General features: G+C 69.4%; 114 protein-coding genes, 1 tRNA gene and 27 pseudogenes (2 of these 142 cut by a window edge). 63 read left to right on the top strand and 79 right to left on the bottom strand.

All coding sequences use genetic code 11. The annotated features are described in order from the left end of the window. From KAE78_RS03130 to KAE78_RS19265, 4 genes are all read left to right on the top strand, one after another. On the top strand, positions 1-173 hold the 3' portion of the coding sequence (locus KAE78_RS03130; RefSeq protein ID WP_223171751.1) for an alpha/beta fold hydrolase. 148 nt of this gene lie to the left of the window's left edge; only the last 173 of its 321 coding nucleotides appear in the window; the start codon falls outside the window, past its left edge; its stop codon occupies positions 171-173. Then, positions 170-703, top strand: a complete 534-nt coding sequence (locus KAE78_RS03135) for an alpha/beta hydrolase (RefSeq protein WP_223171752.1) — start codon at positions 170-172, stop codon at positions 701-703. The genes KAE78_RS03130 and KAE78_RS03135 overlap by 4 nt, the downstream gene beginning before the upstream one ends. Before the next feature lie 61 nt (positions 704-764). Then, a complete protein-coding gene (locus tag KAE78_RS03140; RefSeq protein WP_223171755.1) occupies positions 765-1,901 on the top strand; it encodes a GAF domain-containing protein in 1,137 nt (378 codons plus the stop codon). Between the two features lie 153 nt (positions 1,902-2,054). Next, positions 2,055-2,189 (top strand): hypothetical protein, encoded by a 135-nt coding sequence (locus tag KAE78_RS19265; RefSeq protein ID WP_411155975.1) that lies wholly within the window; start codon positions 2,055-2,057, stop codon positions 2,187-2,189. A 31-nt stretch (positions 2,190-2,220) separates the two neighbouring features. On the opposite strand, the gene KAE78_RS19270 is transcribed toward KAE78_RS19265, so the two are convergent. Continuing rightward, positions 2,221-2,355 carry a hypothetical protein gene (locus tag KAE78_RS19270; protein WP_411155976.1) on the bottom strand — a complete coding sequence of 45 codons (135 nt, stop codon included), beginning with the start codon at positions 2,353-2,355 and terminating at the stop codon, positions 2,221-2,223. A 192-nt stretch (positions 2,356-2,547) separates the two neighbouring features. On the opposite strand from KAE78_RS19270, the gene KAE78_RS19275 reads away from it, so the two are divergent. Next, entirely contained in the window at positions 2,548-2,742 is a 195-nt protein-coding gene (locus KAE78_RS19275; RefSeq protein ID WP_411156011.1) for a helix-turn-helix domain-containing protein, read from the top strand. Here KAE78_RS19275 and KAE78_RS19280 read toward each other — a convergent pair. The 4 genes from KAE78_RS19280 to KAE78_RS19290 all read right to left on the bottom strand — a co-directional run bounded on the left by KAE78_RS19280 (position 2,720) and on the right by KAE78_RS19290 (position 4,441). Continuing rightward, positions 2,720-2,950, bottom strand: a complete 231-nt coding sequence (locus tag KAE78_RS19280) for a cupin domain-containing protein (protein ID WP_223171761.1) — start codon at positions 2,948-2,950, stop codon at positions 2,720-2,722. The genes KAE78_RS19275 and KAE78_RS19280 overlap by 23 nt on opposite strands. After that, a complete protein-coding gene (locus tag KAE78_RS19285) occupies positions 2,920-3,156 on the bottom strand; it encodes a hypothetical protein (protein ID WP_223171762.1) in 237 nt (78 codons plus the stop codon). Before KAE78_RS19285 ends, KAE78_RS19280 begins: the two co-directional genes overlap by 31 nt. Positions 3,157-3,305: 149 nt before the next feature. Then, a complete protein-coding gene (locus tag KAE78_RS03160) occupies positions 3,306-4,262 on the bottom strand; it encodes an FAD-dependent oxidoreductase (protein WP_262927733.1) in 957 nt (318 codons plus the stop codon). Then, positions 4,175-4,441, bottom strand: coding sequence for an FAD-dependent oxidoreductase (locus KAE78_RS19290; protein WP_411155977.1), 267 nt, complete (start codon positions 4,439-4,441; stop codon positions 4,175-4,177). The genes KAE78_RS03160 and KAE78_RS19290 overlap by 88 nt, the downstream gene beginning before the upstream one ends. A gap of 300 nt (positions 4,442-4,741) precedes the next feature. Here KAE78_RS19290 and KAE78_RS03165 point away from each other — a divergent pair, with 300 nt between their 5' ends. Continuing rightward, positions 4,742-4,981: a PepSY domain-containing protein gene (locus KAE78_RS03165; protein ID WP_223171764.1), complete on the top strand. Its 240-nt coding sequence runs from the start codon at positions 4,742-4,744 to the stop codon at positions 4,979-4,981. Positions 4,982-5,018: 37 nt separating this feature from the next. Here the strand turns inward: KAE78_RS03165 and KAE78_RS03170 are convergent, their stop codons facing one another. From KAE78_RS03170 to KAE78_RS03185, 5 genes and pseudogenes are all read right to left on the bottom strand, one after another. Continuing rightward, a complete protein-coding gene (locus KAE78_RS03170) occupies positions 5,019-6,254 on the bottom strand; it encodes a DUF2252 domain-containing protein (protein WP_223171766.1) in 1,236 nt (411 codons plus the stop codon). A 186-nt stretch (positions 6,255-6,440) separates the two neighbouring features. After that, the gene (locus KAE78_RS03175; RefSeq protein WP_223172533.1) at positions 6,441-6,572 is read right to left on the bottom strand and encodes an LPXTG cell wall anchor domain-containing protein; all 132 of its coding nucleotides are present in this window, start codon (positions 6,570-6,572) and stop codon (positions 6,441-6,443) included. A gap of 83 nt (positions 6,573-6,655) precedes the next feature. Continuing rightward, positions 6,656-6,760, bottom strand: a pseudogene (locus KAE78_RS19295) (hypothetical protein); the annotation flags it as partial. Beyond that, positions 6,757-7,317 carry a VaFE repeat-containing surface-anchored protein gene (locus KAE78_RS03180; RefSeq protein WP_262927734.1) on the bottom strand — a complete coding sequence of 187 codons (561 nt, stop codon included), beginning with the start codon at positions 7,315-7,317 and terminating at the stop codon, positions 6,757-6,759. The gene KAE78_RS03180 and the pseudogene KAE78_RS19295, both read right to left, overlap by 4 nt. After that, positions 7,314-8,309: a thioester domain-containing protein gene (locus tag KAE78_RS03185; protein ID WP_223171768.1), complete on the bottom strand. Its 996-nt coding sequence runs from the start codon at positions 8,307-8,309 to the stop codon at positions 7,314-7,316. The genes KAE78_RS03180 and KAE78_RS03185 overlap by 4 nt, the downstream gene beginning before the upstream one ends. Before the next feature lie 472 nt (positions 8,310-8,781). Here KAE78_RS03185 and KAE78_RS03190 point away from each other — a divergent pair, with 472 nt between their 5' ends. Together KAE78_RS03190 and KAE78_RS03195 are read left to right on the top strand one after the other, a co-directional pair. Continuing rightward, positions 8,782-10,023, top strand: coding sequence for an efflux RND transporter periplasmic adaptor subunit (locus tag KAE78_RS03190; protein WP_223171770.1), 1,242 nt, complete (start codon positions 8,782-8,784; stop codon positions 10,021-10,023). A 36-nt stretch (positions 10,024-10,059) separates the two neighbouring features. Next, positions 10,060-10,524, top strand: coding sequence for a hypothetical protein (locus KAE78_RS03195; RefSeq protein ID WP_223171771.1), 465 nt, complete (start codon positions 10,060-10,062; stop codon positions 10,522-10,524). Positions 10,525-10,864: 340 nt separating this feature from the next. Here the strand turns inward: KAE78_RS03195 and KAE78_RS03200 are convergent. Beyond that, positions 10,865-10,946: transfer RNA gene (locus KAE78_RS03200), tRNA-Tyr, on the bottom strand. 239 nt (positions 10,947-11,185) lie between these two features. Next, positions 11,186-12,118: a carbohydrate kinase family protein gene (locus KAE78_RS03205; protein WP_223171772.1), complete on the bottom strand. Its 933-nt coding sequence runs from the start codon at positions 12,116-12,118 to the stop codon at positions 11,186-11,188. A gap of 73 nt (positions 12,119-12,191) precedes the next feature. Between KAE78_RS03205 and KAE78_RS03210 the strand changes: the two genes are divergently transcribed. Then, on the top strand, positions 12,192-12,794 hold the full coding sequence (locus KAE78_RS03210) for a hypothetical protein (protein WP_223171773.1): 603 nt from the start codon (positions 12,192-12,194) through the stop codon (positions 12,792-12,794). Positions 12,795-12,955: 161 nt separating this feature from the next. Here KAE78_RS03210 and rpoC read toward each other — a convergent pair. The 10 genes and pseudogenes from rpoC to KAE78_RS03255 all read right to left on the bottom strand — a co-directional run bounded on the left by rpoC (position 12,956) and on the right by KAE78_RS03255 (position 28,576). Then, positions 12,956-16,830: pseudogene (rpoC, locus tag KAE78_RS03215) on the bottom strand (DNA-directed RNA polymerase subunit beta'). 57 nt (positions 16,831-16,887) lie between these two features. Further along, positions 16,888-20,382, bottom strand: a complete 3,495-nt coding sequence (locus KAE78_RS03220) for a DNA-directed RNA polymerase subunit beta (RefSeq protein ID WP_223171774.1) — start codon at positions 20,380-20,382, stop codon at positions 16,888-16,890. Between the two features lie 241 nt (positions 20,383-20,623). Next, positions 20,624-22,279: pseudogene (locus KAE78_RS03225) on the bottom strand (ABC transporter ATP-binding protein). Between the two features lie 23 nt (positions 22,280-22,302). Continuing rightward, positions 22,303-23,183 (bottom strand): annotated as a pseudogene (locus KAE78_RS03230) (ABC transporter permease). A 111-nt stretch (positions 23,184-23,294) separates the two neighbouring features. Beyond that, positions 23,295-24,299: an ABC transporter permease gene (locus KAE78_RS03235; protein WP_223171776.1), complete on the bottom strand. Its 1,005-nt coding sequence runs from the start codon at positions 24,297-24,299 to the stop codon at positions 23,295-23,297. Positions 24,300-24,371: 72 nt separating this feature from the next. Next, the gene (locus KAE78_RS03240) at positions 24,372-26,045 is read right to left on the bottom strand and encodes an ABC transporter substrate-binding protein (RefSeq protein WP_223171778.1); all 1,674 of its coding nucleotides are present in this window, start codon (positions 26,043-26,045) and stop codon (positions 24,372-24,374) included. 151 nt (positions 26,046-26,196) lie between these two features. Continuing rightward, positions 26,197-26,570 (bottom strand): annotated as a pseudogene (locus KAE78_RS19300) (hypothetical protein). A gap of 59 nt (positions 26,571-26,629) precedes the next feature. Next, a pseudogene (locus KAE78_RS19305) lies at positions 26,630-26,992 on the bottom strand (hypothetical protein); the annotation flags it as partial. Then, positions 26,896-27,824 (bottom strand): annotated as a pseudogene (locus KAE78_RS19310) (5-oxoprolinase subunit B family protein). The pseudogenes KAE78_RS19305 and KAE78_RS19310, both read right to left, overlap by 97 nt. Next, on the bottom strand, positions 27,818-28,576 hold the full coding sequence (locus KAE78_RS03255) for a 5-oxoprolinase subunit PxpA (protein WP_223171781.1): 759 nt from the start codon (positions 28,574-28,576) through the stop codon (positions 27,818-27,820). Before KAE78_RS03255 ends, KAE78_RS19310 begins: the two are co-directional and overlap by 7 nt. Before the next feature lie 23 nt (positions 28,577-28,599). On the opposite strand from KAE78_RS03255, the gene KAE78_RS03260 reads away from it, so the two are divergent. The 3 genes from KAE78_RS03260 (at position 28,600) to KAE78_RS03270 (ending at position 30,589) form a co-directional block, all read left to right on the top strand. Continuing rightward, positions 28,600-29,466 (top strand): spermidine synthase, encoded by an 867-nt coding sequence (locus KAE78_RS03260; RefSeq protein ID WP_223171783.1) that lies wholly within the window; start codon positions 28,600-28,602, stop codon positions 29,464-29,466. A 73-nt stretch (positions 29,467-29,539) separates the two neighbouring features. Next, a complete protein-coding gene (locus KAE78_RS03265) occupies positions 29,540-30,091 on the top strand; it encodes a hypothetical protein (protein ID WP_223171784.1) in 552 nt (183 codons plus the stop codon). A gap of 9 nt (positions 30,092-30,100) precedes the next feature. Next, positions 30,101-30,589, top strand: coding sequence for a SprT-like domain-containing protein (locus tag KAE78_RS03270; RefSeq protein ID WP_223171785.1), 489 nt, complete (start codon positions 30,101-30,103; stop codon positions 30,587-30,589). Between the two features lie 13 nt (positions 30,590-30,602). Here KAE78_RS03270 and KAE78_RS03275 read toward each other — a convergent pair whose 3' ends face one another. From KAE78_RS03275 to KAE78_RS03290, 4 genes are read right to left on the bottom strand one after another with little or no spacing between them, the layout of a single operon-like run. Beyond that, on the bottom strand, positions 30,603-31,265 hold the full coding sequence (locus tag KAE78_RS03275; protein ID WP_223171786.1) for a 2-phosphosulfolactate phosphatase: 663 nt from the start codon (positions 31,263-31,265) through the stop codon (positions 30,603-30,605). Positions 31,266-31,314: 49 nt separating this feature from the next. Next, the gene (locus KAE78_RS03280) at positions 31,315-31,467 is read right to left on the bottom strand and encodes a hypothetical protein (RefSeq protein WP_223171787.1); all 153 of its coding nucleotides are present in this window, start codon (positions 31,465-31,467) and stop codon (positions 31,315-31,317) included. A gap of 47 nt (positions 31,468-31,514) precedes the next feature. Further along, positions 31,515-32,987: an FtsX-like permease family protein gene (locus KAE78_RS03285; protein ID WP_411155978.1), complete on the bottom strand. Its 1,473-nt coding sequence runs from the start codon at positions 32,985-32,987 to the stop codon at positions 31,515-31,517. Beyond that, positions 32,984-33,745, bottom strand: a complete 762-nt coding sequence (locus KAE78_RS03290) for an ABC transporter ATP-binding protein (RefSeq protein ID WP_223171788.1) — start codon at positions 33,743-33,745, stop codon at positions 32,984-32,986. Before KAE78_RS03290 ends, KAE78_RS03285 begins: the two co-directional genes overlap by 4 nt. A gap of 135 nt (positions 33,746-33,880) precedes the next feature. Between KAE78_RS03290 and KAE78_RS03295 the strand changes: the two genes are divergently transcribed. Beyond that, positions 33,881-34,123: a type II toxin-antitoxin system Phd/YefM family antitoxin gene (locus tag KAE78_RS03295; protein WP_223171789.1), complete on the top strand. Its 243-nt coding sequence runs from the start codon at positions 33,881-33,883 to the stop codon at positions 34,121-34,123. Beyond that, positions 34,124-34,387 (top strand): annotated as a pseudogene (locus tag KAE78_RS19315) (type II toxin-antitoxin system VapC family toxin); the annotation flags it as partial. It abuts the gene before it with no gap. Positions 34,388-34,524: 137 nt separating this feature from the next. Here KAE78_RS19315 and KAE78_RS03305 read toward each other — a convergent pair. The 14 genes and pseudogenes from KAE78_RS03305 to KAE78_RS18295 all read right to left on the bottom strand — a co-directional run bounded on the left by KAE78_RS03305 (position 34,525) and on the right by KAE78_RS18295 (position 48,755). Beyond that, positions 34,525-35,159: pseudogene (locus KAE78_RS03305) on the bottom strand (response regulator). Next, positions 35,156-36,016, bottom strand: coding sequence for a sensor histidine kinase (locus KAE78_RS03310; protein ID WP_223171790.1), 861 nt, complete (start codon positions 36,014-36,016; stop codon positions 35,156-35,158). The pseudogene KAE78_RS03305 and the gene KAE78_RS03310 overlap by 4 nt, the downstream one beginning before the upstream one ends. 37 nt (positions 36,017-36,053) lie before the next feature. Next, positions 36,054-36,329: a hypothetical protein gene (locus KAE78_RS03315; RefSeq protein WP_223171791.1), complete on the bottom strand. Its 276-nt coding sequence runs from the start codon at positions 36,327-36,329 to the stop codon at positions 36,054-36,056. An 82-nt stretch (positions 36,330-36,411) separates the two neighbouring features. Then, positions 36,412-37,202 (bottom strand): annotated as a pseudogene (locus KAE78_RS03320) (class I SAM-dependent methyltransferase). Between the two features lie 109 nt (positions 37,203-37,311). After that, the gene (locus KAE78_RS03325) at positions 37,312-38,382 is read right to left on the bottom strand and encodes an AMP-binding protein (protein ID WP_223171792.1); all 1,071 of its coding nucleotides are present in this window, start codon (positions 38,380-38,382) and stop codon (positions 37,312-37,314) included. Between the two features lie 91 nt (positions 38,383-38,473). Beyond that, a pseudogene (locus KAE78_RS03330) lies at positions 38,474-39,370 on the bottom strand (1,4-dihydroxy-2-naphthoyl-CoA synthase). A 207-nt stretch (positions 39,371-39,577) separates the two neighbouring features. Next, the gene (locus KAE78_RS18280; protein WP_317451840.1) at positions 39,578-39,808 is read right to left on the bottom strand and encodes a hypothetical protein; all 231 of its coding nucleotides are present in this window, start codon (positions 39,806-39,808) and stop codon (positions 39,578-39,580) included. A gap of 14 nt (positions 39,809-39,822) precedes the next feature. Then, complete coding sequence (locus tag KAE78_RS03335; protein WP_317451841.1) at positions 39,823-40,593, bottom strand: permease prefix domain 1-containing protein; 771 nt, start codon at positions 40,591-40,593, stop codon at positions 39,823-39,825. Position 40,594: 1 nt separating this feature from the next. Continuing rightward, entirely contained in the window at positions 40,595-40,933 is a 339-nt protein-coding gene (locus KAE78_RS03340) for a PadR family transcriptional regulator (protein WP_223171793.1), read from the bottom strand. Between the two features lie 207 nt (positions 40,934-41,140). After that, positions 41,141-42,040 carry a hypothetical protein gene (locus tag KAE78_RS03345; protein WP_223171794.1) on the bottom strand — a complete coding sequence of 300 codons (900 nt, stop codon included), beginning with the start codon at positions 42,038-42,040 and terminating at the stop codon, positions 41,141-41,143. Positions 42,041-42,375: 335 nt separating this feature from the next. Next, a complete protein-coding gene (locus KAE78_RS03350) occupies positions 42,376-42,939 on the bottom strand; it encodes a hypothetical protein (RefSeq protein ID WP_223171795.1) in 564 nt (187 codons plus the stop codon). Next, positions 42,936-43,262: an alpha-1,6-glucosidase domain-containing protein gene (locus KAE78_RS18285; protein WP_317451842.1), complete on the bottom strand. Its 327-nt coding sequence runs from the start codon at positions 43,260-43,262 to the stop codon at positions 42,936-42,938. The genes KAE78_RS03350 and KAE78_RS18285 overlap by 4 nt, the downstream gene beginning before the upstream one ends. Next, positions 43,249-45,117 carry a pullulanase-type alpha-1,6-glucosidase gene (gene pulA / locus KAE78_RS18290; protein WP_317451843.1) on the bottom strand — a complete coding sequence of 623 codons (1,869 nt, stop codon included), beginning with the start codon at positions 45,115-45,117 and terminating at the stop codon, positions 43,249-43,251. Before pulA ends, KAE78_RS18285 begins: the two co-directional genes overlap by 14 nt. After that, positions 45,066-48,755 carry an alpha-amylase family glycosyl hydrolase gene (locus KAE78_RS18295; RefSeq protein WP_317451844.1) on the bottom strand — a complete coding sequence of 1,230 codons (3,690 nt, stop codon included), beginning with the start codon at positions 48,753-48,755 and terminating at the stop codon, positions 45,066-45,068. The genes pulA and KAE78_RS18295 overlap by 52 nt, the downstream gene beginning before the upstream one ends. A gap of 213 nt (positions 48,756-48,968) precedes the next feature. On the opposite strand from KAE78_RS18295, the gene KAE78_RS03360 reads away from it, so the two are divergent. Continuing rightward, entirely contained in the window at positions 48,969-49,988 is a 1,020-nt protein-coding gene (locus KAE78_RS03360; protein ID WP_411155979.1) for an o-succinylbenzoate synthase, read from the top strand. 23 nt (positions 49,989-50,011) lie between these two features. Here the strand turns inward: KAE78_RS03360 and KAE78_RS03365 are convergent, their stop codons facing one another. Further along, positions 50,012-50,638 (bottom strand): TetR/AcrR family transcriptional regulator, encoded by a 627-nt coding sequence (locus KAE78_RS03365; protein WP_223171796.1) that lies wholly within the window; start codon positions 50,636-50,638, stop codon positions 50,012-50,014. A gap of 164 nt (positions 50,639-50,802) precedes the next feature. Here KAE78_RS03365 and KAE78_RS03370 point away from each other — a divergent pair, with 164 nt between their 5' ends. From KAE78_RS03370 to KAE78_RS03380, 3 genes are all read left to right on the top strand, one after another. Next, the gene (locus KAE78_RS03370; protein WP_223171798.1) at positions 50,803-53,637 is read left to right on the top strand and encodes an MMPL family transporter; all 2,835 of its coding nucleotides are present in this window, start codon (positions 50,803-50,805) and stop codon (positions 53,635-53,637) included. Beyond that, complete coding sequence (locus tag KAE78_RS03375) at positions 53,634-55,595, top strand: YhgE/Pip domain-containing protein (RefSeq protein ID WP_223171800.1); 1,962 nt, start codon at positions 53,634-53,636, stop codon at positions 55,593-55,595. Before KAE78_RS03370 ends, KAE78_RS03375 begins: the two co-directional genes overlap by 4 nt. Before the next feature lie 103 nt (positions 55,596-55,698). Further along, complete coding sequence (locus tag KAE78_RS03380) at positions 55,699-56,226, top strand: 2'-5' RNA ligase family protein (protein ID WP_223171802.1); 528 nt, start codon at positions 55,699-55,701, stop codon at positions 56,224-56,226. A 112-nt stretch (positions 56,227-56,338) separates the two neighbouring features. Here KAE78_RS03380 and ccsB read toward each other — a convergent pair whose 3' ends face one another. From ccsB to KAE78_RS03410, 6 genes are all read right to left on the bottom strand, one after another. After that, on the bottom strand, positions 56,339-57,310 hold the full coding sequence (ccsB, locus tag KAE78_RS03385; RefSeq protein ID WP_223171804.1) for a c-type cytochrome biogenesis protein CcsB: 972 nt from the start codon (positions 57,308-57,310) through the stop codon (positions 56,339-56,341). A gap of 4 nt (positions 57,311-57,314) precedes the next feature. Continuing rightward, a complete protein-coding gene (locus KAE78_RS03390) occupies positions 57,315-59,045 on the bottom strand; it encodes a cytochrome c biogenesis protein ResB (RefSeq protein WP_223171805.1) in 1,731 nt (576 codons plus the stop codon). Beyond that, positions 59,026-59,814: a cytochrome c biogenesis CcdA family protein gene (locus KAE78_RS03395; protein WP_317451909.1), complete on the bottom strand. Its 789-nt coding sequence runs from the start codon at positions 59,812-59,814 to the stop codon at positions 59,026-59,028. Before KAE78_RS03395 ends, KAE78_RS03390 begins: the two co-directional genes overlap by 20 nt. Positions 59,815-59,964: 150 nt before the next feature. Continuing rightward, positions 59,965-60,507 carry a TlpA disulfide reductase family protein gene (locus tag KAE78_RS03400; RefSeq protein WP_317451845.1) on the bottom strand — a complete coding sequence of 181 codons (543 nt, stop codon included), beginning with the start codon at positions 60,505-60,507 and terminating at the stop codon, positions 59,965-59,967. Positions 60,508-60,560: 53 nt separating this feature from the next. Beyond that, complete coding sequence (locus KAE78_RS03405) at positions 60,561-61,190, bottom strand: histidine phosphatase family protein (protein ID WP_223171807.1); 630 nt, start codon at positions 61,188-61,190, stop codon at positions 60,561-60,563. Positions 61,191-61,231: 41 nt separating this feature from the next. Continuing rightward, positions 61,232-61,627 (bottom strand): DUF5684 domain-containing protein, encoded by a 396-nt coding sequence (locus KAE78_RS03410; RefSeq protein WP_223171809.1) that lies wholly within the window; start codon positions 61,625-61,627, stop codon positions 61,232-61,234. 134 nt (positions 61,628-61,761) lie between these two features. On the opposite strand from KAE78_RS03410, the pseudogene aspS reads away from it, so the two are divergent. Continuing rightward, positions 61,762-63,540 (top strand): annotated as a pseudogene (gene aspS / locus KAE78_RS03415) (aspartate--tRNA ligase). 87 nt (positions 63,541-63,627) lie between these two features. On the opposite strand, the gene KAE78_RS03420 reads toward aspS, so the two are convergent. Together KAE78_RS03420 and KAE78_RS03425 are read right to left on the bottom strand one after the other, a co-directional pair. Next, on the bottom strand, positions 63,628-64,437 hold the full coding sequence (locus tag KAE78_RS03420) for an endonuclease domain-containing protein (protein ID WP_223171810.1): 810 nt from the start codon (positions 64,435-64,437) through the stop codon (positions 63,628-63,630). A 207-nt stretch (positions 64,438-64,644) separates the two neighbouring features. After that, positions 64,645-65,377, bottom strand: a pseudogene (locus KAE78_RS03425) (sulfite exporter TauE/SafE family protein). A gap of 263 nt (positions 65,378-65,640) precedes the next feature. Between KAE78_RS03425 and KAE78_RS03430 the strand changes: the two are divergent. Then, positions 65,641-65,817: a YegP family protein gene (locus tag KAE78_RS03430; protein ID WP_223171811.1), complete on the top strand. Its 177-nt coding sequence runs from the start codon at positions 65,641-65,643 to the stop codon at positions 65,815-65,817. Positions 65,818-65,840: 23 nt separating this feature from the next. On the opposite strand, the gene KAE78_RS03435 is transcribed toward KAE78_RS03430, so the two are convergent. From KAE78_RS03435 to KAE78_RS03445, 3 genes and pseudogenes are all read right to left on the bottom strand, one after another. Beyond that, a complete protein-coding gene (locus KAE78_RS03435) occupies positions 65,841-66,593 on the bottom strand; it encodes a transporter substrate-binding domain-containing protein (protein ID WP_223171812.1) in 753 nt (250 codons plus the stop codon). A gap of 165 nt (positions 66,594-66,758) precedes the next feature. Next, positions 66,759-67,754: pseudogene (locus KAE78_RS03440) on the bottom strand (IS481 family transposase). Between the two features lie 97 nt (positions 67,755-67,851). Next, positions 67,852-68,154, bottom strand: a complete 303-nt coding sequence (locus KAE78_RS03445; RefSeq protein ID WP_223171813.1) for a Dabb family protein — start codon at positions 68,152-68,154, stop codon at positions 67,852-67,854. Positions 68,155-68,204: 50 nt separating this feature from the next. Between KAE78_RS03445 and KAE78_RS18300 the strand changes: the two genes are divergently transcribed. After that, on the top strand, positions 68,205-68,390 hold the full coding sequence (locus tag KAE78_RS18300; protein ID WP_317451846.1) for a hypothetical protein: 186 nt from the start codon (positions 68,205-68,207) through the stop codon (positions 68,388-68,390). 23 nt (positions 68,391-68,413) lie between these two features. On the opposite strand, the pseudogene KAE78_RS03455 reads toward KAE78_RS18300, so the two are convergent. From KAE78_RS03455 to KAE78_RS03475, 5 genes and pseudogenes are all read right to left on the bottom strand, one after another. Next, a pseudogene (locus KAE78_RS03455) lies at positions 68,414-68,704 on the bottom strand (rhodanese-like domain-containing protein); the annotation flags it as partial. A gap of 101 nt (positions 68,705-68,805) precedes the next feature. Continuing rightward, a complete protein-coding gene (locus KAE78_RS03460) occupies positions 68,806-68,904 on the bottom strand; it encodes a 30S ribosomal protein bS22 (protein ID WP_003792170.1) in 99 nt (32 codons plus the stop codon). Positions 68,905-69,043: 139 nt separating this feature from the next. Further along, entirely contained in the window at positions 69,044-69,235 is a 192-nt protein-coding gene (locus KAE78_RS03465; RefSeq protein WP_223171815.1) for a helix-turn-helix domain-containing protein, read from the bottom strand. A gap of 21 nt (positions 69,236-69,256) precedes the next feature. After that, on the bottom strand, positions 69,257-69,904 hold the full coding sequence (locus tag KAE78_RS03470; protein WP_262927738.1) for a TetR/AcrR family transcriptional regulator C-terminal domain-containing protein: 648 nt from the start codon (positions 69,902-69,904) through the stop codon (positions 69,257-69,259). Beyond that, positions 69,880-70,269: a TetR/AcrR family transcriptional regulator gene (locus tag KAE78_RS03475; protein WP_223171817.1), complete on the bottom strand. Its 390-nt coding sequence runs from the start codon at positions 70,267-70,269 to the stop codon at positions 69,880-69,882. The genes KAE78_RS03470 and KAE78_RS03475 overlap by 25 nt, the downstream gene beginning before the upstream one ends. An 81-nt stretch (positions 70,270-70,350) precedes the next feature. Here KAE78_RS03475 and KAE78_RS03480 point away from each other — a divergent pair, with 81 nt between their 5' ends. The 3 genes from KAE78_RS03480 to KAE78_RS18310 are packed head-to-tail and all read left to right on the top strand — an operon-like array spanning position 70,351 to position 72,016. Next, positions 70,351-71,292 carry an ATP-binding cassette domain-containing protein gene (locus tag KAE78_RS03480; protein ID WP_223171818.1) on the top strand — a complete coding sequence of 314 codons (942 nt, stop codon included), beginning with the start codon at positions 70,351-70,353 and terminating at the stop codon, positions 71,290-71,292. Next, positions 71,289-71,660 carry a hypothetical protein gene (locus tag KAE78_RS18305; RefSeq protein WP_317451847.1) on the top strand — a complete coding sequence of 124 codons (372 nt, stop codon included), beginning with the start codon at positions 71,289-71,291 and terminating at the stop codon, positions 71,658-71,660. Before KAE78_RS03480 ends, KAE78_RS18305 begins: the two co-directional genes overlap by 4 nt. After that, positions 71,582-72,016 carry an ABC transporter permease gene (locus tag KAE78_RS18310; RefSeq protein WP_317451848.1) on the top strand — a complete coding sequence of 145 codons (435 nt, stop codon included), beginning with the start codon at positions 71,582-71,584 and terminating at the stop codon, positions 72,014-72,016. The genes KAE78_RS18305 and KAE78_RS18310 overlap by 79 nt, the downstream gene beginning before the upstream one ends. A 104-nt stretch (positions 72,017-72,120) precedes the next feature. Here the strand turns inward: KAE78_RS18310 and KAE78_RS03490 are convergent, their stop codons facing one another. Then, complete coding sequence (locus KAE78_RS03490) at positions 72,121-72,537, bottom strand: ArsR/SmtB family transcription factor (RefSeq protein WP_223171819.1); 417 nt, start codon at positions 72,535-72,537, stop codon at positions 72,121-72,123. Between the two features lie 130 nt (positions 72,538-72,667). Between KAE78_RS03490 and KAE78_RS03495 the strand changes: the two are divergent. The 4 genes and pseudogenes from KAE78_RS03495 (at position 72,668) to KAE78_RS19325 (ending at position 75,883) form a co-directional block, all read left to right on the top strand. After that, positions 72,668-74,040, top strand: a pseudogene (locus KAE78_RS03495) (TrkH family potassium uptake protein). Further along, complete coding sequence (locus KAE78_RS03500; protein WP_223171820.1) at positions 74,033-74,704, top strand: potassium channel family protein; 672 nt, start codon at positions 74,033-74,035, stop codon at positions 74,702-74,704. The pseudogene KAE78_RS03495 and the gene KAE78_RS03500 overlap by 8 nt, the downstream one beginning before the upstream one ends. 123 nt (positions 74,705-74,827) lie before the next feature. Next, positions 74,828-75,181, top strand: coding sequence for an alpha/beta fold hydrolase (locus tag KAE78_RS19320; protein WP_411155980.1), 354 nt, complete (start codon positions 74,828-74,830; stop codon positions 75,179-75,181). Between the two features lie 267 nt (positions 75,182-75,448). Then, positions 75,449-75,883: an alpha/beta fold hydrolase gene (locus KAE78_RS19325; RefSeq protein ID WP_411155981.1), complete on the top strand. Its 435-nt coding sequence runs from the start codon at positions 75,449-75,451 to the stop codon at positions 75,881-75,883. On the opposite strand, the pseudogene proC reads toward KAE78_RS19325, so the two are convergent. Beyond that, positions 75,884-76,718 (bottom strand): annotated as a pseudogene (gene proC, locus KAE78_RS03510) (pyrroline-5-carboxylate reductase). A gap of 80 nt (positions 76,719-76,798) precedes the next feature. On the opposite strand from proC, the gene KAE78_RS03515 reads away from it, so the two are divergent. Further along, entirely contained in the window at positions 76,799-77,764 is a 966-nt protein-coding gene (locus KAE78_RS03515; protein WP_223171822.1) for a cation diffusion facilitator family transporter, read from the top strand. Between the two features lie 43 nt (positions 77,765-77,807). Here KAE78_RS03515 and tadA read toward each other — a convergent pair whose 3' ends face one another. After that, on the bottom strand, positions 77,808-78,260 hold the full coding sequence (tadA, locus tag KAE78_RS03520; protein WP_223171824.1) for a tRNA adenosine(34) deaminase TadA: 453 nt from the start codon (positions 78,258-78,260) through the stop codon (positions 77,808-77,810). A gap of 84 nt (positions 78,261-78,344) precedes the next feature. Between tadA and upp the strand changes: the two are divergent. Then, a pseudogene (gene upp / locus KAE78_RS03525) lies at positions 78,345-78,976 on the top strand (uracil phosphoribosyltransferase). 222 nt (positions 78,977-79,198) lie between these two features. Here upp and KAE78_RS19330 read toward each other — a convergent pair. From KAE78_RS19330 to KAE78_RS19345, 4 genes are all read right to left on the bottom strand, one after another. Beyond that, positions 79,199-80,143 (bottom strand): DEAD/DEAH box helicase, encoded by a 945-nt coding sequence (locus KAE78_RS19330; RefSeq protein WP_411155982.1) that lies wholly within the window; start codon positions 80,141-80,143, stop codon positions 79,199-79,201. Then, complete coding sequence (locus KAE78_RS19335) at positions 80,140-80,382, bottom strand: AAA domain-containing protein (protein WP_411156012.1); 243 nt, start codon at positions 80,380-80,382, stop codon at positions 80,140-80,142. The genes KAE78_RS19330 and KAE78_RS19335 overlap by 4 nt, the downstream gene beginning before the upstream one ends. Then, positions 80,304-80,720, bottom strand: coding sequence for a hypothetical protein (locus KAE78_RS19340; RefSeq protein ID WP_411156029.1), 417 nt, complete (start codon positions 80,718-80,720; stop codon positions 80,304-80,306). Before KAE78_RS19340 ends, KAE78_RS19335 begins: the two co-directional genes overlap by 79 nt. 86 nt (positions 80,721-80,806) lie before the next feature. Then, positions 80,807-82,696, bottom strand: coding sequence for a TM0106 family RecB-like putative nuclease (locus tag KAE78_RS19345; RefSeq protein WP_411155983.1), 1,890 nt, complete (start codon positions 82,694-82,696; stop codon positions 80,807-80,809). 149 nt (positions 82,697-82,845) lie between these two features. Here KAE78_RS19345 and KAE78_RS03535 point away from each other — a divergent pair, with 149 nt between their 5' ends. Next, positions 82,846-83,529 (top strand): DedA family protein, encoded by a 684-nt coding sequence (locus tag KAE78_RS03535; protein ID WP_223171825.1) that lies wholly within the window; start codon positions 82,846-82,848, stop codon positions 83,527-83,529. Positions 83,530-83,566: 37 nt separating this feature from the next. On the opposite strand, the pseudogene nadE reads toward KAE78_RS03535, so the two are convergent. From nadE to KAE78_RS03555, 5 genes and pseudogenes are all read right to left on the bottom strand, one after another. Further along, a pseudogene (gene nadE / locus KAE78_RS03540) lies at positions 83,567-84,383 on the bottom strand (ammonia-dependent NAD(+) synthetase). Positions 84,384-84,454: 71 nt separating this feature from the next. Then, complete coding sequence (gene rmuC, locus KAE78_RS03545; protein WP_223171826.1) at positions 84,455-85,873, bottom strand: DNA recombination protein RmuC; 1,419 nt, start codon at positions 85,871-85,873, stop codon at positions 84,455-84,457. Positions 85,874-86,039: 166 nt separating this feature from the next. Beyond that, positions 86,040-86,504, bottom strand: coding sequence for a DUF1345 domain-containing protein (locus KAE78_RS03550; protein WP_223171827.1), 465 nt, complete (start codon positions 86,502-86,504; stop codon positions 86,040-86,042). A 39-nt stretch (positions 86,505-86,543) separates the two neighbouring features. Then, a complete protein-coding gene (locus KAE78_RS17260) occupies positions 86,544-86,675 on the bottom strand; it encodes a hypothetical protein (protein ID WP_262927739.1) in 132 nt (43 codons plus the stop codon). A 38-nt stretch (positions 86,676-86,713) separates the two neighbouring features. Continuing rightward, a complete protein-coding gene (locus KAE78_RS03555) occupies positions 86,714-87,019 on the bottom strand; it encodes a GNAT family N-acetyltransferase (RefSeq protein WP_223171829.1) in 306 nt (101 codons plus the stop codon). Positions 87,020-87,379: 360 nt separating this feature from the next. Here KAE78_RS03555 and KAE78_RS03560 point away from each other — a divergent pair, with 360 nt between their 5' ends. The 4 genes from KAE78_RS03560 to KAE78_RS18320 all read left to right on the top strand — a co-directional run bounded on the left by KAE78_RS03560 (position 87,380) and on the right by KAE78_RS18320 (position 89,156). Next, entirely contained in the window at positions 87,380-87,574 is a 195-nt protein-coding gene (locus KAE78_RS03560) for a hypothetical protein (protein WP_223171831.1), read from the top strand. Positions 87,575-87,800: 226 nt separating this feature from the next. After that, a complete protein-coding gene (locus KAE78_RS03565) occupies positions 87,801-88,103 on the top strand; it encodes a winged helix-turn-helix domain-containing protein (RefSeq protein ID WP_223171832.1) in 303 nt (100 codons plus the stop codon). Between the two features lie 112 nt (positions 88,104-88,215). Then, positions 88,216-88,635: a hypothetical protein gene (locus KAE78_RS18315; protein ID WP_317451849.1), complete on the top strand. Its 420-nt coding sequence runs from the start codon at positions 88,216-88,218 to the stop codon at positions 88,633-88,635. Beyond that, positions 88,560-89,156, top strand: coding sequence for a hypothetical protein (locus tag KAE78_RS18320; RefSeq protein ID WP_317451850.1), 597 nt, complete (start codon positions 88,560-88,562; stop codon positions 89,154-89,156). Before KAE78_RS18315 ends, KAE78_RS18320 begins: the two co-directional genes overlap by 76 nt. 13 nt (positions 89,157-89,169) lie before the next feature. Here the strand turns inward: KAE78_RS18320 and KAE78_RS03575 are convergent, their stop codons facing one another. Continuing rightward, the gene (locus tag KAE78_RS03575; protein ID WP_223171833.1) at positions 89,170-89,826 is read right to left on the bottom strand and encodes a lipoyl protein ligase domain-containing protein; all 657 of its coding nucleotides are present in this window, start codon (positions 89,824-89,826) and stop codon (positions 89,170-89,172) included. Between the two features lie 49 nt (positions 89,827-89,875). On the opposite strand from KAE78_RS03575, the gene KAE78_RS03580 reads away from it, so the two are divergent. Further along, the gene (locus tag KAE78_RS03580; RefSeq protein WP_223171834.1) at positions 89,876-90,085 is read left to right on the top strand and encodes a hypothetical protein; all 210 of its coding nucleotides are present in this window, start codon (positions 89,876-89,878) and stop codon (positions 90,083-90,085) included. Positions 90,086-90,104: 19 nt separating this feature from the next. On the opposite strand, the gene KAE78_RS03585 is transcribed toward KAE78_RS03580, so the two are convergent. Both KAE78_RS03585 and KAE78_RS03590 read right to left on the bottom strand, forming a co-directional pair. After that, positions 90,105-90,758, bottom strand: coding sequence for a hypothetical protein (locus KAE78_RS03585; RefSeq protein ID WP_223171835.1), 654 nt, complete (start codon positions 90,756-90,758; stop codon positions 90,105-90,107). Further along, positions 90,751-91,704, bottom strand: a complete 954-nt coding sequence (locus KAE78_RS03590) for a sugar-binding transcriptional regulator (RefSeq protein WP_223171836.1) — start codon at positions 91,702-91,704, stop codon at positions 90,751-90,753. Before KAE78_RS03590 ends, KAE78_RS03585 begins: the two co-directional genes overlap by 8 nt. 148 nt (positions 91,705-91,852) lie before the next feature. On the opposite strand from KAE78_RS03590, the gene KAE78_RS03595 reads away from it, so the two are divergent. From KAE78_RS03595 to KAE78_RS03680, 23 genes and pseudogenes are all read left to right on the top strand, one after another. After that, positions 91,853-92,173 carry a hypothetical protein gene (locus tag KAE78_RS03595; protein WP_223172534.1) on the top strand — a complete coding sequence of 107 codons (321 nt, stop codon included), beginning with the start codon at positions 91,853-91,855 and terminating at the stop codon, positions 92,171-92,173. Beyond that, a pseudogene (locus tag KAE78_RS19350) lies at positions 92,170-92,235 on the top strand (hypothetical protein); the annotation flags it as partial. The gene KAE78_RS03595 and the pseudogene KAE78_RS19350, both read left to right, overlap by 4 nt. Before the next feature lie 74 nt (positions 92,236-92,309). Continuing rightward, positions 92,310-92,501: a hypothetical protein gene (locus KAE78_RS03605; protein ID WP_223172535.1), complete on the top strand. Its 192-nt coding sequence runs from the start codon at positions 92,310-92,312 to the stop codon at positions 92,499-92,501. Beyond that, positions 92,498-92,917, top strand: a pseudogene (locus KAE78_RS03610) (FGGY family carbohydrate kinase); the annotation flags it as partial. The gene KAE78_RS03605 and the pseudogene KAE78_RS03610, both read left to right, overlap by 4 nt. A 76-nt stretch (positions 92,918-92,993) precedes the next feature. Next, a pseudogene (locus KAE78_RS19355) lies at positions 92,994-93,113 on the top strand (hypothetical protein); the annotation flags it as partial. 68 nt (positions 93,114-93,181) lie between these two features. Next, positions 93,182-93,952, top strand: coding sequence for an FGGY-family carbohydrate kinase (locus KAE78_RS03615; protein ID WP_223171837.1), 771 nt, complete (start codon positions 93,182-93,184; stop codon positions 93,950-93,952). Continuing rightward, complete coding sequence (locus KAE78_RS03620; protein ID WP_223171839.1) at positions 93,952-94,380, top strand: transaldolase family protein; 429 nt, start codon at positions 93,952-93,954, stop codon at positions 94,378-94,380. Before KAE78_RS03615 ends, KAE78_RS03620 begins: the two co-directional genes overlap by 1 nt. A 74-nt stretch (positions 94,381-94,454) precedes the next feature. After that, entirely contained in the window at positions 94,455-94,607 is a 153-nt protein-coding gene (locus tag KAE78_RS03625) for a hypothetical protein (RefSeq protein ID WP_223171841.1), read from the top strand. A gap of 28 nt (positions 94,608-94,635) precedes the next feature. Next, entirely contained in the window at positions 94,636-95,157 is a 522-nt protein-coding gene (locus KAE78_RS18325) for an alcohol dehydrogenase catalytic domain-containing protein (protein WP_317451851.1), read from the top strand. 38 nt (positions 95,158-95,195) lie between these two features. After that, positions 95,196-95,330 (top strand): annotated as a pseudogene (locus tag KAE78_RS18330) (NAD(P)-dependent alcohol dehydrogenase); the annotation flags it as partial. 64 nt (positions 95,331-95,394) lie between these two features. Next, on the top strand, positions 95,395-95,655 hold the full coding sequence (locus KAE78_RS18335) for a hypothetical protein (RefSeq protein WP_317451934.1): 261 nt from the start codon (positions 95,395-95,397) through the stop codon (positions 95,653-95,655). A gap of 77 nt (positions 95,656-95,732) precedes the next feature. Further along, positions 95,733-96,077 (top strand): ATP-binding cassette domain-containing protein, encoded by a 345-nt coding sequence (locus KAE78_RS03635; RefSeq protein ID WP_262927741.1) that lies wholly within the window; start codon positions 95,733-95,735, stop codon positions 96,075-96,077. A 65-nt stretch (positions 96,078-96,142) separates the two neighbouring features. Continuing rightward, a complete protein-coding gene (locus KAE78_RS03640; protein WP_223171846.1) occupies positions 96,143-96,349 on the top strand; it encodes a hypothetical protein in 207 nt (68 codons plus the stop codon). Continuing rightward, on the top strand, positions 96,346-97,128 hold the full coding sequence (locus tag KAE78_RS03645; RefSeq protein WP_223171847.1) for an ATP-binding cassette domain-containing protein: 783 nt from the start codon (positions 96,346-96,348) through the stop codon (positions 97,126-97,128). The genes KAE78_RS03640 and KAE78_RS03645 overlap by 4 nt, the downstream gene beginning before the upstream one ends. Before the next feature lie 16 nt (positions 97,129-97,144). Beyond that, positions 97,145-97,393 (top strand): hypothetical protein, encoded by a 249-nt coding sequence (locus tag KAE78_RS03650; RefSeq protein ID WP_223171848.1) that lies wholly within the window; start codon positions 97,145-97,147, stop codon positions 97,391-97,393. After that, positions 97,366-98,442, top strand: coding sequence for an ABC transporter permease (locus tag KAE78_RS03655; protein ID WP_223171849.1), 1,077 nt, complete (start codon positions 97,366-97,368; stop codon positions 98,440-98,442). Before KAE78_RS03650 ends, KAE78_RS03655 begins: the two co-directional genes overlap by 28 nt. After that, entirely contained in the window at positions 98,439-98,732 is a 294-nt protein-coding gene (locus KAE78_RS17265) for a substrate-binding domain-containing protein (RefSeq protein ID WP_262927742.1), read from the top strand. The genes KAE78_RS03655 and KAE78_RS17265 overlap by 4 nt, the downstream gene beginning before the upstream one ends. A gap of 64 nt (positions 98,733-98,796) precedes the next feature. Beyond that, positions 98,797-99,249: pseudogene (locus KAE78_RS17270) on the top strand (sugar ABC transporter substrate-binding protein); the annotation flags it as partial. 63 nt (positions 99,250-99,312) lie between these two features. Continuing rightward, positions 99,313-99,840, top strand: a complete 528-nt coding sequence (locus KAE78_RS03665; RefSeq protein WP_223171850.1) for a hypothetical protein — start codon at positions 99,313-99,315, stop codon at positions 99,838-99,840. A gap of 92 nt (positions 99,841-99,932) precedes the next feature. Further along, complete coding sequence (locus tag KAE78_RS17275) at positions 99,933-100,385, top strand: SDR family NAD(P)-dependent oxidoreductase (protein WP_411156013.1); 453 nt, start codon at positions 99,933-99,935, stop codon at positions 100,383-100,385. Further along, a pseudogene (locus KAE78_RS17280) lies at positions 100,379-100,698 on the top strand (SDR family oxidoreductase); the annotation flags it as partial. The gene KAE78_RS17275 and the pseudogene KAE78_RS17280, both read left to right, overlap by 7 nt. A 39-nt stretch (positions 100,699-100,737) precedes the next feature. After that, the gene (locus KAE78_RS03675; RefSeq protein WP_223171851.1) at positions 100,738-101,349 is read left to right on the top strand and encodes an FGGY family carbohydrate kinase; all 612 of its coding nucleotides are present in this window, start codon (positions 100,738-100,740) and stop codon (positions 101,347-101,349) included. A gap of 64 nt (positions 101,350-101,413) precedes the next feature. After that, entirely contained in the window at positions 101,414-102,106 is a 693-nt protein-coding gene (locus KAE78_RS03680) for an FGGY-family carbohydrate kinase (protein ID WP_223171853.1), read from the top strand. Here KAE78_RS03680 and KAE78_RS03685 read toward each other — a convergent pair. From KAE78_RS03685 to KAE78_RS17290, 5 genes and pseudogenes are all read right to left on the bottom strand, one after another. After that, positions 102,094-102,850, bottom strand: a pseudogene (locus KAE78_RS03685) (ABC transporter ATP-binding protein). The gene KAE78_RS03680 and the pseudogene KAE78_RS03685 sit on opposite strands and share 13 nt — an antisense overlap. A 207-nt stretch (positions 102,851-103,057) precedes the next feature. Beyond that, positions 103,058-103,795: pseudogene (locus KAE78_RS03690) on the bottom strand (iron chelate uptake ABC transporter family permease subunit); the annotation flags it as partial. A 70-nt stretch (positions 103,796-103,865) separates the two neighbouring features. Beyond that, positions 103,866-104,885: an iron chelate uptake ABC transporter family permease subunit gene (locus KAE78_RS03695; RefSeq protein WP_223171855.1), complete on the bottom strand. Its 1,020-nt coding sequence runs from the start codon at positions 104,883-104,885 to the stop codon at positions 103,866-103,868. Positions 104,886-104,980: 95 nt separating this feature from the next. Continuing rightward, complete coding sequence (locus tag KAE78_RS17285) at positions 104,981-105,466, bottom strand: ABC transporter substrate-binding protein (protein ID WP_317451910.1); 486 nt, start codon at positions 105,464-105,466, stop codon at positions 104,981-104,983. Further along, positions 105,376-105,975: an ABC transporter substrate-binding protein gene (locus KAE78_RS17290; RefSeq protein WP_262927744.1), complete on the bottom strand. Its 600-nt coding sequence runs from the start codon at positions 105,973-105,975 to the stop codon at positions 105,376-105,378. The genes KAE78_RS17285 and KAE78_RS17290 overlap by 91 nt, the downstream gene beginning before the upstream one ends. Before the next feature lie 498 nt (positions 105,976-106,473). Between KAE78_RS17290 and KAE78_RS19360 the strand changes: the two genes are divergently transcribed. Beyond that, positions 106,474-106,647, top strand: coding sequence for a hypothetical protein (locus KAE78_RS19360; RefSeq protein WP_411155984.1), 174 nt, complete (start codon positions 106,474-106,476; stop codon positions 106,645-106,647). A gap of 41 nt (positions 106,648-106,688) precedes the next feature. Here the strand turns inward: KAE78_RS19360 and KAE78_RS03710 are convergent, their stop codons facing one another. Continuing rightward, a complete protein-coding gene (locus tag KAE78_RS03710; protein WP_223171856.1) occupies positions 106,689-107,531 on the bottom strand; it encodes a hemerythrin domain-containing protein in 843 nt (280 codons plus the stop codon). A 278-nt stretch (positions 107,532-107,809) separates the two neighbouring features. On the opposite strand from KAE78_RS03710, the gene KAE78_RS03715 reads away from it, so the two are divergent. Further along, entirely contained in the window at positions 107,810-108,097 is a 288-nt protein-coding gene (locus KAE78_RS03715) for a hypothetical protein (protein ID WP_223171857.1), read from the top strand. An 18-nt stretch (positions 108,098-108,115) separates the two neighbouring features. Here KAE78_RS03715 and KAE78_RS03720 read toward each other — a convergent pair whose 3' ends face one another. Then, a complete protein-coding gene (locus tag KAE78_RS03720) occupies positions 108,116-109,027 on the bottom strand; it encodes an alpha/beta hydrolase (RefSeq protein ID WP_223171858.1) in 912 nt (303 codons plus the stop codon). A gap of 72 nt (positions 109,028-109,099) precedes the next feature. On the opposite strand from KAE78_RS03720, the gene KAE78_RS03725 reads away from it, so the two are divergent. Continuing rightward, complete coding sequence (locus KAE78_RS03725) at positions 109,100-109,744, top strand: TetR/AcrR family transcriptional regulator (RefSeq protein WP_223171859.1); 645 nt, start codon at positions 109,100-109,102, stop codon at positions 109,742-109,744. Next, positions 109,713-109,754, top strand: the start of a protein-coding gene (locus KAE78_RS03730) for a DUF1905 domain-containing protein (protein ID WP_223171861.1). It continues 408 nt past the right edge of the window; only the first 42 of its 450 coding nucleotides appear in the window; it begins with the start codon at positions 109,713-109,715; its stop codon lies beyond the right edge, outside the window. Before KAE78_RS03725 ends, KAE78_RS03730 begins: the two co-directional genes overlap by 32 nt.

Here is a 109,754-nt window from a genome sequence, read left to right on the forward strand (position 1 = left end):
TGCGCGTCGTACGATTCGACAATCGTGACACCGGCCTCTCCCAGCGATTCGGTGGCGAGGACGACGTCGACGGCGGCTACGAGCTCCTGGATCTCGCGAGCGACGTGCTGCGCATCCTCGACGATCTCGGTGTGGAGTCGGCCCACGTGGCGGGCCACTCCATGGCGGGATGATGGCGCAGATGCTCGCGATCCACCATCCCGAGCGGGTACGCAGCATCGGGCTGCTCTCGACGATCCCCGGCCGGACGGCGGCTACGTGCTCCACGGCCCGCGCGACGAGCTCAGCGAGCCCCCGGTCCGCGTCACGCGTGAGCAGGCCGTCGCCTGGGCGGCGGCCGCCGTCGCCGCCGCCCGCCGCGCCGCTACGACCCCAGGTGGAGTGGCACACGCAGAAGGCCGGCGAGGCCTATGATCGCGGCTACGCGCCCGAGGGCTTCGCCCGGCAGTGGGCTGCGCTGCGGCGCGCCCCCGAGCGACTCGAGCAGCTGCGCTCGGTCACCGTTCCCGCGCTCATCTTCCACGGGCGCGACGACGAGCTCCTGCACTGGCGGGCCGCCGTGGACATGGCCGACGCGCTCCGGCACGCCGAGCTGCAGGTGCATCCCGAAGTCGGACACCTCATCCCCCATGAGCTGTGGCCGGAGCTGGTCTCTGCCCTCGCACGGACCGCGCAGCGCGGCGAGGAAGCACGCGGGCGCTGAGTCGAAGACCTCCTCTGTGGCCGTCCTGTGCTGGAGGCACGGCGATCGCAGGACTTGATATGTGAAGCACACATGCTCGACACTGAGACCTCCGGCATCCGACACCGCCAAGGAGGTCACGGTCATGGCCGAACCTCGCATCTCCGCCGTCGCCGCTCTCATCGACGCGACGGTCAATGCCGAGGATCTGCATCCGACCGCAGTCGGCGACGCACTGGGCGCGCTCGGCATCACCGGCACCGCAGCCGTGGAGGTCTCCGAGCGGATGCATCGCGTCCAGCGGGAACACGCGCGTCTGCGGCGGCGCGAGCACGAGCTCTCGGCGCTCTTCTCCAGCGCCCGCGAGCTGGCCGAGCTCCGTGACATCGACGCGGTTCTGCGCCGGCTCGTGCAGCGCGCGCACGAGATGATGGGCGTGGACGTCGCCTACCTGTCGGAGTTCGACCCGATCACCCGAGAGCTCCGCGTCCGAGAGACGAGCGGCTCGGTCAGCGAGTCCTTCCAGTCCCTGCGCGTGCCACCGGGACGCGGGCTGGCCAGCGTCGTCGTGGAGTCTCGGGCTCCGCAATGGGTCGCGCAGTACTCCGATTATGCGCGCGATCGGCACGACGAGGGCATCGACGACGCCGTGGCGGCCGAGGGGCTCGTCGCCCTGCTGGGCGTGCCGATGCTGACCAGCGACGACGTGCTCGGCGTGCTCTTCGTCGCCAACCGGGAGGAGAAGAGCTTCACGCCCGAGGAGATCTCGCTGCTGTCCGCGCTCGCCGACCATGCCTCGGTGATCCTTCAGACCACACAGATCTTGGACGAGCTCCAGGCATCCGAGAACAAGACGCGCGGCGCGCTCGAGCGTCTGACGGCGCATCTCGCCGAGCGCGACCGAGCGAACACCGTCCACCAGGAACTCGTCCAGGCGGTGCTCGCCGGCGGCGGCTTCTCCCCCGTGGCAGAGACGCTGGCGTCCGCCCTCGACCGCGCCGTGGCCATCATCGATGAGCACGAGCAGGTGCTCGCCGCCGCGGCATGCCGCTGTCGCCGGGGATGCTCGAGCCCACCGATGCCCTGCGCGAGGCGATCGAGACGAGCAGCCGCTCCGGGCACTGCGTCCTGGTGGAGAGTGACGGCGTCTCGGCCGTCGCCGCGGTCACCGCGGGCGCACAGCGCTTCGGCGCCATCCTCCTCGGCGCAGGGGATCTGACGCTCGGCTCCGTCGACGTGCGCACGATCGAGCGTGCGGCGCAGGTCGTCTCGCTCATCCAGCTCCAGCAGGAGGCCGCCTCCGGAGCCGACCATCGCCTGCGCAGCGAGTTGATCGGCGACATCCTCGACGACGTGCCCGAACGCCGGTCGGATGTCGAGCGGCGCGCCCGGCGGCTCGGTGTCGACCTTCCCGCGCTCGACGCCCTCCTGCTGCTGGCCGTGCCCGGAGAGCAGCACGGCGCGGCCGCCCGTGCCCTGGCGCTGCATGTCGGCGAGCGCGCACTGATCGGCCAGTACCGCGGCTTCGTCGTGGCCGCCTATCCTTCGGAGCGCACCGCCGTCGATGCCGCCGCTCTGCGCAGCAGCGTCGCCCGCGCCATCGGAGACTCGGTCACCGCCGTCTCCCCGCCTCCCGCGACCGGCTCCCTGCCGCGGGCCTTCTCCGCCGCCATGCGCACCGCCCGCCTGCTGGCGGCGCTGGGGTCACCGATGTCGCGACCTCCACAGACGAGTACCTGCCCTACTCCTCGATCCTCGATGCCGACGCGCGCGGACTCGCCGCCTTCCTGGAAGCCACGATCGGCGCCGTGCGCAGATACGACGCCGAGCGCCACACCGACCTGCTGGGCACGCTCCGCGCCTTCGTGCGCAACAACGCCAGCCCGACGCGCACCGCCCGGACGCTCAGCTTTCACACGAACACGATCCTCCAGCGGCTGGAGCGTCTGGATCAGATCCTCGGCGAAGGCTGGCGCGACGACGAGCGGATGTTCCGCATCGGCGTCGCCGTGCGCCTGGACGAGCTCCGCGAAACGCTCACGCCTCCGCGCGTGGACTGAGATCCGCCTCGAAGGGCTCCACGCCGGTCTGCGTGAAGGGGTTCTGCCCAGCGGGGCCGAACACGAGGATGAGTTCGGCGGCGGCATCCGATTCGTTCCGCACGCCATGCCGCATGCCCTGCGGAGCATAGAAAGCGTCGCCGGCGCGGAGGGTCGAGCTCTCGGTGCCGGCGGTGATCACGACCTCGCCGCGCGTGACGATGTACATCTCGTCCGAGCTGCCCTCGGAGCAGCTGCCCTCGTCGCCTTCGAGGTGATAGTGCTGCCCCTCTTCCGCCCGGGTTCGAGGGTGTACAGCATGACCGAGATCGGCAGGTTCGAAGTCTCCTTGAAGTACCACTCGATGCCGATCGTGCCGTTGCCGCGGTACAGCGCCCACTCGTGGGCGTTGCCTCCCCTGCGTTGGATGCGCATGGTCCCGCTCACCTTCCTTCGCTCACTCGCCGCCGCCGGTCCGCACCACCGAACCCGGCGGCGGCGAGAGCTCTCGAGATCGGCCTCACCGCGAGAACGGGGCCGAGGGTGTCCTCTTCCATGAATCGCTTCGTCATCGGTGCCACCGATCAAACGGCCGTGGGCTGGGTGAGCCGTGAGACGTGGAACTCGGAGACGTCGTCGGTGCTCTCGCCGTCGATCGCCAGCTCGGCGAGCACGCGGCCGATGGCCGGTGTGAACTTGAAGGCGTGACCGGCGCCCAGCCCGACGATGATGTTCGGGTGCTCCTCGAGCGGGCTGAGGACGAATCGGCGCTCAGGCGTGAGCGCGTACTGGCAGGTCACGGTGCGCACGTCGCGGCCGCTGCCCGGGATGAGCCGGTGCACGAAGTCGGCGAGCTCCGCCCTGATCTCATCGGAGGCGAGGTAGGTGCGCTCCTCGGGCGTCATGCGGTTGTTCGCGACGTCGTGCGCGGCCTTGATCGTCGGCTCTCCGTAGGAGGGGAAGCCGTAGTAGCACTGCACGTCCTCCCAGATCCAGACCGGGAACCGGGTCGGGTCGTAGTCGGCGGCGTCCTCCGGGTGGAAGTAGGTCACCTGCTCCTGCATGACGTCGAGCGGGATCGCCGCGCCGAGGGGCTCGAGGAGGGTGTTGCTCCAGGCGTCCGTCGCCAGGATCACCTTCCCGGCGCGCACGGGGCCGTGAGCCGTGTGCACGATGACGCCGTCGCCGTCGGGTGTCAGGCGCTCGACGGGAGTGTTCGATCGGATGTCGGCGCCATGCGCACGCGCCTGCATCTGCAGCGTGGCGACCGTGCGGGCGGCGTGGGCGATGCCGGAGTCCGGCGTGTACACGGTCTCGACGCCGTCCGGCACGGAGAACTGCGGCCAGCGGGCGGTGACCTCGGCGGGGCTGAGGAGCTCGTAGGGGACGTCGCAGGCGTCAAGGCTCGTCGTGAAGCTCTCCGCCGAGTAGGGGCCGTCCACGGGAAGGAAGATCACCCCGCCGGTGATCGTCGTGAGCTTCTCGCCCGAGACCTCTTCGAGCTCGGCCCAGTCTCGGTACGCCGACTGCGCGAACCGCACGTACTCGGGGCGCCGTAGGAGGTGCGGATGATCCGCGATGTGTCGTGGGATGCCCCGCGCACGTGCCCGAGCTCGAACTGCTCGAACGCGACCACCGTCGCACCCTTGCGTGCGGCGTGGTACGCGGCGGCGCTGCCGAGCGCCCCCATTCCGACAACGGCTACCTCGAAGGACTCCATCTTGCCTCGCTGCTCTCTGTGCTGTGCGCGCTGCGTCCTGCGAGGAGTCGACACCTTGCCTCGGAGACGTCCGCGTTCTCGTTCTCAGTCAGTGTGCGGGCGCACCGAGCGCACGACTATGGACGGATCACCCACGGCTGCGAGCATCGACTGTGGGATCACTCCGCAGGAGGCGGCGACGAATCTCCCCGCCGACGCCGCGGAATCAGGAGTACGATCTGCACAGGCAGACCTGACGCTTGAGATCGACGGAACGGCAGCGGTACGACGCTCTACCTGGACCGCCAGACCGGCGAGGTCGTGCGGCAGCGGTCGACGACGCTGTCACCGCCGCAGACGACCGCGCCGGCGATCCCCGCCGACGAGGCCATCGACGTCGCCCTCGACGCCGTGCCGGGAGGGATCGTCGAGCTCGATCTGGACACCGATCGCGGCCGCGTCGTCTGGGAGGCGCTCATCGCCGCGGATGCGGGCGGTCTCTGGGAGGTCTACGTGGACGCCGCCACCGCGGACGTGCTCAAGCAGGAACAGGACGACTGACTGCCCCGCTGAGTGCTCGCGTGATCGACGCGGCCCGTCACACTCCTGTCTCGGCGGGGACGCGTCCCTCGCGCACGGCGCGGGCGAGCGCGTCGTAGTCCGATTCCGCGACATCGGCATAGGCCGCCGACCATCCCGCCAGCGCTTCGGCGAGCCTTTCGCCCTTGCCGAGATAGCCGGCGATGACCCTCGCGACGGGAGACTGGCCATGAGCGCGGGCCAGCAGCGCCGCGCACAGCCCGCCGTAGGCGATGAACTGCTCCTTGTCGAGCGTGTCCGGCTCGATGGAGCCCTTCATGTCGCGGAACTGCCGCCAGTAGTAGTCCACCCGGTACCGCTGCGCGCTCTCCCCCGCCCACCCGGTGATCCAGCCGAGGAACGGGTCGGAGTTGGCCTGGAGGATCCGCTGCGCGGCCACGACGCGATGCCCCTCCGAGTGCGAGGCGCCGGTCTCGTCACCGGGGATCACGGCGGGACGACCGCCATGGCTGGTCAGCACTGACGGCGGAGCCTCTTTGGCCTGCAGGAACAGCGGATCCCCCGTGGGGCCCTCGAAGGCGAGCAGATAGCAGCGGGTGCCGACGCTTCCGACCCCGACCACCCGCAGGGCGAAGTCGACCAGCCGGTACTGCGCCAGCAGATAGGCGATGTCCTCACGCACCGTCGAGCGATACTGCGCGACGAGCCCGTCGAGCTCCTCCAGGGTCGCATGGTTCACATGCCGCAGGACAGGCGGTTGGTCGACGATCGTCGTCGCGCCGTCGGCGCTGCGCAGCGTGAGCTTGCGCAGCACCTGCTCCGAGGTTCGCCCCCGAGCCTTGCCGGAGGCCTTCTTCACCGTCTTCGCGCCGGCCTTGCCCAGACGCTTGGCGACCTCGGAGGTGTCCGCCCGGGCGAAGTAGCGTTCGATGGCGGAGAGCTGGACGAACTCGCGCAGCGTCTCCTGGTAACTCGCAGCCGCGCGCGCCACCGCCTCCCGGCAATCCTCCTCGCTGAGTCCGATGTCGCGACCGCCGATGTGGACGCTGGCGGTGAGACGCCGCAGATCCCACTCCCAGGGCGCGACTCCGGCCTCGTCGAAGTCGTTCAGGTCGAAGACCAGCTCCCGCTCCGGTGAGGCGTAGAAGCCGAAGTTGGAGATATGCGCGTCACCGCAGGAGACGACGTCCACGCCCGTGGTCGGCCCGGCGGCGAGATCGCTCGCCATGATCGCCGCGGTGCCGCGATAGAACGAGAACGCCGACTGCAGCATCCTCCCCACGCGCACCGGCACCAGCTCGGGGAGACGGGAGCCGTGCTGCCCTCGAGGATACCGACGGGATCCCTGTCCCGCGGCAGGGCCAGCTCCCCCAGCCTCCGCCGCGGCATCCGCTCCCGCACGGCCGTGACGGCCTCCCGTGTCGACGCTGTCATCTTCTCCTCCTTCAGGCGACGACCGCTCTCACCGCGGGCCTCCGGGTCACTGGATCGCTTTCCGCCTCCTCAGAAGCATGGCACCCAACGCCACCGCAGCGAAGGCGAAGGCCAGCAGCACGACGGGGACCTCGGCACCGGTGCTGGAGAGCTCATCGGGCACGACGGCCACGGGCACGTCCTCGACGGTGACGGTCTGGGCGGGTCGTCGATGTCCGTGTGCTCGGCGACCGCGTCCTCCGGGTCACCGGCAACAGCACCCTCGAACAACCACTCGAAGGCCACCAACTCACTGCCGGCATACCCCTCCGGAACGACGAAGGTCACGCCGACTTCACCATCAGCAGCATCCGGAGTGAACGTCACCTGACCGGTGATCCCGTCCCGCTGCCGTCAGCCTTGTCCATCAGCTCACCGGTCAGGGTGTACTCCACACCCGGGGTCAGATTCTGATACGCCACTGTGTCGATCACCGTGCCACCGTTCCACGGCAACACCCGATCACCATCAGCCGAATCCACCAACGACGTCCCGATCACCGGGTCCTGCACCACAGGCGCATCCTCGACAGTGACCGTCTGCGCCGGGTCATCGATGTCCGTGTGCTCGGCGACCGCGTCCTCCGGGTCACCGGCAACAGCACCCTCGAACAACCACTCGAAGGCCACCAGCTCACTGCTGGCATACCCCTCGGGAACGGTGAAGAGCACATCGATCTCACCATTGGGCTCCTCGGGAGTGAAGGTCACGGAGCCGGTGATCCCCGTTCCGCTGCCATCCGCCTTGTCCATCAGCTCGCCCACCAGGGTGTACTCCTGACCCGGGACCAGGTTCTCGTAGGCGACCGTGTCCACGACGACGCCACCGTTCCAGGCAAGCACCCGATCACCATCGGCAGCATCGACCAGCGACGTCCCGATCACCGGAACCTCCTGCTGCAGCGGGCTCCAGCTGACGTCCGCTGCGGCATCCGTCGTCGCTGTGCTCGGTGCCACGAGGATGAGAGTCTGCGCGTGGTCGTCGACCGTGGGCGTGCCCCCGGAGTCGTCGGCACCGAGATGACCTTTCCAGTCGAGCTCGATCCCGTCGCGGAGGCCGTGAGCGTCGCACTGCCGGCCGCCGTCTCGCCGGTGAGGTCGAGGTAGATCTCTTGACCGTCGACGACCGTCGCCGGGTCGATCGGAACCCCATCCGCATCGGTCAACGAGATCGCGGGATCCACGGAGACGCTCACCGTCGGCTGGTTGGTGGTGACCACGAACGGGCCGACGAGCGAACCGGCGCTCTGCACGCCGCCCGGAGCGGTGATCGAGACCGAGGTCTCGAAGTCCGCCGGGCTCAGGCCGGAACTCGCGTTCGCCGAGTTCACCAGGTGCCAGTACACCGTCTCCGCGTCTTCACTGCCCCAGTCCCACGACGCGTCCCAGGTCAGATCGGTGTAGCGCCAGATCGCGGTCTGCGTCGCGGTGATCGCATCTTCACGGCTCAGATCCGACACACCCGCCGCTGCGCCCAGAGCCTCCAGGCTCAACGCAGGGTAGCTGTGCGCGAGCACCCAGAGCACCTTGCCCTGGACCTCGGGATTCGGGAAGTGGTTGTCTCCCAGGAAGCTGTCCAGTCCGCCGATCAGCGCCTCACGGCTGTGCTGGTAGCTCTCGGAGTGCTCGATGCAGTACGCCCAGAAGTCCGGCTCGCCCGGGTTGCCCGGATCGGCGGGAGTCTCCGCATAGATGGGGAAGGTGAAGCCCGAACCCGAGACCCAGTCCACCGGCCCCACGTACACCGTGTCGCCGTCCTCCAGAGTCGGCGCCGCGAAGGCCGCGGTCGCCGGCGAGACCAGCGCGGCGGCGCCGAGCAGCGCCGCGACGAGCGCACCGCCCGCGCGAGCCGGAAAGCTCTTCTTCTGTCGTTTCATCGAGTCCTTCTCCCCTCTCCATGGGCTCATCACTTACGACAACGAACCGCTGAGTTTTGCACGCCTGCGTGCAACCACAGTCATCTATACAGAGTGCCCACGGGGAGAAAGGTGACGCGCTACCGGGAAAAAACCCTGGCACATCCGCGCACCGCCAACCAACGTGAGCACACGCTGTTCATAGAGACGCCATCCGACCGCCTTTATTACGCGGATACCTCGAAACTGAAGGGTGCCGACGAGTAGATCCTCCGCCGGCAGCGCGTCGTTCATCCGTCGTTGACAGGGACTTCCCTCTGGCCCCAGGGGAGCCACCTCCTCGTCGCCGACGGCTCGTCGCGCTTCTCCCTGTCACGCGGACTCTGCCTGCCATCCGCTCATAAAGAACGTCCAGGTTTCTCATGCAGGCCCCATAGACCGCGTCATTACCGTCAAGGCGATCCCACTCGGGATGCGAAGGAGTGAATGACGCATGAAAGTGAAGAACCTGCTCGGCAGGCTGTCCCGGCGGGCCTGGATCGTCGTCGGGTCCGCGACCGTCGTCGTGGTCGCCGCCGCGGTCGGGGTCTTCGTGTTCCTCCTGCCCTCTCAGGCACAGGCGCAGCCGGTGACCCAGACCAGCACGGCAAGCCTGGAGACGATGCAGAAGGTCGTCTCCGCCAGCGGTACCGTGACGCCCGCGGTCAAGGAGGATCTGAGCTTCGCCGTGTCGGGGGTGGTGACCGAGATCGACGTCGCCGCGGGCGACATCGTCGAGGAGGGCACCGTGCTGGCACGCGTCGACACGCTGGCGCTGAACGCCTCACTCCTGGATGCGGAGGCGACGCTGGCCGAGGCGGAGGCGACGCTGGCCGGTGCACGCGACGCGAACGATGGCAGCAGTGCTGCGAAGGCACGGGTCTCGGCGGCATCCGCCGCCGTGGACGTCGCGGAGAGCGCTGTCGCGGATGCCGAGGCGGCACTCGATGACGCCGCGCTGCGCGCACCCGCCACCGGCCTGATCACGAGCGTGGGGATCTCGGTCGGAGACCGGGTCACCGGCGGCTCCTCCGGATCCGGCACGTCCTCGGCCACGACCGGTGGGATGCCGGGCGCATCGACCGCCTCGACGAGCACGACCGGCAGCGGCACCGCCTTCAGCCTGGTGAGCACGGATGCCTGGACCGTGAGCGTCACCGTCGGCGAGACCGACGTCGCCCACGTCGAAGCAGGTCTCCAGGTGGAGCTCGCCACCTCCGACGGCAAGGAGTTCTTCGGCACGGTGGCCGAGGTCGGCGTCGTCCCCTCCACCTCCTCGGGCTCGGCCCGCTACTCCGTCGCGATCGATGTCACCGGCACGGGCGAGGGACTCTTCGACGGTGTCTCCGTCGATGTGGACATCGTCTACGAACGACGCATCGACGTGCTCACCGTCCCCTCGGCGGCCGTGACCACGACGGACGGCGTGAGCACCGTCACCCTCATCGAGGAGAACGGATCCGAGCGGGAGGTGCAGGTCGAGATCGGAGAGACATCCGGTTCGCTGACCGAGATCCTCTCGGGGCTCGAAGAGGGCGACGAGGTTCTCGTCTCGGTCTTCACCCCCGGCGAGGGCAACACCGGTGGCTTCCCCGGCGGCGGCCAGGGCAGGTTCCCCGGCGGTGACTTCGAGTTGCCCGACGGGTTCGAACCTCCGAGCGGCGGCTTCCCTGGTGAACCGGGGGGCAACGGATGAGCCCTCCGTAACGAGGGTTCGAGCATCGAGGCACGCGTGAGCGATCTCAGGTCCGAGCTGTCAGCGGCTGAGCAGCGCCTGGCACACATCCACGGCGCGGTCGAGAACATCCAGTCGCTTCTTAACGAGTCGGCTCCTGGGGAGCGCGAACCCCAAGCAGATCATGCCAACGAAGACGAGTCCATCCCACGTGTCGATCCCGCCTGGGGCCAGCAGCAAGCTCCCAATGCGCCTCTCGTGCGCCAACGGGTGCCTTCGACGGATCGGGTCGCGGAGATCGTGAACAACTTCGGTCGAGTCGCCACGAGAGATGAGATCTTCGAAGCATTCCAGGTGCAGCGCGGTTTCCCGCCCTCGTGGACCAACCCCCGCAACTCCATCGGGAACGCACTGAATCGTGCTGCCGAACGACACATGATTCAACGCATCGATTCGAACAACTTCGCGCCAGAGGGTTACTCACAATCTGGCGCCGAAGCCACTCACCCTGGAGTGTCATGATGACGCAATAGACCATGACCGAGGTCTACAAATCGCTGGACGCAGTGATCTCGGTCTACCGGCTCAAGTGGAATAGGAGGTTCCCTTGAGTCGCAGCCTCAGAGGAGGTACAGGCCCAAGCGCTGGCCTGAGATTGGTTCATCAACTAATCGAAGTCTACGTTCTGACGAGAACGAAGACAAGCGTAGGGAGGGGCAACCGTTCGCGGAGGCCCCTCCCGCTCTTGTATCAGAAGCGCGGCGTCTCCGGGGATTTACCGGGGAGGCCCTGACCGCTCGTTCGGAACGGAAATAGCCCGGACATCGAGAATACTCAGTGATTTCGGGCCATTTCGGATTTGTGGCAGGTGAGGGATTCGAACCCCCGAAGGCTGAGCCGTCTGATTTACAGTCAGATCCCTTTGGCCGCTAGGGTAACCTGCCAAACGCACCCGTCCGACTTGTACAGACGATCGGGGGCGCGAAGACCAATCATACCTGTCGCGAGCGGGCCGCGGAAATCGGACGGCTCTCGCCATCGCGACCTTGCATCACCAGGCCTCGGAGCGACTTCGACGAGTCCCGCACCGCGTTTCGTCTCGCGAAGACCCGCACTGAGCGAGCGCAGGGAGTCGAAGTGTCGCTCAACGACCGGGAACGCCGGGGTCGACCATCGCCCGGGCTCAGGTGCCGATGCGGTCGTACCCGGCGCCGCCCAGGGATTCGGGTGTGCGCAGCAATCCGCCCTCCCCACGACAGGTCGCGGCGGCCACCGCCATGGCCCGGTCCAGCAGCTCCTGCCAGCCCGCGGCATCCGACGGCTCCTGCTCCACGAAACCGGCGGCAAGGGCCGCGAGCGTCGCATCGCCGGCCCCCACGGTGTCGACGACGGGCCCCGCCTGCTGCGCGATCGGAGCACGCACGAACCCGGCATCCGACTCGATCGAGGCGCCCTGCGCGCCCTCGGTCGCCAGCACCGCAGAGGCGCCCAGCGCACGAAGACGACCCCGCAGCGCCGAGAGGTCGCCGTCGTAGAGGACGTCCGCATCATCGGCCCCGACCTTGACCAGCGCAGCGGGCACCACCGACTCGAAGCCGACGACGAACGCCGCCCTGTCGCGCATCATGCCGGTCCGCGGATTCGGATCGATCGCCAGCGGCACCTCCCCGACCGCCTCGCGCAGCGCCTCGACCTCCGAGGGCACATCGAAGGGGAAGCAGCTCACGACCACGAGGGGCGCCCGGATGATCGCCTCCCGCGCATCCGCGGAGTATCGGATGCTGCGCTCCTGCGCCGCCCGGTTGAACTCATACGAGGGCTCGCCGTTCTCCGCTCGGGTCACGATCGCCCGCGAAGACCCCCGCGGCGCGGCGCTCTCGATCAGCTCCACGCCGTGATCGGCCAGATACGTGCGGATGCGGTCACCGGCGGCATCCGATCCCACCATCGCGATGAGCGTCGCCGGGTGGCCGAGCCGCCGCAGCCCCACGGCCACGTTCAGCGCCGCACCGCCCACGAGCTCGCGCACACCCCCGTCGCCTCGGATCTCGTCGATCAGGGCGTCGCCGATCACGACGATCGGCGGTCGGATGCCGGTGATCTGCGCGTTCGTCATCTCACGATTGTCGCGCATCCCGGCATCCGTGTGGCATACGCGCGGGTCCCGCCGCCGGGCTTAATGTGGGGGCATGGACACTCGGCTCAGGGCGACGGCGGCATGGGCGGCACTCGTCCTGGCCGGAGTCCTCGTCGGATGCGGCGGCACCGCGCCCGCGGAGAACACTGATCCCGCGCCTGACCCGGCCGGAACCGCCTCTCCCGAGGAGCCGGGAGCCGAACCGACCGCGGATCCCTCCGATCCCGTCGACGGGATCGCGCTGCCGACCGACTGCCGTGCGATCCTCTCCGAGGATGTGCTGGCGCAGCTGGAGGGCGTGCCCCTGAACCACGAGGCCTTCAGCGGCCAGACCGGCGTCCTCGACGACGGGAGCCTTCGCTGCATCTGGGCGAACCCGGCCGCCGACACGACGAGCCTCGCCACGGTCATCTCCCGCGTCGTGCGCGGCCCGGCCCTCGATCTCCTCAACGACCTCGCCGACGACGAGGGCTTCCTCTGCTACTCGCCCGACGAGGGCACCCGCTGCGAGAAGACCTGGGAGAACGAGGAGTACCCGGTCACCGACGGGCGGACGCTCTACTGGCGGGGCGGCATCCTCATCGACACGCAGTACTCGAACCTCGCACCGTCCGGCTACACGGCGAGCATCGTCGAGAGCATCTTCGGCGGCTGACGGCCCCTGCGGCATCCGGGTACGCGAACGGCCCCGAGGCGAGCCTCGGGGCCTTTACGTTGACTACCAGGAAGGTTTCGACTCGCTCGCGCTGCGCGCGGGCTCGCTCAACCTGAGTCGCAGTGGGCTCAACGCCGCGGGCGGCATTGAGCCCACTCGACTCAGTTGTAGGTACCCGGCGTGACGTCGTCGGTCGAGAAGGCGTCGAAGTCGGCGTAGCCGAAGTCGCCCTCCGCGTAGGCGCCGTCCGAGGCGAAGATGCGGTTGGGGTACCGCTCGCTCTTGGCCTCCTCGGTCGCCTCGACCGTGATGTTGCGGTACTTGCTCAGACCGGTACCGGCCGGGATGAGCTTACCGATGATGACGTTCTCCTTGAGGCCGACCAGCGGGTCGCGCTTGCCCTCCATGGCGGCCTGCGTGAGCACGCGGGTCGTCTCCTGGAAGGATGCGGCCGACAGCCACGACTCGGTCGCCAGCGAAGCCTTGGTGATACCCATGAGCTCCGGGCGGCCGGACGCCGGGCGCTTGCCCTCGGCGACGGACTCGCGGTTGATCTGCTGGTAGCGCTTGAGGTCCACCATCTCGCCGGGCAGCAGCGTCGTGTCGCCGTGGTCGACCACGGTGACCTTGCGCAGCATCTGGCGCACGATGACCTCGATGTGCTTGTCGTGGATCGGCACACCCTGCGAGCGGTACACGCCCTGCACGCCGCCGACGAGGTACTTCTGCACCTCGCGGGCACCCTGCACGCGCATGATCTCCTTGGGGTCGAGCGTGCCGACCTGGAGGGGCTGACCCACCGTGACGTGCTGGCCGTCCTCGACGAGGAGGGTCGCGCGCTTCAGGACCGGGTAGACCACCGGCTCGTCACCGCTGTCGGGCGTGAGGATGACCTTCTTGGACTTCTCGGTCTCGTCGATCGTGATGCGACCGTCGGCCTCGGCGATCGGGGACGCACCCTTGGGGGTACGCGCCTCGAAGAGCTCCTGCACGCGGGGCAGACCCTGCGTGATGTCGTCGGCCGTCGCCGAACCACCGGTGTGGAAGGTACGCATCGTCAGCTGGGTACCGGGCTCACCGATCGACTGCGCGGCGATGATGCCGACGGCCTCACCGATGTCGACGGTCTTGCCGGTCGCGAGCGAACGGCCGTAGCACTGGGCGCACACACCGACGGCGGAGTCGCAGGTGAGCACGGAGCGCACCTTGATGGTCTCCACACCCGCCTCGACGAGCTTGTCGATGAGCACGTCGCCCACGTCGTCGCCGGCGGCGGCGAGGACCTCGCCGGACTCGCTGACGACGTCGGAGGCGAGCGTACGGGCGAACACCGAGTTCTCGACGTTCGCGTCGCGCACGAGCGCGCCGGTCGAGTCGGGAGCGGCGATCGGCAGCTCGAGGCCCTTGGCCGTGCCGCAGTCCTCCTCGCGGATGATGACATCCTGCGAGACGTCCACCAGACGACGGGTCAGGTAACCCGAGTCGGCGGTGCGGAGAGCCGTGTCGGCCAGACCCTTACGCGTACCGTGCGTGGCGATGAAGTACTCCGCCACCGACAGCCCCTCGCGGTACGAGGAGGTGATCGGACGCGGGATGATCTCACCCTTCGGGTTGTTCACCAGACCACGCATACCCGTGATGTTACGGATCTGGTCCCAGTTACCACGGGCGCCCGAGGTCACCATGCGGTTGATGGTGTTGTCGGCCGGGAAGTGCTCGCGCATCGCGGCCTGCACCTCGTGGGTCGCCTTCGTCCAGATCTTGATGAGCTCCTGACGACGCTCGGCGTCGGTCGTGAGACCCTTCGCGTACTGCGCCTGGACCTTCGCGGCCAGCTTCTCGTGCTCGGCGACGATCGCCTTCTTCGTCGGCGGGGTCAGCATGTCGCTGAGGGCGACGGTCACACCGGAGCGCGTGGCCCAGTGGAAGCCGGCGTCCTTGATACGGTCCAGCGTCGCCGCCGTCTCGACCTTGGGGTACTCCTCGGCGAGCTTGTTGACGATCTGCGACAGCTTGCCCTTATCGGCCACGCCGCGCACGAAGGGGTAGCCCTTCGGCAGCGCCGCGTTGAAGATCGCCTGACCGAGCGAGGCGTCCACGAGACCGTGACGCTCGTACTCCTCGGGCGCTTCGCCCTCGAGGAAGGTCAGACCCGGGATGCGGATGCGGACCTTCGCCTGCAGGTCGAGGGTGCCCTCGTCCTTGGCGAGGATCGCCTCCGAGACCGAGCCGAACGCACGACCCTCACCGGTCGCCCCCTCCTTGACCGTGGTCAGGTGGTGGAGGCCGATGATCATGTCCTGCGAGGGCAGGGTGACCGGGCGGCCGTCCGAGGGCTTGAGGATGTTGTTCGAGGCGAGCATGAGCACGCGGGCCTCGGCCTGCGCCTCGACCGACAGCGGCAGGTGCACGGCCATCTGGTCACCGTCGAAGTCGGCGTTGAACGCCGTGCAGACGAGCGGGTGCAGCTGGATGGCCTTGCCCTCGACGAGCTGCGGCTCGAAGGCCTGGATGCCCAGGCGGTGCAGGGTGGGCGCACGGTTCAGCAGCACGGGGCGCTCGCGGATGATCTCCTCGAGCACGTCCCACACCTCGGGGCGGTGACGCTCGACGGAGCGCTTGGCGGCCTTGATGTTCTGCGAGTGACCGAGGTCGATCAGGCGCTTGATGACGAAGGGCTTGAACAGCTCCAGCGCCATCTGCTTCGGCAGACCACACTGGTGCAGCTGCAGCTGGGGACCGACGACGATGACCGAACGGCCCGAGTAGTCCACGCGCTTTCCGAGAAGGTTCTGACGGAAGCGGCCCTGCTTGCCCTTGAGCATGTCGCTGAGCGACTTCAGCGCGCGGTTGCCGGTGCCGGTGACCGGACGGCCGCGACGGCCGTTGTCGAACAGCGCGTCGACAGCCTCCTGCAGCATCCGCTTCTCGTTGTTGACGATGATCTCGGGGCGCCGAGGTCGATCAGACGACGAAGACGGTTGTTGCGGTTGATCACGCGACGGTACAGGTCGTTCAGGTCGGAGGTCGCGAAGCGGCCACCGTCGAGCTGGACCATCGGGCGCAGCTCCGGCGGGATCACCGGAACGACGTCGAGGACCATGGATGCCGGGCTCATGCCGGTCTCGAGGAACGAGCTGACGACCTTCAGGCGCTTGATCGCACGGATCTTGCGCTGACCCTTGCCCTCGGAGATCTGCAGACGGAGGTTCTCCGCCTCACCGGCGAGGTCGAAGGCGGCGAGGCGTCGCTGGATCGACTCGGCGCCCATGTAGGCCTCGAAGTACTGGCCGAAGCGGTCCTGCAGCTCGTGGAAGACGTCGTCCTCGGGGCGGAGCGCGCCGACCTCGAGGGTGCGGAAGTCCTCCCACACGCGCTCGAGCTTGGCGATCTGCTCGTCGGCGCCCTTGCGCACCTGAGCCATCTCCTTCTCGGCGGCGTCCTTGACCTTCTTCTTGGCGTCGGCCTTGGCGCCCTCGGCCTCCAGTGCCGCGAGCTCCTCCTCCAGCTTCGCCAGACGCTCGGCGATCTTCGCGTCACGACGGCTGCCGAGGGTGTCGATCTCCAGGCGGATGTTCTTCTCCTGGGTGGCGAGGTCGCGGTGACGCGCCTCCTCGTCGACCGAGATCACCATGTAGGCGGCGAAGTAGATGACCTTCTCGAGGTCCTTCGGCGCCATGTCGAGCAGGTAGCCCAGGCGCGAGGGCACGCCCTTGAAGTACCAGATGTGAGTGACGGGCGCGGCCAGCTCGATGTGGCCCATGCGCTCACGGCGGACGGAGCTCTTGGTGACCTCCACGCCGCAGCGCTCGCACACGATGCCCTTGAAGCGGACACGCTTGTACTTGCCGCAGGCACACTCCCAGTCGCGGCTGGGTCCGAAGATCTGCTCGCCGAAGAGGCCGTCCTTCTCGGGCTTGAGCGTGCGGTAGTTGATCGTCTCGGGCTTCTTGACCTCACCGTGCGACCAGCGCCGGATGTCGTCAGCGGTGGCCAGGCCGATGCGAAGCTCATCGAAAGTTGTTACGTCGAGCACTAGTTCTCCTGTGTCTCAAAAAGTTTGCGGGAGCCGGTCCCTGAGCTTGTCGAAGGGTTAGATCTCGTCGATCGACGCAGACTCGAAGCGGCTGGAGAGGTTGATGCCGAGCTCTTCCGCCGCGCGGTAGGCCTCGTCATCGGTGTCGCGGAGGTTGACCGCGGTGCCGTCGGCCGAGAGGACCTCGACGTTCAGGCAGAGCGACTGCATCTCCTTCATGAGCACCTTGAACGACTCGGGGATGCCGGGCTCCTGGATGTTCTCGCCCTTGACGATCGCCTCGTAGACCTTGACGCGGCCGAGGATGTCGTCGGACTTGATCGTGAGGAGCTCCTGCAGCGCGTAGGCGGCGCCGTAGGCCTCGAGGGCCCACACCTCCATCTCACCGAAGCGCTGACCACCGAACTGCGCCTTACCACCCAGCGGCTGCTGCGTGATCATCGAGTACGGGCCGGTCGAGCGCGCGTGGATCTTGTCGTCGACGAGGTGGTGGAGCTTGAGGATGTACATGTAGCCCACCGAGATCGGCGCCGGGAACGGCTCGCCGGAACGGCCGTCGAACAGCAGCGTCTTTCCACTGGAGTCGATGAGCCGGTCACCGTCGCGGGTCGGCAGTGTCGAGTCGAGGAGACCGGCGATCTCGTGCTCCTCGGCACCGTCGAACACCGGGGTGGCGACCTTCGTGCCGGGTGCGGCCTCGCGCAGTTCCTCCGCGAGACCTGCGGCCCACTCGGGGTTGCCCTCGACCTTCCAGCCCTGCTGGGCGATCCACCCGAGGTGGGTCTCCAGCACCTGACCGAAGTTCATGCGGCCGGGGATGCCGAGCGGGTTGAGGAGGATGTCGACGGGGGTGCCGTCGGCGAGGAAGGGCATGTCCTCCACGGGCAGGATCTTCGCGATGACACCCTTGTTGCCGTGGCGGCCGGCGAGCTTGTCGCCCTCGGTGATCTTGCGCTTCTGGGCGATGTAGACCACGACGCGGCGGTTGACGCCCGAGCCGAGCTCGTCGTCGCCGTCCTCGGCGTTGAACTCCTTGACAGCGATGATCGTGCCCTGCTCACCGTGGGGGACCTTCAGCGAGGTGTCGCGAACCTCACGGCTCTTCTCGTTGAAGATCGCACGGAGCAGGCGCTCCTCGGCTGAGAGCTCGGTCTCACCCTTGGGCGTGACCTTTCCGACGAGGATGTCACCGGGTCGGACCTCGGCGCCGATGCGGATGATGCCGCGCTCGTCGAGATCCTTCAGCAGCTCGGGGCTGACGTTGGGGAGGTCACGGGTGATCTCCTCCTTGCCGAGCTTCGTGTCGCGGGCGTCGACCTCGTACTCCTCGATGTGGATCGAGGAGAGGGTGTCGTCCTTGACCAGGTCCTGGCTGAGGATGATCGCGTCTTCGAAGTTGTGACCCTCCCAGGGCATGAACGCCACGAGGAGGTTCTTGCCCAGGGCCAGCTCGCCGTTCTCGGTCGCGGGGCCGTCGGCGATGACCTCGCCGGCCTCGATCCGCTCGCCCTCGCTGACGATGACGCGCTGGTTGTAGCTGGTGCCCTGGTTGGAGCGGTCGAACTTGCGCAGGAAGTACTCCTGCGTGCCGCCCTCGTCGAGCTGGATGACGACGCGGTCGGCCGACACCTCGGAGACGACACCGGCCTTGGCGGCGGTGACGACGTCACCGGCGTCGATGGCTGCGTAGCCCTCCATACCGGTTCCGACCAGGGGCGAGTCGCTGCGCAGCAGCGGCACGGCCTGGCGCTGCATGTTCGCGCCCATGAGTGCGCGCTGCGCGTCGTCGTGCTCGAGGAACGGCACGAGCGAGGTCGCCACCGACACCATCTGGCGCGGCGAGACGTCCATGTAGCCGATCTCGGTCGGAGCGAACAGGTCGACCTCGCCGCCCTTCTGGCGGGCCAGGACGCTGGCCTCGGCGAAGTGGCCGTCGGCCTTCAGCGGCGCGTTGGCCTGGGCGACGATGAAGTCGTCCTCCTCGGATGCCGTGAGGTAGTCGATCTGGTCGGTGACCTTGCCGTCGACCACGCGGCGGTACGGCGTCTCGATGAAGCCGAAGGAGTTGATGCGCGCGAAGGTCGCGAGCGAGCCGATCAGACCGATGTTCGGGCCTTCCGGCGTCTCGATCGGGCACATGCGGCCGTAGTGCGAGGGGTGGACGTCACGGACCTCGACGCCCGCGCGGTCGCGCGAGAGACCACCGGGGCCCAGCGCCGACAGGCGGCGCTTGTGGGTGAGGCCGGCCAGCGGGTTGTTCTGGTCCATGAACTGCGACAGCTGCGAGGTTCCGAAGAACTCCTTGATCGCGGCGACGACGGGGCGCACGTTGATCAGGGTCTGCGGGGTGATCGCCTCGATGTCCTGCGTGGTCATGCGCTCGCGGACCACGCGCTCCATGCGGGACAGACCCGTGCGGACCTGGTTCTGGATGAGCTCGCCGACCGCGCGGATACGACGGTTGCCGAAGTTGTCGATGTCGTCGACGGAGAGACGGATCTCGGCCTTCTTGCCGCCGCGGAGACCCTCGAAGGTCTCGTCGCCGCGGTGCAGGCGCACGAGGTACTTGATCGTGGCGACGATGTCGTCGACCGTCAGCACCGAGTCGGACAGCGGTGCGTCCAGACCCAGCTTCTGGTTGATCTTGTAACGGCCGACCTTGGCGAGGTCGTAGCGCTTCGGGTTGAAGTAGAAGTTGTCCAGGAGCGAGCGGGCGGCCTCGGCCGCGACCTGCTCACCCGGACGGAGCTTGCGGTAGATGTCGCGCAGCGCGTCTTCCTGAGTGAGGATCGTGTCCTTCTCCAGCGTCTCCTCGATCGAGGGGAAACCGGCGAACTCGGCGAGGATGTCCTCGCTGGTCAGGCCCAGGGCCTTCATGAACACGGTGACGGACTGCTTGCGCTTGCGGTCGATGCGGACGCCGACCTGGTCGCGCTTGTCGACCTCGAACTCGAGCCAGGCGCCGCGGCTGGGGATGACCCGGGCCGAGACGATGTCCTTGTCGCTGGTCTTGTCGGGGGTCTTGTCGAAGTAGACGCCCGGGGAGCGGACCAGCTGCGAGACGACGACGCGCTCGGTGCCGTTGATGATGAACGTGCCCTTGTCGGTCTGGAGCGGGAAGTCGCCCATGAAGACCGTCTGGGTCTTGATCTCACCGGTGGTGTGGTTCATGAACTCGGCCTCGACGTACAGCGGGGCGGCGTAGGTCTTGCCGCGCTCCTTGCACTCGTCGATCGAGTACTTCTCCGGCTCGAGGTAGGGGTTCGTGAACGACAGCTGCATCGTCTCGGCGAGGTCTTCGATCGGGGAGATCTCCTCGAAGATCTCCTCGAGTCCGCTGACCTCGGCGACGTCCTTGCGGCCGGCCTTCTTGGCCTCGGCGACGCGCGCCTTCCAGGCCTCGCTGCCGATGAGCCAGTCGAAGGACTCGGTCTGCAGCGCGAGAAGGTCGGGGACCGTCAGCGTGTCGGAGATTTTGGCGAACGAAAGACGGGAAGCTCCGCGTCCGTTCTTGGTGGTGGTGGGTGTGGATGCGTTGCGAGCAGCAGCCAAGGGAATAACCTCCGTGAGCCCCGCGGGGCTTCTAGATTCCTTTGTCGTCAGGTGGAGTGCGCCACCGGCTTCCCATGTCTGGATGGTGCGCGCCGCTTTTCACGCGGGGCGCGCAGACAGCATGCCGACCACCATATGAGGGCAGGGGGAAATGCAGGAGCGCAAAGACCCACTATACGCACAATCTGGCGACATGTCCAGCGGGGTTCTTGACGTTCCCTCGAACCTGCGGTAAAAGCCGTCAGGAGGCGATGCCGAGCTCGTTCCCGGGGATCGACGACAGCAGCCGGCGAGTGTAGGGATCGCGCGGATTCGTGAAGATCTCCTCGCTCGACGCGGCCTCCACGAGGGCGCCGTCCTTCATCACGCACACATAGTCGCTGATCAGGCGGACGACCGCGAGGTCGTGCGAGATGAACAGGTAGCTCAGCCCGTACTCCTTCTGCAGGTCGCCCAGGAGCCGGAGGATCTGATCCTGCACGAGCACGTCCAGCGCCGACACCGGCTCGTCGCAGACGACCAGGTCCGGCGACAGGGCCAGCGCCCGGGCGATCGCGACGCGCTGGCGCTGCCCGCCGGAGAGCTCCGAGGGGTACCGCCGCAGCATCGACTGCGGAAGAGCCACATCGTCCAGGAGCTGCCGCACGCGCGCGCGCCGCTCGGAGGCGCTGCCGCGCCGGTAGAACTCCAAGGGCTCGGCGATCAGCCGCTCGATCGTGAACATCGGGTTCAGGCTCGAGTACGGGTCCTGGAAGATCGGCTGCACCCGCTGACGGAAGCGTCGGGTCTCCGCGCGGTCGAGCGAGGAGATGTCCTTGCCCTCGTAGCGGATGCTGCCGCTGGTGGGCTCGATGACCTTGAGCAGCATGCGCGCCGTGGTGGTCTTGCCCGACCCGACTCCCCACGATCGCGACGGTCTGCCCGCGCGGGATCTGCAGCGACACGTCGTCGACGGCGACGAAGTCGTCTCCGCGTCCGCGGACCGGGTAGACCTTGGTGAGGTTCTCGATCTCGACGATGTTGTCGACGGTGTCGGATGCGGCATCCGACCCCTCCTCGGAGCGCGACGCGGCATAGGCCGCGGGCTGCAGGCGGGCGGCCGCCACCGAGGGCGCCGCCTTGACGAGCGCCTGCGTGTACGGGTGCTGGGGGTCGTCGAGGATCTGCCGGGCCGGCCCCTGCTCGACGACCCTGCCCCGGTGCATGACGACGACGCGTTCGGCGCGCTCGGCGGCGAGGCCGAGGTCGTGCGTGATGAGCAGCACGGCCGTGCCGAGCTCGCGCGTCATCGACCCGAGCTGGTCGAGGATCGTCTGCTGCACCGTCACGTCGAGCGCGCTCGTGGGCTCGTCGGCGATGAGCAGGCGCGGCTTGCAGGCCAGACCGATCGCGATGAGCGCGCGCTGGCGCAGGCCGCCGGAGAGCTCGTGCGGGTACTGCTTGGCGCGACGCGCCGGATCCGGGAGTCCTGCGGCGCTGAGCGCCTCGAGCACCTTCGCGCCGACGTCCTTGCGGGTGGCCAGACCGTGCGCGAGAAGGGCCTCGGCGACCTGCGTGCCGATCTTCGCGACCGGATTCAGGTTGGACATCGGGTCCTGCGGGACGAGGCCGATGTCGCGACCGCGGATGTCGACCATCTCCCGCTCGGATGCCGCGACGATGTCCCGGCCGTCGAGTTCGATGCTGCCGCCCGAGATCCGTCCGCCCGAGGCGAGCAGGCGGATGACCGCCATGGCGGTGGTCGACTTCCCCGACCCGACTCGCCGACGATCGCGACCGTCTCCCCGGCCGAGATCTCCAGGTCGACGCCCTCGACCGCATGGACGACGCCGTCGATCGTGGTGAAGTCCACCGCGAGGTCCTTGACCGAGAGCAGGGGCCCTGGCGTGGTGCTCATGTCCGTGTCCTTGTCTGCCGTGCTCATCGTGCCCTCGTCCGCGGATCCATCGCCTCGCGCAGCGCCTCACCGAAGAGGGTGAAGCCGAGCGCCGTGACGGCGATGCAGATGCCCGGCAGGAACGCCAGCCAGGGCGCGATCGCGAGTTCGGCCTGCGCGTAGGTGAGCATGCGCCCCACTCGGCCGTCTCGGGGCGTCCGCCGCCGAGGCCGAGGAACGACAGTGCGGCGGCGTCGATGACGGCGGTCGCGAGCGTCAGGGTCGCCTGCACGATCACGGGCCCGATCGCGTTGGGCAGCACATGCGACATCGTGATGCGTCCGCGGCCCAGGCCCAGGGTCTGCGCCGACAGCACGTAGTCGCTCGATCGCTGCTGCAGCATCGACGCGCGCAGCAGTCGCGCGAAGATCGGCACCTGTGAGGCCCCGATCGCGATCATGACCGCGTAGGGAGTCTGTCCGAGGATCGCCGCGATCGAGACCGCCAGCAGCAGGTTCGGCACCGAGAGGATGATGTCGACGATGCGCATGATGAGCGAGTCGACCCACCCGCCGAAGGTCCCTGCGATGAGCCCGAGCAGCATGCCGCCGACCAGGCCCAGGAGCGTGGAGACCACACCGACGAGCAGCGAGGCGCGCGCGCCCCAGATGAGCTTGGAGAGCACATCGCCGCCGAAGCGGTCCAGGCCCAGCGGGAACTCGGGGATCTCGCCCGGGCCGGGGATGTGCGTCGGGGTGATGTAGCGGGCGCCCGGGAGCGCCGTCTCGGCATAGGGCGCCAGGATCGGGGCGAGGATCGCGACGATCACGAAGGAGACGACGATGCCGCCGCCGAGCCAGACCGTGGGGTTGCGGCGCAGACGCCGGAGGACATCGTGCCAGAAGCCGCCGCTGCTGTCCTTCAGGTCGGCGCCGGCGACCGCGACGGTGTCGACGATCTCTCCGCCCTGCGCGGGGGAAGGGAAACGCTCATCGGCTGCTCACCTCCGTGGTGTGCGTTCTGTCTCGGATGACCATCACTGCACCCGCACTCTCGGATCGATGAAGCTGTAGGAGACGTCCACGGCCAGGTTGATGAGCGCGTAGGCGATCGCGATGAAGATGATGAAGCCCTGCAGCACGGGGAAGTCCCGCACGAAGATCGATGTCGCCAGGAACGAGCCCACTCCGGGGAAGGCGAACACGGTCTCGGTCAGCACCGCGCCCGAGATGAGCAGACCCGTCTGCAGGCCGATGACCGTCACGACCGGGAGCATCGCGTTGCGCAGGATGAAACGCTGGCGAAGCGTTCCCGTCGCCACGCCCTTCGCGCGCCCGGTGCGCACGTAGTCGGCGTTCTGCACCTCGAGCACGCTCGCACGCGTGATGCGCACGATGATCGCGAGCGGGATCGTGCCCAGGGCCAGCGCGGGCAGGATCAGGTGCAGGATCGCATCCCAGGCGGCATCGAACTCGCCCGTGAGGATGCCGTCCAGGACGTAGAAGCCCGTCGGATGGGTCGCATCCATCCGTGGACTCTGCCTGCCGTCGGAGGGCAGCCACCCCAGCTCCACCGCGAAGATGTACTTCAGGATGAAGGCGAGGAAGAACACCGGGATCGTGATGCCGACCAGGCTCAGCACGACCGCCGTGTGATCGGTCCACTTGCCGTGGCGGCGCGCGGCCCAGTACCCCAGCGGGACGCCGATGCCGATCGCGATGATGAGGGCGAGCACCGAGAGCTCGATCGTGGCGGGGAAACGCCGGAGGAACTCCTCGGTGACGGGCCGGCCCGTGCGGATCGACGTGCCGAAGTCTCCCTGGAGAAGGCGTCCGATCCAGATGAAGTATTGCTGGATGAGAGGCTGATCGAAGCCGTAGAGCTCGTTGACCCGCGCGATCGCCTCCGGCGTGGCACGCTCGCCGAGGAGGGCCACCGCGGGACCGCCCGGAAGCGCCCGCACCCATGCGAAGAGCAGGATGCTGAGTCCGAACAGCGTGGGAACGAGAAGCAGCAGCCTCTTGCCGATTGTGCGCAGCACAGATGTCTCCCAGTCGTCATCCCGGTCGGTGAGGCGTGAGCCTCACCGGCCGGGAATCAGGCGATATGTTGCTTACTCGCTCAGGACGATCTCGTTGTAGACCTCGTCGTTGACCGGGCTGGCCGGGTAGTGCGTCACGCGCTCGGCGAACGCCAGCGTCGGCGCCGGGTGAGCGATCGGCACACCGGGGATGAAGTCCGCGACCAGCGCGTTGATCTCCTCGTACAGCGCCGTCTGCTCGTCCAGGCTCGGCACGCCGCGGGCGTGCTGCAGCTTGCTGAACAGCTCGGAGTTGTCGAAGCCCCACTCCAGGCTCTGCTGACCGAAGAAGACACCGACGAAGTTGTCGGAGTCGTTGTAGTCACCGGTCCATCCGAGCAGGTGGATGCCGTGGTCCGTGGTGCTCGTGGTGATGTTGAGGTAGTCGCCCCACTCGTTGGTGATCGGGTTGACCTCGATGCCCGCCTCACTCAGCTGGCTTGCCAGCACCGTGAAGATCTGCTCCGGGGTGGGCATGTAGGGACGCGACACGTTCACCGGGTAGTTGAAGTCGAGCGTCAGCGGGTTCGACTCGTCGTAGCCGGCCTCCGCCAGCAGCGACTTGGCCTTCTCGAGGTCGTACTCGAAGACGGTGACGTCGTCGTTGTAGCCGTTGACCACCGGCGGCATGAACTGCGATGCCTTCTGCGTGCCCTCGGGCAGCACCTGGTTGATCAGGGCGTCCTTGTCGATGGCGTGCGAGATGGCCTGGCGCACCTTGATGTCCTGCAGCGCCTCGACGTCCTGGTTGAAGGCGAGGTAGAGGATCGTGAAGGGCGGGCGCGAGACCATGTTGTATCCGGCGTCGGCGAGGGCCTGGGTGTCGGCGGGGCCGACGAGGTCGTAGCCGTCGATGCTGCCGGCCTCCAGCGCCTGACGGCGGGCGGTCGGGTCGTCGATCACCCGGAAGATGATCTCGGTGACATCGCCCTGCTCGCCCCAGTAGCCGTCGTAGGCCTTGAGCGTCAGCTGCTCGCCCGGCGCCCAGGAGTCGAACACGAACGGTCCGGTGCCGGTCGGGTGACCGGTCGAGTATGCGGGCCACGACGGGTTGTCGGCGGCGCCGCCCACGGCGTCGGCCTCGTACTCCTGCAGCGCGGTCGGGCTCTGCATGGAGAACGCCGGCAGCGAGAGCGAGGCGATGAAGCCGGCGAAGGGCTTGTTCAGCTCGACGGTGACCTCGTGGTCACCGGCCGGCGTGCACGACTTGTACACGGCGTTGTCCGGGTCATCCGAGTACGCCTGGTAGAGCTTGCCGTAGTAGTACGCGAAGGTCGGGCTCTGCGCCATGCCCTCCCAGTTGTACCAGCGCTCGAAGTTGTAGCAGACGGCCTCAGCGTTGAAATCGGTGCCGTCGTGGAAGGTCACGTCCTGCTTGAGGGTGAAGGTGTGAGTCATGCCATCGGCGCTGGAGTCCCAGGACTCGGCGAGCAGCGGCGCCGGGTCGGCGGTGCCGGGCTCGACGCCGATGAGGCCCTCGAAGATGTTCCGGGCGACGCGGAACGACTCGCCGTCCTGTGCGAAGGCCGGGTCGAGGGTGGTCGGGTCGCTGGACGCGGCGAAGACGAAGGTGCCGTCGACGTCGCCGCCGGCCGTTCCACCGTCCGGATCGCGCTCGCTGGCGACACAGCCGGAGAGGAGCACTGCGCCGGCGGTGACGGCGACGAGGCCGATCAACCCGCGCCGGCGGGTTCGATTGCGATGCATATGTGATGCCTTCCTGAGAATGCGCGACAGTTCGCCTGGTAGGCCCGCCTTCGCGCGTCACGGTGACCAGTTGAACGTACCCATGTCACACAAGGAAACAAAGCGGCGGCGGGTTGCAATCCGATAACCGTCGCCACGTGGTACGCGTCACTCAGCCGAGCGGCCGGGCGTGTCGGAACCGGATGCGGGTGCCCGGACGCGCCTGCGCGAGCAGATCGCGGTGTCCCTCGGCAACGACGGCGATCACGGGGTATCCGCCGGTGACCGGGCCATCTGCACCGAGGATCACCGGCCGGCCGCTCGGGGGACCTGGAGGGATCCCAGCAGCATCCCCTCGCTCGGCAGCTCCTCGCCGCGGAAGCGGGGAAGCTCCGGACCGTCAAGGCGCATGCCGACACGGTCGGACTGGTTCGAGACGGTCCACTCTGCGTCGAAAAGAGCGTCGGATGCCGCGGGTGTGAACCAGTCGGCCCGGGGCCCGGGGCGAGGTCGATGTCGAGCACGCCGTCTTCGGGAGCACCCCACGGCATGTATGCCAAAGACGGCATATCCGCCGCCGGCGCTTCACCCACGACGAGCGCGTCGCCCGCGGAGAGCGGTGCGGGGCCGAGTCCGGCCAGCAGATCGGTGGAGCGCGAGCCCAGCACCGCGGGGCCGTCGACACCGCCGCGCACGCCGAGGTAGGCACGGGCGCCGTGCGCGAACCAGTCCAGGTGCAGTTCGGACCCGGCCCGCCACGGCTGGGCCTGGTAGGGGTCGATCTCCGCGCCGTCGAGTCGGATGCCGCCCCACGCCCCGGTCACCGCGAACCACAGGTCGCGTTCGGCGACAGCCCGCAGTCCGCCCATCGTCACCTCGATCGCGGCGGCGTCCTCGGGGTTGCCGAGGAGGCGGTTCGCCGTGCGGAGGGCGCTGCGGTCGAGGGCGCCGGAGGGCGCGACGCCCAGGGAGGCGCGCCCGGGGCGTCCCAGGTCCTGGACGGTGGCGAGGAGGCCCGGCTCGACGATCCGGATGGCTGCGCCGCGCCCATGCGCTCCGCCCCTTCCGGTCGTTGAGCGAGGCCGGGCGGAGCCCGACCGAGACGAAACGCGGTGAGATTCCCACGAGAGGTCGCCACGTTTCGACTCGTCTTCGTCTCGCTCAACGACCGGAGGCGGGGCGACCGGTGACACCCCTTCACGGAATCGCACGCGCGTGCCGGGGCGAGAAGGGCAGGATCCGCGGCATCCGGATCGAACAGCGCGGCGCCCGTCGTCCCGATGAGCTGCCACCCGCCCGGCGTCTCGCGGGGTAGGCGCCGCTGAACTCCCCCGCCAGCCCCACCGAGCCCGCGGGCACACGCGTGCGCGGGCTCTCGCGGCGGGGCACGTCGAACCGCCACTCCGCGCTCACGAGATACCCGAAGCCGGGGGCGAACCCGGTGAAGGCGACCGTCCACTCCGCCTCGCGATGCGCGGCCACGAGCGCCTCCACGGAGATGCCCAGCAACGCGGCGGTGTCTTCGAGATCGGGGCCGTCGTAGACGATGTCGATCTCGACGGCGGCCGGTTCGGCATCCGATCGCCTCGCGGCATCCGGGCCGTCCGCGAGGTGCGCCCGCACCTGCGCGGCCGTGATCCGCGCCGGATCGAAGGTGACCAGCACCGTACGGGCCGCGGGGACGAGGTCGATCACGCCGTCGGGAACGGATGCCGCCAGCCGCCCGTGCAGCGCCAGCACCTCCTCGAGGGAGGCGACCTCCGCCAGGAGCGCCGTCTGCCCGAAGGGCAGGATCACCATGGCGCGACGACCTTGATCGCGGCCGCGTCGAGCGCGGCACGGACCGCCCGGGCCATCGCGACGGCGCCCGGCGAGTCGCCGTGCACGCAGAGGGAGACGGCGTCGGTGCGCAGGAGCGTCCCGTCGACGGCCTCGACCACGCCCTCGGTGGCCAGGCGCACGGCGCGGCCGGCGACGGCATCCGCATCGTGGAGGAGCGCGCCGGGCTCGCCGCGCGGGACGAGGGCTCCGGTGGGGAGGTATCCGCGGTCGAGGAACGCCTCCCGGAAGAAGGGCAGCTCGAAGCGCGCGGCGGCATCGGTGATGCGGCCGTCCATGCCGAGCACGGGCAGGGCGCGGCCGATCCGGCCGGAGATCTCGGCGACGGCCTCGGCGACCGCATCCGCCGCCTCCGCATCGGCGATGACCCGGTGGTACAGGGCGCCGTGCGGCTTGACGTAGCCGAGCTCGGCGCCGAGGGACACGAGCTGCTCGAGCTGGTCGGCGACCTGATCCCGCAGCACGTCGGGGGCCACGGCGAGCGCGACCCGGCCGAAGCCGTCGGGATCGGCGAAGGCGGGATGCGCACCGATCGCGACCCCGTGCCGCAGGGCGCGGTCGATCGCCTCGCGCATCGACTCCTCGTCGCCGGCGTGGCCGCCGCAGGCGATGCTCGCGCTGGAGATGACGGCGAACATGGCCTCGTCGTCGGCCGTGGGGACGCCGGCGACCGTCTCACCGAGATCGGCGTTGAGGTCGATGATCGCGTCCATGTGTCCACGGTAGCGTTGCAGGCATGGGCAGAGAACGCCGCGGGGAATCGGGATCGATCGTCGCCGAACTCGACCACGGCGGCCGCGCCCACATTGTGCGCTCGCTCTTCACGAGCGGATACGAGCTCGTCATCGGCGGCACCCCGCAGTCGCATGTCGACCTCGACGACCCCGCCCACCTGCACTTCGAGTACATCGTGCGGATGGGCGCCGTGATCGACCAGCTGCGGGAGCCAGGCGAAGCGCTGACGGCCGTGCACCTGGGCGCCGGCGCCCTCACGATCCCCCGGTATATCGAAGCGACCAGGCCCGGCTCGCGACAGCAGGTCATCGAGCTGGAGGCCCCGCTCGTGCAGCTCGTGCGCGAGCACCTGCCGCTCCCCCGCGGCGCCTCGATCCGCATCCGCATCGGCGACGCGCGCGAGGGCGTGCGCAAGCTCCCGGGCGGGCTCCGCGGTACCTGTGACCTCGTCGTCTCGGACGTCTTCTCCGGTGCCCAGACCCCCGCGCACCTGACGAGCGCGGAGTTCTACCGCGAGCTCACCGGCCTCCTCGCGCCGGGAGGAGTGCTGCTCGTCAACGTCGCCGACGGACCGGGCCTGGCCTTCGCACGGCGTCAGGTCGCCACCGTCCAGGCGGTGCTGCCGCACCTGGCGATCCTCGCCGACGCCCAAGTGCTCAAGGGGCGCCGGTTCGGGAACCTGGTGCTGGCGGCATCCGATTCCCCCCTCCCGACGACCTGGCTGCCGCGCCTGCTGGCCGCCGGACCCCACCCAGCCAAGATCGCCCAGGATGCCGAGGTCGCCGCCTTCGCGCGCGGTGCCGCGATCGTGTCGGATGCCGATGCCGTGCCGTCTCCGCGTCCAGACGACTCGGTGTTCCTGCGCTGAGCGCGTGCCTCCGCGGCCCCGGCGAAAGTCGAGGCACACTGGAAGACGGGGCGGGGCTGTGCAGGAGGCGACCATGAACTTCATCAAGGGCTACGACCCGGAGACGCTGCGGGAGGTCGTCGACCCCTCGCAGTGCCGTGAACGCCTCGAGGAGATCGAGGAGCAGCGGAGCCTGCCGGCACTGCTCGAGCGCGTCTGGCTGCTGAAGATGCTGGACCGCCTCGAGGAGGCGCGGGCGCTGTCGGAGGAGTCGGTGCGCGTCGCGCGCATGGCCGGAACCCGCAAGGACCTCCTGCGGGCCCGGGTCCTGCACGCCACGGTCCTCCAGCATCAGGGCGCGCACGAGGCCGCCGCCCAGGAGCTCGACGCCTGCGCGACCGAGGCCGAAGGGAAGGGCTGGGCGAACCTCGCGGCCTTCGCCTGCCAGCACCAGGGAAGGAACCTCTACGACGCGGGCGACTTCGAGGCGGCCCGCGAGGCGTTCAAGCGCTCGCTGTTCCTGCGTCATGGCGCCGGTGCCGAGGACCGCCGCATCGAGACGGCGCTGCTCGCGATCGATGCGGCAGAGCGCAGGCGGGACCTCGAGCCGGTGGCGCCCGGCGCGAGTGTCGGCGGCGCCGTCTAATCTGAGGGCATGGCGGATCTCGAACGTGTGCGTGTCTGGGCCGACGCGCTGATCCAACTGCATCTCGACGACTCCTGGTCGTTCGGATTCGACAACGCCAAGCGCCGCGCCGGCCAGTGCGACTACACACGCAAGCGCATCACCGTCTCCCGGTATCTCGCGGCGCGGTTCGACGACGACGAGATCCACCAGACGCTGCTGCACGAAGTCGCCCACGCCCTCGCCGGGCACAAGGCCGCCCACGGTCCGGCGTGGAAGCGCATCGCCCGCGAGCTCGGTTACGTCGGCGGCACGACGCACCAGGGCGAGACCGCCGTCGAGCTCGCACCCTGGGTGGGGCACTGTCCCGCCGGCCACATCACCTACCGGCACCGCCGCCCCACGCGACCCACCTCCTGCGCGAAGTGCTCGCGCACCTTCGACGCGCGCTATCAGTTCCGCTGGACCAAGCGCGAGATCACGCCGGCGACCCGCCTGGCGGCGCAGATGCCGCGCTGAGAGCGGGTCGGGCTCAGCCGAACGGCACGAAGGCGCCGTCGCGGAGCACGGGCACCACCGTGCTGTCGTCGATGGCGGCCGCCTCGCGCACGGTCACGGGGACGATCCCGGATGCCGCGAGCTGCCCCTCGACGGGGTCGCGCTCGCCCAGCTCCCGCCCGGACCCGGACGCCGACAGCAGGTGCCGCACCGCCCGGCGCAGCGCCCGGAACGACTCCGCCGCCGAGACCGCCTCGGGCGAAGAGTGGTCGATGCCGACATCGCTCAGCGCGGCGATGACGGCGCCCACACCGAGCTGGTCCTCGACGGCGAAGCGGAGCGCGCCCTCGGGGGTGCGCTCGCCCGCGGCGATCACCGTGACGGAGGTGCGCTGCTGGCGCTCGTCCTGGACGCGCAGCACGGCCTCGGCGACGGCGGTCGCATTGCGCAGGGCTCCGGCGAGAACGACGACGCCGGAGTCGGATGCCGCGGCATCCGCCACCGCCGCCCCGTTGATCGACCACGCGCGCGCGACCTCGAGGGTGACGGGCGCAGCCTCGACCGCGCCGACCAGGGTCGAGGAGAAGCGCAGCACATCGACGACGATCACAACATCGGCCGGGGCGAGGCGCGCGAGGCCCTCGACGCCCCACTCGAGACGGACCTGGTAAGTGGACTGGTCGAAAGGAGTGCTCACTCGACCAGCCTATTGCGCGCGCCCTCGCCCGTTACGCGGCATCCGCCCCCTACCCGGCATCCCCCACCGGGCATCCCCCACCGGCCGGCATCCGGCATCCGGCATCCGGCATCCGGCATCCGGCATCCGGATGTCGGAGAATTCGCCGGATGTCGGGCGAACCGGCGGTGTGTCTCCCGACATCCGTCGTTTCTCCCGACATCCGTGGGCCGGTCTCACTCCGGAGCCCGTCTCACCCCGGGGCCCGCCTCACTCCGCTGCGAGCGCCTCGACCGGCGCGACCCGCGTCGCCAGGCGCGTGGGCGCCACCGCCGCGACGACCGTCAGCACGGCCGCGGCGACGACGATCGCCGTCACCGGGAGCCACGGGACATAGGGTGCGACGAGCCCGGCCGGCCCGACGTGGTCGTAGATCGTCACCGAACCGAGCAGCGACTGCGCCGCGATCCACCCGTAGGCGACGCCGAGCACGAGCCCGGTCACGGTCGCGGTGACGGTCACATGCAGGGCCTCCAGCAGCACCAGCTGCCGCACCTGCCGGTTCGACAGTCCGATCGCGCGCAGGAGCCCCAGCTCACGCCGGCGCTGGACGACACCGATCGTGAGGAGGTTGACCAGGCCGACCGCGGCGATGACCGCGCAGATGGCGACGAGCACCATCATGACGGTCGCGAAGCTGTCGAGCACGAACTCGAACTGGGGGTCGAGAACCCCGCCGGAGGCGGCGACCATGAGCGCCTTCGACGACTCCAGCGCCACCGCGAACATCGTCACGAGCGTGATGCCCATCACCACGCCGATGGCCATGCGGCTGGAGCGCTCGGGGTAGCGCAGCGCGTTCTGCGCCGCCAGTCGCGCCGTCGCCCCGCCCCCGAAGAAGCGGCCGACCAGCCGCAGCACGGGTGGCATGACGAAGGTCGCACCGACGGCGAGCCCGGTGAACGACAGGATGCCGCCGAAGAAGGCGATGACGACGCCCAGCGGCGAGACGAGCCCGACGAGCACCCCGAACACCAACAGCGCGATACCCAGGATCAACAGGATGAGGGCACCCGTGTTCCGGGCGGGCCGGGAGGCGACCTCCTCGCGCGAGCGGTCGACCGATCCGCCGATCGCCTCGAGCGGGGTCACGGTGAGAACGCGACGAGACCCCGCGTAGGCCGCGGCCCACGTCGTCAGCGCCACGCCCACCGCCGGCAGCAGCACGAGAGCGCTGCCCGCCGAGGCGTCCTCGGGCGCACCCGGCAGCAGCCGGTCGGCGAGCGCGAGCCCCGCGGCGGTGAGCACCAGGCCCGCGACCACGCCGAGCACGGCCCCGATCACGCCGATCAGCAGTCCCTGACGGGCGACCTCCGCCCGCTGCGAGCGCGCCGAGGCGCCGATGAGCCGCATCAGGGCGATCCGGCGGGTGCGCCCGGCGACGATGGTCGAGAAGGTGTTGGCGGTGACGATCGCGGCGACGTACATCGCAACCGCCGTGAGCAGCACCGTGAGGATGGCGGTGACGACCGCGAGCGTCTCGCTGTCGCCGATGTAGGGGTCGGATGCCAGCAGCCGCCCGATGTACGAGGTCGCCTCCACCAGCACGGCGCCGAAGGCCGCGGTGATCGCGGCGACGAGGATGCTCGCGCCCATGCCGCGCTCGCGGAGCCAGGCGAGCGCCGGCATCCGATCGCGTTGCGGGAAGGACAGGGGCGCCTGCGCGAGGGCGGGGGCGCTCATGCCGACACCGCCGCGTCGAGCATGTGCGCCGAGATCTCCTCGGCGGAAAGGCCCGGGTGGTCGGCGACGATCCGGCCGTCGCCGAGGAACAGCACCCGGTCGGCGTGGCTGGCGGCGATCGGGTCGTGGGTGACCATCGCGATCGACTGGCCCTGTTCGCGGCTGGCCCGGGCGAGCAGGGAGAGCACCTCGCGTCCGCTTGCCGAATCGAGGTTGCCGGTCGGCTCGTCGGCGAAGACGAGATCGGGGCCGGTCGCCAGGGCGCGGGCGATCGCGACGCGCTGCTGCTGGCCGCCCGACAGCTCGTGCGGGCGGTGGCGCAGCCGTGTGGCGAGGCCCAGCGTCTCCACGAGCCCCTCGATCCGTGCGCGTTCGATCGCCGTGGGCTGCCGCCCGTCGAGCTCGAAGGGCAGGAGGATGTTGCCGAGGGCGTCGAGCGTCGGCACGAGGTTGAACGCCTGGAAGACGAAGCCGACCCGCCGGCGGCGCAGGACGGTCAGCTCGAGGTCGCTCAGACCGGTGATCTCGGTGTCGCCGATCCAGGCGCGCCCCTCGGTCGGGCCGTCGAGCCCGGCCATGACGTGCATGAGCGTGGACTTCCCCGAGCCCGAGGGTCCCATGATGGCGGTGAACTGGCCGCGCCGGATGCCGACGCTGACCCCGTCGAGGGCGTGGACGGCGCTCTGGCCCGTGCCGTAGGTCTTGGTGAGGTGCTGGACTCGCGCGGCGAGCCCCAGGTCCGTTGTCGTGATCTCCATGTCTACGACGCTACGAACCGTCCCCCTCGCTCCGCGTCGCCCTCAGGTCGATTCCGCGTACATCGCAGGGATGATCCATGCCGAGGAGACCGACCTGATAGACTAAGTTCATCTAGTTTAGTCAAGGAGACCATAATGTCCATCGTCAACATTCACGAGGCGAAGACACATCTGTCCCGACTGATCGACGCGGTTGCACGGGGCGAGACCATCACGATAGCGAAGGCCGGGACGCCTGTCGCCAAGCTGACAAGAGTCGACTCCCCCGCGACGCACAAGCGGATCGGGTTCCTCGAGGGACGCGCCCACGTCCCCGACGACTTCGACACCATCGCGGAGGCGGAGATCGCCGATCTGTTCGAGGGCGGGGCCGACTGAATGCGCCTGCTGTTGGACACGCACATCCTGCTCTGGGCTGCCTATTCCTCGCGTCGCCTGTCCAGTGTCGCCGCAGAGCTCCTCTCGGACGAATCGAACGACCTCCGATTCAGCGCCGCGAGCATCTGGGAGGTGGCGATCAAGGCTGCTCAGGGTCGCACGGACTTCGACGCCGATGCGCATGTGCTCAGGCGCGAGCTTCTCGAGAACGGATACCAGGAGCTCGCCGTGACCGGCGCGCACGCTGCTGCCGTCGCCGATCTGCCACCGATCCATCGCGATCCCTTCGACAGGATCCTTGTCGCACAAGCGCGCACCGAGGGATCGTGCTCCTCACCGCCGACCGGCGCATCGGCGAGTACGGCTCACCCGTGCGGCTGGTGTGAGCCTTCGAGCACGCCTCAGGCCAGCCCGTGCTCGAAGGCGAAGACCACCAGCTGCACGCGGTCGCGGAGGGCGAGCTTGGCGAGGATCCGGCTGATGTGGGTCTTCACGGTCGCCTCGCTGAGGAACTCGCGCGCGGCGATCTCCGCGTTGGAGAGGCCGCGGGCGGCGAGCGCGAAGATCTCCCGCTCTCGGTCGGTGAGCTCGCCGTAGGCGGGCGGCACGGCGCGAGGCGCCTCGGTGAAGTGGGCGAAGAGGTCCCGGGTGGCGGACGCCGCGATCACCGCCGATCCGGCGTGCACCGTGCGGATCGCGGCGAGCAGGAACTCCGGTTCGGCGTCCTTCAGCAGGAAGCCGCTCGCCCCTGCCGGATCGCGCGGGCCGCCGCCTCGTCGAGGTCGAAGGTGGTGAGCATCACCACCTTCGGCGGGTCGGAGCGGGTGAGGAGCTCGGCGGTCGCGGCGAGGCCGTCCATGACCGGCATCCGGATGTCCATGAGCACGACGTCGGGCCCGGTCTCGGCGATGACCCTCAACGCCTCCTGCCCGTCACCGGCCTCGCCCACGACCTCGAGGTCGGGCTGCGAGGCGACGAGCATCCGGATGCCGGCGCGGAACAGCGCCTGATCGTCGACGAGCACGACGCGGATCATGCCGCCGGCCCCGCGATCGGCAGACTTGCCTGCACCGTGAAGACGCCGTCGACGTTCTCGACCTGAAGAGTCCCTCCCACGAGCTGGGCGCGCTCGCGCATGCCGATGAGCCCGTGGCCCGCCGGTGCCGCAGAGGTCTCGTCCCCGGTCGCGTTGCGCACGACGAGGTCGACGCGCTCGGGCCACCACGCCAGTTGCACGTCGACGTCGCCGGTGCCGTGGCGGAGGGCATTGGTGAGCGCCTCCTGCAGGATGCGATAGATGGCCAGTTGGATCGCGCCGGGCGGCTCTACCGCCGGCATCGGGTCGATCGTGACGCGCGGCTCGATGCCGGCCTGGCGCACCTGCGCGAACAGCGTCTCCAGGTCGGCGAGCGTCGGCTGCGGGCCGTCGCCCTGCCGGTGGCGGAGCTGGGTCAGCAGCATCCGCACATCCGAGAGCGCAGCCCGCGAGGTCTGCGAGATCGTCGCGAGCGCCTCGGTGGCCGCCTCGGGGTCGGATGCCGCGGCGTACCGTGCCCCGTCGGCCTGCGCGATCACGACGGCCAGGGAGTGCGCGACGATGTCGTGCATGTCACGGGCGATGCGCACGCGCTCCTGCTCCTCGGCCGTGGCGCGCTCGGCGCGCACCTGCGCCTCGCGAATGCCTCGCGATCGCAGCACCGAACGCCACACCATGCCGCTGAGCCAGACCACGCCGAGGACGAGCGCGGCGATCACCGCCAGCAGGACCGTCGCGACGATGTCGAGGCCGAACCCGCCCAGGAGGCTGTTCCCCCCGGTCAGATACACCGCGGCCACGAGCGCGCCCGCCCCGCCGACGCCAACCCGAGCCAGAAGACGCGCTCCGAGCCCCACGCCGCCGTGGCGAAAAGCACCACGAGGACGGCGATGTTCACCGGAAGCGGCGGAAGTCCGCCGAGCATCTGCACCGCCGCACCCGCCCAGGACAGCACCAGGGCGAGGCCGGGGCGAGGCGTGCGACGGCGACTCCGGCGCACAGCAGACTCGACGAGACGACGATCGCGAGGATCAGGAAGACGCTGAAGAAGTCGCTCGGCATCCACCATGAGCTGTACACGGGAATAGCGAACGGCGTCAGCACGACGAACATCACGCACGCGACGACGATGTCGGTGATGAGCGCTGCGCGCGGGATGGTGCGGATCACCCCTTCACGCTACGCGAGGGCGGTGCGCCGCGGCATCCGTCTGGAGATGTATCCCTGCGCGCGGCCCCGGGGCCTCCGCGGCTCAGACCCGACAGAGGATCTCACCGTGCGGCAGGAGGAACCAGCCGTCGTCGGCATCCGCCCAGCGCCGCCAGGCCGCGCTGATCCCCTGCAGGTCGGCCCGGCTCGCCAGACCGCCGTCGAGGAGCTGACGGGTGAGCGCGGACTCCAGGATGCGATCGGCCCACATGCCGCCCACCAGCTGCGCTCCTCAGGTGTGGCGTAGCACCAGGTGGAGGCCGTCGCGCGGATGTCGGTGAACCCCGCGGCCCGTGCCCAGGACAGCAGGCGCCTTCCGGCATCCGGCTCGCCGCCGTTCGCCCGTGCGACCTCGCGATACAGCCGCAGCCACTCGTCGAGCTCGGGCAGGAGCGGGAACCAGAAGAAGCCCGCATAGTCGGCGTCGCGTGCCGCGACCACCCCGCCGGGCCTCGCGACCCGCCGCATCTCGCGCAGCGCCTGCACGGGATCGGCGACGTGCTGCAGCACCTGATGGGCGTGGACGATGTCGAAGGAGTCGTCGGCGAAGCTCAGTGCGTGCACGTCCTCGACCGAGAAGTCGATGTTGGCGACGCCGGCCTGGGCCGCGAGGCGCTGCGAGAGGGCGAGCTCGTCCGCACCGATCTCGGTGGCGGTGACGCTCGCGACGTGCGCGGCGAAGTCGACGGTGATCGTGCCGGGCCCGGCGCCGACGTCGAGCAGCCGGGCCTCCGGTGTCAGGTGCGGCCGCAGGTACTCCGCGGAGTTCGCGATCGTGCGATTGCTGTGCGAGCGCAGCACCGATTCGTGATGCCCGTGGGTATAGGTCGCCATCGCGTCAGTCTGCCACGCCTGTGGCGCGCCCGATCCGCGCAGATGTCGCGATCCGCGGAGGTTTCCGCGGCATCCGGGTGCAGATCGAGGTGTCGGATGCCGCGGCGGATCAGTCGCGGACGAGGGCGGCGATCGCGCCCCGGTCGGGCTTGCCGGACGGAAGGAGCGGCATGGCCTCGACCGCCCGCAGCTCGCGCGGCCGCGCCGGCGCGCCCAGCCCCGCCTCGACGCGAGCGCGGGCGGTGCCCAGGAGCGCCGCGGCATCCGATCCTGCGGCGAGCGCCGCGACGATCACCGACGCCTGCCCCCACCGCTCGTCGTCCGCGCCCACGACGACGGCCCCTGACAGCTCGGGCACTTCGCGCACCACCCGCTCGACCCGGTCGAGCGAGACGTTCACGCCGCCGGAGACGATGACGTTGTCGACTCGGCCGTGCACGGCGACCACCCCCGCATCGAACGTGCCCAGGTCGCCGGTGCGATACCAGCGCGTGCCGGCATCCGACACGAAGGCACGGGCGGTCAGCGCGGGATCCTCCAGATACCCGTCGGCGAGCACCGGTCCGGCGATGCGCAGTTCGCCGCTCACGACCCGCACCCGAACCCCGTCGAGCGGCACGCCGTCATAGATGCAGCCGCCGCTCGTCTCACTGGAGCCGTAGGTCCTCACGAGTCGGATGCCGAGGGCCGCCGCCCGCTCGCGGAGAGCCACCGGCGTGGACTGCCCGCCGACGAGCACGGCGCGGTAGGCGGTGGCGGCGTCACGGATCGCGGCATCCGTCTCCGCGGCGTCGACGAGGGTGGCGAGCTGGGCGGGCACGAGGGAGGTGTACAGCGCGGAGTCATCGGATGCCGCAAGCGTGGCCTCCGCGAACGCCTCCGCGGTGAAGCGGCCCGCGAGCGCCACCGGCGAGGTGCCCGCGAGCACCGAGCGCAGCAGCACCTGGAGTCCGGCGATGTAGTGGGTCGGCAGCGCGAGCGTCCAGCGACCCGCACCGATGCGCGTCGCCGTCGCCTCGGCGCTCGCCCGCAGCGCCGCCGCACTGATCGCGACGCGCTTGGGCACCCCGGAGGACCCGGAGGTGTGGATGACGACGCCGGTGTCGGCTTCCAGCATCCGTTCCACCGCGCGCTCGTCGAGGGTGGAGGCGGCGTGCCAGTCGGCGCTTCCGGGCATCATTGCTGTCCTCGGTTTCGACGCGCAGCGCTGCGCGCTGCTTGCTCAACCTTGACGCTCGTCGCATCAACGCTGCGCATTGATCCGACGTGCATCAATAGTGCCAGGGGTAGGGGACCAGTCCGGCTCGCGCTTCTGCAGGAAGGAGTCGCGGCCCTCGACGGCCTCGTCGGTGCCGTAGGCGAGGCGGGTGGTCTCCCCGCGAACAGCTGCTGGCCGACGAGTCCGTCATCGATGGCGTTGAAGGCGAACTTGAGCATGCGGATCGCCGTGGGCGACTTGGTGAGCACCGTCCGCGCCATCGCCAGCGCCTCCCGCTCGAGCTCCGCATGCGGCACGACCCGGTTGACCGCGCCCATCTCGTAGGCGCGCTGGGCGGAGTACTCCTCGGCGAGGAAGAAGACCTCGCGGGCGATCTTCTGCCCGGTCTGGCGCGCCATGTAGGCCGAGCCGTAGCCGGCGTCGAAGGAGCCGACGTCGGCATCCGTCTGCTTGAAGCGGCCGTGCTCGGCGCTCGCGATCGTCAGGTCGCACACCACGTGCAGCGAGTGCCCCCTCCGGCGGCCCACCCCGGAACGACCGCGATGACGACCTTCGGCATGAAGCGGATGAGCCGCTGCACCTCGAGGATGTGCAGGCGTCCGGCGCGGGCGGGATCCTGCACGGTGGTCTCGTCGTCGGAGTACTTGTAGCCGTCTCTCCCGCGGATGCGCTGATCGCCGCCCGAGCAGAACGCCCAGCCGCCGTCCTTCGGGCTTGGACCGTTGCCGGTCAACAGCACCGCGCCGATGCGGGCATCCTGCCGGGCGACGTCGAGCGCGCGGTGGAGCTCGTCGACCGTGTGCGGACGGAAGGCGTTGCGCACCTCGGGCCGGTCGAAGGCGATGCGAGCGACACCGCCGTCGACGGAGACGTGCGCGGTGATGTCGGTGTACTCCTCCGCGCCGGGCGCGAGCACCCACTGCGAGGCGTCGAAGAGATCGGAGACCATGCTGACAGCCTATGCGGCGGGTCGCTCCCCGCGATGCAGCCTTGTGCAGGAGCGTCTGGGCCGTCTGCAGGAGCGTCGGTGGCCAGGGCGAGGAGATGCCGGCGTGTCGCGCGGCCTTGGCGAGATGGCTCCTGCAGACGGCCGCAGGCCTCCTGCAGACGGCGCGCCCTGGCCGGATGCCACCGAACCGTCACGACGTCGACACCGTCAGGGTTCGACGTGCGAGACGGCAGCCAGGCGCCGGGCGCGGGCGGCCTTCCGCCAGCCGTCGATGATGTCCCAGACAGCGACACCGGCGATGGTGAGACCCGTCAGGATGCCGAGGATCCGCCCGACGTCGGCCGGAACTCCCAGCTGCCCGATCACGTACGCCGAGAACTCCGGGTTGAGGACCTGATCGGTGAGGAGCAGATACAGGGCGGCGACGGCGAACAGCACGGCGAGGACGGTGTTCAGCGCCGCCAGCGTGCGGTTCCACCCGCCCGCGCATAGAGGACGACGGCGAGGACGGCTTCGACGGCCAGGAGCACGAGCAGGCCTCCGAGCCACCACGGCCAGAGGCCGGGGTCGAGCAGGGGCAGCGATGTCGTCTGCTCGCCGAGGCCCGCGCCGATGTTGACGTCTCCGTCTGCACGGAACACGAAGCCGATGAAGCGGTCCCAGAGGAGCGCGGCCGCGGCGACGCCCAGGAGGACCAGCGAGGCGATGAGCTCGCCCCGACCCGCCCCGGTCTCCTGCGGCTCGGGCAGGTGATCGAGATCCCAGCCGATGGTGGCATCGGCGCCCGTGCGATCCAAGATCGCGAACACCAGGGTCGTCCAGAACGCGAGGTGCACGATCGTGCCGACGGTCGCGGCGACGGCCGTGCCGATGATCTCGCCCACGGGAGCGCCGGCGAGGCTCAGACCGAGGATCACCGCACCCAGCACACAGGCCGGCACGATCCACAGCAGCAGCTTCAGCAGCCGCCACCACATGAGGTAGTAGCGCGGCCCGATGAGGTGCAGCGGGCGGTCGGCGTAGCCGGCGGCGAGCGCGTCGGGGTCGCCGAGGCCGGTCAGCACGGCGCGTTCGGCGTCGGCTGCCTCCTCGCCCTGCTCGAGACGCGACTCGACGGCGTCGGCGACGGATGCCGCGAGCTCCTCGCGAACGTCGTCCTGCATGTCGGCGGGAAGCCGCCGGGTCACGGCGGAGATGTATCTTTGGGTCAATGTCGTCTGCATGTCAGTGTCCTTCGTCGGTCAGCGTCGCGATCGCGGTCGTGAGCGAGGCCCATTCGGTGGTCAAGGTGTCGGCGAGTCGGATGCCGGCATCCGACGTGCGGTAGAACTTGCGAGGCCGCGCCTCGTCGGTGTTCCACTCGCTGGTCAGGTACCCCTGCTTCTCGAGGCGGCGCAGCAGCGGGTAGAGGGTGTTCGCGTCGGTCGCGAAGCCGTGCCGCTCCAGATCCTGCAGCAGTCCGTAGCCGTAGCCGGCATCACGCAGCAGCTGCAGACAGGCCAGCACGATGGTGCCGCGCCGGATCTCCTGGAGGTGGGTCTCGAATCCCTCGGTCTCTTGCATGTCCATCACATTACTGTATGGCACACACTATAGTCAAGCACGCATTATCGCGTCGGAGATCAGGCGCCCTCGAGCGACGGAAGAAACGGATGCCGCGAGGAGGTGGCGGAGTTCGAACGCGTTGCCCGGAGCCTCCGGCCGCGCGGGCCCGACTCGGCGAGAGTTGCCTGTCCGAGCGATCTCTCAGCCGTCAGGATGAGAGGACGGCTATGGCAGTTCGGGGACGAAGAGCGGCTCGGGGAGCTCGATGCCGGCGAAGTGCTCGCGCGCCTCGGCGTACTCCTCCATCGAGGTGTGCGCGGCGAAATACGGCCCGCCGACGAACTGCAGAGACACCGTCGAGCCCTGCACCGTCACGGTGAACGCACCCCCGAGATCGTCGGTCCACGCACGGACCCCGTCGCCCGCGGAGACATCGCCGACGGCATCGGTCAGGGTGGGCAGCTGAAGCTGCTCGGCGATGCCCGCGCCGAGATCGAGCAGCGTCGCCCGCTGCGCGTCGGAGCCGTCGAAGTCGCTCGTCGTCCACACCGGCGCATCGACGCGGTGGAACATCGACTCGCCGCCGAAGCCGTTGGGGATCGCGGAGACGCCGGTGATGTCGCCGACCTGCCAGGCCCAGCCGAACTCTCCGGACAGTTCGTCGATCGCCGTGCGGAAGCTCGCCTGTGCGGTGCGGACGATCTCGGTCGTGTCGACGGGGACGGGCTCGCTGGGCGCCTGCCATCCGGCGATGCCCGGATACTGCTGCCAGAACACGAGACCGTCCTCGGGCGAGATCGTCAGACGCCCCACGCGGTCGTCGAGATGGTTGCTGTAGATCCCGAGCACGACCGGGTTCCCGAGCACGACGAGGATCACCGCCAGCGGCGCCACCACGGCCGAGCCGCGGCGCATCGCGACGGCGGTCGCCCAGACGATCACGATGAGTGCGGCGACGGAGAGCACCACGCCGAGCGCACCGTTGCGGCCGCCGAACAGCCACAGCATCGAGAGCGCGACCAGTGCGAGCGCGGCGATCATGACGACGCGCGGTCGCGCGACGCGCGCGCGCGAGGGCTGCGGCGCCTCGGCCTGCGGAACCTCGGGGTCGGTGACGACGGTCATGCGAGGCCCAGCCCCATCGGACGAGGGTGGCGAGCACCGGATTGAAGAAGAGGGCGATCGCGATCGTGGCGACGCCGGCCAGGCGCGTGCGGCGATCGAAGAGCGCGAGGATGCCGGCGACCAGAAGAAGGACGAGCAGGAACAGCAGGAAGCCGGTGAAGTCGGCCCAGAACGGTGCACCGCCGAGCGAGGAGATGTCGCTCGCGCGGATCGCGGCGAGCCCCACGACGACCGTCGCGACGGGCAGCACCCCGATCGCGAGCACGCGAAGCACCCAGGCGCGGAAATTGGGGGTGCCGCGCCGAGGAACAGACACGAACTCGGGGGAAGTCATCTCACGACGATCCTACGTCCGGCCGTCGACATCGACGCCGCAGAGGCGGGGCTTCGGCCCGGATCGCCGCCGATTCGTGATCTGATCCCGGCCTCGCGAGGCGAACGATCCCGTCGGGCGGGCCTCTCCCCGCGGCGTACCGCCGCTCGTGGGGAGAGGCCCGCCCGGCCTCACGCCCGCAGCGACGGGATCGCTGTGCGACGCAGGCGCGGGGCGAGGAAGACGTACCCCGCGCCGAGCAGCGCGAGCGCGAGCAGCAGGAGCAGCAGGATCTGACCCGGGTGAGACCGCCACCCGTCGCCGCGAGCGGGTCCAGGATCGTCAGTGCCGCCGTCGCCTCGAGACCCGAGGAGAGACCGATCAGGCGCACGGTGTGCGCACCCGGCTCGGCGTCGAGGGGAATCGTCACCTGCGCACTCAGCGCGCCGTCCGAGTCGGCCACCTGGGCGAGGAGCAGACGCGGCGTCGACTCGAGCCACACCTGCACGAGCTCGTCCGGCGCGAAGCCGCCGCCCTCGACGCCGATGACGGCACCGGGGACGGCCGTCGAGGCGCTCAGGGTCACGGTGGCGACCGGGGCGGGCGTCTCGCTCGGCTCAGGACCCGGCTCCCCAGGCTCCCCGGCTCGCCGCTGCCACCGTCCTCCTGCAGCTCGACCAGCACGGCGACCGTGCGGGCCGGCACCGTCACCGTGCCTGCGCCGGCATCCCATTGCGTGGCCTTCACCACGGGGTCGGCGCCGTCAGCCTGCACGGCCGAGAGCTCGAAGTCGCGTCCGGCGAAGGCGTCGACCGTCTCGGTGACCGCGGCCCCGGAGGCGTTGAACACGACGAGGGCTCCCTCGTGCGCGGGGTCGACGTCGTCCCCGAGCAGATCATCGATCGCCATGACGATCACGCCGGGGTCGCCTCAGCCCGCCGCCGGGGAACGAGACCTTCTCGTGGATCAGGTCGGCCGACCCCAGGCGCAGCAGCGGCAGCGAGGAGCGCAGCGCGAGCAGCTCGAGCGCCTGCGCCTCGGCGGCCGCCATCGCGGCGGCGTCGGGCGTCAGGTCGGCGTTCGCGAGGAGCGGCGCCATCACGCCCCACTTCTCGGCGTTGTCGCCGGCCATCGGCAGGCCGGAGCCGAAGGTCGAGTCCTGACCGGTCCAGTCGATGCGGTTGAACCAGTCCCCGGAGTTGTAGCTGTTGCGGTCCAGGGACTTCGAGCGCAGCAGCTCCGTGCCGGCGTGCCAGAAGGACAGGCCCTGCGACAGGGTCGCCGTCGCCAGCATCACCGAGTTCATGCGGACCCGGTCGTCCATCGAGGTGCCCACCGGAAGCTTGAAGACGGCGAGGTCGTAGAGCGTCTCGTTGTCGTGCGCGTCGACGTAGTTGACGACCTCGTCGGGCTGGTCCGCGTAGCCTGCGGGCGAGCCGTTGTAGTCGATCTGGTCGCCGCGCAGCGTCTCGCCGCTCGAGGCGAGGAACTCGAAGTCGCGGAGGTTGCCGGCCAGGCCGATCTTGACCAGGTCGGTGGCGTGCCCGAGGTCGGACAGCGCCTGCGCGGTCGTGCCGTTGATCGGGTCGCCGTTGGGGTCGTAGCCGAGCCCGGTGCCGTAGCCCTGACGGAACGTCGAGCCCGAGTCGACTGGGCTGCCGCCGTGCACGCCGTCGCGCAGACGGTCATTGAACGTGCCGATGCCGGTGCCGCCGAGCTGACCCTGCGTCGCCTGCGTGAAGCGCGCGTTGCCGGCGACCTCGCCGAAGTCCCAGCCCTCGCCGTAGAGGTACACGGCCGAGCCGTCGATGCCGTCGCTCTCGAGGGTCAGCTCGTCGAGGGCCGCCCGGATCGCGAGCATGTTCTCCACCGAATGGTGCCCCATGAGGTCGAAGCGGAAGCCGTCCACCCGGTAGTCGCGCGCCCAGGTGACGACCGAGTCGACCATGAGCTTCTGCGCGACCTGGTTCTCGGTCGCCACGTTCTGGCAGCACGTCGAGGTCTCGACGCCGCCGATGTCATTGAGGCGGTGGTAGTAGCCGGGTACGATCCGGTCGAGCACCGACTTCTGCCCCTGCGCGCTCTGTGCGGTGTGGTTGTACACCTTGTCGAGCACGACCTGCAGACCCGTCGCGTGCAGCGCGCCGACCATCTCGCGGAACTCCGCCACGCGCGCCCCGCCGTGCGGGTCGACCGCGTACGAGCCCTCGGGCGTCGAGTAGTGGTACGGGTCGTAGCCCCAGTTGAAGCCGTCGAGGTCGGCGACGGCGGCGATGCACGCCTGCTGCTGATCGCTGTCGGGCGCGTACGAGGCCAGATCGCAGTCGGGCTCCTGCTGCAGCGCGCGGTCCTCCTCGATCGTGGCGATGTCGAAGGTCGGCAGCAGGTGGACGGTGTTGATGCCTGCCTGCGCGAGCTCGCGCAGCTGCTGCGTGCCCGCGCTGTCGCGCGCGAACGCCCGGTAGGTGCCGCGCTCGGCCGCGGGCACGGTCTCGTCGCCGATCGAGAAGTCCCGCACGTGCAGCTCGTAGATCGCCCGGTCGACGGCCTTCTCGATGACCGGGGCGGGGGTGTCCTCCCAGAGGCCCGGCCGCCACTGCGCGGCGTCGAGGTCGATCACGATCGAGCGCGTGGAGTTGGTCGTGAGCGCGTGCGAGTAGGGGTCGGTCACGAGGTTCACCTCGATGTCGCCCGTCGAGTGGGCGTAGACCGTCACCTCCCACAGGTACGGGGTGCCGTCCGGGCGGATGCCGCGGCGCTCCACGTTCCGGTCGCCTCGTCGAACGACGCCTCGTGCCGCGTCGGCTCCCCGGCGCCGTCGGCGTCCCAGGTGAGCAGGGCGACGTCCTGGGCGGTCGGCGCCCAGACGGAGAAGTCGGTGCTGTAGCCGCCGGGCACGGCGCCGAGCGCGACGCCGTCGAGGGCATCGGCGTAGAGGTCGTCGAGCACACCCGGCAGCTGCACCCCGGTGAAGGCGGTGGGTGCGGCATCCGACGTCTCCTGCAGGATCTGCACCTGCGAGGTCAGGATCTGCTGCACGTCGGCGCGGTCGAGTCCGACCGGGCGCAGGGCGATGTGCCCGGCGAGGTGCGGGAATCGCGCCTTCTCAGCGTCGCTGAGCCCGGCGGACTCGTATTCGAGCTCCACGGCGTCGCCGCCGGTGACCCCGTCTTCGCCGAGCGCGAGCGTCGCCGTGGCCGAGTGGTGCAGCGACCAGCTCAGGTCCGCCGCATCCGCTCCGCCCAGGAGCGCGGCCGGCCAGGCGATCGTGTCCTCGCTCACCCAGTGCGCGCGCAGCTGGCCGGTGCCCGCGAGCGGCGGGTCGGTCACCTCGATCTCGAGGATGTGCGTGGCGAGCGTGTAGCGGAAGACGACCTGCTTGCCGGCACTCGCCGAGAAGGCGTAGTTGGCGCCGTCGAACACACCGTCCACGCCATAGTTCTCGGCCCAGCTCAGTCCGTGCGCGACCTTGGTCTCATAGGAACCGGCCGCCAGCGCGGAGGTCGACCACTCGTAGACGCCGTCCTTGTCGCCATCGGTGAGCCAGGCCGAAAGGCACTCGGGCTGCCAGTCGCCGCCGCAGCCGACCTGGCTCTGGAACGACCCGGGAAGCGTCACGATCGGGCCCTCGGCGGTGTTCTGGAACTGCTTGCTCACCGGGTCGAAGTAGAAGGTGACCGGGCCGCCCGTGTGGGTGTAGTGCACGTTGTCGCCACCGGGCACGCCGTTCGCGCCGTAGTTCTCGTCCCAGGAGCCGCCGACGGCGATCTTGTACTCGTACTGGCCCGCGGGCAGGTCGAAGGTGCCCTCGTAGACGCCGTCCTCGCGCAGCGTGAGCTGGGCGAGCGCGCACTCGGGCTGCCAGTTGTTGCAACCCATCGCCCCTCCGTGATTGCCGGGGATCGTCACCATGTCAGCATCCGGACCGCCCGGCTCCTCGCTGGGCGTCGTCGTCACGGCGTTGCCGACCGAGGCGTAGGTCGAGGTCGCCGTGGGGGTGCCTGCGGCGTCCACCGCAATGGCTCGGTATTCGATGAGCGTGCCCTGCGCGAGCCCGGCGACGTCGTGGAAGACGCGCGGCGCGGTCGACTCGGCCGTTCCCAGCGCCCGCCAGGTGTCGGAGCCGGCCACGCGCCAGGCGAAACTCGTCTCGTTCCACGCGGTCGCGCCGAGGTCCGCCGAGACGGCGGTGAGTCCGCTCACGCCGGCACCGGCGGCGGGAGCGGCGAGCGCGAGGTCGAGGTCGGATGCCGCCACCGCCCGATCGGCCCGGTAGACGACCGCGCTGCGGGCGGGCACCTCGACGGTGACCTCGGCCGCGCCGTCGCTCGTGAGCTGCGCGGCGCCGCCGCCGTGGATCCTGTCGAAGGTCGCACCGGGGGTGAGCGCGGTCAGGGCGACGCTCTTCGCCTCGGCGGCGTTGTTGAGGGCGACGAGGTACTCGATCTTCTCGTCGCGGTCGACCCGCGAGAAGGCGTAGACGCCGACGCCCTGCTCCACGTGCAGCTCGAACTGGGCGCCCTGCGACAGCGCCGCGTGCGCACCGCGGAGCTCTGCGAGGTCGGCGATGTGCATGTACAGCTCGGCGCCGGTGTCGAAGCGGTCCTGGCTGCCGAGCTGCTCGCCGGTGAGCAGCGACTGGCCCACGTACTCCTCGACCTGGCTCGCGAAGAGCGACTGACGCGCCGACTTGTCGTTGCCGGGGTCGGCGCCGGCGAAGCCCTGCTCGTCGCCGTAGTAGACGACGGGCTGACCGCGGGTGAGGAACATGATCTCGTGCGCGAAGGCGCTGCGCGCGAGCGGATCGTCGCTGCCGCGCAGCAGGTAGCCGATCCGGCCCATGTCGTGGTTGCCGAGGAAGGTCGGCAGGGCGCTCGCGGAGCTGTGCGGAGTCGTGTAGTAGTCGTCGCCTCCGAAGAGGTACTCGAGCGCGGTGGCCCAGTTGGTGCCGCCGGCGTAGCCGGTGACCTCGGCCTGGAAAGTGAAGTCGAGCACCGAGTTCATGTCCGTCTCACGCACATAAGGCGACAGCAGACGCGGGTCGGCGTCGTAGACCTCGCCGAACATGAAGAAGTCGGGCTTGCCCTGCGCGTGCGCATAGGCGAGCACCTCTTCGGACCACTTCTCCCAGAACTCGAAGTTCACGTGCTTGACGGTGTCGATGCGGAAGCCGTCGATGCCGAGATCGATCCAGTCCTGGTAGACGTCGATGAAGCCGTCGACGACCGTCGGATGCTCGGTCATGAGGTCGTCGAGGCCCTCGAAGTCGCCGTAAGTGACCGACTCGCCCGACCAGGTCGAGTTGCCGCGGTTGTGGTACAGCGTGGGGTCGTTGAGCCAGGCCGGGACCTTGACGTCCTCGAGGCCGGGGCGCGCGACGGGCGTGTAGGGGAAGGAGGTCGCGGCATCCAGCGCCGGGAAGTCGCCCGTGCCGGCGTAGTCGTCGGGGTCGAAGGCGTCGCCTGCGGCGTCGCGGTAGGGCGAGGCCGCCTTGTCGATGTAGGAGTACTGGCCCTCCTCGTAGTCGATGACGTCGGCGGTGTGGTTGGTGATGATGTCGAAGTAGACCTTGATGCCGCGACTGTGGGCGTCGGCGATGAGCGCCTCGAGCTCGGCGTTGGTGCCCAGGTGCGGGTCGATCTGGGTGAAGTCGGTGACCCAGTAGCCGTGGTAGCCGGCGCTGGCGTCGTCGCCCTCTCCCTGCACCGGCATGTTCTTGAAGCTCGGGGTCAGCCAGATCGCGGTCGTGCCGAGGCCTTCGATGTAATCGAGTTCAGCGCGCAGGCCGGCGATGTCGCCGCCGTGGAAGAAGCCCTTGTCGGCGGGGTCGAAGCCGTGGTCGAGCCGGCCGCCGTCGATTCCTCCCGTGTCGTTTCTCGCGTCCCCGTTCTGGAAGCGGTCGGTCAGCACGAAGTAGAACACCTCGTCGCTGCCGGGCTGGCGCACCGGCGGTGCGACGAGCTCCTCGTCGGCGGCGGTGTAGTCGCCGCGCACATCGAGCAGCTCGAGGCCGACGCGCTGGGTGCTGTCGTCGAACACCACGCGGATCTCGCTCGGGCCGGCGAGGGTCAACGGGATGTTATCGTCTCCGCCGTTCAGGCCGTAAGCCTCGTCCCAGGTGCCGCCGATCGCGACCTTGTACTCCCAGCTGCCTTCCGGAATCGTGAAGACGCTCGCGTACACGTCGGCCGTGCCGGTCGCGGCCAGGACGGTGGCCTCGCAGTCGGGCTGCCAGTCGTCTGCGCAGCCGAGCTCGCTCTGCAGGTTGCCGACGAGGGTGACGAGCCGGTGGTCGTCCGCCGTGGCGGCGGTGACCGGGACGACCGCGAGTCCGACGATGGCCAGCAGCGCGGACAGCATCAGGGCGAGGGATCTGCGGGTGCGCGATCGAAGCGTCATCATCGACTCCAGGATTGGTGCGGGCGGGCACGGCGACGTGCCAACGGGGTGTCAGCGACGTTAGCAACGCTCGCGCACTTAATGCAAGCGCTTACAGCAATTCCCCGCCGCTTTTCATCGAGGTCGAGACAAGCCTCGGAAAATCTGGCATTCCTGCACTCACGGGCTCGCCACTGAGCTGCAAACGCTTCCAGTTCCCCCTGTGCGGCATGATGGATGCGTGACCCACGACGCCGTGCCGCCGCATCCGATCTCGCAGCCGCCGCCTCCCCTCGCCGAGCTGCTCGCGACCGCGCGCGTCGTGGCCCTGCCCCTGCGCACCCGCTTCCGCGGCGTCGACGTGCGCGAAGCCCTGCTCTTCCAGGGCCCGGAGGGCTGGGCCGAGTTCTCCCCTTCGCCGAGTACGACGATGCCGAGGCCTCGACCTGGCTCGCGGCGGCCGTGGACTTCGCCTGGCGACCGCAGCCGGCATCCGTCCGTGACGCCGTGCCCGTCAACGCGACCGTCCCAGCCGTTCCGGCATCGGATGCCGCAGCCGTCCTCTCGCGCTTCCCCGGATGCCGTACGGCCAAGGTGAAGGTCGCCGAACCCGGTCAGGTGCTCGCCGACGACGTCGCCCGGGTGCGCGCCGTGCGCGAGGCGCTGGGCCCGGAGGGGCGTGTGCGCGTCGACGCCAACGGCGCCTGGAACGTCGACGAGGCCGAGCGCGCGGTCCACGCCCTCGCCGAGTTCGACCTGGAGTACGCCGAGCAGCCCTGCGCCGACGTGGCGGAGCTGGCGGAGCTCCGCCGCCGGGTGAAGTACATGGGCATCCCGATCGCCGCCGACGAGAGCGTGCGGAAGGCGAGCGATCCTCTCGCGGTGGCCCGCGCCGGCGCGGCGGACCTCCTCGTGGTCAAGGCGCAGCCGCTGGGCGGCGTCGCCCGCGCCCTCTCGATCGTGACCGAGGCGGGCCTTCCCGCCGTCGTCTCCAGCGCCCTGGACACCGCCGTCGGGCTCGGCCAGGGCGCCGCCCTCGCCGCCGCCCTCCCCGATCTCGAATACGACTGCGGCCTGGGCACGGCCGCGCTCTTCGTCGACGACGTCGCCGACCGGCTGCCGGTCGACGGCGCCCTCCCGGTCGGCCGCGTCACCCCCGATGCGGCCGCACTGGAGCGGCTCGCGGCATCCGACGATCGCACCGCCTGGTGGCTCGCGCGCCTCGAGCGCTGCCACGCCCTGCTCTCCGCGCCCTGACCCCGCCCTTCGCCCCGCCCCGCTCAGGCGGGAGCGATGAGCAGCTCGACCAGCGTGCCGAGCGCGGCACTGGCCGCGCGGGCGATCTGGTCGTCGTCGCCGCCCTCCATCGCCGTGCGCACCATGGCGCCCTCCCACGCGGTCATCAGCATCTTCGCGGCGGTGGGCACGTCGACGCGCAGCGCGAGGGCGCCGGAGTCGACGATCCCGCCGATCATCGCCTCGATGCTGGCGAACATCTCGCGCTCCTGCGCGACATAGGCCTCGGCGAAGTCCGCATCGCGCAGGGCGTGCAGCTGGATCTCGCTCATCAGCAGCACGGTGAAGCGGTCCTTCTCCGCGCTGAGCATGACCTGTTCGACCAGCGGCACGATGTCATGGGTGCAGGCGAGCGCACCGGATGCGACGAGCTCGTCCACCCGCGCACGCGCCGAGGCCAGACGCGACTCGGCGACCGTGGCGGCGAGGTCGAGGAACAGCTCGTCCTTGGACTCGAAGTTGGAGTAGAAGGCACCCCGCGTGAAGCCGGCGCGCTCGCAGATCGCCTCGACGCTGGCGCCCTCGATGCCGACCTCGGCGAAGAGCTGCGCGGCCGCGTCGCGCAGCCGCGCGCGCGTGTTCTCGCGGCTGCGGGTCACGGATGTCGTCATCGTGTTCCTTTTCTACCGGTCCCTGAGCAAGGGCGCCACCGGCGCTCGGGTCGAGTTTTTCCCACCCCGTACACAGTTTTCCGGCGTCGACTCACCATAGGATACACATGTGTATCGGATACATCTCTGTATCTAAAACCCCGCTCGACGCTTCGGAGGCACGCGTGTCCACTCTCCTGTCCACGCTCGGACGCTGGTCGTACAAGCACCCCTGGCGAGTCCTCTTCGGGTGGCTGCTCACGCTCGCCCTGGTCGGTGGCGGGGCTCTGGTGCTCAACAGCGGCACCGACAACACCTTCTCGATCCCCGGCACCGAATCGCAGGCCGGGCTCGAGCAGCTCGAGCGCTCCTTCCCTCAGGTGAGCGGCACGAACGCCCAGTTCATCGTGGTGGCCGCGGAGGGCGACCGCATCACCGACGCCGCCTACCGCGAGCCCATCGAGGAGGCCGTCGCCGAGCTCGAAGGCCTCGAGGGCGCGCTCGCCGTGACCTCCCCCTACGACGAGCTCATCGACGGCATGGTCAACGACGAGGGCACGGCCGCGATCGTGCAGCTGCAGTTCGACGGACAGGCCACCGATGTCAGCGAGGAGACGACCCAGGAGCTCTCGGATGCCGTCGCGGCACTGACCGCGGCTCTCCCCGACGGCGCGGTGACCTCGCTCGGCGGCGATCTGTTCGCGATGTCGATCCCGGGGATCACGATCACCGAGGCGGTGGGCCTCGTGATCGCGCTCCTCGTCCTCATCGTGACCTTCCGCTCCTTCGTCGTCGCCGGACTCCCGCTGCTGACCGCCGTGCTCGGCGTCGGCATCTCCATGGCCGGGATCTTCGCGGCGACCGCCTTCGCGACGGTCTCGTCGACGACCCCGCTGCTCGCGCTCATGCTGGGGCTGGCCGTCGGCATCGACTACGCCCTGTTCATCGTCGCCCGCCATCAGGACCAGGTGCGCGCCGGGATGGACCCGGAGGAGTCCGCCTCCCGCGCGGTCGGCACCGCAGGATCCGCGGTGGTCTTCGCCGGCATCACGGTCGTGATCGCCCTGGTCGGACTCGGCTTCGCCGGCATCCCCTTCCTCACGACGATGGGGATCGCGGCATCCGTCGCCGTCGCCATGGCCGTCCTGATCGCGGTCACCCTCACACCGGCCCTGCTCGGCTTCCTGAAGGGGCGCGTGGCCGGCAGGCCGAAGCGCGCGAAGCGCCGCTCGAAGAAGGCCCGGTCGGATGCCGCCGAGCGCCCGGTCGCGGCATCCGATGCTCCCCGCATCAACCGCTGGGTGCGCGCCGTCACGAAGCGCCCCGTCGTCACCTCGATCGCCGTCGTGCTGGGTCTCGGCCTTCTGGCGATCCCCGCCGCGAGCCTCACGCTCGCGCTGCCGAACGCCGGGGTCCTGCCGAAGGGCTCCGAGGCGCGGCAGAGCTACGACCTGGTCGCCGAGCACTTCGGCGATGGCTTCAACGGCCCGCTGATCCTCACCGGGACGATCGTCACCTCGACCGATCCGCTGACGCTCATGCAGGACATCGGCGACGACATCGCCACCCTCCCGGGCGTGGCGAAGGTCGCCCTCGCGGTGCCGAACGAGACCGCCGACACCGGCATCGTGCAGGTCATCCCCACTACCGCCCCCGACGCCCCCGAGACCGCCGATCTCGTGCGGGAGCTGCGCGCGCAGCACGACCGACTGCTCGAGGAGTACGGCGTCGACCTGAAGGTCACCGGCTTCACCGCCGTCGCGATCGACATCTCCGACCAGCTGGGGGCGGCGCTCCTGCCGTTCGGCATCTTCGTGATCGGCCTGTCGCTCGTCCTGCTGACGATCGTGTTCCGCTCGATCTGGGTGCCGGTCACCGCCGCCGCCGGCTATCTGCTCTCGATCGTCGCCGCGTTCGGCATCGTGGCGGCCGTCTTCGACTGGGGGATCCTCGCCGACGCCCTCCATGTCGCCCGCACGGGCCCGGTGATCAGCTTCATGCCGATCGTGCTCATGGGCGTGCTGTTCGGGCTCGCGATGGACTATCAGGTCTTCCTCGTCTCGCGCATGCGGGAGGACTACGTGCATGCCGTTCGTTCGGTCCCTGAGCCTGTCGAAGGGCAGGAGCCGGTCGACAGGGCCACCGCGCGCGCCGCCGCGATCCGCGCCGTGCAGACCGGCTTCAGCGGTTCGGCGCGCGTCGTGACGGCGGCGGCCCTGATCATGTTCGCCGTCTTCGTCGCGTTCGTCCCGGAGGGCGACTCCTCGCTCAAGCCCATCGCTCTGGGGCTCGCGGCGGGCATCGCGGTCGACGCCTTCGTCGTGCGCATGACGCTCATCCCCGCGCTCATGGCGATCCTCGGCGAGCGCGCCTGGCGGATCCCGGCGTGGCTGGAACGCATCCTCCCCCACGTCGACATCGAGGGCGAGGCGGTCGAGCGCGAGCGCGCCCTGGCCGAGTGGCCGGGAGAAGACTCGGTGGTCGCCGCGGAAGACCTGTCGATCGACGCGGATGGCCCGGTGCTCAGCGGCATCGATGTGCGCCTGGCCGGCGGCGGCGCGGTCGTCGTCACCGGCGGCGAGCCTCTCGTGCGGCGCGCCCTGGCGCTGACCATCGCCGGGCGGGTTCCGGCATCCGACGGCCTCCTCCGCGTCGCCGGCCACCTCCTGCCCGGACGGGCCGCCTGGGTCCGGCGTCATGTGGGCGTCGTGGTCGTGGAGGATCCGCGCGACGGGCTGGACGCACTGTCCGCCGCACTCCGCGCCCGCACCCCGCTCATCGTCATCGACGGGATCGACCGGTTCGCCGGCGCCGACCGCGACCAGGCCACGGCGATCCTCCGCGACGCCGCGGCCGCCCGCGGAACGGCCGTCTTCGCCACCGCGGCGGACGCCGGGGCCGCCCGCAGCACCCTCGCCGACGCCGGATGGCCCGCATCCGACGTGCTCGACGCTTCGACAAGCTCAGCGCAGGCCTCCGCAACGCACCGCACGACCCACCAGACCGAGGTGAACGCATGACTCTCTCCATCGAGCGCGCCCGATCGCGCGGACCCGTCACCTGGCTGACGCTCCTGGGCATCCTGCTGCTGCCGGCGGTCGTCGGCGGCATGCTCGTGGCGGCCCTCTACAATCCGACCGAGCGGCTGGACTCCATGACGGCGGCAATCGTCAACCTGGACGAGCCCGTCACGATCGACGATCAGTACACGCCGCTGGGGCGCCAGCTCGCCGCGGGCCTGGTCGAGGGCTCGGACGAGCTGGACTCCAACCTGACGTGGGTGATCTCGAACGAGTCGGATGCCGCATCCGGCCTCGCCGACGGCACCTATCAGGCGGTCGTGACGATCCCCGAGGAGTTCTCGGCGGCCGCGACTTCTGCCGGGCAGGCGCTCGGCGGCGGCGATGTGACTCCCGAGCGGGCCGAGATCACCGTGGTCACACCTCCGGACGGGCGCCTCGCCGACGACCTCATCACCGGCCAGATCGCGGCGGTCGCGGCCTCCACCATGGGCTCGATGCTGTCGGAGGCGACGCTCGGGAGCGTCTTCGTCGGCTTCGCGACGATCGGCGATCAGCTCGGCGAGGCCGGAGGCGCCGCGGCCCAGCTCGCCGAGGGGGCATCGGATGCCGCCACGGGCGCCGCCGAGATCCCGGGCGGTGCGACGCAGCTGGCCGCGGGTGCCGCGCAGCTCGGCGACGGGGCATCGGAGCTCGGCGACGGGCTCGGCACGATCGCGTCGAGCACGCGCGAGGTGGCCGACGGCGCGAACGCGCTGGGCGCGGGGCTGCGCGCCGGTGCCACCGCCCTGGAGCGGGACGGCATCGTCCCCGCGGAGCTCACGGATGCCGCGACCGGTGCTGCGCTCGCCTCCGGCGGCGTCTCCGATGGCGTCGCGGGTCTCGCCGATGGCCTCGCCGGACTCGCCGCGATGTGCCCGCCCGAGGCCGGCGAGGAGTTCTGCGCGCAGCTGGCCGGGGCCGCTCAGGGCGCGGAGGGACTCCGGACGCCCGCGGCCCAGGCCGCGCAGGCCGCCGCCGGCACCTCGGCCGGGCTCGACCAGCTCGCCGAGCAGGCCCCGGCCGCTCTGGCCGCGCAGCTGCGCGAGGCGGGTGCTGCGGCGAACGAGATCGGCGACGGGCTCGGCCTGCTCGCCCAGGGCGTCGACCAGTCCGCCGCCGGCGCACGGGCGCTCAGCACCGGCGCATCCGGTCTCGGCGACGGAGCGACGCAGCTCGCCTCCGGCGCGGACGAGCTCGTCAGCGGACTCGAGCAGCTGGCCTCCGGCACCGACGAGCTGGCCTCTGGTCTCGATCTGGCCGCCACCTCGCTCCCGTCGTTCAGCGATGAGGAGTACGAGACGCTCGCCTCCGTCCTGGCCGACCCCGTCGGCTCGAACACGGGGAGTTCGACGATCTTCGGCCCGACGGCCATCCCGCTGCTCTCCACGGTCGTGCTGTGGTTCGGCGGCCTCGCCTCCTTCGTCGTGCTGCGCGCGACCTCGGCGAGCGTTCTGACCTCGCGCAGCGCCTCCGCCGCGCTGGCGTGGCGCTCCTTCTGGCCGGCCGCCGCCATAGGTGCGGGCCAGGGCGTGCTCGTCGCACTCATCGTGCAGATCGTCGCCCGCTACGACCTCGTCGCCTGGTGGGGCTTCGCCGGCATCGCGGTGCTCGCGGGTGTGGCCTTCGCCGCGGTGAACCAGGCGCTCGTCGCGGTGTTCGGCGGTGCCGGCCGCTGGGTGAGCGCCCTGGTCGGCGTGCTCGTGGTCGCGACCGGCCTCATCTCCACCGTGCCCGGATGGCTCGCCTCCCTCGGCGCGGCGATGCCGACCGCACCGGCCCTCGCCGGTCTCATCGAGGCGAGCGGCGGCACCGCTGCCGGACTCGTCGTGTGGGGCGTGCTGTCGCTCGTGGTCACGACCCTCGTCGTGGCCCTGCGCCGCACGACGTCGGCAAAGGCGGTGCTGGCGGCGGCGTAGCATCCGCCCCGAGACGCTCACGCTGCGGGTACCGTGAGGGGATGCCCCGCCCTTCACGACCGATCCCGTACAGCTCGCCGCCCTCGAAGGACAGCAGTACCTGGTGCTGCGGGTGGTGGGGCCGGTCGCCGATGATTTCGGAGCGACCCAGCGCGCGCTTCTGTCGGCGTTGCCGGCCGAGGTCTCGCATCCGCACACGCCCCACGTCACGCTGCGCGGCTTCGCGGAACCCGAGGGCCGGGAAGAGGTCGAGGATTTCCTCCGCGAGTGGGCGACGGCCCAGCATCTGATCTCCCTCACCTCCGAGGCTCTCGACACCTTCCCCTCGCCGTGGCAGATCGTGATCGTCCGGCTCGCCCGCACCGAGTCCCTCGTCTCGGCCTACTCCTCGCTGTCGGCGGCGCTCGCGCCGACGAGCTTCACCCGCGTCGGAGAGCTGAGCCCGGAGGAGTGGATCTTCCACCTTTCGGTCGTCTACGGCGGCCGCCTCGATCCGCGCGCCTGGACCGAGGCCGAGCGGATCGCGCACGAGCGGCGGCATCCGGTCGCGACCGAGATCGCGACCCAGGCCGAGTTCGTCTGGTACGCCGACGGCGCCGAGCACCGCGAGCTCATCCCGCTCGGGCGCTGACGCCGCCTCTCTCCCCGCACGGATGCAGGGCCGAACGACGGATGCAGGGTCAGACATCGGCGTGTCGCCCTGCATCCGTGCGCGCCGGCAGGTCTCGGATGCGGGAGCCCGCCTACAGCCCCGAGTACGCGTGCAGGCCCTTGAAGAAGACGTTGACGATGGTGAAATTGAAGATCACCGCGGTGAAGCCGACGATCGACAGCCAGGCGGAGGGGTTGCCGCGCCAACCGCGCGTGGCGCGGGCGTGGATGTAGCCGGCGTAGAGCACCCAGATGATGAAGGTCCAGGTCTCCTTCACGTCGAAGCCCCAGTAGCGCCCCCAGGCATCCTGCGCCCAGATCGCCCCGGCGATGAGCGTGAACGTCCAGAAGATGAAGCCGATCGTCGCGAAGCGGTAGGCGAGGGCCTCGAGGCGGTCGGCCGTGGGCAGCGTCGCGAGGAACCGCGGTCCGATCTTCTCCGCCCCCTCGGCCACCAGGCGCGCCCGCCGCGACTGCATCAGCTGCGTCACCGACAGCGCGAAGGCGAGCGCGAAGAACGCCGTCGACAGCGAGGCGACGAAGACGTGGATGACCAGCCACACCGACTTCAGCGGGTCCATGAGCGGGGTGACGATCACGTAGAAGCTGACCGCCGAGACCCCCAGCAGCACGACCACCAGACCCGTGATGAACGTGCCGAGGAATCGCAGGTCCAGACGTGTGAGCACGAGCAGGTAGACGAGCATGATCAGCAGGGTGCCGGTCATCGCGAACTCGTAGTTGTTCGCCCACGGCACGCGCCCGGCGGCGATGCCACGGGCCAGCGTCGCGGCCAGGTGCAGCACGAAGCCGAGCACCGTGAGCGAGGTGCCGATGCGCGCCATGACACGGGGAGAAGCGGCATCCGACGAGGAAGACGAAGCGGATGCCGCGGCGATGATCCCGGTGCGACCGCTGGCGACGAGCTCCGCCTCGCGCAGCTTCGCGTCGGAGGACTCCTCGGAGCGCCGCGCGAGGTCGAAGGCGTACGCGGTGAAGGCGAGGGCGTAGATCGCGATGGCGGTCCACAGCAGCAGGACCGAGAGCGACTCGAGATCGGCCATGGTGTCAGCCTACTTTCTGGGTGTCGGATGCCGCAGTGTCGGATGCCGCGGCCTGCGCATCCAACAGGCTGCCGTGCGCGGCAGCGAGGTCGTCGACGGCGGCGGCCAGGGTCGGGTCCTCGCCGCGGGCGAGGCCGGCGTATTCGAGGGTGATCGTGCCGTCCGCCGGGGTCGCCTTGACCCACATGCGGCGGCGCGGCACGAACAGCGCGAGCAGGAGCCCGGCGAGCGCGAGCAGTGAGAACACGAGCACCCAGACCGCCGAGCGGTCGTGGTGGATCTGCAGGGAGGCGTAGCGCTTGACCGAGTTCTCGTAGTCGGCGGATCCGTCGGGCGAGGCGTTCTCGAAGGTGATCATGCCGAGTCCGTTCGGCAGGTCGGCGCTCTCTCCCGGGGCGAGCTCGATGGACTCGAGCCCGGTGTCGCCGCCGGTGAGCTGGGTCATGTCGGTCGTGTCGAGCACGTACACCGAGCGCGGGGTGCCGTCGTCGATGCCGAGATCGCCCTCGTAGACGTTCAGGGTCAGAACAGGGTTGACGAGCGCCGGGTAGACCGAGGTGAACGCACCCGTGGCGAGCTCGGCCTGCGTCGGATAGAAGAAGCCCTGCAGACCCAGCTGCTCCGGCATCCCGTCGGCGATCTTCACGATGCCCAGCGACGTCATCGCCGAGTCCTGCGGCAGGAACGGCACGTCGTCGCGGAAGATGACCGTGCCCTCGGCATTGCGCACCGTGATCGTCGGCGCATAGCCGTTGCCCAGCAGGTAGATGCTGTCGCCGGCGACGGGCAGCGGGTGGTTGACGCGCACGGCGTCGCTCCAGACCTCGCCGTCGGCATCGCGCACCGTGATGTTCGCCGCGAAGTCGCCGGCCTGGCCTGCGCCGGGCGAGCCCGCAGGCACGTAGCTCACGTCGAAGCTGTCGAGAGTGATCGCGTAGGGCTCCAGCGCCTCCTCGGTGACGAAGCGGCCGCGCTGGATCGAGGAGTAGTCCAGGAGCGTGTTGACGAACGTCGTCTCCTCGACGATGACCTGCTGCCCCGTGTACGAGTAGCCGCCGCCGACGCCGACCGTGACGAGCACGCCGACGAGCGCGAGGTGGAAGACGAGGTTGCCGGTCTCGCGCCAGTACCCGCGCTCGGCCGACACCGAATACGTGCCGCGGCCGTCGAAGCGGGCGACGCGGTAGCCGAGGGACTTCAGCTGCGTCTCGGCCGTGTCGACGGCGGCGGATGCCGCGGCATCCGGGTTCTCCGACTCTCGTGACACCTCGCGGTGATCGTCGAGCCGCGCCAGCCGCACGGGCGTGCGCGGCGGCTGCGCCCGCAGCGCCTTGGCATGGTGCTTGATGCGCGGGATGACGCAGCCGATGAGCGAGATGAACAGCAGCAGGTAGATCGCCGAGAACCACGGCGACATGTACACGTCGAAGAGGTCGAGCGCGTCGAGCACCGGGAAGAGATCCGGGTTGTCCGCCCGCCACTGGGTGACGCCGTTCGGATCGGCCATGCGCTGCGGGAAGAGCGATCCGGGGATCGCGGCGATCGCGAGGATCAGCAGCAGCACCAGCGCCGTGCGCATCGAGGTGAGCTGCCGCCATCCCCAGCGCAGCCAACCGGTGACGCCGAGGCGGGGCTGGACGATGGCGGATCCGCCGTCGACGTGGTCGCTCGGGCGCAGGGGGTCGGATGCCGCAGCCCCCGAACCCGCTTGCGGGTCAGAGGGGGAGCTCGACACTGATCATCACCGCCCCGAGCTTCGACATGATCTCGGTCCACAGGCCGGTCACCATGAGGAGGCCGAGGAGGATCAGCAGCACGCCGCCGATGATGTTGACGACGCGGATGTGGCGGCGCAGGAATCCGACCGTGCGGGTGGCCCAGTTAAAGCCGAGCGCGATCAGCAGGAACGGGATGCCGAGCCCGAGCGAGTAGGCCAGGCCCAGCAGCGAGGCACGCCAGGGGTCGCCGAGGTTCCACGACATCGCCATGATCGCCGTGAGGGTGGGGCCCATGCACGGCGCCCAGCCGATGCCGAGCGCGACGCCGAGCAGCGGTGCGCCGATGAGGCCCGTACGCGAGTTCACCTGGAACCGGAGGTTGCGCTGCGCGAAGCCGAAGAGCCCGAGGAAGACGAGCCCCATGAGGATGATGAGCACGCCGAAGATCCGGGTGAGCAGATCTCCCCAGACCAGGAAGAAGGCACCCGCGGCGCCTCCGACGATGCTGAAGGCGATGAAGACGACGCTGAAGCCGAGGATGAACAGCAGCACGCCCAGCACGAGGCGGCTGCGGGCGACGGTGGGCGTGCCGGTCGCGATCGCCGTGCCTGCGGCATCCGATCCTGCGACGCTCCCGGGGATCGCCCCCGCGGTCCCTGAACTCGTCGAAGGACCCGCGTCCCCCTCACGCGCAACGGGAGCGACCGCGCCGCTGATGAAGCCGAGGTACCCCGGCACGAGCGGCAGCACACAGGGCGAGAGGAAGGAGAGGAGGCCGGCGAGCATCGCGACCGGGATCGCGACCCACAGCGCCCCGACGATGAGGGCCTCGGGGTCACGCGTCCTCCGCGAGGACGTCCTTGACGACGGAGGACAGGATCGACGGCTGGCTGATCGCGCCGATGAGGCGGGCAGCGACACGGCCCTGTTTGTCGATCACGACCGTCGTCGGGTGGCCTGCGGCGGCACGACCGCGGCGAAGGCGAGCTTGGCCTCGCCCGTGGCGATGTCGATGATGCTCGGATAGCTGACGCCGTAGGTCTCGGCGAAGGCGAGCGAGGTCTCGGCCTGGTCGCGGGTGTTCACGCCCAGGAAGGCGACGTCCTGGTCCTGGTACTCCTGCCAGACCTCTTCGAGGACGGAGGCCTCGACGCGACAGGGGCCGCAGGCCGCGTACCAGAAGTTCACCACGACGACCTCGCCGAGGGTCTCTGCGCTGTCGAAGCGCTCGCCCTGGTCGGTGACGCCGCCGTAGACGATGGGCGCGTTGCGCTCGTCTTCGGGGAACTCCATGACCCGGAAGCCGTCGGCGGCGATGTAGCCCTTGTTGGTGCCGTCGAGGAAGTCCTGCGTCGCGGAGTCGGGTGCGCAGGCGGCCAAGCCGATGCCAAGCGTCGCGGCGAGCGCTGCGGCCCCGAGGCGCCGGGCAAGGCGTTTCGGGCGGACTCGTCCGCGATCAGCCGGGTGGGTCGACGACATGCGAGACACGCCGGTCAGTGTACGCGGGCTCCCTATGCACGAGCCGGATGCGGTCACACCGCCCCGACGTCGACCGCGTCTCCGGTGAGGGCCGGCTCCGCGTAGCCGATCTCCTGCCACTTCCCGTCGGCGTACGTGAACGAGGTCACGCTCGACAGCGCGCAGCGCCGGGAGCGCGGGTCGTGCTTGTACGGCAGCCCCGCCACATGCAGATGCGTCACCCAGATGGGGGCCTGATGCGAGACGATCACCACATCGCCGTCGGATGCGGCGTCCCAGGCGTCATCCATCGCGGCGGTCATCCGCTGCGCGATCGAGAGGTACGGCTCGCCCCAGCTCGGCCGGGAGGGCCGGCGCAGATGCCGCCAGTTCAGCGGGTTCAGGAGGGCACGGTGCATCTGCGTGCCCTCGAAGACGTTGCTCGGCTCGATGACGCGCTCGTCGAGCTCGGGCGTCAGGCCGAACCGCTCGGCGAACGGCGCCGCCGACTCCTGCGTGCGCTCCAGCGGCGAGCAGCGCAGCAGGCTCACCGGGCGATCGAGGGAGGCGATGTAGGCCGCCGCGGCATCCGCCATCTGTCGTCCGGCCTCGCTCAGATGGAAATCCGGGAGTCGCCCGTAGAGGATGCGGCCGGGGTTGTGCACCTCGCCGTGCCGGACGAGGTGGAGACGCCTTCCAGTCATTCCGTCAGTCTAGAAGGCGCCTCCGCAGAGCCGAGGGTCGCTCAGGCCTGCTTCTGGTACTTGGCGTCGCCGAAACCGATCACGAAGTAGCCGATGATCGGGATCAGCCACAGCAGGAAGAAGGAGGACACCGCACCCTTGCCGAAGTTCGCGCCCAGCTTGATGGCCACCAGGATGGCGAAGACGACGTTCACGATCGGGATCAGGTAGAGCAGCACCAGCCACCCCGAGTAGCCGGCGATCTTGACGAGGAAGATGAGATTGACCAACGGGATGATGGCCAGGATGCCGGGGTGACCCGCCTTCGTGAAGACTTTCCACAGCGCGACGACCACGAGCACGTACAGAACCAGACCGACGATGATCGACGGGCCCGAGAAGGCCTGCGCGTACACCGCATCGATGTTGTTCACGGCGGGGACCAGAGCGAGAGACATGAACGAACCTTCCTTGGGATGCCGGCGGCTGTGCCGGCGCTCGCGAGTCTACTGAAGCGGCACCCCGCCGCCCAAGACTGTTTCCGAACCCGACGTAGAATGGCCAGGTTGCCTTTCCCCTAGGAGGATTCCCCGTGCTTCGCACCCATACGGCCGGCTCTCTGCGAGCCGAGCACATCGGTCAGACCGTCACCCTCGCGGGGTGGGTCGATCGCCGGCGCGATCACGGCGGCGTCGCCTTCATCGACCTGCGGGACGCCTCCGGGATCGCCCAGGTCGTCATCCGCGACGAGGAGATCGCGCACCCGCTGCGCAGCGAGTTCGTGCTGAGAGTGACCGGTGAGGTCTCGCGCCGCCCGGCCGGCAACGAGAACCCGAACCTCCCGACGGGCGAGATCGAGGTCGTCGCGACGGAGGTCGTGGTGATCAACGAGTCCGCTCCCCTGCCGTTCCAGGTTTCGACCGGGCTCGAGGGCGCCGACCCATCGGCGAGGACGTGCGCTTCGCGCACCGCTACCTCGACCTGCGCCGTCCGGAGCCCGCCGCCGCCATGCGTCTGCGCTCGGACGTCAACAAGGCGGTCCGCGACGTCCTGCACGGGCGCGGCTTCACCGAGGTCGAGACGCCCACCCTCACCCGCTCGACCCCGAGGGCGCCCGCGACTTCCTCGTGCCCGCGCGCCTGCACCCGGGCAGCTGGTACGCCCTGCCGCAGAGCCCGCAGCTGTTCAAGCAGCTGCTCATGGTCGGCGGCATCGAGAAGTATTACCAGCTCGCCCGCTGCTACCGCGACGAGGACTTCCGCGCCGACCGGCAGCCGGAGTTCACCCAGCTCGACATCGAGATGAGCTTCGTCGACCAGGAAGACGTCATCGAGATGATGGAGGACGTCATCCGCGCCATATGGGCGACGATCGGCGTGGAGGTGCAGACCCCGATCCCCGGATCACCTACGCCGACGCCATGGCCAAGTACGGCTCCGACAAGCCCGACCTGCGTTTCGGGCTCGAGCTCACTGAGGCGACCGACTACTTCGCAGACACCCCGTTCCGCGTCTTCCAGGCCGAGTACGTCGGCGCCGTCCTCATGCCCGGCGGTGCGGGTCAGCCGCGCAAGGTGCTCGACGCCTGGCAGGACTGGGCCAAGCAGCGCGGCGCCCGAGGCCTGGCCTACGTCCTCTTCAACGAGGACGGCACGCTCGGCGGTCCCGTGGCCAAGAACCTCTCCGAGGCGGAGCAGGCCGGCCTGGCCGAGCTCGTCGGAGCGAAGCCCGGCGACTGCGCCTTCTTCGCCGCCGGCTCGACCAAGGACGCCCGCGCCCTCCTCGGCGCCGCCCGCGTCGAGATCGGCCGTCGCCTGGGCCTGCTCGACCCCGACACCTTCGCCTTCACCTGGGTGGTCGACGCTCCGATGTTCGAGCCGGCATCGGATGCCGTGGCATCCGGTGACGTCGCCGTGGGATCCGGCGCATGGACGGCCGTGCACCACGCCTTCACCGGACCCAAGCCCGAGTTCGAGGACACCTTCGACACCGACCCGGGCTCGGCGCTCTCCTACGCCTACGACATCGTGTGCAACGGCACCGAGCTCGGCGGCGGGTCGATCCGCATCCATCGCGAGGACATCCAGAAGCGAGTGTTCGCCGTCATGGGGCTCTCCGAGGAGGAGGCGCAGGAGAAGTTCGGCTTCCTGCTGGACGCCTTCACCTTCGGGGCACCCCCGCACGGCGGCATCGCGATCGGCATGGACCGGGTGCTCCAGCACCTGAGCAAGGCGGAGTCGATCCGCGAGGTCATCGCCTTCCCCAAGACCGGCAACGGCTTCGACCCGCTCACCGCGGCGCCGGCCCCCATCACCCCGGCACAGCGCGCCGAGGCCGGCGTCGACCACGACCCGGACGCCGACGAGGACTGAGGCGGCACAACCTCGCGAATCTGCACTGTTTCGCAGAGACTCTGCGAATCTCTGCGTGATAGTGCAGATCTGCGGAATTGCGCGGTCTCAGGCCGCGCGATGCAGCCCCTGCGCGACCGCGCGCATGATCAGATCCTGCACCACGTGCCACTGGTGCATCATCTGGCTGTAGCTCACCCGGATCACGTGATACCCCATCAGCCGCAGCTGCGCGTCGTGACGGATGTCCTCTGTGCGCTGCGCTCCCACGTGAGTGGCGCCGTCGATCTGCAGCACGAGCCGTGCGCCGATCAGCGCATCGACCCTGTGCCCGGCAATCCAGGTCTGGAAGTACAGCGGCAGGCGCAGCCAGCGCAGACGCGGGCGCAGATAGGTCTCGAGTCCCGCATCCGCGAAGGGCTGCGCCTCTGCGAGGATGCGCCGCGCAGCGGGCTTCCAGGGATAGCCCTGCAGCGACTCGCAGGTGACCAGCCCTTTGTTGAGCGCGGACTCCCAGGTCGCAAGAGCCTGCTCGAAGGGTTCGCACTCGGCGACCAGCGCCAGCACGTTCTCGATCGGATCGACGAGAGAATCCGGATGCCGCGGCACCACGGGCCGCGACCAGTGGACGTGCACGCCCTCCGGCTTTCCCCCCGAGCTTCCCGGAGACGCCCCCACGTGCGGGATCGCCGGCGCTTCGTGCACCCAGAGGCCCTGCCGCTTCGCCTGGGTGAGGCAGCTGAGCACGACTCCCGCCTGCGCGGCGTTCACCAGCATCCGGTCTGCACCGGGAAGCGCGAACCACCCACGGCGCACGCGGCTGATGACGCCCTCACGCACGCCCTGGTCGATCTCGTGCCGCGAAAGCCCTCGCTCGCGCAGACGCAGGAATCGGGCGACGCCGTCTGTCTCGGCCATCGCTCTGATCATGAGCTCTCGACGCTGTTCCCGCACGGCTCGAGAGTGGCACGAAAACGGATCCCACTGAGCCGGTTCCGCGCGGATGTGGACAGCTCCGCGGCATCCGGGATCTGTGCAGGACACGTCTCCCCGCGCAACCTCGCAGATGTGCGCTGTCTCGCACGGATTCCGAGGATTCCTCCGAAGTCGTGCAGATCTGCGGAGTTATGCGGAGGCCAACAGCGGCGCGATGTTCTCGTGCCACACGTCGACGCCCAGCTTGGCGATCAGGATGAGCACGACGATGAGGAACACCACTCGGATGAATCGAGAGCCTCGGGCGATCGCCATGCGCGACCCGAGATAGCTCCCGGCGACGTTGGCCGCGGCCAGCAGCAGCCCAGCGGCCATAGCACCGCCCGTAGGGGATGAACAGCAGCAGGGCGCCGAGGTTCGTGGCGAGATTGACGATCTTCGCCTTGGCGCTGGCCTGCAGGAAGTCGTAGCCGAGCAGACCGACGAGCGCGATGATTAGGAACGTCCCGGTGCCGGGCCGAGCAGGCCATCGTAGAAGCCGATCACGAGCCCGGCGAGCCCGGCCATGATGTGGTGGCGGTGGCCGGAGAAGCGCAGCGCGGTCGCCACGCCCAGGTGCGGACGGAAGACCGTGATGATCGCGACGGCCAGCAGCGCGACCACGATGATCGGCTTGAAAGCGGATGCCGGCAGCACCGTCGCCACAGCCGCACCGCCGAAGGAGCCGGCCAGGGCGATGACGGCCATCGGGATCGCCGTGCGGATGTCGGGCTTGACCCGACGGTAGTAAGTGACGCTGCTGGTGGCCGTGCCGAACACCGAGGCGAGCTTGTTGGTTGCCAGAGCCTGCACCGGCGTGATCCCGGGATCAGCAGCAGCGCCGGCAGCTGCAGGAGCCCGCCCCGCCGACGACGGCGTCCATCCAGCCCGCGGCGAAGGCCGCGACGACGATGAGCACCAGCACCGTCCAGGTGAGCTGCTCGAGTCCGAAGAAGGCGCCGACGTCCACGGGATCAGTCCGCGGGAGGAAGGGGGAGACGGCGCGCATCGCTCCATTCTCCTGCATCCGCCGGCCGCGCGAGACCTCGCCCATCGTGGACCCTCGGTTTCTTCTTCCCAGCGCGGCCCGCACACGCTAGCGTCATCTCCGGGAGCACTCCGGCACCCACGACGAGAGGGAATCTCATGGCTGGCAAGTTCGAGCTGTACACCGACAAGGCGGGCGAGTACCGTTTCCGGCTGAAGGCGGGCAACGGTGAGACCATCGCCGTCAGCGAGGGGTACTCCTCGAAGTCGAGCGCGCTGAACGGCATCGACTCGGTCCGGCGCAACGCAGCAGATGCCGAGGTCGTCGAGGTCTGACCCCGTGCGGCTGACCTCCCGCGTCAGTTCGCCGAGAAGTACCCGTCGTAGATCTGCTGATAGGTGCCGTCCGAGCGCAGCTGGATGAGGGCGTCGTTCACCGCGGCGAGCAGCGCCCTCTTCTCGCCCTTGGCGAAGGCGAAGCCGTACTGCTCGTCGGTGTTGTAGTCCTCGACGATCGTGTAGGTGCTGTCGGAGCGCTCGTGCTCGACGTTGACGGGCCGATCCCGGAGGATCGCATCGATGTTGCCCGCCCGGATCGCCGGCTCCAGATCAGCGTCGGAGGGGTAGCCGATGATCTCTGCGTCCGCCGGGGCGTTCTCGCTCGCGTACGCCTCGCCCGTCGTGCCCTGCTGCACGCCGAGGTTCTTGCCCGAGAGGTCTTTGATCGAGGAGATGCCGGAGTCCGCGCGCACGAGCAGCGACTGCAGGGAGTCGTAGTACGGGTCGGAGAAGTCGAGGTTCGCCCTGCGCTCTTCGGTGATGGTCATGGCGGATGCCGCGATGTCGCACTGACCGGTCGCGAGCGTGGCGCCGGACTGCAGCCCGTCGAAGTCGACCACCTGGATCGAGATGCCGAGGTCGAGCGCGTCGGCGACCGCCGTGAGCAGGTCGATGTCGAAGCCCGAGTAGCCGCCGGGGCGGCGGTGTCCTCGAATGCGAAGGGCGGGTAGGGGATGTCCGAGCAGACCGTGAGCGTGCCGGGCTGCACCAGGCCGAACTCCTCGCCCACGGAATCGTCGCCGGGGTCGCCGCCGTTCCCACCACTGGCGCACCCGGTGAGCACGAGGGCGGCAGCCGCGACGAGCGCACTGCCCAGAGCGAGGGGATGACCTCGTTGCATTCCGACTCCTCGGTACGGGCGGCATCGCCCACCCGTCGAACGGGATCCATCTTGGCATGCCGCGCGCGTTCGCACCCGGACCGGCCGGTCCCGGCGGCTAGATGTACTTCCCTGTGAGGTTGTGAACGCGGGCTGAGGGGTTTGGCCGCCGATGCCGGTGTGGGGTCTGTGGTGATTGTAGTGATGCAGCCAGCGTTCGTAGGCTTCGGCTCGCTCGTCCTCGCTGGCGTAGGGCGCGGCGTAGGCCCATTCCGCGGCGAGGTGCGGTTGAAGCGTTCGACCTTCCCGTTGGTCTGTGGCCGGTAGGGCCGCGTCCACTTGTGCTTGACGGTGTCGCCGAGAGCGTCAGCGAACGCGTGCGATCGGTAGCAGGCGCCGTTGTCGGTCATCACCGCGGTCACGGTCACGCCGAGGCTCGTGAAGAAGGCGTTCGCGCGGGTCCAGAACGCTGCGGCGGTCTCCTTGCGCTCGTCGTCGAGGATCTCTGAGTACGCGACCCGGGAGTGGTCGTCGACGGCGTGATGCAGGTACCGGTAGCCGCGGGAGCCCGCCGCTCCCGCCCGGGCTGCCTGCCCCGGGCGACGCCGGCAGCCCGATCCTGCGGGATCCTTTCCCGTGGACACGCCACCCGCCGCCATCGGGGATGCGGCCCTGCTTCTTGATGTCGACATGCACCAGCTGACCGGGTGCGGCGACCTCGTACCGCTTCGGCTTGGGCTTTCGGACCGGCAGCCCGGTGGCCTGGTCCAGGTGCGCCAGCAGCGGCATGCCATAGCGGGTCAGCACCCGGCCCACCGTGGACCGGTGCAGCCGCAGGTGGTACGCGATCTGGTGCGGCCCCATCGGCGGCTGAACCGCAATGACACGATCCGCCGCTCCGTCTTCCGCGGCAGCCGACCGGGGGACCTGCGCGGCTTCGAGCTGCGATCGGTCAGCGGCAGCCCTGCCCGATACCGGTCCGCCCACTTCTTCGCCGTCCCCGGCGAACACTGGAATCGTTCCGCGGCCCGCCGCAGCGACCATTTCCGATCAACGACGAGAACAGCAAGACGACGACGCCCTCCGGCGTCAAAGGCGCGTTAGCGTGAGTCACGAAGACCTCCGTGGAATCCGATGTGAGGGTGGTACCCACATCGTCCCGGAGGTCTTCGCCCTACCTCAGCCGTTCACAACGTGTCGGGGAACTACAGCTAGACCTCGAAGTCGACGACGGCCCGCTCGCTGACCACCGAGGCGACGTAGGCGACGACCTCCTGGTGATCGGGGTGCACCCGGTACTCCTCGAGCGCCTCGACCGAGTCGAAGTCCACGGTGAGCGTGGCGTCCCAGTTCGCCTCGGGGTACAGGGTGTTGGCGGATGCCGTGATCGCGCGGATCTGCGGGACGAAGCCCTCGAGGGCGTGCAGCCGGCGGACGAGCTCGGCCGCCTGAGCAGAGCGCTCTGCCGCATCCGTCGAGGCCAGCTTCCACATCACGACGTGCCGAAGGGTCATGACTTCTCCAGTCTCTCTCGCAGCCGATCGGCTGAGACGCGCCACTGCGCGTGGAACTCGCCGTCGATGAGCACGACGGGGATCTTCTCCCACCACAGCGCGTGGAGGGCGGGTCGTCGTCGATCGACTCCTCGACGATGTCGATGTCATCGCCGACGGCGTCGGGGAGCTGGGCGACGACAGTCTCCACGATCTCCAGCGCCGTGGGCACAGATGGCACCCCGGCCTGCCGATGACCGTGATCGTCGTCACGCCCGGGGACCTCGACCTCGCGGCCCTGGGCGATCCACTCGCCGGTGCCGCCCTCGACATTGGTGGCGTCGTAGCCTCGGGCCTCGAGCGCCTCGACGACGCGCGCCGAGCGCCCGCCGGCCTGGCAGATGACGTCGAAGGCCTCGGCGGGGAGCTCTTCGAGTCGGTCGCCGAGCTCGGACATCGGCAGGTTCACGGCGCCGGGAACGTGCCCGGCGGCGAACTCGTCGCGCTCGCGCACATCGATGAGCGGGGTGCCGCTGCGAGTGGCGAGCTGCTCGACGGTGATCGACTTCACTTCATCCTCCGGGGAACGTCGGGTTCGGATGTCGGGCGCAGACAAGAACAGGACCGGATAGGCGTGGTGATGCCTACGGTCCCTGAGCTTGCTGAAGGCGCCTACTTCTTGTTGCGGCGCTGGTGACGAGTCTTGCGAAGCAGCTTGCGGTGCTTCTTCTTCGCCATGCGCTTGCGGCGCTTCTTGATGACTGAACCCACGGAAACCTCACTAAGTCAGGGGTTGGATGTCGCGGTCGGAGTGGGACACCCGGGTGTCGGCACGAAAAATGCCTCGGATCAGTCTAGCAAACCCGCGGGGCGCCGCTCGCCGCCGCCGAGATCTGGAGGCGCGGAACGATCAGCCGACGTCGGCGATCGGACGATGCAGGGCGTCGGTGACGGCCGACTCGGGAACACGGTAGCTGCGACCGAAGCGGATCGCGGGCAGCTCTCCGGAGTGCACGAGACGATACACGGTCATCTTCGATACGCGCATGATCTCCGCGACCTCGGCGACCGTGAGGAATCGTGCGTCTGATACCTCGGCCATCTTCTGCCCCACTTCTCCCAATCACCACACTTTACGGCTCGGATGGGCACGTGTAAACCCATGTGGTGGATGTGAAACCCACTGTCGGTCGCGGATGCCGCACCCTCTGCCGTCAGGACGAACGCCGCGACAGCCGCTCGCTCGCCTCGCGCACCGCCTGCCGCTCCAGCTTCCGCGCGTCGCGCAGGGCCTTCTCGGCCTCGCGCACGGCCTTGCGCGCGTCGCGCACGCGCTTGTCCTCATCCAGGCCCGTGGGGTGCGCGTCGTCGGGCTGCGGGGCGCTTCGCGCTCCCCGCCCGCCTCGATCCGCTCGATGTACGTCGCCACACCGTCGAGCGCCCGCGCCAGGCCGAAGGCGAAGGGGTCGTTCTCATCAAGGAACACCCCGGCGTCGATGGCCTCCCGCAGACTCGGGAAGGCATCGGCGGTGATGAGCTCGCGGAAGAGCGCATCGTCGCGGACGGTGATCTCCTCCGTCGTCAGCCCGCTCTCCCTGGCGCCCCGGTCGTACCCGGCGAAGACGATCCCCGTCCAGCGGGCGAATCCGGTGACCAGCAGCATGACCGAGATGCGCTCGTCGTGGGTCAGCAGCGTCTCGGCGAGCGCGTGCAGGCCGGCATCCATCCACGCGGCGCTGTTGGGCGTCACCGGCACGCCACTGATCGGCACCTCCAACGCCCAGGGTGGGCGAGGTAGCTGCTGACCTGCTCGGCATACAGACTCTCGAGCCGTTCCCGCCAGGTGCCCTCGCGCGATGCCTCCGAGGGCAGGCCGGTCGCCTGCTCCTGCATGAGGAGGACGAGGTCGTCTTTGGCCGTCACATACCGATAGAGCGACATCGGGGTGTAGCCGAGCTTGGCGGCGACGGCCGCCATCGACACCGCCGAAAGCCCGTCGGCATCGGCGATCTCGACCGCGACGTCGACGATCCGTTCGACGGACATCTCGCGCTTGGGTCCGCGCTGCGGCGCGGCGGCCACTCCCCAGGCGAGTGCGATGCCGCGCGGCAGTTCCGGTTCCCTCTGCTCGACCATGCCCCCAGTCTAGAACTGTCTACCCCGTAAACCGTATGTTATAGTCATAAACAGTTTCATCCGTACACGGAAAGGATGCCCATGCCTGTATCGAGCGACCGAAAGGGTGCCGAAGCGGCCACACCCGCCATCGACGTGCAGGGCCTGCGCAAGAGCTTCGGGGCGAACACCGTGCTCGACGGGGTCGACCTCACCGTCGCCGCCGGCTCGATCTTCGCCCTGCTCGGCCCGAACGGCGCCGGCAAGACCACCGCCGTAGGCATCCTCACCACCCTCGTCTCCCCCGACGCCGGCACCGCCCGCGTCCTCGGCTTCGACGTGCGCACCCAGGTCGCCGAGGTGACGCGCCGCATCAGCCTCACCGGTCAGTCGGCCGCGGTCGACGACGCCCTCACCGCGACCGAGAACGTCGTGATGTTCGCACGACTGTCGGGGCTCAGCCGCTCCGCCTCCCGTGCTCGGGCGGCGGAGCTCCTCGCCCAGTTCGGGCTGACGGATGCCGCGAGCCGGCTCGTGCGCACCTACTCCGGCGGCATGCGCCGGCGCCTCGACCTCGCGCTGAGCTTCGTGGTCACCCCGCAGGTGCTCTTCCTCGACGAGCCGACCACCGGGCTCGACACCCGTAGCCGCCGCGACCTGTGGGAGATCATCCGCACACTCGCCGACGCCGGAACCACCGTCTTCCTCACCACGCAGTACCTGGAAGAGGCCGATCAGCTCGCCGACCGCATCGCCGTGCTCCACGAAGGCCGCATCGCGGCCGAGGGCACCGCTGCCGAACTCAAGTCCCGCATCGGCGGCGACACCGTCCAGCTGCACGACGCGCACGGCGAGCTGCTGCGCGAGATCCCCACCGACGGCACCGTCCGCGGACTGCGCGAGGCGGTCGACACCCTCGACGAGGCCGGCGCCGACGGCATCGTCACCCTGCGCCGGCCGAGCCTGGACGACGTGTTCCTGGCGCTGACCTCGGCCCCTGGGCCGGCCGAAGGATCCGAGCATCTTGTGAAGGAGAACGCATGAACACCCAGACCCTCTCCCCGCGCACGGGCCCCTGGCCGAGCTCGGCGACCGACGGCATCCGTCCCCGACTCCGAGGCGTGACCGCCGAGAGCATCTTCGTCGGCCGGAGCATGCGCCACTCGCTGCGCGACGGCGAGTCCTTACTCATGGCGATCATGCTGCCGGTCATGCTCATGCTGCTGTTCACCTGGGTGTTCGGCGGCGCGCTGGATGCGACCGGCGGCTACGTCGACTACGTGGTGCCGGGATCATCCTCATCTGCGCCGGCTTCGGCGCCTCCTCGACGGCGGTGTATGTCGCCAACGACATGCGCACCGGCATCATCGACCGCTTCCGCACGATGCCGCTTCGCGCGGGAGCGGTGCTGACCGGTCATGTCGTGGCGAGCCTGCTGCGCAACCTCATCGCCACGGCCGTGGTCATCGGCGTCGGTGTGCTCGTCGGCTTCCGGCCCACCGCAACGTTCTGGGAGTGGGTCGCCGCCGGCGCGCTCATCGCGCTGTACATCCTCGCGATCACCTATCTGTTCGCCGCGATCGGCCTGGCCGCAGGCTCCCCGAGGCCGCCAACGGCTACGGGTTCATCCTGCTGTTCCTGCCGTACCTGTCCAGCGCCTTCGCCCCGGTGTCGACCATGCCGTCCTGGCTCCAGCCGATCGCCGGCAACCAGCCGATCACGCCGATCGTCGAGACGATCCGCGGGCTGCTCATGGGCACGCCGCTGAACGCCGAACCGCTGTGGGCGCTGTTCTGGTGCGTGCTGATCCTCGTGATCGCGGTGACGTGGGGCGCGTGGCTGTTCCGCCGGAAGGCGGGGCGGCGCTGAGCGTCAGGCGCCGAGGCGCTTGAGCGCCGTCGCCACCACGTGCTTCGCGTTGGCGGCGGCGCGACCCACGACCTCGGCGGCGTGCGTCGCACCGTCGGGCAGGGGCGCCAGCGGGTAGTCGACGTCGGGCGCCTCATCGCCGAAGGCATCGACGAGGAACGGCACGAGCCAGTCGTCGACGACCTCGAGCGGACCGACCGACAGACTGTAGAAACGACGCTGGCCGTCTTCGCGCACGGTGACGAGCTCGGCCTCGCGCAGCACCTTCAGGTGCTTGGAGACGGTGGGCTGGCTGATGCCGAGATCGTTCACGATCTCGCTCACGCTCGTGCCGGCATCCGCCTCTGATGCGCGACGCAGGAGGAGCTGCAGGATGTCGCGCCTCGTACCGTCTGCGATCACGTCGAAGATGTCGGTCATGTCATCAGGTTAGTCGTCCCCGGCCGGAGTACCATGACGAAGACTCGGCGAGGTGCTCCAGGAGAGGGGACGGGTGGCACGCAGGGAATCCTTCTCTCCTCCGGTCGGTGTCTTCGGTCGCTCCGGTCGGATGCTGCGCGACCTCGTGACGGCCTCACCCGCCCGTTTCGCGATCGCCATCTACTGTGCGCTGATCCTGGTGTTCACGGCCCTCTTCTCGCTGCCGGCGGCATCCGCCGAAGGCAAGGTTACCCCGCTCGCCGACGCCCTGTTCACCGCCGTCTCGACCATCTGCGTCACGGGCCTGTCGACCGTCGACATGGCCTCGCACTGGTCGGGCTTCGGGCACGTGCTCGTGTTCATCGGCGTGAACATCGGCGGCCTCGGGGCGCTCACGCTCGCCTCGATCCTCGGCATGGTCATCTCCAAGCGCCTCGGGCTCAGGGCGAAACTGCTCGCCGCGGGCGACTCGAATCCGCTGCGCGCGCACGGCGGTCCCGTCAACGAGAGCCAGACGGTGCACCTGGGCGAAGTGGGTCAGCTGCTGAAGACCGTGGCGATCTCGACGATCGTGATCGAGGTCGTCCTGGCCATCGTGCTCTACCCGGGCCTGGTCATGGCGGGCATCGACCCGATCGCCGCGCTCTGGGAGGCGCCGTACTACGCCGCCATGGCCTTCACGAACACGGGATTCACCCCCAACGACGGCGGCGTGACGATGTTCGCCGACGACTACCTCGTGCTCATCGTGCTCATGACGGGCGTGTTCCTGGGCAGCATCGGCTTCCCCGTGATCTACACGCTCGCCAAGCACGTCTGGCATGTGCGGCGGTGGTCTCTGCACTCGAAGCTGACGCTCGTGACGACCGTCCTGCTGTTCTTCGCCGGGGCGCTCGTGTACATCGTGCTCGAGGTGAGCAACCCGCGCACCTTCGGGTCGATGGATGCGACCGAGACGACCATGAACGCCCTGTTCCTGTCGGCCATGACCCGATCGGGCGGCTTCTCGGTCATCGAGATCGACGATCTGCACGGCTCCTCCGTGCTCGTCACCTGCATGCTCATGTTCGTCGGCGGAGGCTCGGCCTCGACCGCCGGCGGCATCAAGGTCACGACCCTCGCCGTGCTCGCGATCGCCGTGTGGTCGGAGGCGCGCGGACGCCAGGCCGTCCAGGCCTACGGCCGCCGCATCCCCAGCGACGTGCAGCGCGTGGCCCTGAGCGTCGTCGCCTGGGCTGCGACGATCATCGCCGTGGCGACGATCGCGATCATCCAGATCACCAAGGCGCCGCTGGAGTCGGTGCTGTTCGAGGTGATCTCGGGATTCGGTACCGTGGGCTGTCGACCGGCCTGACCGCGGAGCTCCCCGATTCCGCATCGCTCGTCCTGGCGCTGGCCATCTTCATGGGCCGGGTTGGTACAGTGACACTCGCCGCGGCGGTGGCCGCGACGAGCCGCACGCAGCGGTACTCGCTGCCCGTGGAAAGGCCGATCGTTGGCTGAGAACCTCAAACGCGATGCCCCTGTTCTCGTGATCGGGCTGGGCCGGTTCGGCGCCGCCTGCGCGGGAGAGCTCGACCGCCTCGATCGCGAGGTGCTCGCCATCGACGCAAGCCTCGAGCTCGTGCAGAAGTGGTCCGATCGCGTGACCCATGCCGTGCAGGCCGACGCCCGCGACATCGACGCGCTCCGACAGATCGGGGCGCAGGACTTCTCCGTCGCCGTGGTCGCCGTGGGTTCGCTCATCGAGGCGTCCGTGCTCATCACCGCGAATCTCGTCGATCTCAAGATCCCGCAGATCTGGACGAAGGCGGTTTCGCAGTCGCACGGCAAGATCCTCGCCCGGGTGGGGGCGAACCACGTCATCTACCCCGAGCGCGAGGCCGGCGAGCGCGTCGCCCACCTCGTGAGCGGGCGGATGCTGGACTTCATCCGCTTCGACGACGACTTCGTGCTCGTGAAGATGTATCCGCCGAAGCTCATCCGCGGGATCGGCCTGAACGAGTCGGGCGTGCGCACGAAGTACAACGTGACGGTCGTGGGCGTGAAGAGCCCCGGCAAACCCTTCCGCTATGCGGAGGCCGACACGGTCGTGAGCAACCACGACCTCATCATCGTCTCGGGCACCAACCGCGACATCGAGCGGTTCGCGTCGCTGGCTCACTGACCCGATCCGGGCTGCGCCCGCCTCGCCCCGCTCGACCTGAAAGATGGTTCACATTCTGGTCGATCGCGGTTAGAGTCGTCTCACACGCGGCGACGGGGCCGCGCACGACCCGAAGGACCAACCATGGCGTCACACCTCTTCGACGGGATCACCTCACGGGTGATCGACACCGCGCGCGTGCGGGTGAACATCCTCGAACGCGCGGCCGACGTCCCCGCGACGCCCGCCGAACGCACTCTTGTGCTCGTGCACGGCAACGTCTCCTCGGCGCTGTTCTGGCAGGAGCAGATGCTCGCACTGCCCGAGGATCTGCGGGTGATCGCCGTGGACCTGCGCGGCTTCGGCGACAGCGAGAGCGCCCGGTCGACGCCACGCGGGGCCTGCGCGACTACAGCGACGACGTCGCCGCGACGCTTGAGGTGCTCGGCATCCCGGCGGCCCACCTCGTGGGCTGGTCGATGGGCGGCGGCGTCGTGATGCAGTACGCGCTCGACCACCCCGTGCTCTCCCTCACCCTGCAGGCAACCGTCTCGCCCTACGGCTTCGGCGGCACGCGGCGCGACGGCTCACGCCTCACTGCAGACGACGCCGGATGCGGCGGGGCGGCGCCAATCCCGACTTCGTGCAGCGACTGCGCGACGGCGACACCTCCGACGAGGCGCAGACCTCGCCCGCAGCGTCTTCCGCAGCAGTTACGTCGCCGCGGGATACGAGAGCGCGCACGAAGACACCTGGGTCGCATCGATGCTCACGACCTCGACCGAGCCGGGGAACTACCCCGGCGACGGAACGGCGAGCGAGAACTGGCCCGGCTTCGGCGCCGGGAGCGTCGGCGTGCTCAACACCATGGCACCGGGCCATTTCAACGTTTCCGGGATCGTCGACCTCGCGCGGAAGCCGCCGATCCTCTGGATTCACGGCACCGCCGACGCGATCGTGTCGGACGCCTCGTTCTTCGACCTCAACCACCTCGGCGCCCTCGGCGTGATCCCCGGCTGGCCGGGTGAGGACGTCGCACCCGCCCAGCCCATGGTCTCGCAGACCCGTGATGTGCTCGACGCCTACGCCGCCGCCGGCGGCACGGTCACTGAGGTCGAGCTCGAAGGCGCGGGCCACTCCCCGCACCTGGAACGCCCGGAGGAGTTCCGCGCGGCGCTGCGGAAGCACATCGGGGCGTAGCTACGCCCCCGCGGCGATCTCGCGGGCGCGGGCGAGCGCGGCATCCGTCGCCTCGGCGAAGAGGGCATCCAGGCGCGCCTCCCGCAGGACGGCGATCGCGCGCTCGGTGGTGCCCTTGGGGCTCGTGACGCGGCGGCGCAGCTCGGCGGGATCCTCACCTGAGGCGTCGAGGAGCGCGGCGGCACCGATGAAGGTCTGCTCGGCCATCAGGCGCGCATCGGCCTCGCTGAAGCCCTTGCCGATCGCCGCCTTGGTGAGTCCTTCGATGAGCAGGAAGACATACGCGGGCCCGACCCCGAGATCGTCGAGAGCGCGTCGATCTGCTCTTCGGGAACCTCCACGACCGCGCCGACGGTCTCGAAGAGCCGCCGCACGATGGCGACGTCCTCCGCGCTCGCGGACGCTCCGCGCGCGAGTCCGGTCACGCCCTTCCCGACGGTCGACGGAGTGTTCGGCATCGAGCGGATGACGCTGACGCCCTCCCCAGCACGGCGGCGAAGCGCGCGAGGGTCACCCCGGCCGCGAGGCTCACGACGACCGCATCCGGCCTGAGCACGGGGGCGATCTCGGCGAGCAGGTCCTCGACCATCGCGGGCTTGACACCGATGAGCACGACACGGGCATCGGATGCCGCATCCGCGTTCCCCGTCGGCCGTTCGGCCAGCGCGATGCTCTCGACACCGCCCAGCGCGGCGAGCGCCGCGGCCTTCTCGGCCGTCCGGTTCGTGGCGTGGATGCTCTCGACCGGGATGCCGCCGGCGACGACCCCCTGCAGGATCGCGCCGCCCATCGATCCGGCACCGAGGAACGCGAGAGAGGGAAGCGAGTCAGCCATGCCCCCATCCTACGGAGCCGGGCCCACCCCTCCGGCGGTGCGGTCTGGGAAGACACAAGCGCGCGTTCTAGACTCGTGGCATGAGTGCAACCGGCGGCAGCAAAGCGATCATCGCGGCCTTCCTGGCGAACATGGGCATCGCCGTGGCGAAGTTCGTCGCCTGGCTCCTGTCGGGTTCCGCATCGATGCTCGCCGAGGCGATCCACTCGGTCGCCGACTCCGGCAACCAGTTGCTGCTCCTGCTCGGCGGCAAGAAGGCGCAGCGCAAGGCCGACCGCGAGCACCCCTTCGGCTATGGCCGCGAGCGCTACGTCTACGCCTTCGTCGTCTCGATCATCCTCTTCTCGGCCGGTGGCCTGTTCTCGGTCTACGAGGGCGTCAACAAGCTGCGCGACCCGCACGAGGTCACCAACTACTGGATCCCGCTCACGGTCCTGGCCATCGCGATCCTGCTGGAGTCGTTCTCGCTGCGCACCGCGATCAAGGAGAGCAACAAGGTCCGCGAGCCCGGTCAGTCGTGGGTCGCCTTCGTCCGCCGCGCGAAGGCGCCGGAGCTCCCCGTCGTCCTGCTGGAGGACATCGCCGCCCTCATCGGCCTGCTGCTGGCCCTCTTCGGCGTCGGCCTCACCGCCATCACACACAACCCCATGTGGGACGCGATCGGCACACTCCTCATCGGCCTGCTGCTGATCCTGGTGGCGATCGTGCTGGGCGTGGAGACCAAGAGTCTGCTGGTCGGCGAGGGCGCCTCCGAGTCCGACCACGACGCGATCATCGAGGCGATCGAGGCCGGCGGCGAGGTCCAGCGCCTCATCCACATGAAGACGCTGCACATCGGCCCCGACGAGCTGCTCGTCGCGGCGAAGGTGGCGCTGGCATCCGACAAGCTCGTCCGCGATGCCGCACGCGACATCGACGACATCGAGAAGCGCATCCGCGACGCCGTCCCCAAGGCGCGCATCATCTACATCGAGCCCGACATCTATCGGCCGGCCCTCGACCCCGAGCCCCCGACAGACGTCTTCGTGCTCAAGTCGGCCGACTGAGCGCTTCCTCAGGCGTCGGATGCCGGCGAGCCGCCGCGCCCGCTCAGCGGCGCGATTCGAAGAAGGCGCGCAGGAGAGCCGTGGCGGCATCCGCCTCCACGCCCCCGACGACCTCGGCACGGTAGGGCAGGCGCCGATCGCGCAGCACGTCGTAGAGGGATCCGGCGGCGCCGGCCTTGTCGTCCCAGGCGCCGAAGACGACCCGGCTGATGCGCGACTGCAGGATCGCCCCGGCGCACATGAGGCACGGTTCGAGCGTGACGACGAGGGTGCGCCCCTCGAGGTTCCAGGATCCGACGCGGGCGGCCGCCTCACGCAGCGCCACGATCTCGGCGTGCGCGGTGGGGTCGCCGGTCTCCTCGCGGAGGTTGCGTCCCTCGCCGATGACATGGCCGTCGAGGTCGAGCACGACGGCGCCGACGGGCACGTCGCCGGCATCCCCCGCGGCATCCGCGAGCACGAGCGCGCGACCCATGGCGTCGAAATCGCTCGACATCGCACCTCCCCCACCGCCTGATCGGATGCCACGAGCCTACTGCCCCGGCTTTTGCGTGGTACCGCGGCGCACTAGCCTGTCTCTATGCGCTTGCACGTCGCCGACCACCCGCTCATCACCCACAAGCTGACCGTTCTGCGCGACGAGCGCACGCCGTCGCCGGTGTTCCGTCAGCTCACCGAGGAGCTCGTGACGCTGCTCGCCTACGAGGCGACGCGCAACGTGCGGGTCTCGCCCATCGAGATCCAGACCCCGGTCACCAAGACCGTGGGAGTGAAGATCAGCGAGCCTCGCCCGATCGTCGTGCCGATCCTGCGTGCGGGCCTGGGCATGCTCGAGGGCCTGGTGAAGCTGCTGCCGACCGCAGAGGTCGGGTTCCTCGGGATGATCCGCGACGAGGAGACCTTCGAGCCGACCACCTACACCGAACGCCTCCCCGACGACCTGAGCGACCGTCAGTGCTTCGCGATCGACCCGATGCTCGCGACCGGCGGGTCGCTGGGCGCCGCGATCGAGTTCCTCTTCCAGCGCGGGGCGCAGGACGTCACCGCGATCTGCCTGCTCGGCACCCCGAGGGCGTCGCCGCGATCGAGGAGATCGTCGGCGATCGCGACGTGACGCTCGTGCTCGGCGCGCTCGACGAGGGACTCAACGACAAGCGCTACATCGTCCCCGGCCTCGGCGACGCCGGCGATCGGCTCTACGGCACGGTCTGAGCGCCTCACTCTGACCGCCCGGCGCCCGGCCGGGCGCACGCGTCGCTACCCGCGACGGCCGAGTCAGAATTCGGACCATCGCGCGCTCACTCGGCGCGCCCAGACGCGACACGCCGTGCGGCGCGTGCTTCGTCCGTCTTTTCGCACGCGGACAGCGCCTCTCCGCTCGACAGCCGGGAACGACGCGAGCTCGGCATGGACTCACCCGACACCGACACCGACTCAGCTTGCGTCGGCTCCCACGAGGCGCGCGAAGGCGCTGAGGCGGGCGACGCCCTCGGGTCTCCACGGCAGGTCGTCGAGCAGCCCCGGCGAGTAGACGACGTAGGCGACGCTCTTGGCCCGGGAGACGGCGACGTTCAAGCGGTTCTGCAGCAGGAGGAAGTCCGACCCGCGCGGGGCATCGCGCCCGCTGGAGGCGGCGAGGCTCGTGATCGAGACGACCGCCTCCTTGCCCTGGAAGTTGTCGACGGTGCCGACCGGCACCCGCGGGTACCCGGCCGCGGTGAGCGCATCGAGCACCACCTGCTTCTGCGCGTTGTAGGGGGTGACGACGATGATGTCGTCCTGCACGAGCGGGCGCGGGTCCATCACGGTGCCGTCCGGTGCCGAGTCGGTGTACCGGCGGCCCAGGAGATCGCGCACGATGCGCACGACCTCGGCCGCCTCCTCCGCCGACTCGGTCGTGTTGCCGCGGTGGCGGATCGGCACGGGATGCAGACCGGGCGCCACGCCCTCGACCTCGCGGAGCGCGGTGACGGATGCTGCATCGAGCTGCCCCGCGTAGGCCAGCCGCGAGACGGGGTCGGCGACCTGCGGGTGCATCCGCCAGGTGTGCGAGAGGAAGTACCCGTGCGTGCGCGGGAGGACCTCGTGCCCTTCCATGAGCCATCCCAGCGCCGAGGTGTCGACGGGCTCCGGGTGGGTGCCCTGGCTGACCTGCGGGAGCTGCTGGGGGTCGCCCAGCAGCAGGAGCCGCTTCGCCCCGGCCGCGACGGCGATGGTCGAGGCGAGGGAGAACTGCCCGGCCTCGTCGATGACGAGGAGGTCGAGCTCCCGGCGCGGCACGCGCGCAGGGTTCGCGAAGTCCCAGGCCGTGCCGCCGACGACCACGCCCTGCCCGGCGTGCTCGGCGAGGAACGCGCCCATGCCCGCCTTGGGGATCACGGTGTACGCTGGCTCGGCCCCTTGCGGTCCTTCGGCGCCTTGGCGACCCTCCCCGGTGGCACGCCGTCTTCGATCACCCGATCGAGCAGCGTCTCGACGATCGCGTGCGACTGCGCGACGACGCCCACGCGGAAGCCATGCTCGTTCACGAGCCGGGCGATCACTCGCGACCCGGTGTAGGTCTTGCCCGTGCCCGGTGGCCCCTGCACGGCGACGTAGCTGTCGTCGAGGTCGCGCACGGCCTGGACGATCGCGTCGATCGCGTCGTCTGCGGCATCCGCGATCGGCCCGCCCGAGCTCGTGCGCGGCGGGATCCGGCGCAGGATGTCGGTCGCGGCATCCGGGGGAAGTCCGGGGCGCTGCCGACGACGCGCTCGGCCCACTCGACGATCGCCGCCTGCTGACTGCGCGTGTTCGGCGGACTCGGCGGTGTCAGCGCGAGCGGGAGCTCGTCCCAGGTCTGACCGTGCACCGCGCGCTCGAGCAGCACGTAGCCGTCGGGGAGGATCTCGAGGATCTCCGTCCCCGCGTTCGGGTAGTAGACCGCCCGGGAAGGCGACGCGGCCTCGAAGGGCATCGGAATCGGATACACGGCGTACGGGCTCGCTCCCGAACCCAGTGTGGTTCCCGGGGCGATCTCGCCGCGGACCTCGAGTTCACGGCTCAGCGCTCGCGCCCCTCGTCGACCGACCAGTCGCGGCGCGCGGTCGTCAGCGCGGGGTCGATGTGGACGACATCTTTCGCGTTCGCCCACATCGACACCGGCTCGCGCAGTCGCAGGAAGTGCCCCTGCCAGTAGGTCTTCGCCTCGCGCGGGTAATAGCTGATCGCCGCGGCCGCGAAGCGATAGAGACCGCCGTCGCGACCCTCCGCCTCGGCGCGCTCGGCCGCGGCGTACAGTTCGCCGGCCAGCGGCGGCGGTTCGTACGGCTGCGCGTCGCTCTCCTCGGGCGGCGCGGGATTCACCCCCGCTTCGCGCGCGAGCGCGATGAGCCAGTTGCGCAGGCGCCTGGTCGACACGCAGTCGTAGCGGTTGTAGTCGGCGAGGTCGTCGAGGATCGGCTGCGCCTCGGCATCCTGCCCGCTCTCCCGCAGCGAACGCGCCGCGACATAGCGCTCGATGGAGACGTCGCCCTTCTGGACGTCGCTCGTGCGTACCTCGTCGCCCATATAGAGCGGTTCGAGCTTCTTGATCGAGTAGGAGCGCTCCCCGATCCGCACCGACCGGAGCACGATCGGATACAGGTCGACGAAGACGCCCTCGCGCAGCAGTGCGTCGACCTCTTCCTCGCCGACGCCGTGCCGGGCCGCCATCGCGCTCAGGTGCGATGTCTCGTAGGGCGCGTAGTGGTAGATGTGCATACCCGGGTAGGTGCGACGACGATCGGAGACGAAGGCGAGGAAGTCGAGGAGTGCCCGACGCTCCTCGGCGAAGGAGTGCGCCCAGATCGCCGTGTACTCCTCGCGGTCGTTCACCCACCCGAACAGGTAGTCGAGGCCCCAGGCCCGCTCGCCGTCGCCCACCGCGTCCTCCGTGTAGAGGGGGTCGCCCTCGAAGTCGAAGAAGATGTCGCCGGCGTTGGGCTTGGGCAGCGTGTGGATCGCCTGCGGCTGGTGCACTTCGACCGGCGGCGGTGCGCCCTCGGGCGTCTCGGATGCGGCGATCTGCAGGCGCGCCTGTGCGCGGAGGTTCGCGAAGGTCTCGGGGTTCATGCCGGCGGGCGCGTCGGATGCCGCGGCGAGCTGGTCGATGGTCTCGACGCCCGCATCACGCAGCCGGGTGCGCTGCACCGGCCGCATCCGGGCGACCATCAGAAGGTCGCGTGCGGCGATCACCTGCTCTTCGCACGTGGCGCAGCGCCCGCAGGCGCGCACCTCGAGATCGCCGCGGTCGTCGCCCCAGGCGAGCGGTTCGCCTTCCGCGCCATCGGCGACACGGCGATCGGCGATGAGCGCCCGCAGCCGCGCTCGGCGCACGTGGAACAGCGGCAGGACATCGTCGACGGCGTGCGTGCTCGTCGTGCCGTCGCCCAGGAGCAGGTCGACTTCGTCGGAACGCGGGATGCCGAGAAGGTCGAGCTGGTCGACGTATGCCGCCAGCTGCATGAGCGCGGTCGTGCGGGCGGACCGGGCGAGCTTGGAGTCCTGCACCCGCCAGCGACCGTCGGCGTCACGGCGGAGGAAGTCGGCGAAGCCGACGAACTCCGCGGTCGCGAACGCCGCCTGGAAGACCAGCTGCGCGTCCGAGCGCAGTGCCGCGAGCGTCTCGTCGACCGCGGCCTGGAGCGCCTCGTCGTCGGCCGAGGAGGTGCGCTCGATCACCCGCACCGCCTGATCGCCGAGCTCGGCCTTGTACGCGGTGAGCACCCGCTCCTCGTGCACATCACCGAGCCTGGCTGCGCGCGCGAGCATCGGGTCTTCGGGATCGTCCACCGGATCGACCCGCCCGAGCTTCGCATCGATCGCCCGGCACCAGGCGAACTCGCACTCGGCTGCCGCCTTCAGATCGCTCGCGCTCCAGACGACCCGCCCCTCGGTGTGGATGATGCGCACGTTGCTCCTGTCTGCCGCTGCTTCGACAGTAGCGGCGGCCGCCGACATCGCACTCGACCGACGATGCCGACGACGGACGCCGCGTTCGCCAGGAGCGGAGCCTGTCCCGTTCTCGGATCGCGGACAGGCGGGCGCTTTAGGCTCGGAGGGTGAACGAGTTTCTCACCTGGCTGCTCGATTCCGTCCAGAGCGTCGATCCCGCGTTGCGGGCTCTCCTCGCGGGTATCGCGATCATGCTCGAGACGAGCGTGCTCATCGGGCTCATCGTGCCGGGCGACACGATCGTCATCGTCGCTGCGACGGCTGTCGCCACCCCCTTCGAGGGCATCGCGCTCGGGGTCGTCGTCGTGCTCGGAGCACTCCTGGGCGAGACCGTCGGGTACACGCTCGGATACTGGCTCGGACCCAAGATCCGCGCCTCCCGCCTCGGCCGTCGCATCGGAGAGACGAACTGGGACCGCTCGGAGCGCTACTTCCGCCGGCGCGGAGGCCCGGCGATCTTCCTGTCGCGATTCCTGCCCGTGCTGCACTCCCTCGTCCCCCTCACGGTCGGGATGGCCCGCTACCCGTATCGCCGCTTCCTCGCCTGGACGCTCCCCGCGTGCATCATCTGGGCCGCGCTGTACATCACGGTCGCCTCGCTCGCCGCGGGGACCTACCGCGAGCTCGCCGACCAGGTCCACTCCGCGGGATACATCTTCGTCGCCGTGATGGCGGCGTTCTTCCTGCTCGTCTTCCTCGGGAAGAAGATCGTCGAGCAGATGGAGAAGCGCCACCTCGACGGGACGGATCCGCGGCATCCGCACAACACGGATGACGAGATCGAGCGCTGAAGGGACTTCGCGACCCTTCCGGAACCTGCGGAGGCGCCTACCGCCACCACGTGTCGAACGGCGTCACCGGCAGCTGGCGCTTGTGCTCGGTCGCCCGGTACTTCGCCTCGATGAGGGCGGCGACCGAGGGTTCCACCTCGCGCCCTTCCAGGAAGTCGTCGATCTGCTCGTAGGTCAGCCCGAGCTCGTCCTCGTCGGCACGGCCGGGCTGCCCGTCGAGCAGATCAGCCGTGGGCACCTTCTGCGAGAGCTGCACCGGCGCGCCGAGGGTTTCGAGCAGCTGCCGGCCCTGACGCTTGGTGAGCCCCGACAGGGCAGGACGTCGGCGGCGCCGTCACCGAACTTGGTGAAGAACCCCGTGACCGCTTCGGCGGCGTGATCGGTCCCGATGACGAGGAATCCGCGGTGCCCGGCGAGCGCGTATTGGGCGACCATGCGCACCCGCGCCTTGACGTTGCCACGGTTGAAATCGCTGAGGTCACCGTCGACGGCCGCCTCGACCCCCGCTTCGACGCCGTCGACCCCCGCCTCGATGTTGAACTCGACGGCCTCATCGGGGCGATGAAGGCGAGCGCCGCCTCGGCATCGGCGGCGTCGTGCTGCACGCGATAGGGCAGGCGGACGGCGAGGAACGCAGCATCCCTTCCCTGCGCGCGGACACGCTCGACCGCGAGCTGCGCGAGACGCCCGGCGAGGCTGGAGTCCTGCCCGCCCGAGATGCCGAGCACGAAGCCGCGTGCGCCGGTCGCGGTCAGGTAGTCGACGAGGAACTGCACCCGCCGGTCGACCTCCCGCGACGGGTCGATGTCAGGCGACACTCCGAGAGCGGCGGCGATCTCCTGCTGGACGGACATGGACTCCTCCTGGGTCTGCTTCCTCCAGTATCGCCCCTGCGTGTTACGGACTGATATCGGAAGCCCCCGCGTCAGCCGGAGACGCTCGCCTCTTCGTCCTCGTCGAAGCCCAGCGTCTCGAGGCCGTCGGCACCGACCGCGTCGTCAGACGGGGAGAGCTCGAGCTCGGCGAGCCTCTCGCCGAGCATCTCACGGGTCGTCTCGCCCAGCTCGAGCGATTCCACGCCACGCAGCTTGCGCTCGACGGCACGCGTGCGACGCCCTGCCTCGCTCACGGTGTTCTGCGCGGTCTGCAGCTGCTTGCCGAGCTTCTCCCACACCTGACCGTACTTCTGGAACTCGGCCTTGGCTGCGCTCAGGACCTTCCACACCTCGCTGGAGCGCTTCTCGATCGCGAGCGTGCGGAACCCCATCTGCAGGCTGTTCAGCAGCGACATGAGCGTGGTGGGTCCGGAGACGGCGACACGGTGCTCGTTGTGGAGCCGGCTCACGAAGCCCGGCCGGCGCATGACCTCGGCGAACAGACCCTCGGTGGGCAGGTACATGATCGCGAAGTCGGTCGTGTGCGGCGGCTCGACGTACTTCGACGAGATGAGCTTGGCCTGCGTCAGGATCGCCTTCTCGATCTCCTTGCCCGCCATCTCGATCGCGGCGATATCACCCGACTCCTGGGCGACGAGCAGCCGCTCGTAGTCTTCCTGAGGGAACTTCGAGTCGATCGGCAGCCACACCGGGGTCTCGCCGTCACCGGTGCCGGGCAGCTTCACCGCGAACTCCACTCGGTCGTTCGAGTCGGGGCGCACCGCCACGTTCTCGGCGTACTGCTCGGGCGTGAGCACATCCTCCAGCTGACGGGCGAGTTGGACCTCGCCCCAGCCGCCCCGCGACTTGACGTTCGTCAGCACGCGCTTGAGCCCGCCGACATCCGATGCAAGTGTCTGCATCTCGCCCAGGCCCTTCTGGACCTGCTCCAGCCGCTCGCTCACGAGCGAGAACGACTCGCCCAGGCGCTTCTCGAGCGTGCCCTGCAGCTTCTCGTCGACCGTCTCGCGCATCTTCTCGAGCTTCTGCTCGTTGCCCACCCGCAGCTTCTCGAGCTCTTCACTCAGCGTCTTGCGCAGCTCCGCCTGCTTCTCGGTGTTGCGGTCGGTGAGCTCCTGGATCCGCCTCGCGTTCTCCTCCAACGAGGACTTCAGCGTCGTATGCAGCTTCTCGTCGACAGTGATGCGCATCTGCTCGAGCTTGCGCTCGTTCTCATCGCGCAGCACGTCGAAACGCTGCTCGAGCGTCGTGCGCAGGTCGCCCAGCCGCGCATCCGTCTGCTGCTGGCCGCCGGAGACCGTCTGCACCAGTTCAGCGCGCTGGCTGTGCAGCTCCTGTCGCAGCTCGGGCGAGACAGCCTCGCCCCGGCCGCGCGAGAGCACGAGGAGGAGCAGGCCGATGCTGAGCAGCAGGTTCACGACGATCAGCAGCAGAAGTACGGTGTCCATGGTCTCCTCGCTCGTTCGGATGGGGCTTGACCGCTACGCTACGCCGGGCCTGCGACATTGCGGCGAGGCGCCCCGGGTCAGCGGATCGCGATCGTCAGGAGCATCGAGACGAAGACGGCGACGATCACCGTGCTGTAGGCGAAGGCGACGATCGAGTGCGTCGTGATCATCCCCGGCCGCGCCGGGTCAACACCTGTACGTCGGAGGACGAGAACGTCGAGGAGACCTGGAAGGACAGGTAGAGGAAGTCGAAGAACACCCGCTCGCCGTCGCCGGGGAACTCGAAGCTCCCCTCCTGCGCCCAGGCGCGTGCGTACTCGACGGCGAAGACCGCCGAGAGCAGCACCCAGCTCCCGGCGATCGCCAGGATCCCGCTCGTCACCAACAGCCCGTTGGTGCGCAGCGCCTCGTCGACGAGCATCACGGAGACACTGCCCAGAGCCACCACGGCGATTCCGATCGCCCAGGTCTTCGGGCCTCCGCCCTGCACGAGGAAGCGCGTGAGAAGTCCGGGCGAGCCCGTCTCCCGAAGCCGCCCGCGCAGCGCGTCGCCGCGGAGGCCGCGGAAGGCGATGTGCGTGAGCACGAGGTAGAGGGGGCCGTACAGCCCGAATCCCAGGAAGGGGGCCATGATCAGGATGTCGCGCCGCGTCGTGTCCTCGGGCGGAAATTACGCGATGACGATCAACGATCCCGCGACGATCGCCGCCACCATCGCCACCAGCACGAGGACGTGACGGGCGGCGTCGGAGTGCAGCAGACCCCGGTTGAGCGGCAGGCGCGATCGAACCGTGCCCTTCACCGTATCGGCTGCTCGGCAGAACGCGAGAGGACCCGGCCTCAGTTCTGCGAGAGGAGCCCTGCGTGCTCCGGGTGCGCATCGAACCAGTCGGCCACGTACCAGCACACCGGGCGCACGCGACGATCCCCCTGCGCGGCGATCTCCTCGACCGCACCCTGCACGACCCGGGCGGCGTGCCCGTGTCCGCGATGCGTGGGGATCGTGAAGGCCCGTGTGAGCGCGACCGTGCGACCGTCGTCGCGGTAGTCGAGTACGCTCAGCAGCTCGCCGTCGCGCGTGAGGGTGTAGCGCGCGGCATCCGATTCCTTCGTCAGCACGAAGCCGTCGTCCTCAGTCCTGGTCACTCCCCAGCCTACGGTCGGCAGAGGACACCGGCACCGGATGCCGCCTCTGCAACATTTCGTCATACAAGGACCAGCTTTGACACGGGCCGCTGTTTTCCGACATAATCGGGCCCATGACCACCAACACACTTCCCTTGTCCGCCCAGGAGGCGAACGGGACGACCGGCATGATGATGGCCGGCCGTGTTGGCATGTGTTGCCGAATGTGTCGCTGATACTCAGCCACCCCCGCCGGCCAGACGCGTGAACTCCGACGTCTGAGCCCCGAGCACCCACCCGCCTGCTCGCTCACCGGCCTCTCGGTCACTTCGCAACACACTCAGAGCCCCGTCGGCTCACCCCTCCAAGGACTCCATCATCATGTCGAACACCGCCCTCCTCGAGCGTCCCGCCACTCGCGTCAACCACCTCCGCGCCGTCCCGCCGCTGGCTCCCGCCGCCCCGCGGCAGCACCCGCCGAGCCGGTCGCCGCCGACCTCCCTTCGCCCCGCTCGCCTCGCGGCTTCGCCCTCTACGTCGGACTCGACGAGATCAAGGCCGCCGAAGCCGGTGTGAGCCTTCCCGTGCTCGTCGACGCCCTGCGCCGCACGCTCGCCGAGCTCGCCCCGGGGCCGAGACCCACGCCACCGTCGCACTCGCGCCTCAGGGCGCCGGCGGCCGCGACCTCGACGTCGTCCGTCTCGCCCTGCACGAGCCCGGCGCGATCGCCCGCGCCAAGGCCGAGACCGAGGAGGAGACCGGCGACAACACCGGCGTCGCGGTCGACATCTCGCGCAAGCGTGTGCTCATCGACGGCGAGTCGGCCGCCTTCACCTACAAGGAGTTCGAGCTGCTGCAGTACCTGGTGCTGCGCGAGGGCCGCACGATCGAGCGCTCCGAGCTCGTCGAGGCCCTCTGGCAGTCACCCGACGACGAGACCCCGGGTGAGCGCACGATCGATGTGCACGTCCGGCGCCTCCGCGCCAAGCTCGGCCGCTACGAGGACATCGTGCGCACCGTGCGCGGCGTCGGCTACCGCTTCGACCGCCACGCCGACGTCGTCATCCGCTACGGCCACGGCACGCCCTCGCCCGACCGCTTCTGAGCATCCGGCGCTCCGCGGCCAGGCGAATCCCCTCCTGGGCGATCGACTCACGCAGAGGAAGAGGCGCGTCCTCTGCCAGGGAAGTGTCGGCGCCCGGGCGTAGGGTGTTCGCATGTCTCTCGCTCCGGATGCCGCGACGGCCCGCACCGCACCGCGAGAGACGACCTATCGCCCCGACCATCCGCTCGATCTCCTCCGCACGGTCGGCGTGCTGCGCCGCGGACCGTGGGATCCGACGATGGCCGTCGACGGAACCACTCTCTGGTGGGCGCATCGCACGCCCGACGGTATCGCGACCCTGGCGCTGCGCACCGTCGGCGCCGAGGTCCGCGCGACGGCCTGGGGTCCGGGCGCGGAGCACGCGCTGGGGCGGTTCCGGCGCTGTGCGGCGCCGACGACGACCCGAGCGGATTCGAGGCCGCCCGGCATCCGGTCGTCGCAGAACTCCACCGTCGGATGCCGGGGCTCCGCCTCGCCCGCACCGACCAGGTGTTCGACGCCTTGGCCGCCTCGGTGCTCGAGCAGAAGGTGACCTCGCTGCTGGCGTTCCGCGCCTGGCGACGGTTGGTGCACCGCTTCGGCGAGACCGCCCCCGGCCCGACCCCTCGCCCGATGCGGGCCGCGCCGGCACCGTCGGTCTGGGCGCGCATCCCCTCCTGGGCGTGGCACCAGGCCGGTGTCGAACCGCCGCAGTCACGTGCGATCGTCGCCGCTGCGGCCCGCGGCGAGCGCATCGAGCGGGCCGTGCTCGCCGACCGAGCCGATCCGGAGCGCATCCTCACGAGCCTGCCCGGCGTCGGCGTGTGGACGGCGGCCGAGACCCGCCTCCGCTCCCTCGGGGATCCGGATGCTGTAAGTCTGGGCGACTACCACCTCCCCCACGAGATCGGCTTCGCGCTGACCGGCGAGCGCACCGACGACGCGGGCATGCTCGAGCTGCTGGAGCCCTGGGCGGGGCACCGGCAGCGGGTGATCCGACTCATCGGCGCCGGTGGACCCCGGGAGAAGCGCCGCGGACCGCGGCTGGCGCCGATGGATCATCGCGCGCGCTGAGCGATCCCTCGGACTACACCCCGAGTCGCTCGACCTCGTCGATCCCGTCTTCCCGGAACCGCTCCGCGATCCGCGTCGCGACGTCCTCCACCGTGAGAGACGGCACAGTGTCGGAGAGCGCGCCGATCGTCGCGGTGTCGACATCCGCGTCGAGCGCGGCGGCCACGGCCTCGGTGACCGGCAGCAGCGCCTCCACCGGCTCCACCTGCACGACCGAGCTCACCAGCCATGCGCCACGCGAGACGCGCTGGGCCGTGCCGCTGATCTTGGCGACCCCGCCGCGGTTGACGCTGTGCGCACCAGGACAGTACTCTCCCGGCACCTCGCCGACGCGGGCGTCGATGCCGTAGGAGGCGAACACCTCGGCCAGCAGCTCCGCGTGCCGGTCGAAGCGCGCGTTCGGCCACTCCTGGCCCTCGGAGAAGCCGAACTCGTCGACGACCAGGCTGCCCTCGTGCAGCGGCGCGAACGTCCCGCCGACCGGGCGTACGGCGGCGAGGAACCCGAAGGAGTCGGCCGCCTCGACCGCCTCGTCGAATCGCGGCGAGCGCTCGTCGCGACGGCTGAAGGCGATCAGGCGCAGCGGTCGGGCCAGGCGCAGGATCCGGATGTCGCGGGCGCTCTCCCGCATCCGATCCATCGTCGGGGCGACATGGCCGAAAGGTTCCATGCCTCGACGATAGCGGGGACGCCGCGGCATCCGATGGTTAGGCTGGGGCATGAACGCGAAGCGTCGCAACCGCCTGATCTGGGTCGCCTCGACGGTCGTGCTGCTCGTCCTCGGCGTGGTGGTGGGCCTGATCCTGCAGAACCTCTGGCTCGGACTGCTGTTCGCGGCGCTCGTCTCGCTGGTCTGGCTGATCGGCGTGGAGTCGCGCAAGTCGGGCAACTCCGGTGTCAACGACGAGTCGCACGGCATCGAGCTCTGAGACCCGCCCCTCCTCCCTGTCACCAGGGCCGGGGACCGCGTCCGCTCCCGTCAGGACCCACGGCGCCGATCAGGTCCGACCATCTCTCGACGCCGCCGGCGCCGATCAGGTCGCCGCCCACGACGACCCAGTCCGCACCCGCGCGCTCGATCGCGGGCACGTCCCCGCGCGTGACGCCGCCGTCGACGCCGATCCGGCGATCCGGGGACTGCCTCCGCAGGAACCGGATCTTCTCGATCACCCCGCGGTCGAAGACGCTGCCCGCCTCGCCCGGCGTGACGGACATGCACAGGACCGCGACGTCTGCCGGCACCTCCTCCGGACGGGTCCGGGGCGACACCGCGACACCGGGAAGCCGCCCTCGACGGGCGATGCGGTCGATCGCCTCATGCCACCCCTCCGCCTCGAGATGCACGATCACGGTGTCGCAGAACTCCGCCCACTCGTCGACCCTGCCGCGCGGATCCGTCGCCATGATGTGCGCCTCGGCCTGAACCCCCGTCGCAGCCGTGATGCGCTCGGCCTCGGCGGGCGTGAACCCGCCCTCCGCGGCGAAGCGCCCGTCGGTCGTGTCCCAGTGCAGGCGTCGCAGCCCGCTCCTGGTCAGCTCCTGCGCGAGCGACTGCTGCTGCGCAGCCGGAACCGACCACAGTGATCCGGAGACCTCAAGCATCGTCCGTCGCAAAGATCGCCTCGGCCAGGACGTGATCGGCCACCAGCTCGGTGAGAAGGCCTGCCCTCGAGATCGCCAGGACGGCCTCCGCCTTCGACGCCCCCGCGGCGACGCACACGATCCGGGGGATCGCCAGCAGCTGGTCGAAGTGTATGTTGATGCAGCGGTCCTGGAAGTTCGGATCGACGGGCGTGCCGTCGGCCTTGAGCAGGATGCCGGCGATATCGGCGACATAGCCGCCGGACTCCGCGACCTCCAGCACGTCCGGCGGCATCGCCTCCCGGATCTGCGTGTCGCGCGGATTCCACGCGCCGATCGACAGGAGGGCGGTCGTCACGGCGGGGAAGAGATCGATCGCGGCCCGGATGTCGGGGTGGGAGCGCAGACTGGCTGCGACATCGCGGTCCTCGACGAACAGCGGGGCGAAGATCGGGTAGACCTTGCCGCCCGAGGTGCGCGAGGCCTGGCGGGCGACCTCGATCGGCGACGAGGCGATGTCGTTGGAGACCACGCCGGTCAGCTGCACGATGGACACCGGCGGCAGATATTCCAGCTGGCTCGCGGTGGCGGTCAGCGTGCGCCCCCACGCGACCCCCAGCACCTCGTCGGGCACGAGCGTCTCGGACAGCAGCGAGGCGGCGGCGTATCCGACCTGCGTGCGCACGTTGTCGTCGTCGCCGTGCGAGCGGATGACCTCGCAGCGCCGCAGTCCCAGTCGCTCGCCCAGGCGGGTCGCGAGCACGGGGTCGGGGAGCCCGCCGTCGTGGATGCCGATCGTCACGATGCCCTCCTCGCGTGCCCGCGTGAGGAGGCGCGCCACCTTGAAACGGGAGATCTCGAACATCTCGGCGATCTCGACGCGGGAACGGTCCTCCAGGTAGTGCGCTCGGGCGACAGCCGCGGTCAGACCGCGTTCCGAATCCAACTCACGGTTGAGGGCGCTCATTCGAGCGCTTGTATCACGATCAAGTGACATTTGAGCTGCTTCCTCAGGTTTTCGTTCACGGCTATCTATGCTCAAATGTACCTTGCGAAGTCACATTTGAGCGAACTTTCGCAGAGTCCACCGCATGAGACCAGACAAAGGAGTGGGTGTGCCCGTCAACGACGACATCCTGAGGGTGGCGCACGAGCGCATCGCCGCAGCGGCGGCGGCGGTCGACGCGGTGTCCGAGTCGATCGACGACACCTTCGTCGGCATCGCATCGCTCATCCTGGGATGTCGCGGCAAGCTCTTCATCGGCGGCTCGGGCACCTCCGGGACCGTCGCGCGCCGCATGGCGCACATCCTCTCCGTCACGGGCACGCCCTCGATCGCCTTCTCGCCGATGGACAGCCTCCACGGCGCATCCGGGCGGTCACCGCACACGATGTCGTCCTGCTCATCTCGAAGGGCGGCGCCTCGGACGAGGTGATCCTCTCCGCACAGATCGCCCGGCGCCGGGGAGCGAAGACGATCGCCCTGACCGCCAGCCACGAATCGCCCCTCGCCCAGGCCTGCGACCTCAGCGCCCGCGTGGCCGTCGCCCCCGGGCGGAGATCGGCGGGATCGTGGCCACCGGGATCACCCTCGCCCAGGCCGCCTGGGGCGACGCCCTGGCCGAGGTGCTCATGCGCGGACGCGGATACACCTGGGAGGAGTTCATGACGACGCATCCTGCCGGCGCCGTAGGCCGGCTCTCCGACATGCCCGCCGACCCGCAGCCCCTGCCCTTCCCCGAGACTCAGGAGGAGGCACGATGACAGAGGTCGTCATCGGCGTCGACAGCTCGACCCAGTCCTGCACGGTCGAGGTCCGCGAGATCTCCCACGGGAGGCTCCTGTCCACGGCACGTGCGCCGCATCCGGCCACCTTCCCGCCCGTGAGCGAACAGCATCCCGACACCTGGTGGGAAGCCCTGATCACCGCCGTTCGCGAAGCCACGGACGGTCTCGACGCCCGAGTGGTCGGTCTCAGCGTCGGAGCCCAGTGCCACGGCCTGGTCGCCCTGGATGAGAACGGTCGCGTCATCCGCCCCGCCAAGCTGTGGAACGACACGACGTCGGCCGGTCAGGCGACCGAGATGGTCGAGCGCAGAGGCGAGGCGTGGTGGGCGTCCCAGATCGGCATCGTCCCCTCCGCGGCGATCACGATCTCCAAGCTCGCCTGGCTGCGCGACGAGGACCCGAGTCCTTCGGCCGCATCCGGCACATCCTGCTCCCCACGACTGGCTGACCTACCGCCTCACCGGCCGGCTGGTCACCGACAGGTCCGACGCCTCGGGCACCGGCTACTTCTCCGCCGACACCGTCACCTGGCGCACCGACATCCTCGACGAGTTCGTCGCCGAACGCGACTGGGAGGCGATGCTACCGCGCGTCCTCGCGCCCGATGAGGGCGCCGGCCGGCTCACCGAAGAGGCCGCTGCGGCCTGGGCCTCCCGGTGGGGGCGCTCGTCGGCGCCGGTGGCGGAGACCAGCATCTGGCGGCGCAGGGCATCGGGCTCGCCGAAGGCGACATCGCCTACAGCCTGGGCACATCCGGGGTCGTGTTCGCCAGCACCACCGCTCCGGTGGTCGACCCCTCCGGCGGAGTCGACGGCGTCGCGAACACCACGGGCGGGTACCTGCCGCTCGTGTGCACGCTGAACTCGACGAAGGTCACGGACACCGTCGCGCAACTGCTCGGCGTGGACCACGCAGAGCTCACCCGGCTCGCGCTGACGGCTCCCGTCGACCCGACGCGCCCCGTCCTGGCCGCCTACCTGGACGGCGAGCGCTCCCCCCGGCGCCCCTGGGCATCGGGCATGCTCGCCGGCCTGACGACCGCGACCAGCCGTGAGCAGCTCGCACTGGCCGCCTTCGAGGGCGTCGTGCTCGGCCTCGTCCGCGGCGAGCGGCTGCTGCAGGAGCGCGGCATCCGGATCACCGGGCGCACGATCCTCATCGGCGGGGGCGCCCGCTCGGAGGCCTACCGGCAGCTCATCGCCGACTTCACCGGGCGCACGGCGCACACCGTCGATGCGCCGGAGGCGACCGCCCGTGGCGCGGCGATCCAAGCGGCCGCGGTCGTGCGCGACGAGAGCGTCACAGCCGTCACCGAGCGGTGGCGGCCTGCGATCACCTCGACCATCGAACCGCGCAGCGACCGCAACGACATCTGGCAGCGCTACCTGCGCCTGGCCGACCTGCAAGCCGACGGGGGGTACTTCTGATGCTCTACCTCGACAGCGCGGACCGCACGCAGCTGGAACCGCTCCTGCGCACCGGCGTCTTCGCCGGCGTCACGACCAACCCGCTCATCCTGCAGCGCGCGGGCCTCGCCGCCGCCGACCTCCCCTCTCTGCACACCTGGCTCGGCGAGCGTGGAGCGGGCACCTTCTTCGCTCAAGCGACCGGAGCAAGCGCCGATGAGCTGCGCGCCTCCTCACGGGCGATCGCCGGGCTCGGCGACGATGTGGTCGTGAAGCTGCCCGCCACCTCGGCCGGGCTCACCGTCGCGCGCGAGCTCGTCGACTCCGGATGCCGTGTGCTCGTGACCGCGGTGTACCACCCGACGCAGATCCTGACCGCCGCGGCCGTCGGTGCGCAATGGATCGCCCCTACGTCGGACGAGCAACCGAAAGCGGCCGCGACGGGCTAGCGCTGGTGCGCACCATGGCGCGGATGCACACCTCGACGCGAATCCTCGCGGCGAGTCTGCGAAGCATCGATCAGGTGGCCGAGATCGCCGCCGCCGGAGCCGTCGATCTGACCCTCTCCTCACCTCTGGCCTACGCGCTCCTCGAAGACGAACTCACACTGGCCGCAGCCGAGGAGTTCGACCGGATCGACGCCGAACAGCGTGCAATGAAAGGAATACGTGCATGAGGACCCTCCCCAAACGATGATCGCCAGCGTGCTGCGCGGAACACGCGACCTCACCCTCGAGGAGCGAGCGGTGCCGACACCGGCATCGGATGAAGTCCTCATCCAGGTGCACAGCGTCGGCGTCTGCGGCTCGGATGTCCACTATTACGAGCACGGCCGCATCGGCCCCTATATCGTCGAGTCTCCGATGATCCTCGGGCACGAGGCCAGCGGCCGTATCGTGGCGGTCGGCAAGGATGTCGACCCCGCCAGGGTCGGTCAGCGCGTCGCGATCGAACCCCAGCGCCCCTGCCGTAAGTGCGACTTCTGCCGCTCCGGCGCCTACAACCTCTGCCCCGAGATGGAGTTCTACGCGACTCCGCCGATCGACGGCGCCTTCGCCGAGTACGTCATCATCCAAGACGATTTCGCCTATGAGATCCCCGATTCGATCAGCGACCACGCCGCGGCGCTGATGGAACCCCTGTCGGTCGGCATCGCCGCCGCGCAGAAGGGTGGAGTCAAGGTCGGAGACACCGTGCTGATCGCCGGGGCGGACCCATCGGACTGATCACCGCGCAGGTCGCGAAGGCCTTCGGCGCCGCCGATGTGATCATCGCCGATATCGACCCCGCCCGTCGCAGCCTCGCCGCCGAGTACGGCATGCGCACGGTCGATCCTCTCTCCGAGTCGACCGAAAGCCTCCAGGCGCACGTCTTCGTCGACGCCTCCGGCGCGACGGCGGCGATCACCAATGGAATCCGGTCCACCCGCGCCGGCGGTACGGTCGTTCTGGTCGGCAGCGCCGATGAGTTCCCCTCTCGGTCCCGAGGTCGCGATGCGCGAACTCAACGTGACCGGTACGTTCCGCTACACCGGCACCTGGCCGATCGCACGCACGCTGCTCGAGTCGGGAGCCGTCGAGCTGGACTCTCTGGTGACCCACGTCTACGGCATCGAGCAGGTCGAGCAGGCGCTGACCGGCGAGGGCACGGACGGGTCGCTCAAACGCATCGTTCTGCCCGGTGTGCGGGTGGTGGAAGAGCCGTCGGTGGGGAGCGCGAGATGACGCAGAATCTACTGTCTGTCCAGGGCGTTTCGAAGTCTTTCCCTGGTGTCAAGGCACTCGATGACGTCTCCTTCGAGGTGCGTCCCGGTACAGTGCACGCGCTGTGCGGCGAGAACGGCGCGGGCAAGTCCACCCTCATGAAGATCATCAACGGCATCTATCAGCCCGATGCCGGCACGATCCGCGTGAACGGTGAGGCGGTGCGCATCCGCAATCCCATCGAGGCCCGCGCACAGGGCATCGCGATGATCTCACAAGAGCTGAACTACGTCCCCGACATGACGATCGCCGAGAGCTTCTTCCTCGGGCGGCTGCCCATGCGGTTCGGCAAGATCGACTGGCGTCACATCCGCCGGGAGGCGCGCCGAATCCTGAAAGAAGAGGGCTGGATTTCTCCATCCACCGGCGGCTGGGGACGCTGACCGTCTCGGAGATCCAGACGCTGGAGATCGCCCGGGCCGCATATCACAGCGCCGACGTTCTGATTATGGATGAGCCGACCTCGGCGATCGCGCACAAAGAGGTCGAATCCCTTTTCGCGAAGATCCGTTCCCTGCGAGCTGCGGGCAAGTCGATCATCTACATCTCGCACAAGATGGACGAGGTCTTTGAACTGGCCGACGACATCTCCGTGCTCCGCGACGGCACCGTCGTCAGCTCCCAGCCGGCATCGGCGCTCACGGCGGGCAGGTGATCGCGCAGATGGTGGGGCGCGACCTGGACCACCAGTCCTTCCCCAAAGAGCGCATCGAGATCGGTGAGACGGTGTTCAAGGCCACAGGCCTATCCAGCGAGCACATGTTCGAGAACATCGATCTGGAGATCCGCGCCGGAGAGATCGTAGGACTGGCGGGCCTGATCGGTGCCGGACGCAGCGAGGTGATCCGGGCGATCTTCGGCCTCGACAAGCTCGACAGCGGTCAGATCGAGGTCGACACCCAGGCGATCAAGATCAAGAACCCCACTCAGGCGATCCGCGCCGGCATCGCGATGCTTTCGGAGGACCGCCGGCTCGTGGGAATCATCCCCCAGCTGAGCATCATGAAGAACGCGACCCTGGCGAGCCTGAAGAAGGTCATTCGCGGCGGGTTCACCCGTCACCGCGAAGAAGAGCGGCTCGCCGAAGAGTACTTCACGAAGATGAACGTCAAGGCGCCGAATCTGAAGACACGCATCGCCAACCTCAGCGGCGGCAACCAGCAGAAGGTGCTGCTGGCGCGGTGGCTCATCGCCGATCCCAAGGTGATGCTGCTCGACGAGCCCACGCGAGGCATCGACGTGGGCGCGAAGTTCGAGATCTACAAGATCATGACCGAGCTGGCCCGGCAGGGCCGCGGCATCCTCATGATCTCCTCCGAGCTTCCTGAGCTGATCGGGATGTGCGATCGCATCTACGTGATGTCGGCGGGGCGCCTGACCGCCGAACTGAACCCGAGCAGTTCTCTCAGGAAACAATCCTCAAATACGCCATGAACGAAATCGAGGTGGCATGACCATGCTGGCCAAACTCAAGACCTTCGAAGCGAGCCGGTACTCGATCTTCATCATCCTGCTTGTGGTGATCGTCGCGGCGAGTCTTCTGAGCCCCAACTTCCTCAGCGGTGACAACATCTTCAACGTCCTCCGACAGGTCGCGGTGATCACAATCCTCGCCTACGGGGCAATGACGCTGATCATCGGCGGCATGATCGACCTGTCCGCGGGGCGGTCATGGCCTTCGCCGGCGTCGTGGCGGTGATGGTCTACAAATCCACCGGGAACATGCTTCTCGCCCTCCTTGGAGCGATCGCCATCGGAGTGCTCTGCAACCTGGTCAACGCCTTCATGGTGGCGACGCTGCGCACTCCGGCATTCATCGTGACGCTGGGAATGATGCTCATCGCCCGCGGCGCCGTGCTCGAACTCACCCAGGGGCAGAACATCCTGCAGCTGGGCGACTTCATCCTGATCGGCCAGGGCAATCTCGGATGGCTGCCCATTCCCGTCCTGATCCTGATCATCGTGACCATCGTCGTCTGGTACCTCATGAACCAGACCCGCTATGGCCGGGCCGTGTACGCGGTCGGCGGCAATGAAGAGGCCGCCCGGGCGGCCGGAATCGCGGTCGAGCGCGTCAAGTACCAGGCGTTCCTCGTCAACGGTGTCCTCGTCGGCATCGCCGGTGCGATCTTCATGTCGCGTGTCAACGCGGGCCTGCCCAACGCCGGGATCGGATACGAACTGCAGGCGATCACCGCTCCCATCATCGGTGGCACGAGCTTCTCCGGCGGCGTCGGAACTGTCATGGGCACGCTGGCCGGCGCGCTGATCGTCGGGGTGCTCGGCAACATCATGAACCTGATCGGCATCGGCTCCTACATCCAGCAGATCGTGATGGGTTCCATCATCGTCGTCGCCGTGGCCTACGACGTCTTCAGCAAGCGCGGCAAGGCGAAGACCACGATCCTCAAGTCCGACGCGAAGGGAGCAACGATCGCCGCCGGCGGCAGAGCGTCATCGCCGCCCCAGGAGGCGCGAAACCCTCAGCTTGATCGAACAAACCTGACCACTATCCCTGCAACACCGAAAACACACGAGGAGAGCACAATGAAGACTCTTACCCGCAGGATCATCGCACTCGGCGCCGCCGCAGTGACGGCGATCAGCCTGGCCGGCTGTGCGGTCACGACCGGCAACCCCACGACCGGGGCAACGGCGGCGAGCCCGAAGAGAAGGATGAGTACCGCGTCGCGTACATCGCGCGTGCGCAGGCCGACTCCTTCGCCGCGTGGCTCGCGAACGAGATGAGGGCGGAGGCCGAGAACTACGCCGACATCACCCTGGAGGTGTTCGACGGCCAGGCCGATGACGAGGTCGAGAACCGGATGATCGAGAACGCGATCGCCAACCGCTTCGACGCCATCATCGTCCAGGCCAACAACGCCGATGCACAGCTGCCCTACATCCAGCAGTCGATCGACGCCGGCATCGTCACGATCACCACGAACCCGCGCGTGGAGGGCCTCAACGGCGGCAGCTCCGTCGACGCCGACCCTATGCGCAGGGCGCCGTGGTCGCGGAGCTCGCTCTCGACCTGATCCCGGAGGGGCGAACGTCGTCGTCCTCAACGGCCCGGCCGGAAACTTCCACAGCACGGCCCGTCGTGACGCCTGGCAGAAGGAGTTCTTCGACGTGCGCTCTGACGTGACCATCGTCGCCGAGGACATCGCCAACTGGAACAAGGACGAAGCGCTCACCCTCATGGAGGACTGGTCGCTGGCCAACTCCGACATCGATGCGATCATCTCGATGAACGACAATATGGCCACCGGTGCACTCGAGGCGGTCAAGGGCAAGTCCGGCTTCGACGGCATCCTCGCCTTCGGTGTCGACGGGACGCCCGAAGCGGCCCTCCTCATCGCCGACGGCGGGATGACGGCCACGTCGTTGCAGAACGCCCGCGAGCTCGCGCAGCTGAACCTCAAGGCCGTGCACGACCTGCTCACCGGCGCGCAGTCCGAGGTGCACGTGGACGTGGGCAACCCGCTCATCACCCGGGACAACGCACAGGAGTACATCGACCTGTACAAGGAAGCCGGTCTGATCGACCAGTGACCGAGCCGATGATGCGGGCGGCCTGCACAGGCCGCCCCGCATCATCACGGCAGGAGCGGAGAGATGATCGAGCTGAGCGAGATCCAGGCGCGCACGCGCCTGCAGACCCTGGCACGGCCGAGGAAGGCCCGACCCTTCCTGCTGGGCATCGTCGGAGCGCCGGGCTCGGGCAAATCCACCTTCGCAGACAGCCTGGGTGCGCCGGTGCTTCCCATGGACGGCTACCACTTGGCCGACGAGCTGCTGGACGCCCTCGACCGCCGCGACCGCAAAGGCGCTCCGGACACCTTCGACGTCGCCGGTCTCTCCGCCGCGCTCCGGCGTCTCCGCGCCGGTGAGGACATCGTCGTCCCCCGCTTCGACCGGGGCCTGGAGGCGGCGATCGCCGGCGCGATCCCCCTCCCCTCGTCTGCTCCCTCGTCATCGTCGAAGGCAACTACCTCCTGTCCGACGCCGGAGGCTGGGAACAGATCGGCGCGCAGCTCGACGAGGTCTGGTATCTCGACCTCCCCGATGCCCTGCGCCGCACCCGTCTCATCGAACGCCATCGCCGGCATGGTCGCACCCGCGACGAGGCGATCCGCTGGGTGACCGAGGTCGACGAACCCAACGCCAGACTCATCGCGTCGACACGCGTGCGTGCCGACGCCGCCATCACGTTCCCCCGATCTAAGGAGTACTTCATGTCCGTTCTGGATGCCTTCGCCCTCACCGACCGCGTCGCACTCGTCACCGGCGCCACTCGCGGGCTCGGCCGGGCCTTCGCCGTCGCCCTGGCCGAGGCCGGCGCCGACGTCGTGATTCACGGCCGCGATGCTGACGCCGCATCCGCCGTGAAGACGGAGATCGAGTCACTCGGGCGTCGCGCGTGGGTCGTGCTGGGAGATCTGACCGAGCCGGGCGCAGCGGATCGGGTGGCCGCGGACGCCGTCGGCCGGGCCGGCCGCATCGACGTGCTGATCAACAACGCCGGCGCCTGCATCCATCGCCCCGCTCTCGAAGTGACCGATGACGAGTGGTCGCACGTCTTCGAGACCAACGTCACGGCGCTGTGGCGCATGTCGCGGGCGGTCGGGCGCACATGGTCGAACGCGGAAACGGCAGCATCGTCAACATCGGCTCCATCTCGGGCATGATCGTCAACCGACCGCAGATGCAACCGGCCTACAACGCCTCGAAAGCGGCCGTCCACCAGCTGACGAAGTCGCTGGCCGCCGAGTGGGCGCCGCGGGCGTGCGCGTCAACGCGGTGGCTCCCGGGTACATCAAGACGGACATGTCGCCGGTGGACGAACCCCGGTTCCACCGCTACTGGATCGAGGATGCGCCGCAGGAGCGCTATGCGACTCCCGACGAGGTGAGCCCTTCCGTGGTCTTCCTCGCCTCGGAGGCCGCGAGCTTCATGTCCGGCACCGTGCTCGTCGTCGACGGCGGCTACACATTGTTCTGATCGGTGTCGCTCCGCCACGAACTCGGGAGAGAATGGGACATGTCTCGTGCTGCCCCTCCGGTGACGATCGGCATCGACACCGGGAGCACGAACGTCAAGGTCCTCGCGCTCGACGAGAAGGGCGAGATCCGCGGCCGGCTGAGCTTTCCGACACCGCGCACGGCGAACCGGGAGATCGATCCCGAGGCGTTGCACCTCGCCGTCGAGCAGGCGGTGCTCGAGGTCGCGCGCGGCCGATTCCAGGTCTCGGCGATAGCCAGCGCCGGCATGGGCGAGGACGGCTACGTCGCAGATCGGGATCTGCACGCACGCGGCGCGGCGATGGCGTGGTTCGACCCGCGGCGCGCCGGCGCGATGGAGATGACGGGGAGCTCTCGGATCCCGACGACGAGGGGACGCGGCGGTCGATCTCGACCCGGCGCGCACGGTCTCGGCCTGGGCGCTGCTGCGCATGGAGCACCCGGAGCAGCTGGACGGGACACCGTCTGGATCAGCGTCGCGGACTCCCCGCTCGTGCGCTGGACCGGGGCGGCGTTCCTCAGCGACAGCCTCGCCGCACGCACGGCGGCGTGGCGCCCGCGTCAGCGCTCCTGGATCAGCTCCCGGGTGGACGCCACCCTGGGTCGGTGGATGCGCTCCCGCCCGTCGTGACGGCCGGGACCATCGTCGGCGAGCTCCGCTCCCCCGCCCTGCGCGAGGTGCTCGCGCCCGGGCCGTGGCGGTCGCCGGCGGGCACGATCATGTCGTCGCGGCATCCGCCGTCGGGCGCGCCCTTCCGCGGACCGTCGTCGACTCGATGGGGACGGCGGAGGTCGTCGTCGTCCAGCTCGACGGCTTCCCCGCGCGCCGCCCCGCCGGCGTCGATCTCTCCCCGGGCATCGAGCACAGCGGCGCGGCGCTCTTCGTCGTGCACGAGCTCGCGCGGAACGTCGACTGGATCCGCCGCACGCGTCCGGATGCCGCATCCGCCATCGACACGCTCCTTGAGCATCCCACCGCGCGGCCCCTGCCGACTCGGCCGGTGTTCGAGTTCGGGGAGTCCGGAGGGCGGGAGCCCCGCTGGCTGCCGGAGGCGCACGATCTGGATCCGGAGGACCTCGCCTTCCGCGCGCTCGTGGACTGCGCGCGCGTCGGTGCGGCCTCCATCACACGGCTGCGCGCGCTGGACGACCGGGAACCGACTCCGATCCATGCCGTGGGAGGGTGGACGCGCTCGCGCGGCTGGCTCGCGCTGAAGTCCGCCGTACTGGGAGAGCCGATCCTCGCGCTCGACGAGACCGAGGCGACCGCTGTGGGCGTCGCGCTCATCGCGGGCGACGCGCTCGGCTGGCACCAGGACGCCGGCCGAGCACTCGGGTCGGGTGACGCCCCGCGGGCGCACGCGCAGGACGACGCTCACCGGTGGTAAACGGCGAACTTTCCCGAGGGTCCGTCGACGACGGTGACGGGGGTGCGGAAGACCCGGGTGAGGACGTCGTCGCGGATGATGTCCTCCGGCGTCCCGTGAACGGCGACCCTGCCCTCGTCCATCGCGATGATGTAGTCGCTGTACGCGGCGGCGAAGTTGATGTCGTGCAGCACGATGACGATCGTCCTGCCCAGTTCGTCGGCGGCCTTGCGAAGCTGCTGCATCATCTGCACGGAGTGCTGCGCGTCGAGGTTGTTGAGAGGCTCGTCGAGCAGGAGGTAGTCGGTGTCCTGCGCGAGGACCATGGCGACGTAGGCGCGCTGGCGCTGTCCGCCGGAGAGCTGGTCGAGGAACCTCTGTTCCAGGCTGGCCAGGTTCAGGAAGTCGATCGCCTCGGAGATCTTGTCCTCGTCGAGCTGCGTCAACCGGCCTCCGCTGTACGGGTACCGGCCGAAGCCGACGAGCTGGCGCACCGTCAGACGGGTGACGAAGTGGTTCTCCTGCCGCAGGATCGACACGGTCCTGGCGACGTGCTTCGAGGGCGTCTGGTGCACGTCGACCCCGCCGATCTCCACGGTGCCCTCATCGGGGCGAGGAGCCTGCCCATCATGGTGAGGACGGTCGACTTCCCGGCCCGTTGGGCCCGACCAGCGCGACGATGCCGCCCGCGGGCAGTTCGAGGGAGACGGGCCCGATCGCCACGTCGCTGTTGTAGCGCTTGACGACGTTCGACAGACGGATCATAGGCGTCCCCTTCTGAGGATGACGAACAGGAAGACGAGGCCCCGATGAGCTCCACGATGATGGTGACCGTGTCGACCATGGGCAGCACGTGCCGCAGGAGGAAGTAGGCGCCGCCCAGGATCGTGTAGCCGAGGAGCCAGGCGACCGGAGGATCCGGCGGTGATCGTAGGTGTCGGTCACCGCGTACGCGAGCGTCGCGATGAGGAAGCCGAGGAAGGTCATCGGCCCCACCAGGGAGGTGCTCATCGCCATGAGCACCGAGACCAGGGTGAGCATGAGCATGACCTGCCGCTTGTGCCCGAGGCCCAGGTTGGTGCTGATGTCGCTGCCGAGGGCGATGACGTTGAGCCGATGCGAGAGCATCCAGATGGTCGCTCCGGCGACGGCGCACACGGGGATCACGAACCACAGGAAGTCGGTCTCGGCGTTGCCGACGTTGCCGAAGAGCCGGGCGCGGAGCACGTCGAACTCATTGGGGTCCAGCATCCGCTGCATGAAGGTCGACAGCGCCCCGAGCCCGGTGCCGATGATGATGCCGACCAGCAGCATGATGTGCAGACTCCCGAGGCGACCCGACAGCAGCCAGGAGTAGAGCAGCACGGCGAAGAGCACCATCACCGCCGCCTGAAGCAGGAACTGGCCGAAGTCGCTCACCACCAGCAGACCCGTCGCGCCGAAGAAGAAGACGATCGCGGTCTGGATGAGCACGTACAGCGATTCGAAGCCCATGATCGACGGCGTGATGATCCGGTTGTTCGTCGCCGTCTGGAACGTCACGGTGGCGAAGGCCTGGCAGAACGTGACGAGGGCGATGACGATGAGCGATGCCGTGCGCATGTTCGAGATGCGCCACCAGCGTTCGCTGAAGATCGCGTAGGGGTTGTTCCACGACATGATCAGCACCGTGATCGCTGCGGCCGCGACGATCAGCGCGGCCAGGACCATCAGATAGCGCCGTCGGTGGGCATGGCTCGTGTAAGGGCCGACGCGGCGATCGGATGCCGGGACGAGGGTCTCAGCGGACACCGGACCTCCTCGTGCGCAGCAGGAGGAAGACGAAGACGACCGACCCGACGACGCCGAGCACGAGTGAGATCGGAACCTCGAACGGCATGATCACCGTGCGTCCGATGAGGTCGCAGATCGTGACCACCCAGATCCCGGTCAGGAACACCCAGGGGATGTTCGAGCGAAGGTCGTCGCCGCGGAAGAGGGAGACGAGGTTCGGCACGATGAGCCCGAGGAAGGGCAGTGCGCCGATGACGACGGTCACGACGCCGGTGACGACGGCGACGAGGGCGACACCCAGCATCACGACGCGTTCGTAGTTGAGCCCGACGTTGGTGGCGATCTCCTTGCCGAGTCCGGCGACGGTGAAACGATCGGCGATCACCACGACGACGATCGCCGCGATCGCGACGATCCAGAGCAGCTCGTAGCGACCGACCTCGACGCCCGTGAAGCGCCCGGCGAACCAGCTGCCGAGGGTCTGCAGGAGGTTCGTCTGGATCGCGATGAACGTCGAGATCGCGCTGATGACGGCGCCGAACATGATGCCCACGATCGGCACGATGAGGGAGGACTTGAGCTGCACACGGCGGAGGAAGGTGAAGAAGATCAGCGTGCCGATGAAGCCGAACACGATCGCGACGGTCATCCGGGTGAACACGCCCGGGTCGGGGAGCAACACATAGGTCAGCAGCAGGCCGAGACCTGCCCACTCGGTCGTCCCCACGGTGGTGGGTTCGACGAACCGGTTCTGCGTCATCAGCTGCATGACCAGCCCCGCCATCGCCATGCTGGCGCCGGCGAGCACGAGGGCGGAGGTGCGCGGGATGCGGGTGATCCAGGTGAACTCGTGCCCGCGCCCTTCGGTGTCGGTGATGTCGGCGACGCCGGTGAACACCGAGACCGCCAGCAGGGCGATCGTCAGGGCGATGGCCACCAGCAACGGCCAGGTCCTCTGCCAGTGGGACTTCGGTACCGCGCGATGCGCGCGCGACGCGAGTGCGTTGACGTTCGTGACGCGCGGCATCGGAGGCGCCTGTGTTGTCGTGGGGTGCATGTCGAAAGGGGCGGACGTCGTCGCCACGGCCTCGCACCGTGGCGACGACGTCGCCGATCAGAGCATCAGAGGGCGGTGAACGCCGCGGCGAGCTCTTCCAGCACGGTCGTGTAGACGAGGATGTCCTCGGTCAGGTAGAAGTCGCCGGGCATCACGTAGATGGCCTGGTTCTGCACGGCGGGGACGGGCGCGAGCGATGCGGATCCGTTGATCAGCTCGAGCGCCGGGGTGACCTCCTGGTCGGCGGCGAAGGCGGCGTCGCGGTCGAGCACGAGGAAGAAGTCGGCATCCGCCTCGGCGATCGCCTCGATCGAGATGTCGTCGCCCTGGTGGTTCGAGGAGCCCTCGGCCTCCAGCGCGGGGGTGAGCCCGACCAGTTCGAAGAAGATGCTCGATCCGCGGCCGTCGGTGGGCGAGGAGTAGCGGATCTCGTTGCCGCTGGTGACCAGGCCCATGACCGTCACCTCAGGGTCGTATGCGGCCTTGGCATCGTCGACGGCGGAGTGGAAAGCGTCGATCGCGGCCTGCGCCTCGTCCTCCTTGCCGAAGATCTCCCCAGGAGGGTCACGCTCTCCACGAGGTAGGCGTCGACGGTGAGCTCGTCGTTCGTCATGTCGACGAAGGCGGCGTCGGGCGCCGCGCCCTGCATGTCCTCGGCGTGGCTGCTGTAGCGGTAGCCGTTGATGATGAGGTCGGGGTCGGCCTCGACGACCTTCTCGAAGTCGGGCTCACCGTGGGTGCCGAGGTCGAGGATGGACTCGTCGCCGGCCAGCGGGTTGTTGTCGCTCATGAGCGCGCGCGGCGCGGCGGACAGCTCGATGCCCCAGTCGGCGACCAGTTGGAAGAGCCGGTTGTCGGTGACGATAATGCTGTCGGCGCTGGAGATGGTCACCTCGTTGCCGGCCATGTCGGTGACGGTGAGCGGGAAGCGGTTCTCGCCCTCCGTCTGCGTGGGAGCGCCGTCGACCGGAGTCGCCGCCGGGGCTGCCGCGCACGCCGAGAGTGCGAGCGCACCGGCGAAGACAAGGGAAGCTGCGGCGAGAAGCCGTCTCGAAGTCATGGATATCTCCTGGTTCTGCATGGGTGAGTTCTGGCTCAATGTAGGTTAGGCAACCCTAAGCCGTTAAGAACGGTAGTGGACAGAGCAGGACTTTGTCGAATCTCGTTCGCGTGCGCCTCGAGGGTGTCGTCAAGGGGTACGGGAAGCGCGGCGAGACCGCGTACCCCGCTCCGCACTGTGCGGCGCCCCCGACGAGGTGAAAACTCCCTGAGCGACTTGCCACCGCCCTTGCGAGTGTCGGATGCCGCGCGCAGACTGAACCGTGCATCGGGGCCGCGCCGAGGCATCCATCTGATCTGGAGGAGCCACTGCTATGAACCTCAATCCCTACCTCTCCTTTCGCGACACCGCCCGCGAGGCACTCGAGTTCTACCGGAGCGTCTTCAGCGGCGAGCTGGAGATCGACAGGTTCGGCTCGTATCCCGAGATGGGACATGACCCGAGAGAGAACGATCTGGTCATGCACGGCCAGCTCACGACCCCGATGGGCTCGTACTCATGGCATCGGATACGCCCTCGGGTATGGAGTACCGGGAACCGCAGGGGTTCTCCATCTCGTACAGCGGCGACGACACGGACGCGGTGCGTGCGGCCTGGGAGAAGCTCGCCGATGGAGGCACTGTCACGATGCCCCTGGACACCCGCCATGGGGTGGACTGTTCGGCATGCTGACCGACCGCTTTGGCATCGACTGGATGCTGGCCACGAACGCTTCAGAGGGCTGAGGCGCCCAACGCGCGCGACGCAGAAACCATGGCCGCGGCGGCCCCTCGCCACGGCGCAGGCTCACCGAGTGCGCTACGTCCACGACCGCGGTGGCGGGCGTATTCTGGGGTATGGCCCACGCGTTGAGCGATCCCGTCGGAGGAACCGTCGTCGCCGTCGTCGGTGACGCGGCCGCGGAAGCGCTCGAGCACTTCGAAGGGCTTCCGGGTGTCGAGGCGCTCGCGCTCCGTGACAGCGAGCCCGCGCTGGCAACGCGGCGCATCGCGGTCGCTGCATCTCCGTGGATCGTCCACGACGCAGATCCCCTTGAGCATGTGGCCGCCGCCTGGATCGAGCTCTACGAGGAACGAGCCACGCTCGGCACGCTGGAGGTCGAGGTCGAGACGACGCTGGAGGCGTTCCGCACCGGCGAGGCGATCATGCCCGACTACTACATCGTGCTCGACCCCGACAGCACGGATCGCGGAGACGCCCTCGAGGTGGCGGGCGATCTCGGCCGGAGGCGCCGCGCGTTCGAGCGCCGCGCTCAGACCGCCGAGCAGGTGCGCGATCATCGAGTGGTCCTGCTCGAGCGCGCGGATCACCGGCGCCAGCTCCGGGTGCCGCGCGGCAAGGGCGGGGAACAGCGTGCGATCCTCGCCGCGATGGTGCTCATCGAGCGCCACGCAGAATCCGTGACAGTACAGCAGGAGCTCGCGCGTGGCCGCGTCGCCTCCGAGGCCGGAAGCGACGGCCTCCTGCGCCACCGCAAGCGCCTTTCGCAACCGCGCGTGCACGCGGCGCAGTTCGTCCGCCCAGGCGATGAGCCTTCTCGTCTCGCGCTCAGTCACGAGAGAACGAAGGGTTCGGCGAAGTCATCCGCCGTCTCCTTCCGTCTGGCGCCTCCATGCCTGACACAGTCTGCCACCGGCACGCGACGCTGCACCGAGATTGGCATTCGCGCTCGCGTGGAAACTCGGATGCCGCCCACGGCAGCGAGGCGGACAACCTCCTCTCCACAGCGCACCCGCAGAACGAGTTGTCCCCGGCTCGTGGTATCGAGCGCTCGCGTGGTCCTCCTTCTTCGAGAGCGCTTGGCATGCTCGAGTGACTCGACGACAATGAAAGGGTGAGCATCGTGAACGACGCACAGATCTGGGCCATGATCGGCACGTTCGCCGCGCTCATGGTCGGCATGCTCACGCTCGTGTCGACGGTGTTCATCCGTGTGGTGCGAACCGAGATCGGCGGCCTGCGCGGCGAGGTGCGTGCCGAGATCGGCGGCTTGCGCGGTGAGATGAACGCACGCTTCGATGCTGTCGATGCACGCTTCCAGGTGCTCAACGTGCGTATGGACAACCTTGACCGCGATGTGCAGGCGCTCGTGAAGCGCACCTCCGGGCTCGACCGCGAGTAGACCGCGGCCCTCGAACGGCTAGAGCTTGCCGCTCGGCTCGAGACTCTGCGCATTCTGGTCGTCTCGCTGGACCACGGCATCCGATTGCTCGACCACCTCGAGCGCGGTGTCCAGCGCGGTGTCCGACTCGAGGATGCGACTGTGCCCGAATCCGGCGGTCTCGACGAGCGCCACCTGTCGAGGGTGCCGGGCCGCCAACCGTCGGCTCTCGTCGATGGCCGCAAGCCGGTCTTCCCGGTCGTGCACCACGGTGATACGCAGCTCGCGCGGAAGCTCCCGTGCAAGCAGGTCGTACCGTGCGTAGATGTTGATTCCGACCCGCCTCATCCGCGCGGTGACCCATGCCTCGTGCCAGAGTCGGGCACGCTCGCCCAGGCCCACTCTCTGCGCGAAGGCCTCGTTGAGATAGCGGAATCGGACGATCGGCGCGATCGCGACGATGCGGTCGGTGACGCGGCTCTCGGATGCCGCGGCGACGGCAGGCATCACCCCCGCCGAATGCGCGACTATCGCATGGAGACCACCGGGCTCGCGGCGGGCGAGCTCATCGATCACGGCATGGAACTCCCCGACATGCGTGCGCCGCCCGGGCGAATCACCCATCGCGGGTGCGTCGAAGGCGATGACCCGGAAGCCGGCGAAGCGGAGCTCGCGCACCAGGGCGGCGAACTGCGATGAGCGGCCCTGCCATCCGTGGACCAGGAGGACGGCGCGCGGTCCGCTCCCCCATTCGTAGACGATGACATGGCGTCGGCCGACGGAGACGAATCTGCGCCGAGCCTGGAGATCCGTCGCGTGTTCTCGCGGGTGCACGCGACGCCTCCGGCCGACGCGGGAGAAGAGCGGATAGGTCGCCGCCGCGGCGACGAGCGGGGTCACGCGGTCGAGGGCGCGGATCGCTCCGCGCAGGGCGGTGTACGGGGTGGACATGCGTGCGCCTCCAAACAATACGGACGGTCGTCCTTATATCTATACGCACGATCGTACTGATACTCTGTCGACATGACAACCACCGTCGACGGTCGACGCGCACGAGGCGATCGTTCGCGCCACGCAGTGCTGGAGGTCGCGACACAGCTGGCCTCGACGGAAGGCCTCACGGGCGTCTCCATCGCCCAGCTCGCCACCGAGACCGGGGCGAGCAAGAGCGGCGTCGCCGCCCTCTTCGGCTCGAAGGAGCAGCTGCAGCTCGCCGTCGTGGCGGAGGCGCAGCGGGTGTTCACCGACACCGTCGTGGTCCCCGCACGCGCGCAGCCCCGCGGCATCCGACGACTCGTCGCGCTGATCCGCACGTGGACCGATTACTCCTCGGGGCGCACCTTCGCCGGCGGATGCTTCTTCCTCGCCGTCAGCGCGGAGTTCGCGGCGCGCCCCGGCCCCGTGCGCGATGCGATCGCCGAGGCCATGGAGCTGTGGCGCTCCTATCTTGCGATCGCCGCCACCCATGCCATGGCGGAGGGCGCGCTCCCCGATCTCGACGACGCCGACCAGCTCGTCTTCGAACTGGAGTCGCTGCTCTCGCACGCGAACGCCCAGTCGGTGCTGCGCGGCGGCGAGGAGCCCTACCGGCGCGCGGAGCAGGCGATCCGCGAGCGGCTGCTCGCGCTCGGAGCGGATGCCGCGGTTCTCGACGAACTTCTGGCGTGACGCGTCGACT

The sequence above is a fragment of the Microbacterium sp. NIBRBAC000506063 genome, assembly GCF_017968845.1.
GTDB lineage: Bacteria > Actinomycetota > Actinomycetes > Actinomycetales > Microbacteriaceae > Microbacterium.

Coding starts and splice junctions, on each gene's coding strand:
- KAE78_RS03135 (WP_223171752.1), top strand. CDS start 170: ATGATGGCGCAGATGCTCGCGATCCACCATCCCGAGCGGGTACGCAGC.
- KAE78_RS19265 (WP_411155975.1), top strand. CDS start 2,055: ATGTCGAGCGGCGCGCCCGGCGGCTCGGTGTCGACCTTCCCGCGCTCG.
- KAE78_RS19270 (WP_411155976.1), bottom strand. CDS start 2,355: ATGGCGGCGGAGAAGGCCCGCGGCAGGGAGCCGGTCGCGGGAGGCGGG.
- KAE78_RS19280 (WP_223171761.1), bottom strand. CDS start 2,950: ATGTACATCGTCACGCGCGGCGAGGTCGTGATCACCGCCGGCACCGAG.
- KAE78_RS19285 (WP_223171762.1), bottom strand. CDS start 3,156: ATGCGCATCCAACGCAGGGGAGGCAACGCCCACGAGTGGGCGCTGTAC.
- KAE78_RS19290 (WP_411155977.1), bottom strand. CDS start 4,441: ATGGAGTCCTTCGAGGTAGCCGTTGTCGGAATGGGGGCGCTCGGCAGC.
- KAE78_RS03185 (WP_223171768.1), bottom strand. CDS start 8,309: ATGAAACGACAGAAGAAGAGCTTTCCGGCTCGCGCGGGCGGTGCGCTC.
- KAE78_RS03190 (WP_223171770.1), top strand. CDS start 8,782: ATGAAAGTGAAGAACCTGCTCGGCAGGCTGTCCCGGCGGGCCTGGATC.
- KAE78_RS03205 (WP_223171772.1), bottom strand. CDS start 12,118: ATGACGAACGCGCAGATCACCGGCATCCGACCGCCGATCGTCGTGATC.
- KAE78_RS03210 (WP_223171773.1), top strand. CDS start 12,192: ATGGACACTCGGCTCAGGGCGACGGCGGCATGGGCGGCACTCGTCCTG.
- KAE78_RS03240 (WP_223171778.1), bottom strand. CDS start 26,045: ATGCATCGCAATCGAACCCGCCGGCGCGGGTTGATCGGCCTCGTCGCC.
- KAE78_RS03255 (WP_223171781.1), bottom strand. CDS start 28,576: ATGGACGCGATCATCGACCTCAACGCCGATCTCGGTGAGACGGTCGCC.
- KAE78_RS03260 (WP_223171783.1), top strand. CDS start 28,600: ATGGGCAGAGAACGCCGCGGGGAATCGGGATCGATCGTCGCCGAACTC.
- KAE78_RS03265 (WP_223171784.1), top strand. CDS start 29,540: ATGAACTTCATCAAGGGCTACGACCCGGAGACGCTGCGGGAGGTCGTC.
- KAE78_RS03270 (WP_223171785.1), top strand. CDS start 30,101: ATGGCGGATCTCGAACGTGTGCGTGTCTGGGCCGACGCGCTGATCCAA.
- KAE78_RS03280 (WP_223171787.1), bottom strand. CDS start 31,467: ATGTCGGGAGAAACGACGGATGTCGGGAGACACACCGCCGGTTCGCCC.
- KAE78_RS03285 (WP_411155978.1), bottom strand. CDS start 32,987: ATGAGCGCCCCCGCCCTCGCGCAGGCGCCCCTGTCCTTCCCGCAACGC.
- KAE78_RS03290 (WP_223171788.1), bottom strand. CDS start 33,745: ATGGAGATCACGACAACGGACCTGGGGCTCGCCGCGCGAGTCCAGCAC.
- KAE78_RS03295 (WP_223171789.1), top strand. CDS start 33,881: ATGTCCATCGTCAACATTCACGAGGCGAAGACACATCTGTCCCGACTG.
- KAE78_RS03325 (WP_223171792.1), bottom strand. CDS start 38,382: ATGATGCCCGGAAGCGCCGACTGGCACGCCGCCTCCACCCTCGACGAG.
- KAE78_RS03335 (WP_317451841.1), bottom strand. CDS start 40,593: ATGCAGACGACATTGACCCAAAGATACATCTCCGCCGTGACCCGGCGG.
- KAE78_RS03340 (WP_223171793.1), bottom strand. CDS start 40,933: ATGCAAGAGACCGAGGGATTCGAGACCCACCTCCAGGAGATCCGGCGC.
- KAE78_RS03345 (WP_223171794.1), bottom strand. CDS start 42,040: ATGACCGTCGTCACCGACCCCGAGGTTCCGCAGGCCGAGGCGCCGCAG.
- KAE78_RS18285 (WP_317451842.1), bottom strand. CDS start 43,262: ATGGCGATCGATGATCTGCTCGGGGACGACGTCGACCCCGCGCACGAG.
- KAE78_RS18295 (WP_317451844.1), bottom strand. CDS start 48,755: ATGATGACGCTTCGATCGCGCACCCGCAGATCCCTCGCCCTGATGCTG.
- KAE78_RS03360 (WP_411155979.1), top strand. CDS start 48,969: ATGCGTGACCCACGACGCCGTGCCGCCGCATCCGATCTCGCAGCCGCC.
- KAE78_RS03365 (WP_223171796.1), bottom strand. CDS start 50,638: ATGACGACATCCGTGACCCGCAGCCGCGAGAACACGCGCGCGCGGCTG.
- KAE78_RS03375 (WP_223171800.1), top strand. CDS start 53,634: ATGACTCTCTCCATCGAGCGCGCCCGATCGCGCGGACCCGTCACCTGG.
- ccsB (WP_223171804.1), bottom strand. CDS start 57,310: ATGGCCGATCTCGAGTCGCTCTCGGTCCTGCTGCTGTGGACCGCCATC.
- KAE78_RS03395 (WP_317451909.1), bottom strand. CDS start 59,814: ATGCTCGCCGGCCTCCTCTCCTTCCTCTCGCCCTGTGTGCTGCCGCTC.
- KAE78_RS03400 (WP_317451845.1), bottom strand. CDS start 60,507: ATGTCGTCGACCCACCCGGCTGATCGCGGACGAGTCCGCCCGAAACGC.
- KAE78_RS03405 (WP_223171807.1), bottom strand. CDS start 61,190: ATGACTGGAAGGCGTCTCCACCTCGTCCGGCACGGCGAGGTGCACAAC.
- KAE78_RS03410 (WP_223171809.1), bottom strand. CDS start 61,627: ATGTCTCTCGCTCTGGTCCCCGCCGTGAACAACATCGATGCGGTGTAC.
- KAE78_RS03420 (WP_223171810.1), bottom strand. CDS start 64,437: ATGGCCGAGACAGACGGCGTCGCCCGATTCCTGCGTCTGCGCGAGCGA.
- KAE78_RS03430 (WP_223171811.1), top strand. CDS start 65,641: ATGGCTGGCAAGTTCGAGCTGTACACCGACAAGGCGGGCGAGTACCGT.
- KAE78_RS03445 (WP_223171813.1), bottom strand. CDS start 68,154: ATGACCCTTCGGCACGTCGTGATGTGGAAGCTGGCCTCGACGGATGCG.
- KAE78_RS03465 (WP_223171815.1), bottom strand. CDS start 69,235: ATGGCCGAGGTATCAGACGCACGATTCCTCACGGTCGCCGAGGTCGCG.
- KAE78_RS03475 (WP_223171817.1), bottom strand. CDS start 70,269: ATGGTCGAGCAGAGGGAACCGGAACTGCCGCGCGGCATCGCACTCGCC.
- KAE78_RS03480 (WP_223171818.1), top strand. CDS start 70,351: ATGCCTGTATCGAGCGACCGAAAGGGTGCCGAAGCGGCCACACCCGCC.
- KAE78_RS18305 (WP_317451847.1), top strand. CDS start 71,289: ATGAACACCCAGACCCTCTCCCCGCGCACGGGCCCCTGGCCGAGCTCG.
- KAE78_RS03490 (WP_223171819.1), bottom strand. CDS start 72,537: ATGACCGACATCTTCGACGTGATCGCAGACGGTACGAGGCGCGACATC.
- KAE78_RS19320 (WP_411155980.1), top strand. CDS start 74,828: ATGGCGTCACACCTCTTCGACGGGATCACCTCACGGGTGATCGACACC.
- KAE78_RS19325 (WP_411155981.1), top strand. CDS start 75,449: ATGCTCACGACCTCGACCGAGCCGGGGAACTACCCCGGCGACGGAACG.
- KAE78_RS03515 (WP_223171822.1), top strand. CDS start 76,799: ATGAGTGCAACCGGCGGCAGCAAAGCGATCATCGCGGCCTTCCTGGCG.
- tadA (WP_223171824.1), bottom strand. CDS start 78,260: ATGTCGAGCGATTTCGACGCCATGGGTCGCGCGCTCGTGCTCGCGGAT.
- KAE78_RS19340 (WP_411156029.1), bottom strand. CDS start 80,720: ATGCCCTTCGAGGCCGCGTCGCCTTCCCGGGCGGTCTACTACCCGAAC.
- rmuC (WP_223171826.1), bottom strand. CDS start 85,873: ATGGACACCGTACTTCTGCTGCTGATCGTCGTGAACCTGCTGCTCAGC.
- KAE78_RS03550 (WP_223171827.1), bottom strand. CDS start 86,504: ATGGCCCCCTTCCTGGGATTCGGGCTGTACGGCCCCCTCTACCTCGTG.
- KAE78_RS03560 (WP_223171831.1), top strand. CDS start 87,380: ATGTCGAACACCGCCCTCCTCGAGCGTCCCGCCACTCGCGTCAACCAC.
- KAE78_RS18315 (WP_317451849.1), top strand. CDS start 88,216: ATGTCTCTCGCTCCGGATGCCGCGACGGCCCGCACCGCACCGCGAGAG.
- KAE78_RS18320 (WP_317451850.1), top strand. CDS start 88,560: ATGCCGGGGCTCCGCCTCGCCCGCACCGACCAGGTGTTCGACGCCTTG.
- KAE78_RS03575 (WP_223171833.1), bottom strand. CDS start 89,826: ATGGAACCTTTCGGCCATGTCGCCCCGACGATGGATCGGATGCGGGAG.
- KAE78_RS03580 (WP_223171834.1), top strand. CDS start 89,876: ATGAACGCGAAGCGTCGCAACCGCCTGATCTGGGTCGCCTCGACGGTC.
- KAE78_RS03585 (WP_223171835.1), bottom strand. CDS start 90,758: ATGCTTGAGGTCTCCGGATCACTGTGGTCGGTTCCGGCTGCGCAGCAG.
- KAE78_RS03590 (WP_223171836.1), bottom strand. CDS start 91,704: ATGAGCGCCCTCAACCGTGAGTTGGATTCGGAACGCGGTCTGACCGCG.
- KAE78_RS03620 (WP_223171839.1), top strand. CDS start 93,952: ATGCTCTACCTCGACAGCGCGGACCGCACGCAGCTGGAACCGCTCCTG.
- KAE78_RS18335 (WP_317451934.1), top strand. CDS start 95,395: ATGAGTTCCCCTCTCGGTCCCGAGGTCGCGATGCGCGAACTCAACGTG.
- KAE78_RS03640 (WP_223171846.1), top strand. CDS start 96,143: ATGGATGAGCCGACCTCGGCGATCGCGCACAAAGAGGTCGAATCCCTT.
- KAE78_RS03650 (WP_223171848.1), top strand. CDS start 97,145: ATGACCATGCTGGCCAAACTCAAGACCTTCGAAGCGAGCCGGTACTCG.
- KAE78_RS03655 (WP_223171849.1), top strand. CDS start 97,366: ATGGCCTTCGCCGGCGTCGTGGCGGTGATGGTCTACAAATCCACCGGG.
- KAE78_RS17265 (WP_262927742.1), top strand. CDS start 98,439: ATGAGGGCGGAGGCCGAGAACTACGCCGACATCACCCTGGAGGTGTTC.
- KAE78_RS03665 (WP_223171850.1), top strand. CDS start 99,313: ATGATCGAGCTGAGCGAGATCCAGGCGCGCACGCGCCTGCAGACCCTG.
- KAE78_RS17275 (WP_411156013.1), top strand. CDS start 99,933: ATGTCCGTTCTGGATGCCTTCGCCCTCACCGACCGCGTCGCACTCGTC.
- KAE78_RS03675 (WP_223171851.1), top strand. CDS start 100,738: ATGTCTCGTGCTGCCCCTCCGGTGACGATCGGCATCGACACCGGGAGC.
- KAE78_RS03695 (WP_223171855.1), bottom strand. CDS start 104,885: ATGCCGCGCGTCACGAACGTCAACGCACTCGCGTCGCGCGCGCATCGC.
- KAE78_RS17290 (WP_262927744.1), bottom strand. CDS start 105,975: ATGACTTCGAGACGGCTTCTCGCCGCAGCTTCCCTTGTCTTCGCCGGT.
- KAE78_RS19360 (WP_411155984.1), top strand. CDS start 106,474: ATGGCATCGGATACGCCCTCGGGTATGGAGTACCGGGAACCGCAGGGG.
- KAE78_RS03720 (WP_223171858.1), bottom strand. CDS start 109,027: ATGTCCACCCCGTACACCGCCCTGCGCGGAGCGATCCGCGCCCTCGAC.
- KAE78_RS03725 (WP_223171859.1), top strand. CDS start 109,100: ATGACAACCACCGTCGACGGTCGACGCGCACGAGGCGATCGTTCGCGC.